The organism is Paenibacillus medicaginis, assembly GCF_042138635.1.
Classification (GTDB): Bacteria; Bacillota; Bacilli; order Paenibacillales; family Paenibacillaceae; genus Paenibacillus; species Paenibacillus medicaginis.
Genome location: NZ_JBHIRY010000012.1, coordinates 1 through 115,343 on the forward strand (window position 1 = coordinate 1; position 115,343 = coordinate 115,343).

Genomic DNA, 115,343 nt, shown 5'->3' on the forward strand with positions numbered 1-115,343 from the left:
GTCCGATTTTAGATTTGTTCTTGGACAAACCTTTGAAAATGACTGTGAATCTAACAAGCTATCAATAGAGCTCTATTTCTAGCATTCCACAACAAATAGCGAAGAGCCATTCTTTTCTGGGCTACAGAAAGATTGCTGCCATTATGAATCGGGAAGGAGATGGCATTCATAAGAACACGGTGAGGCGCTACATGCGGGAAATGGGGATCATGGCGATTTACCCCGGCCCCAATCTGAGCAAGCGTGATCTGCAGCATCGCATTTATCCGTACTTGCTGCGCAAACTGAGCATCACTCGGCCAAACCATGTATGGTCTGTCGACATTACGTATATTCGGATGAAACACGGCTGGATGTATTTGTATGCAGTCATGGATTGGTACTCCCGGTACATCATCGACTGGCAACTCGATCAGTCCCTGGAGATTGAATTCGTGCTAGAGACGATGAGACGGGCGTTGGGGCGCCATAAGCCTGAAATCATCAACAGTGATCAAGGGAGCCACTTTACCAGTCCCAAGTACATTGATTTACTAAAGGAGAACAACGTCAAAATCAGCATGGACGGGAAGGGGCGTGCAACGGATAACATTGTGATTGAGCGTTTCTGGCGCAGTTTGAAGTACAATGAGATCTATATCCATGACTATAATAGTCCGAGAGAACTACGGCAAGGTGTCGAACGTTATATTCATCTGCACAATCGTTATCTGCCGCATCAAGCTCTTCAAAACCACACACCAGAGGTTGTGTATACCCAACAGGTTGTACTCGAATCTACAAGTGAATAAACAAGACCTCCCGCGCCTTCGCTTGGGCTGTGTCCTCCACTCGTGGACACCCCTATGCGGGAGATCTATCATCATTTTTTCCAGTTTTCGATTCTGTTCAATCGATATGAAAGGAACGATAGAACGTATATTGTGTATTATTTCACACCTTAACAATCTAAAAAAACTGTCTTGACATCTTGTAGCACTATAGATTGTCTCTTGAAAACACTGTGAAAGGAGCATCATTGAGCAGATAGCTAAGAAATCGAATTATGCTTTCTTCATCTGTAAATAGAGCAACTTTCATTCCGAATTTCCCTCCATATCACGACAAGATACAAGAAATTACCTCTATTTTTTCAATAGATTAGTTGTTATTTTGTACTCATATGAAAAAGTTTGTCATTTTATATCTTTTGAATATAGGCAAATAAAAAAACCAGCGGAAAGGCTGGTTAGAACAAGTAACATTATTAAGTTGTACATCAGCCACCACCTATATGGCCCATAGTCTGAAAAAAATTAGATAACTGAATCTGACCTATGGTAGGCAATGCTGCAATGATAACTAGAACGAGGTTTAAACTTACTAAGTAATTAACCGCCTTTTTGACCATCCCTTTCCCACACCTTTCTTATAAGAGCATTATACTGAGTCTTGACTTCTGATGTAGCAACTGATCTGAAATATTCAAACAAGCCTACACAATTCATCATAAGCACCTTATTATTTATTGTATCCGCTCTTAGCAAACAATTGATTAAACTATTAAAACCATTAGAGTAGTTTTTCCTATATAACTGATATTTAGATAACTCATACCAGTATTTAGCCTCTTCTTCATTAAGAACCTGATTAGAGTAAATATCCTCCGATTCCTGCTCCCGATCCTGTTTAAGGTGATGGTCAAATCGTTCTAAGACATGATCAATATCCAGATTATGCCGTTTGGCCGCTTCCACCACATTCAGAAGCTCTGCAAACACTTCTTTCTTTCCTTCGATATACTCTACATATTCTGGCAGCACACTGATGTCTCCTGACATTAGCCGATTTACGCATGTATTCACTTTGGCCCATTGCTGAAAGGAAGCCATCCACTGCTTGGTGTCCGCATCCTGTTCCTTCACCCAACTCAGATCAGCATAAGCTTGGATATGCTTGAGACCTTTGGCATAATCACCTTTTTCATCACTTGCACTTGCCATCAAAAAATCCGAGTAGGTTATATAAAAGAAAAAAGGCCTGCTCAATTTGTAGGATACATCTTGATCTAAACGGGTGGAATGATGTCGAAGATCATATAAAATTCTCGCTATACGCCCCATGTCCTGAGCTAGTTCAAGTACCTTATCCCAGTGCCCCATCGAACGGAACAGGTTCGCCAAGTCTTTCAAGGCATCCAACTGCTCCAGCTCACCGAGCCGCTCCGCATAAGGACCGAATTCCACTGCAGCCTGCAAATTCTGCACCTGATCGTCACCAATCCGCATCTTGAACAGCCTGTATTGGCATATTGCCAATCGTTCTGAATGCTGGTGTTTCTCGCTAAACGCAACATTTTTATAGAGCAACGCCGCTGCCTCATATCGTTCCTGGGCAAAAAAATCCTCTGCCAGCTCGAACACCAGTGGAGCATAGTATGTAACATTCTCCATTAACACAACTACGACCTTTGCGATGCAGTCCAATCTGTTCAATTCCATACAACGTTGCAAAAATGGCTTGACTCTCCGCCAATTCAAAGGCGCATCCAGCATGTATTCTTGCACATAACGGCTATAGAAATAATCCTCTGGCTTGTCCATCGCTTTCGTGATGCAGTCCAACTGGTGCACAGCTATCGAGCGGTTGCCCATGACAATGCCGCTCACCGTCCCCGGATTCAGTCCGGCCACGGCGCCAAATTCACTCATGTTCAGGTTATGCTCCTGCAAATAGCTTCTGAATTCCGTCCGAATCGTAGCTGTATGCAATGGAATCCTCCTTTCCGAATTTCAATTTTTATTTATCTGTGGAAACTATATACATAAATTATAGTATATATCACCTGCATCTATGAAGTAAATTATTCCATGTATAGATTTGTATATAAAGGAATAGTAAATACATCTTGTTAAGGGTTAAATCTAATTTTTCTGTAGCCTGGAATATGATAAACTCTTCATGGACTCGCTCGGGGGTATAAAATTTACCAGGTGAAGGAGGGAAAGCTCATGATTTACATTGCCTTGCTGAGAGGAATCAATGTGGGTGGCAATAATAAGGTGGATATGAAGCTGCTGAAGCAAACGTTTGAAAAAGCGGGTATGAATCATGTTACCACTTATATCAATTCGGGAAACATCATTTTTTCCAGCGAAGGCATGAGTCATCAGGAGTTGGCGGACAAGCTGGAGCAGGCCATCGCCGCCGATTTTGGCCTTAATATCCGTGTGCTTATCCGTAATCTGCCGGAAATCAGGGAAGTTATAAGTGTTTTGCCTGAGCACTGGACCAATGATGCCCAAATGAAAGGTGATGTTCTTTTCCTGTGGGATGAGATTAATGACAGATCGGTGCTCGACCAGATTCCGGTGAAGCCGGAGATCGACACGGTGATCTTTGTTTCAGGGACCATTTTGTATTCCGTCAGTAAAGCGAATGCCTCGAGGAGTGGATTGATCAAACTGGTGGGCACCAAGCTATATCAGCATATGACGGTCCGCAACGTGAATACGGCTCGTAAGATTTACACGCTGATGCAGGCCGCAGAGCAGGAAGAAGGACTCGGCGGGATTAGGGAAAATAAATGACTAAGGAAGATGAGTTTTCATGGAACAACAGGAATTTGCTCGTTATTTGCTAGGCTTGATCGATGAAGAAGCGGAGGACGAAGAGATTGATCCGGGTGCTTTTTACGGATACTTTCAATTTTTTATGCCAAGCGGAGAAGGGGTGGAACGAGTCTTCGCTCCGCTGGATAAAGGCGCTGCCTATTTGCAGCGAATCGCTCCGATCTATGAAATGCTTGATCCGGCGGATTTTAAGGGGGAGCAGGTGCCGGGCTATTTTATTGGGAAAACAGGCAGAGCATCTGAAGAGGTACTACGAGCCCTCGGCGAACAGCTTGTGCAAGGATTGCAGCAGCTCTTTGAGGAGCAGACGGATATGGAAGGTATGGATGAGCCGCTATCCTATCTGAGAGAGATCGAAGAAATAATCATTCTGCAAAAAGGTGAAATCATGGCCTTTGAGAACCGGAAAGAGCCCATCATCTATGAGACTATGTTCGAGATTGTGGAGGAACGTACGGATTACGATGGCCCCATCTGGGTCCTCAGTGAGGCGTATTACTCGATCGCATGCGATTATTGGCTGTCCTATTATCTTCAGTGGCCCAGATACAAAAAGCTAGCAAATATGGATCCACTGGCCCCCTACTTTGAACTATATAAAATAGGATATACAGCGGTTTTTAGCGGGCGTAGTCTTTATATCGGAAGCTATTAAGCATTGATCGTAGGAAACGATGTACTTAACAGCAAGTCGAACGAATGATATAGTTTCATATTTTTATATCGAATCATCATTTTATTACATTCGATTGGATTGTAATCGCTTTACAATTAGATTTTGAAGGGGCTGGTTGGCCCGCAAAATTTTAAAGCGAGAAGGAGCAAACGATCATGAGCCAAAAATATGCCCCGTTTCATCCGGCGGTGACAGGCCTGCTGCACGGAGGGGACTATAACCCGGATCAATGGCTTGATTACCCCGAAATTATCCAGGAGGATTACCGGCTGATGAAGCTGGCGAACTGCAACGCTTTTACGCTGAACATATTCGGTTGGAGCGCGATCGAACCGGAAGAGGGCCAATATGAGTTCGGCTGGCTGGACCGGATTATGGATGATCTGGCCGCCAGAGATATGAAGGTGATCTTGGCGACCCCGAGCGGAGCCAGACCAGCCTGGATGTCCGCCAAGTACCCGGAGGTGCTGCGGGTGGAGGGCAACCGGCAGCGGAATCTGCACGGGCTGCGCCATAATCACTGTTTTACTTCTCCCGTTTACCGCGAGAAAACAAGGGAGATCAATAAAAGGCTGGCCGAGCGGTACAAGAGTCATCCTGCACTGATTTTGTGGCATATTTCCAATGAATTCGGCGGAGAGTGCCACTGCGACTTATGCCAGGAGGCCTTCCGCGAATGGCTGAAGAAGAAATATGGAACGCTCGAAAAGCTGAACCATGCCTGGTGGACTGGCTTCTGGAGCCATAGATTCTCCGCTTGGGAGCAGATCGAATCTCCGGCTCCGCACGGTGAGAATCAGGTGCATGGCCATAATCTGGATTGGCAGCGTTTTGTGACCGATCAGACGATCGACTTTTACCGGAATGAAATCGCCCCGCTGCGTGAATTAACGCCGGATATTCCGGTGACGACCAACTTTATGGGCAATTATCCCGATATGGGCCCGTTTCTTGGTCTCAACTATGCCAAGTTCGGTAAGGAAGTGGACGTCGTCTCCTGGGACAGCTATCCTGCCTGGCACAGCGATTTTCAGAATACCACCGATTTAGCGGCGGACGTCGCTTTTGTGCACGATATTTACCGCTCCATGAAAGGCGGGCAGCCGTTCCTTGTCATGGAGAATACGCCATCCCTGGTGAACTGGCATAATGTGAACAAGCTGAAGCGGCCGGGAATGCACGCTTTATCTGCTGTACAGTCCCTGGCTCACGGCGCCGATTCCATTTTGTATTTTCAGTGGCGGAAAGGCAGAGGCGCTTCCGAGAAATTCCACGGAGCGGTGGTGGATCACAGCGGCCATGAGCATACGCGCGTATTCCGGGAAGTGGCCGAGGTGGGCGATATTTTGCAGCAGCTCGGTGAAATCCGCGGGACTTCGGTAGCGCCTGAGGTCGCCTTGATTTATGACTGGGAAAATCAATGGGCGATGGATGACGCGCAGGCGCTCAAGCCGAGGGAGAAGGGCTACATCGCCACCTGCCAGGCTCATTACAAAGCGTTCTGGAAACGCGGCATTCCGGTGGATATCATCGACATGGACAGGGATTTTTCCGGATATAAGCTGCTTATCGCCCCGATGCTTTATATGGTTCGTCCGGGGGTAGCGGAAAGACTGGAGCAATTTGTCCAGCAGGGAGGAACGCTCGTTGTTACTTATTGGAGCGGCATTGTGGATGAGAATGACCTGACCTTCCTGGGCGGGTTCCCGGGGCCATTGCGCATGCTGCTTGGCATTTGGGCCGAGGAAATCGATACGCTCTATGATACGGACCGGAACAGCATCCGCTTCAATCAGAATCGGCTTGAACTGGAAGGAGCCTATGAGGCCAGCGAATACTGTGAGGTGATCCATGCCGAAACTGCCGAGGTGCTGGCCGAGTATGAGCAGGATTATTACAAGGGATCTCCTGCGCTGACGGTCAATCCATTCGGACAGGGGGCAGCTTATTATATTGCCTCACGGAATGAAACCCGTTTTCATGATGAATTCTATGGCAAGCTGGTGGGGCAGCTTGGAATCGGGCAGGCACTAGATATGGAGGTTCCGGAAGGAATCAGTGTGCAGCAGCGTTCGGACGGAGAGCATGACTATATTTTCATCATGAATTTTGCGGAAAATGCCAATCAAGTGAAGCTGCCTGAAGGCCAATTCCAGGACCTGCTGGATCAAACTGAGCGCACAGGTGAGCTCGAGCTGCCTGCTTACGGATATGTGGTTTTAAAGCGGGATGCAATCCGGTAAAATAGAATAAACCTGAACTGTCAGCCTGTTCCATATTGAACAGGCTTTTCGGTATGATAATTGGACTTGCTTCTCTATTACATAAGTACAAGACAAGCTTTAGGAGGGGGCAGAAGCGACCTTGAAGATCAGATACACATTTTCCGGACAGGAAAAGCCTCTGCCCTTATTTGTGGAGAGCATCGGGTACAATCTGCGTGAAGAGGATTTTGCAAGACCTGAAGGTTATCCGTACTTTCACTGGCTGCAGACCGTTGAGGGAGAGGGGATATTTTCCTTTTCCGGCAAGGAGTACACTCTTGGCAAAGGCGCGGGCATTCTACTGATGCCATTTACGGAGCATTCCTATTACAGCACGGGAGATGTCTGGTCAACGCTGTATGTCACCTTCGGGGGAGCTTCAGCCGACAGTATTTTGAATGCGCTTGAGATTGGAGCGTCGAAGGTATATACCGAGTCGGAGGAGTTTCCATTTTCCGAGCTCATATGGCGTATGTTGAAAAAAATCGGCCAAGGCGCGGAATTTTCCAGGCTGGATGCATCCGAGGAGCTGTACCGTTTTTTAATCATGTTGAAAAAGTACGGCAAAACGGAAAGCCAACCGTCATTATCCCATTATTATGACCGGATCAGGCCGGTTGTCGAATGGCTTGAGAGCGAGTATGCGGAAAATATCGGGCTGCAGGAGATGTCCCGGCAAGCAGGTGTGAGTGCGCAGCATCTCAGCCATTTGTTCCGTGAGACCTTTAACATGAGCCCTTATGCTTTTCTGATCCAGCTGCGCATCCGTGAGGCCAAGAAGCTGCTGGTCGCAAGGCCCGGGCTGCCGCTGAAGGAGGTTGCAAGTAAGGTGGGCTTCCAAGATGTGAGCCATTTTGTAGCGACGTTCAAAAAAATCGAGCAGATTACGCCGAGCAAGTACCGCGGCTTGTTTAATTAGCAGGCTTGATAGGAGTGTCCTCAGTCCGTATATAATGCTCTTTTCATCTGCACGATTTTGGTGCCAGCGATATGATTGCATTTTGGCACATGCCGTTTCAGGAACGGAACGACATCCCCCTGATAATCCCCAACCTTTTTGTCCGGGCTTTGCTCAGGAATATTGAGGATAAAGCGGGCCAGCACCCGCGCCTCCAAGGTCCAATTGGTGGGGTTGCGCACAGGTCTGTCGATGGAGACGATCTGCTCTGTGACAATTTCGTTCTGCAAATGCAGCAGCTCATTTTCTATATATTGTTCATAGTCCTCCTCGTGAGGCACTCTTAACAAGCATTCTGCGTAGGTGATGACTTCAATCACGGATAACCGTCCCCCTGTGTCTGATTCCCTCTTATTATACAATAATTGAGGTAGGATGTTTAAATGACCTTTGAGGATAAGTCCTTTAGTCAACTCCGCAAAAAGCGTAAAATAGTTCTATATAGATTTCAGGCCCAACATCAAAGTTAGTATTTGAAATTGCATCCTGGTCTCGGATTATTATAGTAATCTAAACATGCTAATATTAACATCAATGAGTCTAAGGAATAAAAATACAGTTAGAGAAGATGGGGAGATTATGAAAGAATATGATTTTCATGCATTATTGGATGATGTTGAATTCGAGGCTTTGGCAGTAGATGTTATCCGGGTGAGAGAAGATTTAGAACCTAACGAATTTCGTAGATACCCCAGAGGTAAGGATGGTGGTATTGATGGGTATAAGTATAGTGATGGTACAGTTATCCAAGCTAAGAAATATAAGAATGACTATAATGTTTTGTTAAGAAGTTTAAAAAAAGAAGTACTAAAATTACATAATCTTCAGCCGCCTCGATACATTTTGGTAACTTCTGTAGCTTTGACGAAAAATAATCAGGAAGAAATACTGGATTTATTTAAGGGCTACATACATTCTGAAAAAGATATAATTGGAAAAGTAGAACTAAATGATTATCTTCTTGACCCTAAGTTTTCTGCTATCGAATATAAATATCAAAATTTATGGATGCCTAGTACAGCTATTTTTGAACATTTATTACAAAATAATATTTTACGTGCAGAAAACAATTTCAATCAATTCTACTTAACTGAAATGAAAAATAATGTTTGCTACTACATAAAAACAAAAGCCTACTATAAATCACTTGAAATTATTGATTTGAATAATTGTTTATTAATATACGGTGAACCTGGAATTGGAAAAACGATGCTCGGCTATAACATTGCATTTCATTATTTGATGCAGGATAAGGACATGGATTTATTTTTTACAGATACAATTGAAGATGTATATAAATTTTATCGCCCTGAGAAAAAGCAATTATTTGTAGTAGACGACTTTTTAGGTGTCAATTATGTCAATAGCAAAATCAAAAATGGTGAATCTAAAATATACCGAATGCTCAATGGTATTATCGGAGGCAATAATCACAAAATTATATTGATTTCAAGAAAAAATATTCTTTATGAAGGTATGAAATTAATACAAGAATTAAAGGCAATACTCCAAAACATGAGTGTTGAATTATCTTCAACTATTTTAGAGGATTCCGATAAGACGAGAATATTATGGAGCATTCTAAGAAAGTCCAATCTTAAGTATAGCCAATTGCATGACGTTGTAATGTTTTCTAATAGAGTTGTTAAGAGTGAAAATTTTAATCCAAGACTTCTTAACGATACAATTCATCATATTTCTAATTGTAAAGATGAGAATGTTCAAGCAGGGCAAAAACTGTTAAGGGCATTGGCAAATCCAGATGAAGTTTATGAGCTGATGTATAATCACCTCAACGAAATATCTGAAAGCGCCATTTATCTTGGGAGCTGTATTGCGATATTTGAACATCCTGTAGAATTGAATATTTTGAGAAAATGTTATGGAGAATTACAAGAAAAACTTCCTTGGAGAAAGTGGCAAAGTTTTGATGATGCTTTGGATCAATTATCTTACTCATTTTGCTTCGTTAGAGATATAACATTTACTCAAATATTAAGTTATATGGACTTTGACGTTAAAATAACGATAGTGGGTTTTAACAATCATAGCATACTGGGGTATTGGAGGAATAAAATTGCAAAAAATCTTTCCCTCTTTGGGTTAAACATTATCAAAAATGTTGATTTGATGAATTCTATCCTATTTTTTTCTGACAAATTGCTTTTAATGAAATTGATTGATGAACACAATAATATGGAGTATATGCAAAAGGTCATTCCTGAAATTATTGATAAAATAGCTAAGGATTATGAACGATTAGATTTTATCTATCTGAATGGATTTGAGTATCAACATGAGGATTATAGATTCACGGACTTTTATCTCTCTTCAGATTATACAAACAGTTATATTATTAAATTAAGACGAATCTTGGATTTGAATGAGCAATTCAACTCTGAAAAACTAAGGGTAGTGATAGCAGAATTAAAGACGTATTTTATTAATTGTTTGTTAAAAGATGACCGTCATTCACTTTCGGATGAGGAAAAGTACAGTGTTCCTGAGATAGTCAATAAGTTAATAAAACAAGGATTCAAGATCCCTGATATGAAAGAGATCTTAGATAGCTATCGTTCTAAAATTAATTTTTTGAAATTCTACATTGTTTTTTATGAATTCAGGGATATATACGGTGAAGGCTTTGATGACTACCTTCAGAAAAACAACAATGCAATTTCGAAAAATTTAATTTGGATGATTCATGATGATTATGAACACTTTATGTCGGATGGATTGGAATTTGAGATTGAGCAGTTATTATTTGATGATATATCTAGAGTTCTTGAAATATATGGTGTCAAGGTGAAAAATGATTTGCTTAAATCCATTCGGAAATTGGAGAGAGAGTTAAATTCAGATGGATACAATGTGAAATGGAATAGAGAGCTTTCCTGCTTTGAATCTGCTACGGATAAGGAATCTAATTCTAATTCAAATAATCCTGATTTTTATGAAGAAGATGATAATGTAGAATATTTTGAAGATGATTTTGCGAATTATTTTATTGAGGTAAATTCCTTAAAGGAGTTGCTTCCTTATGTACCTTCACATAGTTCTGATTGGAATGAATTGATTAATGTTGTAGGAATAACGAATTTTGAAGATAATATTATAGATGAAGTCTATGAAGATTTATTCAATGGTGGGTCCCAATGGAGAGGGACATATGAAATGGAACCACTTTTTCTGGCAAAAATTATTGAGGAATATAAACATGGGAACAGGATAGAGGGGCGAATCTCCAGGTTCCTCGGTCAAATGTTAAGTTCAATTGAAACGGATGAATTTGAACTTCTCACCAAAATTGCAGTATCAGCGCAGGAACATAATGAACGGTATTTTAATCGGAGTAATTTAAAACAATGGATCAACTTTTCGAATGATGAGTGGGATATGTGTCAAAAGAGTGATTTTTTGGGATATAGTAATGGATGGATGTACTTCATATCACCTGAAATCCATATATATTTGTTAAGTCAAAATATTAATCAGTATCCGCATAATAAAAGTAAAATTCTGAATCTCAGTAACTGGATCTTTGATGATTTAGAATTACAATCTTCTTTTATTTATAACTTATTTGTTATTCTTATCGAGTTCTTTGAAGAAGAATGTAGTGAGTACTTTCTTAGCAAAATTCAGCCTTTCATTGAAAAGATGAAAATACTGAATGGGACTGATCAGCTGGCGTATGGCTTGTTTTCAGTCTATGAGTCACAGGAAATGAGCAATAGACAAGAAGTCGATACTGAAATTAACGATTGGGTGTTGCTCAGATTCTTAGAGATGTTAGAAGTAAGCTTTATTGAGGTGACCTCTGATTTATCTTATGAATTATTCCAAATGATCGCCACAACTAAGACCGAATCAGAGAGCACTATTAATTATGAATATTGCTTAGCGCACTCTGAAAAGTTAGCTCCATTACTCAATAGTTCAGTTGAACAAATTATCGAGGATGATTTAATAAAGATTGATGATTTTATTAAAAAGTTTTTCAGTTTGGTTTAAACTTTACATTACCCGAAGGAGTGTACAACTTATGCCTGAAAACTGTCTCCCTACTGGCGTGAAACCGAAAGATACCGGTTTTGGATATACGTTGTCCTTAATCGGCGGCAAATATAAAATGACCATTTTGTACTGGCTGTTTGAAAATAAAGTGATACGGTTTAATGAACTGCAGCGGAGCATCGGCACCATTTCCTTTAAAACGCTAAGTATAATGTTAAAAGAAATGGAGGCAGACGGCCTGATCATACGCAGGGAATTTCCGCAGGTGCCTCCAAAGGTTGAATATTCATTGTCTGAACGCGGTCTTTCTCTCATGCCAGTGTTGAACATGATGTGCGACTGGGGAGAGGAAAACATGCTGGTTACAGGCTGTCAATAAAATTTAAATAAGCTTGTGCGCTTTTGTCCAATTTGTTTGCAGGCGCTTCATTTTCTGCACCAGGCACGTTCTCGCCAGAAGCGCCTTCTGTCCCATAAAATGCAAAAAACGAACGGTAATCCGCATCACAGTATCGGAAGGTAGTCTCAAAAGGGGATAACAGCTGCTCAAGGGTATAGCGGTACGGCCCCGCTTCACTATAATTTTCTTTTTTTGCACCAGCAGATACTGCCAAAGCGGTTTTGCGATTTTTTAGTTTATCGCCTCCATTCGAACCATAAGCCCAGCCATACGTAAAAACATCGTCAAGCCATTTTTTTAGGAGGGGCGGGCAGTTGAACCAGTAAACAGGGAACTGCAAAACAAGATGGTCATGTGATTCAATGAGCTGCTGTTCTTGTTCTACATCAATATTTCCGTCAGGGTAGACCTTATACAATTCATGTACAGTATACTTTTCCGGCTGTTTGTGGAGCTCTTCTACCCAGCGCTTGTTTATGACGGATTCTTCCATGTTTGGATGGGTTACAACAACAAGAGTATTCAATGATTTGTCCTCCTTGAATTTGATGTATGTCATGAGTATATAAGGCTGATCGCAATAATGTAAGTATGCACTTTTAGTTCAGCTACTTTCCTAAAGGTTAGTGTTAACCGAAAAGATTGGCTCACAGGAAAAAGCCCGCGATTGACGCGGGCTTTCGCTCGTGCTCTTATCCGGCAATGGGTGAGTTTCTATTCCGGTTACTGAATTGGCTAATCGGCCAAATTCTCCAGAGCCTTGATTACTTCCGCTTTAGCCTGATCTGTAAAGCGGAGATGGCCGTGTTCCTGTACAATCTGCCCTTCACGCATGCGTTGGTCCAGCCAGTCAGTGATCCAGCTTGGAGCATAGCCGCCTTGGCCGAATTCGCCGCCGAATGCAATCATTTTCGGATAGACATCCAGATACTGTTGCCGGCTGGTATCCGGGTACGACTTTGTATAGAGCCAAAACTGCACATCATACATAAGATACGATCTTTCGTCTGCATGAAAGGAAAAATGGCCTTTTTCTTCAACGATGCGGGTACAGATATTACGGATTTTTTGTTCAATCTGTTCCACTTCGGTGACTTGGGCACACAGTTCAGTGAGCAGGGGAGAGAATTTCCCATGAGCTACTTTATGCAAATCAGCTTCTTTGTCTTCCACGGAGGTGTCGTATTCCTCTTCATTCACCAGGCCCTTGATAAACTCCTCGAAATTTTCGGCCAAAAAGGTGATTTCATAATCGTCTTCCTGATCCACATGGATGACCTCCGGTTCACCGTCCGGGCCGCATGCCCGGTAGTCCAGCATCACCACGTCATGGCCTGCCGAAGGACAGTCGCAGATGACAACCCCAATGTCGGGATAGCCCCATTCTTCAATCATAAAACGGCTGCCAAGGTCTCCGCAGAGCGAATAGCTTTTCTCACGTCCAATGCCCAGAATACCTGTGATAGCAATATGATCTTCGGCCCAGGAGGTCGCTTCTTCTGTCGGAAAGCAGGTATTCTTCGGAATCCCGCCGTTCTGCTGTTTCATTAAAGCAATATACGAGGCGGGCAGCTTATATCCCAACTCTTCCTCGATAGATGTGATCATTTCATGTGTTGGCGGCTCGGAGACATAGGACTCCCTGGCATACTGGCTGTCCTCCCAGAAATCCGAAAGTGACATTCCCGCAAAAGGAACAGCGTTCGCGGCCGAATTGTAAGAGGCTAATGCCGCTGTTGCCCGTTTGGCCGCCTGCCGCTGCTCCTGTCTGCGCTGTTTCTCCGCTTTTTGCAGGCTCCATTTTAACAGCAGCTTTGTATCCCGGTCGCCAGGTTCGAGGCTGTCCGCGATACCGAACGCCTGCGCCGCTTCTTCATACCTTTTCAAATAATAAAGAGCAAAGCCGACCCGGTAATGCCATTTGGGATCTTTCTCGCCTTCTTCGGCAACTCTCTCGAATTGCTTAAGCGCCTCATCGTAAAGTCCCAGGTTGTTATAAGCTCTGGCCAACCGGCTGATCGTCTCATAATCCCGGTCGTTCTCGGGAATCGCCAGCACGGTGTCCACAATCCGCTGATGTTCGTCCTCCTCGTGCCATTGCGTCATTTGCTCGATAAGTTGTTGGTCCATAGCTGCCCCCGTAATTTCAGAATGATCTAAGAGATTGGTATAGTTACCCTGATTATACCAAATGGAGGGCGTATGAAAACGATAATATAAATGTGGCGGGCAGTCAGTCAGGCTCTTCAGAGCCGGCTCCAATTCAGATCAGCAGGCCATTCGGGCCGCGTGGATGCAGCCCCAGGTGGTTCCACTCCAAAGCCAAGCTCCAGCACGGCTGTAATTTTTTCCTTCCCCGTTACGCCAAGCTTCCGGCAGGCTACGCTGTCATACATCCATTCACGGAAAATGACGTTCACGCCCATTCCGCGCTCGTAGGCGAGCAGCTGAAAGTTTTGCACAAGACAAAACACGGCGGCTGTATTTTCATTTTGTTTATACGGGTCGCTGTCGTTCTGACTGGCGATGATCAAATGCGCCCCCGCTTCATGACTAAGCAATTCCATTTTCTCCGCTTCAACACGTGGGACAAAAATAAACCGCCACGGCTCCCTGAGTCTGTGGTTGGGGGCCCATACGGCGTGGTTGAGCAGCTCCAGCACCAGCTTTTGTAGCACCGGACGATGGTCCGGTTCAAGTCTGCTCAGCTCTGCAATGGTGCGATCCAACAATTTCACCTGGTAATAATCCTCCTTAAAGTTTGGTGTGTGACGGAATTATGAGCCGCCGATGACTGTCCATCGCTGCTCGGCAGGTGTTCGCGACCGCCCTTTGGGAGTCTTGTCAAAATGTCCAAGCAGCATAATGCCCACAAACCGCTCATCCTCTTGCAGGCCGATGTTTCCGAAAAATAATTCGTTTTGAATAAACGGCTCAGTTCTCCAGGTCATTCCCAACCCCTGCTCCCATGCGAGCAGCTGGAAATTTTGCAGAATACGGCATACCGTTCCGTAGGTTGCGTCATCCTTTAGAGGCTCTGCCTCCCTTTTGGTAAGGACAATAATATAGGCGGGCACCTCGCTAAAGAGTTTTTGATAGGGCTTGAGCAGTGGTCCCAGTGCAATTTTAGCGATTTTATTGTCAATGATCTTCTCCAATAGATAGTCCGTAAGCCGTGCTCTCTCTTCGGGGGAGCCTGCATATATATAGCGCCAGCGTGCTTTTCCTTCATAGGGGCACAACTGCTCGGCCTTCTTTAAAAGCTGTATCACCAAATCCTGTGGAACAGGGCTGGTGTTGAATTTTCGAATGGTTCTCCGTTCCCGGATTAATTGCTCAAGACTCATAGGCTGATCCTCCTTCTGAGTACTATACTATTGATAACCATTCTCAGCGTCAACGCGAAACGGAAAAGTGCCATAAGAAGTCCGGTTTTTTCGTTGGATTGTTCTGAAAACAAGCAAAAAACCGCCCTTTCGCATCGGAAGGCGTATGCGAAGGGGCGGTTTGATGAGAAAGGGCTGAAACCGGTTATAAGTGTGTCAGCCCTGTCTGCGAAAGGTGGTCGGAGACATACCCACATTTTTCTTGAAAAAACGTCCAAAGTAGGAAGGGTCGCGAAAGCCCAGATGATGCGCAATTTCATCGACTGTCGAGGAGGAGTACCGCAGCAGGCGTTTGGCTTCAAGAAGCTGGCGCTCGCGCAGCACTTCACCTGCCGATTTGCCCAACGTTTTTTTGACCGATTCAATCAGGTGACTGGTGGTGACATGAAGCATGGAAGCATATTCAGACACACTGTTCCCGGTGCGAAAATGCGACTCGACGAGGGCCAAATACTGCTTGGTCAGTCTAAAGCCTGCTTCTTCTCGGTGGCCTTGCTGCCACTGGTCATGTATTCGTCCCGCTTCAATCAGCAATAACCGGATATAGCTGCGGACGGCATCTGTTTGATCCTTGCGCTCCTTCGCTAACTCCCGTTCCAGCAGGCGAAACAGCTCGTTGAATACGGAAGCATGATCAGGGTCTATTTTATAGAACGGATGATCACCCATCAGATTGAGCAGAGACGTTTGTAACCAGCCTGCATGATCCAGTTGGTGCCCGGCAAGCAGGTCTTTGGAGAAGATGAGCAGATAACCGTCGAACGCCATGCCGTTCTCTTTGGCGATCCAGCCGTGAATTTGACCTGGGGCAATAAGACTCAGGGTGTTAGGGGAAAAGCTGTAGCTTTGAAAATCAATTTGAACCTTGCCGTGTCCTTCCATAATCCAGAATAATTCATAGCAGTCATGACGGTGCAATTCGTAGGCCTCAAGCTCAACGCCAGGCATCTCCTGGTTGAACCGCAGCAGCCGGAAGGCGTCGGTCTCCAGCGAAGGAGCGGGAATGACGGGAATGTTTTTGTGTTTGCCTGCTGCTCGCATAGGTGCTCCTTCCTGTTTGCATACTTCTGTGACGGTTTTCCCGCCTGTCTGGACTTCAGTATATCATAGTGGTTTTGAGGTCAGCTATTGGACACACTGAATCATCGAAATGTCGAAGGTGACTCCTGGTTGATTCCGCGCAACGTCGGACAAAATGTATGTTGATCGGTAGCCTGCAAAATAAAAAGCCCGCGCTGAAGCGAGCTTCCTCATTATTATTCTTCCCCTGTGGCCACCGGATTCTCCTCATAACTGATCCAGTCGCTCCAACTTCCGGCGTACAGTTTCACATTGTTAAACCCCGCCTGCTTTAACCCCAGCACGTTCGGGCAAGCCGAAACGCCGGAGCCGCAGTACACAATAATCTCGGTACCTTTATCCAATTCGCTGAAGTGCTGCTCCAGTTGCTCCTTGCTCTTCAAGCTACCGTCCTCGTTCACTACGTCCTTCCAGAAGAAATTGATCGCGCCCGGAATGTGGCCGGCTTTCTTGTCGAGCGGCTCTTCCAGGCCGAGATAACGGCGGTGGTCCCTGGAGTCGATCAGGATGGGGGAGCCCGCCGGGAGCTTGTCGTCAGGTCCGGCCTGGCTGGACACCTTGCGCACATCTTCCATCTGTACCAGCATATCCGGCTTCACTTGAGCGGTAAATGACGTAGGAACAACAACCGGCCGTTCCTGTGTCACCGGATAGTTGGCCTGCTTCCAGGCGGTGAAATCCTGCTCCAGCACATAGACGTTCTCATGCCCCAGATAGGTCAGCATCCACCAGACCCGGGCTGCGTTCATCCCGTTGTTGTCATCGTAGATGACGACGCGACTATCCCGGTTGATCCCACCTTGTCCGAACGTGCGGCTCATCGCTCCCACATCAGGCAGCGGATGCCGTCCGCCGTGCTCGGTTACAGGCGCGGACAGGTCTTTGTCAAGATCCAGATAAACTGCGCGGGGAATATGCTCTTCAAAATACTTCTGCTCTCCAACTGCAGGATCGTTCAGCCAGAAGCGGCAATCCACGATGACCAGATCGGGTTCATACAGGCGGGCTAGCAGCCAGCGCAGGGATACGACTGATTCCATCTTCATTTTGTCCACCTTTCCATTCCATATATAAGCATTCTACAATAAGAAGGAGAATTTGGCTTCTGCAAAGAGTTAGGTTTGTCCGGAAGACAGGGTTGTCGGAACGGGATTTGATAATAAAGCCAAATATAACAAAGGGGAATCCCAATGAGCATTAAACGTTCCCGAGGTTCCTCTTGGTTTGGGCGGACCGGAGAGACCTTATTTCCGCAAAATCATGTCTTTTTCGCTCCAAAGCGGACTGAGGTGTCGCTATTTATGCAAATTTCCGTTTTGGAAGAACATTTTTAGCGGAATAAGGACTCTACAGTCCTTTTAATTGAGGGGAATGAGCTTTTTTAACCGAATAGCGTTCCTCAGGTCCGCATAGTACGCAGAACAGGAGCGCGGCACACACATAGAACAGCGGCGGCTGTCCCGTGAGTACAAGAGCCATACTAACCCGCCTTGCTTAGTTCAGCGTCACCAGCAGCACTAACCGGCTTCTTAAAGTCACTTCCAAATCGGATAAATATCCACACACCGCACAAAATGAGCATGCCAGCCAGCAGTTGCACGACCGTCAGTCTTTCATGCAGCAGCATCCAGGCCAGGATGGAGGAGATTACGGGCTCCCCGAGCACGGCCATGGATACGGCTGTCGCGTTGATATATTTCAGCAGCCAGTTGAACAGATAGTGGCCGAACAGAGTCGGCACGATCGCCAGCAGCAGGAACAATCCCCATTCACGCCAGGCATAACCGGTAAATGTAAAACCGTTGCCGACATTGTACAAAGCCAGCGAACTGGCGGCTATGGCGAACACCCAGAAGTTGTACACATAGGCGCTTATGGATTCCCGCAGATGCTTGCCGAACAGCATATGAACCGCGACGGCAATGGTTCCCAACAAGGACAGGAAGTCCCCCAGCAGAGCGTCTCCGGAGGCGCGGAAATCTCCGGCCCCGATGGCGATGGAGCCGACAACGGCAAGGGACATGCCGACAATCATCATCCGGTTGGCCCTTGCGCGGAAGAACCAGAACGACCCGAGCATGACAAGAATGGGCTCAAGCGTTAGAATAACGGTAGAACTGGCAACCGTGGTCAGGCGCAGGGAGTTCATCCAGAATAAAAAATGCAGTCCGAGCATGATTCCTGATCCGGCCATCAACAGCCACTGTTTGCCTGTAAGCCTGAACAATTCATGGCGATATTTCCACGCCAGCGGCAGCATCAGCAGATTTGTCAGGTACAATCGGTACATGGCGATGACGGATACCTCCGCTTCCGACCATCTTATAAAAATGGAAGAAAACGAAATAGCGATAATGCCGATGACGTAAAGGAGCTCCAGAGAGTAGAACGATTTCTGATGGGTATTCATTGTGCATCTCCATGAATTCAGATTATAAAATGGGTAAGAATAGAGTGTCAGACAAAATATCATTATACCTGACCGCTGTCAGGTGTGGAATAGCCCGTAACCAAATTCACGTATTAGCGAGCCAAAGACCTTCCCGCTTGCGTACGGGGTTGCAAGTTAGTAAGATGAGGAACTTTTCCAGTAAATTGTCGTCTATATCATGTGGAGGTGTTACTTTTGATAAAAAAACGAATGATCTTAGCAGCAGTGCTTGCTTCCGTGATGGCTCTTGTCCTGTCCGCCTGCGGCGGCAAGCAGGTCAGTCCGCCGGCCAATAATACTCCAGCCGCCAACACTCCGGCTCCGGAGCAGACCGTACCGGCTGCCCAGACACCGGAGACGCTTACCGGTACAGGGGTGTATAACGGACAGTCCGATCCTCATACCGTGGAAATCGAAATGGACGGCAAAGCAACGGCGTTCCAGCTTGGCGAAGGTGTGGACGCGGAGATCGCCCAATTGAATGAAGGGGATGCTGTTTCTTTTGAGTATACTGAAGAACCGATTGCAGGAGATACAACCAAGCAGCTCATCCTTACTAAAATTACGAAAACAGGAGATGCTGATTCACATGGTGACAATGATTCCGCACAAGGCGGACAAGGCAACGCACGTCCTGGCACCGCAACGTTCGAGGTGAATCTGGAAGGTACGACGGAGGAGCGCACGGCTGAGCTGGCACAGGGAGAGGGCTACTCGTTGTACGTATTCGATATGATGTCCCTTTTCCCGGACCAGAACAGGGTTGCCTTGGCTGTAGACGATAACTACTATGCGGAGATTGCCAAGCTGCCCTCCGATTTTAAGCTCGATACGCTGGAGAAGGAAGCCAGAGAAGAACTGAAGGCAACCGGTGAAGTGGAGAAGGCTGAAGGATCAGATATTCCAGCCGACCTTGAAGGTGCCAAATTATTCCTCTCCGCTACCGGCAACGGCGTAATTCAGAAATACATCGTACTGGAGAATGAAGGCCAGGGCTTTGCGGTTAAAATCAATGCCCCGCAGGGAGATGCGCTGGAAGGCTTTATGGGGCATATTTACAAAACGCTGAACACGCTGCAATAAAGATTTTCATGAAGCGGCGGAAAATCGTCGTATATAAGGGCTTCGCAATGGCATGAGCTGAAAGGTGTCAATTGCGGGGCCCTGTCTTTTATGCTATAAAGGATTATAGTGTATGCTTGTTTCCAAAAGGAGCATGATTGTATCCATAAGGAAAGCGTATGACCTGCGATGAAGGAGTGGTTGAACCGAGATGTCTATTGAAATGAACACTCAAGACGTAATCAATCTGATCAAGAACAGCAAGAAAAAGACCCCTGTAAAAGTATACGTTAAAGGTGAACTGGCTTCCGTGAGCTTCGGGGAGAATGTTCAATCCTTTATTTCCGGTGGCGCTGGCGTCGTATTTGGCGACTGGGCCGATATCAAGGCTGTGCTCGACAGCAATAATGCCAAAGAAGAAGATTATGTGGTAGAGAACGACCGCCGCAATTCGGCTGTTCCGATGCTGGACCTGAAGGGCATCAATGCGCGCATTGAGCCGGGCGCGATCATCCGCGACATGGTTGGCATCGGCAACAATGCCGTGATTATGATGGGAGCGGTGATCAACATCGGCGTGGAGATCGGCGACGGCACCATGATCGATATGGGTGCCGTGCTTGGCGGACGTGTCAAAGTCGGAAAAATGTGTCATGTTGGCGCAGGCTCCGTGCTTGCAGGCGTCATTGAGCCGCCTTCCGCGCAGCCGGTTGTGCTGGAGGACGATGTGCTGGTCGGCGCGAACGCTGTTGTCCTTGAAGGCGTACGTATCGGCGAGGGCTCCGTCGTGGCAGCCGGCGCTGTCGTAACGGAAGATGTTCCTCCATTCTCTGTGGTGGCAGGAACACCTGCGAAGGTGATCAAGCAGGTCGACGACAAGACAAGATCCAAAACGGAAATTTTGCAGGAGCTGCGCACCCTTTAATTTCAGGATACGCGGACGGCAAACCCCGGACAAGGCTCGGCGGACGCGCCGGGCCTTAACTTGTTTTTTTAATACATCGATTGACGTTCTTCTTACAATTATAAGCTATGATGATTTATGCAACTATGTGTCGAAAGGAGGTCTGGAACGACGATGACAGCAGGAAACTTCAGTACCTACATCCAGATCCGGCGCGATTTGCATCAGATACCGGAGCCGGGCTTTAAGGAGTTCAAGACACAGCGTTATCTGCTCGATTACATAGCCGGTCTGCCGCAGGACAGGCTGGAGGTGCGCACCTGGAGAACGGGGATTCTGGTACTGATTCGCGGGACTGCGCCCAAGCGCCGTTTCGGCTATCGTGCGGATATGGATGCTCTGCCCATTGAAGAGGAGACCGGATATGATTTTAAATCACAGCATCCGGGCTATATGCATGCCTGCGGCCATGATCTCCATATGACCATTGGCCTTGGCATTGTGACCCATTTCGCCACCGAGCCGATGGCTGACGATCTGGTCGTGCTGTTCCAGCCTGCCGAAGAGGGACCTGGCGGCGCGCTGCCGATGCTGGCAAGCGAGGAACTGGCGGACTGGATGCCTGATCAGATCGTCGGGCTGCATATCGCTCCCGAATATCCGGTAGGCACAATTGCTACACGCCCCGGCATTTTATTCGCTAATACGTCCGAGCTGTTTATTGATTTGACAGGTGTCGGAGGTCATGCGGCCTATCCGCATCGTGCGAATGATATGGTGGTGGCCGGCTCCCAGTTGGTCGGACAGCTGCAGACCATTGTGGCGCGTAACATCAACCCGCTGGATGCGGCCGTCATTACGATCGGCAAGGTGGAGAGCGGCACCAAGCAGAATATTATCGCAGAAACGGCCCGCCTTGAAGGCACGATTCGCACGCTGTCGGCGGAGACGATGACGGTGATCAAGTCCAGAATCGAGGCTTTGCTGCGCGGAATTGAAGCAGGCTTTGAGTGCAAGGCCGAGATCGATTATGGCTCAAACTACCGGCAGGTGTTCAATGAGGCCGAATTGACCGGCGAATTTATGGACTGGCTCGGCGAACGCGAGGATGTGAAGCTGATAGAATGCAGTGAAGCGATGACCGGAGAGGATTTCGGGTATTTCCTTGAACGTATTCCCGGATTTATGTTCTGGCTGGGTGTAGACACGCCATATGGCCTGCATCATGCCAAGCTTGAGCCGAAGGAAGATGCCATCGGTGTGGCCATTCGGGTTATGACCGATTACTTCACCTGGAAATCCCAGTCGTAGCGGTCTTTCCGCTGAACGCGGTCTGTCTTCTTTGAATGTACGTCGATAGACTTTTTCTTAATACTGCAGCCCCTTTTCCTGCTATAACGGCATGGGAAAGGGATTTTGCCGTGATTGAATTTGTGATGAAGTGAAGCAACAAAATAAAACGGCGCACAGCAGCGCCCCGGAGCAGCCTGCAGGCGTTCGGACAATAGGAGGTCATAATGGAAGAGCAGCCGATCATAAGGTTCGAGAACGTAACAAAGCGTTATGATAACGATCCGCCCGTTCTGTCAAATGTCAGCTTTACTATTGAGAAGGGCAAGTTTTACACTCTGCTGGGGCCATCGGGTTGCGGCAAAACGACGATTCTGCGCATGATTGCCGGTTTTGCCGAGCCGACGGAAGGCTCCATCTATATGAACGGCAAGCTGATCAACCGTGTGCCTGCGAATGAACGCCAGGTCAATACGGTGTTTCAGGACTATGCCCTGTTCCCGCATCTGAATGTGTATGAGAATATCGCATTTGGTCTGCGCATCAAAAAAATGAACAAGCGCGACATTGACACCAAGGTGAAGCAGGCGCTGAGCTTTGTCAATCTGGAGGGCTACGAGCAGCGCAGCATCAGCGAAATGTCCGGTGGTCAGCGCCAGCGTGTCGCCATTGCCCGGGCTATCGTCAACGAGCCTGAGGTGCTGCTGCTGGACGAACCGTTGTCTGCGCTCGACCTGAAGCTGCGGACGGAAATGCAGTACGTGCTGCGCGAAATGCAGCAGCGGCTTGGCATTACGTTTATCTTTGTTACGCATGACCAGGAGGAAGCTCTGGCCATGTCGGATGAAATTTTCGTCATGAACCGTGGCAAAATTGAACAGAGCGGGACGCCGAATGATATTTATGACGAGCCGATCAACCGCTTTGTGGCCGATTTTATCGGCGAATCGAATATTGTACCGGCCAAAATGGTGTCTGACTATCTGGTCGAATTCAACGGCCGCCAATTCGAGTGTGTGGATGCGGGACTTCGCCCCAATGAAGAGGTGGAAATCGTCATCCGCCCCGAGGATTTGCAGATTACCGGCGTCGATGAAGGCAAGCTGCGGGTAAAGGTGGATACACAGCTGTTCCGCGGCGTCCATTATGAAATCAGCTGTTATGACGAATCAGGCCATGAGTGGCTGGTGCATTCCACCCGCCGCGCCGATCCTGGCAGTGAAATCGGCTTGTATTTTGACCCCGAGGCGATCCATGTCATGAGATTCGGAGAGACCGAGGAAGAATTCGACCGCCGCCTGGAGGCTTATGAAGAGGTGCAGCCACATGTCCGGTAATACGCGCGCAGTATATCTGCTGCCCTATTATTTGTGGATTGTGCTGTTTGTCGTGGCGCCTGTGCTGCTCGTCCTTTACTATTCCTTTTTTGATGTGGACGGCAATTTTACGCTGGCGAATTACGCCAATTTTATGACACCGGTATATTTGCAAATGACGCTTAGCTCCTTCTGGTATGCGCTGCTTGTAACCGTGTTTTCACTGCTGGTAGCTTACCCGGCGGCTTATTATCTGACCCGGACAAAACACAAGCAGCTGTGGCTCCTGCTCATTATTTTGCCGACATGGATCAACCTGTTGTTGAAAACCTACGCTTTCATCGGTATTTTCGGCACACAGGGGCCTGTTAACAGCCTGCTTAGCGTCATTGGTATCGGAGAGCAGCAGCTGCTGTTCACCAGCTTTAGTTTTGTATTTGTATCGGTGTATATCTTTATCCCGTTTATGATTTTGCCGATTTTCAATGCGCTGGAAGGGCTCAATCCTTCACTGCTGGCTGCGGCGCGCGACCTTGGGGCTTCGAAGTGGACAGCCTTCCGGCGGGTGGTATTTCCGCTCACGCTGGGGGGAGTGCGCTCAGGCTGTATGGCTGTATTTATTCCCGCGCTGTCCCTGTTCATGATTACCCGGCTCATCGCCGGCAACAAGGTGATTACACTGGGCACGGCCATTGAACAGCATTTTCTGGTCACCCAGGATTGGGGCATGGGCTCAACGGTTGCGGTATTCCTGGTTGTCGCCATGATTATTCTCATGCTGCTGTTTGGCGGCAGAGGGGAGGTGCAGCGTGGAAAATAAGTCCAGGCTCAGCAGCGTGTATCTCTTGTTTGTGTTTCTGGTGCTGTATGCGCCGATTCTGTTTCTGATGTATTACTCTTTCAACAGTGGCGGCACGATGCACGGTTTTGAAGGTTTTACGCTGGAATGGTACATGGAGGTGTTCCAGGACACCCGCCTCATCATTATTGTGATCAATACGCTGGTGATTGCGCTGCTGTCAGCCGCGATAGCCACCATGATCGGCATTATGGGAGCGCTGGCGATTGAGCGCATGCAGCGTAGACGGGTCAAAAACGCACTACTCTCACTGAACAACGTGCTGATCGTCAATCCAGATGTCATTATCGGGGCTTCGTTCCTGATTCTGTTTACCATAGCAGGCATCAAGCTGGGCTTCGTGTCCGTGCTGTTATCGCATATCGCTTTCAGCATCCCGATCACGGTGCTGATGATTCTGCCGCGGCTGCAGGAGATGAGCCCAACGCTGGTGGACGCCGCCCTCGATTTGGGGGCCAGCCGCCGGGACGTGCTGACAAAGGTCATTTTGCCGTTCATTAAGCCTGGGATTTTTTCGGGCTTCTTCATGGCCCTGACCTACTCCCTGGACGACTTTGCGGTAACCTTCTTTGTGACAGGCAGTGGATATTCAACCCTGTCGGTTGAAATCTACTCCCGTGCCCGGCAAGGCGTGGCATTGTCGATTAATGCCCTGTCCACGCTGATCTTCCTGTTCACCGTACTGCTGGTCATCGGCTACTATTTCATTAACCGCAGGTATAACCAGACTTCCATGCAAAAGGTGGCCCGGGTGAAAGAGTCTGCGGCCGAAGCGGGGGTGCAGCAATGAAGTCGCTTGTTAGAGTGTTTGTATCGGTTTTTGCCGCCGCCTTTATCCTGATGGGCGTTGCCGCATGGCTGAATTCCAGTCAAGGGTACTCGGGCGGGAATACGCTGACCATTTACAACTGGGGCGATTATATTGACCCGGAGCTGCTGGACAGGTTCCAGGAGGAAACAGGCATCACGGTTATCTATCAGACGTTCGATTCCAATGAAGCGATGCTGACGAAGATCGGGCAGGGCGGCACCTCCTTCGATGTGGCTATGCCTTCGGAATACGCGATTTCGAAGATGAAGGAAGAAAATTTGCTGATTCCGCTCGATCATTCCAAGCTGCCGAACCTGAATAATATCGATTCCCGCTTTATGAATCTGTCCTTTGACGAAGGCAATACGTATTCAATCCCTTATTTCTGGGGAACGGTTGGAATTGTATACAATCCTGAATTGACGCAGGGAATTGACTTCAACAGCTGGGACGATCTCTGGGATCCCAGGCTGCGCAACAATATCCTGCTGGCGGACGGAACCCGTGAAGTGATGGGCATGGGACTGAACAGCCTCGGCTACTCGCTTAATGATACGAACGAGCCCCATCTGCAGGCGGCCTTGTCCAAGCTCAAGCAGCTCTCCCCGAATGTCAAGGCCGTTGTTGGCGATGAGATCAAGATGATGCTGGCCAATGAGGAAGCTGCGGTCGGGCTCGTCTGGTCAGGTGACGCTTCGGAAATTATGGGGGATAATGAGAAGCTGGATTACATCGTTCCAGAGGAAGGCTCCAATCTGTGGTTTGACAATATGGTCATCCCGAAGACAGCCACCCATGTGGAGGCGGCCCATAAATTCATCAACTTCATGCTGGATCCGGAGGTGGCGGCACAGAACACCGAATACGTCGGTTACTCCACCCCGAACAAGGCGGCCCTGGCGCTGCTGCCTGAGGATATTTCCGGCGACACCCGCTTCTATCCGGATGCCGAGCTGCTCAAGCGCCTGGAGGTGTATAACAATCTGGGCAAACGCATGCTGGCTCATTATAACGAGTTGTTTTTACAGTTTAAAATGAGTCTGGATTAGCCAGACAGTACAAAGAAGCCACCGACTCCACTGTAAAGTGGGGCGGAGGCTTCTTTTGGTAAACTGACAGGGAAAGTGCTCGCTTCGTTGAAATTATAGAATTTATAACTCAACTTTTACAGAGCCCAAATCCACTTCAACCTTTGTAGCTACTGGGTTCTGAGAAATTCGAATCCCATCTAGTGCTTGACAGTCAAGCCGCCAGTCGATCGTGGCAAGGCATGTGATACTCGCTGTCCGGGGGCTTTGCACGATTATCCCGTTGGATCAGGTAAAGAAAAACAGAAACCCGGGAACCGAAAATATACTTTAGGCGCGTAAAGAAAATAACGGATCAGATGAGGCACGAAAAATGCCTGTTGTTACGCTATTCAGGACCATCGAATGGGTCTATTATTTTTTGGATCATGCCTGATGGAGAAGCAGATCGGTTTGAGATCGATCATGAGGCGATCTTAGGAGAAAGCAGAACGTTTAGGTGATGTGAAGCATTCTGAACAAAAGGGATAATCGTGCAAAGCTGTATGGAAAGGCAACAGACACCACACCCATCTCACTCTGGCTACTGGACTCTAAGGGGGGCGAATCCTCTTCTTGCAAGAAAGCTGGAAAAAAGCGGTCTTCTTGGAATCAGCGTCACCCCCAGCAGTAGATCTCCGTTTTACCCCGTTATATCAGGGCCTGTTTGCCGATTTCTTGCTGCGAAAGTTGAGTTATAAGGCACACTCAAATAAATAACTGAGCAATTCAAGATCGTAACGATTTGGAAATACAAGTGCAGCGATTTACACGCATATTTTCTGGAAAACCGTTCCTATTGTGGGTGAGGAAATGAGGCGTCTCTTGATTTTGAACACACCTCCCCTTACCCCATTGAGGATTTCCTAGGGAGAGAATCCCAGATCTAAAGCTTTCTTGCATTTTTCGGGGAGCAGTGTAACCAACCATTTTCCAATGACCGCATCGCGGTCTATCCACGTTTCATAGGCGTCCATGGCCTTCTTATTCAACTTCTTGCCCGTCTCATACACCTGTTCCACAACCGATATCACCGGATGTTTTCCTTTCCACGTCATCGTTTGCGCGAACGCGTAGACGGTTTCCTCGTTCCTAAGCAGCTCGCCATTCCAATGTTGCTCCAGCCGTCCCCATACTCGTTCGATCGGATTGTATTTGCTGTGGTACGGCGGGTAATACGCCAAGATGACTTTCACCTCATACCGAGCAGCAAATTCCACCATTCGCTTGATGAACTGCGTTCTGCGGCTGTTGTTCTCCGGGCCATTGTCGCTATTGATGAGGATCGTGTCGATGGCTTTGTTCGCAGCGTAACCGCTGTTTATCCAGTATCGTTCGATCTCATCGACCATGAAATCGGCCGTCACTTTCGTCCGGGTAAACGACAACGCGACTTGATCCGCAGTCACATCCAGGATGCCAAACGGCGTGACGAAGGTTTTAGAAAAATCATGGTCCGCTGCCCTTAGTGCGACTCGACTGAAGCCGCCTCTGGAAAAATCGCCGATCTTCACACGGTCTTTTGTATCGATAGAGATGCGAACCACGTTGCTCTGATTTTTTGCCTCCTCGTGGATTTCCTTCAGTTTGCTGAAAATCGCGTCCGTTTGCTCAATTTTCTTGAACGGCTTGGCTTTCTTCACTTTCTTCAGCGTATAGCCGAGCCCGTTGACTTTGGTATTGATCGTTTGAAAGGTGGGTAATTCCTTATCCGTATAGCCTTTTTCCTGAATGAGCTGCTTTCGAATTTCTTTTACGATCAAACGTGTGTATAGCTTTTCTGTTTTAAAGCTGGGGTCAGTCTGGCTCTGGCCGTCTATGATGGCCTGAATGTCCTTCAGCAAGCCCGGCAGCTTCTCTTCTGCCCGAAGCCGCCCACGCTCGTGAAATCGGTCTGCCTTTGCAACGCCCGATTCGACTTCTTGTCTTCCTTTGGCAATCGTATTTCGACTGACCTGGAAGGTTCGTGCGACAAGTGTGGCTCCGCCTCTCCCCACTTCCTTCGATAGCTTGGCGAGCAGTATCCGTTTGTTTGAGCCGCTCAGAGAGGGCAACATTTCTTTCAGAAAGTCTTTGCATTTTTGAAACCATTGCGGTACCATTTGGATACATCCTTCGTTATGGTTTTGGTTTGTTTTAGGGAAACCAATCAAAACACATATCGAAGGATTTTTCCATCTTTTTTTCATTCGTTCTCGCTCGCTACAATTTTAAGGTTTTGTTCTATTATTTTATTGGGTGTGCCTAAGTGTTCAGTGGAGCTGAACGATTCTATATATCGTAAGAAAAATTTCCGTTAGACGTGTTCAGTCCTCTTGGGAATTATGACGATGAGCGTTTTATTAATGGCAATTTCCCAATAAAGGCTTCCAGTCTGTCCAAGCCCTGCTCCAATACCGCCTGCGAGCATGCATAAGAGATGCGGATATAACCTTCGCCATACACGGAAAAGGCGTCCCCCGGCACTACAGCGGTGGCGTATTCTTCAAGCAGGCGCAGCGAAAACTCCATGGACTTCAGGCCAAACTGCTGAATGGACGGGAACAGATAGAAGGCCCCTTCCGGTTTATCTAAAGGCATGCCCATCGCAGTCAAGCGGCTGTGGACATAGTCCCGGCGCTTGCGGTATTCCTCGCGCATAGGCAGCGCATCATCGACTCCGGCTGTTAACGCCTCCAGGGCTGCGTACTGGCTGACTGAGCTGGCGCAGGTCACATTGTATTGATGGACCTTGATCATATGCTGCGTGATTTCTACTGGAGCGAGCGTAAAGCCGATCCGCCAGCCAGTCATGGAATGGGACTTGGACAGGCCGTTGATGACAATGGTCCGCTCGCGCATTCCTTTCATAGAAGCAATGGAGGCGTGCGGCACATCATAAACAAGCTCGCTGTAGATTTCATCGGAAATGACAAAAATTTCACGCTCCTGCAACAGCTCAGCGATTTGCTGCAGCTCTGCCGCTGTCATGACACGGCCCGTCGGATTGGACGGATAGCCGAGAATCACCGCTTTTGTTTTGGCTGTCAAATGAGGCTCAAGCAGCTCGGCTGTCAGCTTGAAGCCGGAAGGACGGGTATCGACCAGAACGGGAATACCGCCCGAAAGGTGGATTAAAGGCTCATAGCCGGGATAAATGGGGCCTGGCAAAATAACCTCGTCGCCGGGAGAAAGGATGGTACGCAGCGTAATATCAAGCGCCTGACTGGCCCCGTTCGTGATAATAACCTCATCATTTCCCCGGTAATAAAGTCCGTATTTGCCTGTTATGTAATTGGCGGCGGCTTCGCGCAACTCCGGCAAACCCGCATTTGGCGTATAAACTGTGCGGCCTTCATCAATGGCCCGGTGGCCTGCCTCCAAGATGTGGGAGGGAGTCGGAAGATCGGGCTGGCCGATGGTCAGGGACACAACGTCCGGTATGCCTGCCGCCTTGTTGGCGATTTTCCGAATACCGCTGATCTGAATGTCTTTTACATGTGAGTTAATCAGATGTTCCATCATGTGCTCATCCTATCGCTTCTTTTTTTTGAATGCATATTGTGATTAGTGTACCACAGAATTCGTCCGGTCTGAATTTTGTGAATGATTGGGATAGAACAGATTTTTGACATTCTGTTGGTCGGGAGGACCTTGTGCTTTGAAGCTTTCGGCGCCCTTTGTATTAACTCATGATGTTTGACTGGAAATTTGTCGCGCGAGAACCGTATAATGAGTGAGGACCCGAAGAGGAAAGTTATACCGGGAAAATTGCGATACGAGTAAACGCAGCGGAGGAATGTAAGATGAGGTTGGAACATGACTTTTTAGGTACAAAAGAGGTGCCGGATGACGCTTATTATGGCGTACAGACGATGAGAGCTGCGGAAAATTTTCCGATCACGGGACAGCGTCTGCACCCTGAACTGATCAAGGCGATGGCGATGGTGAAAAAGGCGGCCGCAACCGTCAATATAGAGCTTACCCGGCTGCATCGGCCAAAGGGAGAAGCAATCGTTAAGGCAGCGGAAGAAGTAATTAACGGCCAGTGGCATGACCATTTCATCGTTGATCCGATCCAGGGTGGGGCGGGCACGTCCATTAATATGAATACAAATGAAGTGATTGCAAACCGGGCGCTCGAACTGATGGGATTGTCCAAAGGGGATTATAAAGAGCTTAGCCCCAACAATCATGTGAATATGGCCCAGTCGACGAATGATTCGTTCCCGACAGCGGTCCATGTGGCGACATTGGCGATGTTGGACAAACTGCTCGGCACGATGAATGAGCTGCGCGATGCGTTCCAGCGCAAAGCACAGGAGTTTGACGGAGTAATTAAAATGGGCCGCACGCATCTGCAGGATGCGGTTCCCATCCGGCTGGGCCAGGAATTTGATGCTTACGCACGTGTGCTGGGCCGTGACATCAAGCGGGTTGCCGCGACACGCGAGCATTTGCTGAGCATCAACATGGGTGCAACAGCGGTAGGAACCGGATTGAATGCGGACCGCCGTTACATTCAGCGTGTTGCCGAGGTGCTGTCGGAGATCAGCGGTTTTCCGCTGCATGCCGACGAGCATCTGGTGGATGCGACACAGAATACGGATGCCTATACAGAGGTGTCTGCGTCCCTTAAAATCTGCATGATGAATATGTCCAAAGTGGCGAATGATATCCGTCTTATGGCCTCCGGCCCGCGCGCTGGCTTCGGCGAGCTGCTTCTGCCTGCACGGCAGCCCGGCTCATCCATCATGCCCGGCAAGGTCAATCCGGTCATCCCTGAGGTCATTAACCAGATCGCGTTCCAGGTCATCGGCAACGATAATACGATCTGCCTTGCTTCCGAGGCCGGCCAGTTGGAGCTCAACGTCATGGAGCCAGTGCTCGTGTACAATCTGCTGCAGTCACTGGAGATTATGAACCAGGGCTTCACGGTGTTCCGGGTGCACTGCATCGAAGGCATCCAGGCCAACGTGGAACGCTGCCGGGAGTACGTGGAGAACAGCGTCGGCATCATTACGGCACTCAACCCGCATCTTGGCTATGAAGTGGTGTCCCGCATTGCACGCGAAGCCATCACGACAGGCAAATCCGTTCGGGAGCTGGTCCTGCTGTATAACGTGCTGACAGAAGAAGAGCTTGATATTATTCTTGACCCATTCCAGATGACCAAGCCGGGCATCGCCGGCGAGGAACTGCTGGAACGGGAATAAACTGAATTAGCTGCGATAAGCCCCGCCTGACCAGGCGGGGCTTTAAATTTCTTTCCGACAGCAAGAAAAGTCAATGCCCGGAAATCGCTATACAAGAATGAGCTATTGCTGGAAATTGAACACGAATGTATGTTAATCATATATTTTGAAAGCGCATCCAAATTGAAGTATTATTCATTACAATGATAAGGGGGAGCGATAATGAAAGTCCGGGCGGATAAGGCCTCTGACAGCGCCCAAGCGAGAACACCTGATACTATGGGTGGGATTTCGCGCTTTGGTTTTGCCTTGGCGGGTCTCAGAAGGGACAGGTACTTATATTTGCTGGCACTGCCGGGGATTTTGTACTTCATTATTTTCAAGTACATGCCGATGTGGGGGATCGTCATTGCCTTTCAGAATTATTCTCCTTACCAGGGCGTCTTGAAAAGCCCGTGGGTCGGATTCGAACATTTTATCCGCTTTTTCGCGAATCCAGATTTCCTGATGCTGTTTCGTAATACGATGGCAATCAATCTGCTTAATTTGATTTTTTTCTTTCCATTGCCCATTTTGCTGGCCGTTCTGCTAAACGAAGTTCGCGTATCTTCTTATAAGAAAATCGTGCAGTCGATCATTTATTTGCCGCATTTTCTGTCATGGGTCATCATCGTAGGTATTACCTTCCTGTTGTTGTCTACGGGGGACGGTGTGATTAATAAGCTGCTGGTGAGCTTCGGGTGGGAGAAAATCGATTTTTTGACGGAAAGCCATTATTTCTGGGGACTGCTGACGGTGCAGTCGATCTGGAAGGATGCCGGCTGGGGGACGATTATATTCCTGGCCGCAATCGCGGGTGTCGATCCGCAGCTATATGAAGCGGCGAAGATGGACGGGGCGAGCCGGATCAGACAGATCTGGCACGTAACGCTGCCTGCAATTCGTCCGGTCATTGTTATCCTGCTTATTTTACGGATCGGTCATATGATGGATGTCGGTTTTGAGCAGGTTTTTCTGATGATGAACGGAGCCGTATCCGAGGTGGCCGACGTGTTCGATACGTATGTCTACCGTCTGGGCATCAAACAGGGGCAGTTCAGCTTCAGTACAGCCGTTGGCTTATTTAAATCTATCGTTGGTCTGCTGCTTGTCATCGGAGCAAATCGGCTCGCCAAAAAATTCGGAGAAGAGGGCGTTTACTGACTATGTCCAAACTATTTTCAGTGATCCATGCTGGAGGTGAAATCTGTTGCGAGAGAGTTTAGGAGACCGACTGTTTGGCATTGTGAATGCCCTCGTACTTGGTTTGGTCAGTCTGATTACGTTTTTTCCGTTCTATTATGTCTTTATCGTCTCGTTTACCGATCCGTCGGAGTATATCCGGCGCGGACTTGTCCTGTTTCCTGAAAAGTGGAGCCTGGCCTCTTATGAATATTTGCTGTCCACGAACGCCTTTTTGCGGGCAACGGGCAACAGCGCTTTCCTGGCAATCGTGGGCACGGTGCTCAGTCTGATCGTCACCTCGGGGCTTTCGTATGCTCTATCACGCAAAAGGCTGCAGGGCAGACGTTTTATGCTGTTGGCGATTCTGCTTACAACCTTGTTTAATCCCGGCATCATACCGCCGTACTTGCTGGTGCGCGATTTACATTTGATCAACAGTACCTGGTCGCTGATTCTGCCTGTGCTGACAAGCGGCTGGTACGTGCTGCTGATGAAAGGATTTTTTGACAGCATCCCGGCGAGCCTGGAGGAGGCCGCGCGAATCGACGGATGCAACGATTTTAGCGTCTGGGTCCGGGTGATCCTGCCCCTTTCGCTGCCGTCCATGGCCGCATTCGGATTATTTTACGCAGTCGCATATTGGAACACTTTTTTTAACGCACTGCTCTATATTAATGATTTTTCGAAACAACCGCTGCAGGTGCTGCTTCAGAATATGCTTATTGACGCGTCTACAGCGGCAGGCGGCTCGGCTGCGGCTGAGATGATGTCGGAGCAGCGCATTCCGCCAGAGACGCTGAAGATGGCTGCGGTCGTGATCGCAACGGTGCCGATCCTGCTTGTTTATCCTTTTCTGCAGAAGCATTTTGCTAAAGGTGCGATGGTCGGTTCCGTTAAGGAATAAAAAAAGTGACGATCATTTGGAGGGGAAAATATGTTCAAACATTTCTCTTGGAAATCCATGCGGAACATCGTTTCCATCTTGCTCATCCTGGCTTTACTGGCCGGGTGCGGCGGAAACGGCGGCGAATCCGGGGCTGGCGACGGAGTGTTAGATGTGGATATCATGTCGGTGTATTATACGCCTGAGCCGCCGGGCGAAGACAATGTCATCGTAGAGGAAATCGGGAAACGGACGAATACAAAATTGAACATCACCTGGGTGTCACCCAATAACTATGGAGACAAGGTTAACGTCACATTGGCTTCAGGCGATATTCCCGACCTGATGCTGCTTGATAACGCGTTTACCGCACAGGTGCGCATGATGGTGCAGCAAGGGGCATTTTGGGATTTAACGCCATACATCAAGGATTACCCGAATTTGATGAAGTTCCCGAAGGAAGCGTGGATCAACACAAAGCAGGCGGACGGGAAAAACTACGGCATCCCGCGCGTGCGTCCGGTGGATGGCGGCAACTTCTTGTACATCCGCAAGGATTGGCTGGATAAGCTTGGCCTTGAAGTTCCGAAGACGACCGATGAATTGTATACGGTGCTGAAGGCTTTTGTGGAACAGGACCCCGACGGCAACGGCAAGACGGATACCATCGGTTATGCCGGGTATGTCGATCAATCCAGCATGGGTACTTTAAATGCGCTGCAGTACGCTTTTGTGCAAAATAACGGAGATTGGAAGCTTATTGATGGCAAGCTGGTCAATATCAACCTGCTTCCGGAAATGAAGGACGCTCTGGAATGGCTAAATAAAGCATACGAAGAAAAGCTGCTTCCTGAGGACCTGGCGACGTTGAAAAACTCGCAGGCAAAGGATATGCTGAAGGCTGGCCGCGCAGGCGGGTTCCAGGATACGGTTGAGGCCGCATGGGAGCCGACCGAGGAGCTTCGCAAAACAGATCCAAAAGCCGATTTTGAGCCGCTGGTTTCCCTGAACGGATATGTCAACCGTGATGCCGGATTTTTCGGTATGTTCGTCATTCCGAAGACCGTGCCGGAAGAGAAGATGAAAAAGCTGCTTGAACTGATGGATTACGGGGCGTCAGATGAAGGCAGTGATCTGGCAAGCTATGGCCTTAAGGATGTGCACTATACCGAAGACATCGGCATCAAGGTGCCGACTGAGCAAGCTAAAACCGATATCGTCGCCCAGCAGGCCTTAGGCCAAATTTTCCTCAAGTATGATAAATATTTGCGGGCTTACCGTTCGGGGATGCCTGACGAAGTGCTGGAGCGGAATAAAAAAATTATCGATGAACGAGCGAAAATCAGCATACCGGATCTCGCGGCTGGTCTTAATTCCGAAACAAGCACGAGGGTTGGCAACGAGCTGCAGAAAAGCATCCAGGATATGAAAACAAAATTAATATTGGGCAAATTGCCGATTAGCGAATGGGATAATTTCGTTCATGAGCTTAAGAGCAATCCGGATCTGCTTAAAATGACAGAGGAAATAAACGCGGCTTATCAGCAGCGCACAGCGAGCATAAAATAACAGACAAAAACCCTCTTTTTCATGACCCTCAAAAGAGGGTTTTTGCCGTGGGTGAATGAATTTCATATATCCATAAGGTACTGCGAGGGGGAATAGGATGAAACATTTATCTGCCCGGATACGGAAAACGGGGTTTTTGCTGCCTGCCGTGAAAGGCCAATTTTACCGGAAAAGCCTGCTGCTTATGCTGAGCATTACCTGCTTGCCAACCATTATCATGGGAGGTTTATTTTACATATTTGGAAGCGCTAACATCAAAGAGGAAGTCTCCTATTCCAATGAAGCGCTGCTGCAGAACGCTTTGAACCGGATGAAGGAGGACCTAAACCAGCTTGAGCTGACAGCCGTGCAGTGGGCGTATGATCCCCGGTTTGACGGCAGCCTGCGGAATATTGATCTCAAGCAGGAATACAGCACTACCCAGGAATTATACCGTACCTTGGTTGGTATGAAAGGATTTAATTCGCTTATCGATCAGGTTCACTTCTACCTCGACGGCCCCACTCCGCAGATTGTATCTGATCAGGATGGCATTGAGGCCGTTAACGGTTACGAGGATCAAGCCGCGTATAGCGCGATTATAGACCGCAAAAAGAAAAGCTCCTTCTGGCTGAACGGTTTTCCCCGGGTCAACCAGCACGACAACCATGAGGTTGTGCTTGCCCAAAAGGTGCCGGGTGTCGGGGAGCCATACGGTCTTTTAGTCTTTTATTTGAACAGAGACAGGCTGGTAGAGATGGTCAGGGAGCTGTCGCTTGGCAAATCGGGCCACTCGTTCATCTTCGATGAGCAGGGCAATTTTGTCGTTACGGACAAAGGGGCCGGGTTGCCGGAAGGATCGCCGTTTGAGTCTGTATTAAGCGAGCAAATTAGGCGGTATCGAACAACAAGCGAAACCGGCACCTTTTTGTATGAATGGGAGAACAGAACCTACACCGTTACGTATGGTGATTTTTCCAAGCTGGGTCTGGACTGGACTTATGTAACCGCCGCTTCGCTTTCCTCGTTAACGGCGCCTGTGCAATTGTTGTCGAAGATCATTATCGCCATCAGCCTATGCGGATTTGTCCTGGCTCTGCTTCTGTCCTGGCTGGCTTCCAAACGAATGTATTCTCCCATTTCAAGGCTGGTCAGCTTATTTCGGGATAACAGGCGCCCGAGCGAGCAGAACCCCGATGAGATTGGATTTCTCGAGAATGAGTGGCGCCATCTCTACAAAGAAAGCCATGAGCTGCGGGATAAGCTGGAGAAAGCGCGGCCCGGGCTGCGCTCCAGCTTTCTGCTGCATTTGATTCAAGGGTATTACTATTATTTGAATGAGGGAGAGCTGCGCGAGCGGATGAGCGGTTTTGGCTGGAATGTGAACGGCAAAAATTTTCTGCTTATTTTGTTTCAGGTGACAGGCCTTGGTCGGCAGCAGGGACGGTTCGAGGAGAACGACGTGCAGCTTGTTTCCTTTGCGGCCGAGAATTTAGTGCAGGAGCTAACGAGGGGGCTTGGTGAAGAAGCGGACACGATCAATTTTCAGGATATGTCTATTGGTATTCTGCTTTCCTTCAATAAAGAGGAGCCTGAAGAAACGGTTCGCAGCAGGGCTTTTCATCTCGTGAACTCGCTTGCGCAAGCATCGAGTGCTGTTTTGAAATTTCACAGCACCATTCTGGTCGGTACGCTAATGATGAGGATTACGGATATTCCCGGTTCGCTCCAGCAGCTTCGGCAGGTTGTACGCTATCGTGAAGTTAGGGAGGGCAACCAGATTTTATCTTTGGAAGAGCTGTTGCCAGGCTTAACGGGAGATACGATCCCTTATCCGTTTGCGGCCGAAAAGGAAGTTACACAGGCGATCCGCATGGGGCTTAAGGATGAAGTATACGATGCGATTCAATTGTTCATGGAGACGCTGGTGAGGGAAGGGAATAAGGAGATGTTCATTCAGGATGGAGCGGTTCAACTGCTGGGCAGCATTCAGCATGCAATCCTGGAAACAGGATACCATCCCCGCGTCTTATACGGCGATGACGATTTGTACGGGGAGCTTCGCCGGCTGCGCGAACCTGATCAAATTACGGCATGGTTGAAGAACAGGATTGTTGAGCCTTACTGCAAGACCCTGGAGAGGGAGCAAACCATACACCTCCGGCGTCTCGTAGAGCGGGCGATGGAATATATAAAATCGACGATTGATTCCGAGCTGTCGCTTGAACGGTGCGCGGAACATGTGGGAACAAGCCCTTTTACGCTCAGCAAAGCATTTAAACAAATAACCGGCATCAACTACATTGATTTCCTTATGCGCTTAAAAATCGATAAGGTAAAGGAATTGCTGACAGAAACCGATATGAAGGTGAATGAAATCGCGCTGCACATCGGCTATCGCCCTTCTTATTTGAACCGGTTGTTCAAGAAGCTGGAAGGTGTTACACCTGGGCAATACAGGGAGCAAGTAGTGAGAAGAGAATAGAGTTGGATGAAAAAGCTGGCGATTGCAGGGGATTATCGTTTCTTACTTATGGCAAAAGGACCGTGACCTTAGTTATAATTGAAATCATGACTAGCGAAGTTAGACATGAAAAATTACATTGGGGGGAGAAGATCGTTTGCAGCTAATCAAATGGCCGTGGCAAATCGGGGTTGCGATCGTGATCGGAGTTGTCACGGGATTTATGGGTGAAGACCCGGGAATGGTCAACGAAAGGGCCTCTTTAAAACCTATAGTCTGGGCGCTCTGTGGAGCGCTGCTGATCCAGCTTATCAACCTTGCTTACACCGTATATGTTGTTAAATTTATGAAGGATCTTGCCAGGATCGAAAAAGGGCTGAAGCAGGCTGAAAATCCTTATTTTAGAATGATCTATTATATGGTCAACGGTGATCTGGAAAATGCAGCACGGGAGCAGGAGAAGGTTAAAGGCAAGCAAATGCAGCTTACGACCAAGGTTCAGATCAATCTGGAGAGCAGGGATATAGCTGAGGCAGAGAACATAGTTGATCAAATCAGACATCCAAATTCCCGCCCTTATTTCAAAGCACTGATTGCCATCTATAAAAAAGACTGGGACGATTTCGAAGCTCAGAAGGTGCAGCTAAAGCAGCAGGTACTGGTCCATGCGCTGGAGGCGGAGGCCGCCTTCTGTAAGGGAGAGCTTGATCAGGCCGAGAAGCATGGGGATCTTGCCATCGAAGGAGCTGACGGTCTTCAACGATACATTCTGGTCAAGTCGCGGGAGCGGCAGCAGAACAGCCCGATGCGTGAAACCTATTTTTAAGAGCGCATCGTTTGAAAAACAGAAAGGTAACAGAACATGGACATCATACATACAAATTTGGGATCTTTGACAGCATGGATTATAGGGCTGCTCATTTTGACGGCGTCCGTTGTCGGATGGATACGCCGCCGAAGAGCGCGCGTGCTGCGGGAGCTCAATCCGCGCAAAATTACAATGAAGGATATTGACCGAATGGAGGACGGCTCTGAGTTTGAAACTTACTTGTATCGTTTGTTTACCGAACTGGGCTATGAAGAGGTGTACAAGACGACAAGCAGTCGTGATTTCGGGGCCGATCTTGTGTTCACTGACCGCAGCGGAGTGCGCAATGTGGTGCAGGCCAAACGTTATGGAATGCAAAGTCCGGTTGGACTGGGAGCAGTTCAGGAGATTTATGCCTCCATGAATTATTATCGCGCGCACAGGTCTGTGGTTATTACGTCTGGCAGGTATACCGAATCCTGTGTTACGCTGGCCAGCTCCAACAGGGTTACGCTGCTGGATCGCGGGGATTTGGAGGAGATGATGATCCTGTTCAAAGCACGGCGGGCTGAGGAGGCCATGGACATTGTAGAACGGGAACCGGAGCCGTTTACGGGCGGTTGGAAGGGAGACAAGCAACGCAAAGGTGGCAAGTAAGGTGAAAGAAAAAGGTGGGGCGTACTGTTTTGACGATAAAGATTTTCCAAAATTCGATTTTTAAGTAGGATTTCAGTTTCTCTTCATCGTGCATTAATCTACGGGCTGTATAGTTGTTATCAATAACCCCCTTATATATAGATCATTGACCCTGCTGATGCTCAGTAGGGTCTCTTTTTTCTAAACCATAAAAAATGTTGCATGAATCCTGCCAGTAGAAGCAAATTTCGGATCAAAAAGGTTGTTGCAACACGAACTCGAATCGGATATTATGGATATTGTAGATCTATAATAATTTTATTTTCCGAGAAAGGAGGAGAGGGGAGTTGCAGTTCTCTAAAAGCACAGATTATGCCTTGCACGCCTTAGTACATTTGGCACATTCGCAGCGTTGCATCAATGTCGGGATCAAAGAGTTATCTTCAACGATTGGCGTTTCCGAAAGCTATTTATCCAAAATCATGTCCAAGCTGCGGCACGATGGAATCGTGCGAGCTGTGCCAGGGCTGAACGGTGGTTATGAGCTTGCACGGCCGGCTGACCAGATTACGTTTCTGGATGTAATTCAAGTCATTGAAGGAAGACAGCAGTTGTTCGAATGCTCACATTCAAGTTCGCGGCAGCATCAGTTATTAGCGGAAGAGGGCGCTGCACGACAGGGCCAGCAACATCCGGGAAAAAGCGAATGTTGGATTGAGAAAGTGATGGTCGGCGCGGAACAGTCTCTGCACCAATACTTGCGGGAGCATACGATCAGGTCAGTGTTGGATGAGTCTTTTAAGCGTTGCACTCATGGGGAAACAAGGAATAAAGGTCTTTTTTTTACACAAATTAAGGATATTAAGTGTCTGTAAAATATAGAATTAATGAAGCTTGGAGGAGAAACTTATGATCGATTTAAAACATATGAAGCGCGGCCCGATCATGTTTGCATTGATCGTTGGCATGTTCGTCGCCGCTTTGAACGAAACATTAATGGGCAATGCCCTCCCTGAATTGATGAAATCATTTGGTGTGTCTGCGACGACGGCCCAATGGCTTGCCACCGCTTATTTGCTCGTCGTTGGTGTGCTCGTTCCGGTGACGGCGGTATTGCAGCAATGGTTCACGACCCGGCAAATGTTTCTGTCGGCGATGAGTCTGTTCTTTGTTGGTACGGTCATCTCGGCAGTATCGCCGGAATTTGGTGTGCTGCTGATCGGGCGGATTATTCAGGCGATCGGGACCGGTGTGCTGCTGCCGCTTACCATGAACATCATTATGACCATTTTTCCGCCGGAAAAGCGGGGAGGCGCCATGGGCATGTTAGGGCTTGTTGTCATGTTTGCGCCAGCGATCGGACCGACGATCTCGGGTTTAATCGTTGACGGGCTTTCCTGGCGTTGGCTGTTCTACCTTGTAATACCGTTTGCGCTGTTTGCGATTATCGTTGGATTTGCTGTTCTGAAAAACGTATCAGATGTCACGAAACCACGGGTGGACTTCTTATCCATCGGGCTGTCCACCATCGGTTTTGGCGGAATTGTGTTCGGGTTCAGCAAGGCTGGTGAACTCGGCTGGTCGGTGCCGCTGGTGATTTGGACCATCACGGCGGGAGGCATCGCCTTGGCGCTGTTCGTCTGGCGGCAATTGCTGCTGAAGGAGCCTGTTATGGATTTGCGGGCATTCAGGTATCCCACGTTCGCGCTGGTTGCGGTGCTGTTATTTGTGCTTTTGATGACGTTTTTCTCATCAGCTATTATGCTCCCCATGTTTATGCAGGGTGTGCTGCTGATGACGGCGTTCCAGTCAGGCTTGATCCTGCTTCCCGGGGGCATTGTGAACGGGCTCATGGCTCCAATCTCAGGCAAGCTGTTTGATAAATTCGGGCCTCGTGTGCTTGTCATCCCCGGACTTGTCGTTGCTGCTGCTTCGCTGTGGTTATTCACCCGCTTCGACGAAACGACGACGACAGGTTTCCTTGTCGCCGTGCATATCGCGTTAATGGTTGGCATCGCGCTTGTGATGATGCCTGCACAGACAGCAGGGCTCAACCAACTGCCACGCCACTTGCATCCGCACGGAACGGCAATCTTGAACACGTTGCAGCAGGTGTCTGGCGCCATCGGTACTGCCCTGTACATCAGTATTATGTCGAGCGGACAGAAGCAGTACTTGAGCGGAGCGAGCGATCCGCAGTCTCCGGTGGAAATAGCCAAAGGGCTGGCCGCCGGCATTAACAACGCATTCTGGATCGGTGTTATTCTCGCATTTGTTGCATTTTTACTCGGTCTCTTGCTCCGTAAAGGGAAACCGCCGGAATTGCAGGATCAGAACATGTATGCCGAATAGTCAAAAAATCGAGATCAGTTCTTGGGTATATAGATGACGATTTTCATGAAATACATGATCCCGGTCGAACTGATCCACGAGCCGGCCTTCCTTCATAACGAGGATGCGCTGGCTCATCTGGTGCACGGCAGCAAGGTCGTGAGATATAAACAAATAAGACAGCTGCAAGTGGGTCTGCAATGATGTTAACAACCTGAGCACTGCTCCTTGTGAGATGACATCCAGGCTCGCCGTAGGCTCGTCCAGCACGATGACTTCCGGCTCAATGCTGATGGCCCTGGCAATGGTTACCCGCTGGCGCTGGCCGCCGCTCAGCTCATGCGGGTAGCGGTCGGCAAGTGAGGCCGGCAGTTCAACAGCCTCAAGCAATTGCTTGATATAAGCGGCTTTGGAAGTAAACGTGAAGTGTTTCAATCTTAGCTGATGGTGGAACTGCTCGTAAGCATCCAGCAGGGAGTGCTTGATTTTCAGCTTCGGATTGAGCGCAGCCGCCGGATTTTGGGACACCATTTGCATATGTCTGCGGAAAGGTCTCAGCTTGCGTTCGTGCAGTTGCTCTATCGGCTGCCCGTTCAGCATAATAGAGCCGCTGTCGATGGTTTCAATGTGCAGCAGGCAGCGGGCTAATGTGCTCTTGCCGCAGCCGCTTTCTCCAACAAGGCCCAGACATTCACCCTTGTCGAGGTGGAAAGAAACAGCGTTCACCGCCATTTTTCCTTCCCGGTAGGATTTGGTCAGACGGTCTACAACTAAAAGGCTCATCATGGCTTCACCTCCGTAGGCACAGGCAATACAGGTGCAGCCTGAATGAGCTGTCTCGTATAGTCATGCTGCGGATTCTCCAATATAAGCTTACTGCTGCCAGATTCGACAATTGTTCCATCTTTCATAACCGCGATCTGCTGGGCATACCGTCTGACATGGCGCCAGTCATGGGTAATGAAGAGGATGGCACAGCCGGTTTGGCGTTGTTTGGCGGCAAGAAGCTGCAGAATACGGTGAGCGGACACACTGTCCAGTGCCGTTGTCACTTCATCCGCGATTAACAGCTCCGGCGAGAGCAGGAGCGCAATGGCTATCGACGCCCGCTGCAGCTGCCCGCCGCTCAGTTGGAACGGGTAGCGGGGGAGAAAACGGCCGTCCAGACCCACCGATTCGAGCGCCTCCACAGCCTGCTGCGTGCGTACTGTGGCTGAAGTTACATCATGCGCTTTCTGATACTCATCAAAATGCTGACCGATCGTGCGAAACGGAGTGAAGGAGCCCTGGTAATCCTGAAAGACGTATGCCAGTGTGCCGCCGCGCAGGGAGCGTGCACGCGACGAAGGCAGGTTCAGCACATCCAGTCCGTGTAATATCACCTGACCGTCCGCCCGCAGATTAGGAGGCAGCAGCTGCCCGATGGCCTGTGAGAGCAGGCTTTTGCCGCTGCCGCTTTGCCCGACCAGAGCATACCACTCCCCCTTACGAATAGTCAGCGACACCTCGTGAACAAGTGTTTTGTCACGGCTGTGAATGGATAATTGCTCAATGGACAAGATCATGGCTGCACCTCCTTCTTCACATCAAAACGGTCGCGCAAATGATCCCCCAGCATATTGGCCAGCAGAACCACAACAACAATCGCCAGTCCCGGGTAGAGCATCAATTCGGGTTTGGACTGAAAATAAGGCCTTGAGTCGTTCAGCATGGCCCCCCATTCGGCAAGCGGTGGCTGCACACCAAGTCCAATATAAGAGAAGGCAGAGATTAGCAGAATGATTTTGCCAAGGTCCAGACTGGCCAGCACAAGCACATTGCCTATGATATGGGGGAACAGATGCTTTTGCATGATCCGGGCGGAGGACAAGCCGTTAATACGGGCAATAAGCACGTAATCCTTTTGCGATTCGGCCAGGACCGTGCTGCGTACAAGCCGGGCGTAGCTTACCCATTTTACGATGACGATGGCAAGCACCAGATTGCCAATTCCCGCACCGAGCAGACCGCTGAGCACAATGGCAACGATCGTATCAGGGAAAGCGAGAAAGCTATCTGCAATACGCATGAAAATCCGGTCGGCCCAGCCGCGGAAGTAACCGGAGATCAGGCCGAACGGAACGCCAATCAGCAGTGCTGCCAACAGGGCCAGCAGACTGTAACCGATCGTTTGCCAGCCGCCCAGCAGCAGCCGGGTTAATACGTCACGCCCCAGATGATCGGTGCCGAGCGGATGCAGCAGACTTGTATCCTGCAGCCGCATACCCAGATCGGTCAGTGTGGGATCATGCCGCAGATATACGAAAGCATACAAGGCTGCGGCCGCAGTCAACAGCACGAACAGAAGGGTGATGGCGGCTTGCCAGGTGTACTTTTTTCTGCCCATACCAAGAAGAGACCGAGCTCTCATGACCATGCCTCCCTTTCCTTCAGCTTCATTTCCGGGTTCAGATAACGGTAGGACAGATCGACGGCCGTATTCACTACAAACACAAAGGCCGCCATAATAAGGATGTAACCCTGGATCAGCGGGTAATCCCGTTGTCTGACCGCGTCCACCACAAGCTTGCCAATCCCCGGATAAGCGAATAATACTTCAACCACCACCACACCGCCGATCAGACTGCCGAGACTGACACCGAACACGGTAATGACCGGCGGAAGGCTGTGCCGGAACGCATGCATCACGAAGATGCGCCGTTCGGACAGGCCGCGTGATCTCGCTGCGCGAATGAATTCCTGGCTTAACGAATCGAGCAGACTGGAGCGCAGCAGCCTTACATACACACCCGAGATGGCAAGTCCGAGCGTCAGGGAGGGCAGCAGCAAGGAGAGAAAGCCGTCTCTGCCCATGGTTGGCAGCCAGTTGAGCCGCACGCCAAACAGGTCGATGAAGATCAGGCCCAGCCAGAAGCTGGGAACAGCTGCGCCGATAATCGATAAAATTCTGCTGATCTGATCAATCCAGCTATTGCGGTGCAATGCTGCCAACGATCCGAGCGGAACCGACACAACCAGCATAATGAGCAGCGCGCCTGCGGTTAATTCCAGTGTGGCAGGCAGACCTGTCAGGATCATTTCCATAACCGACTGGCCGGTGACATAGGAATGCCCGAAGTCGAGCCGTACAAAATCAAGCAGCCAAAGTCCGTACTGTGCGAGCAGTGGCTTGTTAAAACCCATTTCTTCCCGCAGGGCCTCTACCTGTTCCTGACTGACGGACAGCTCATCCACATTCAGGATCGTTAATACGGGATCACCAGGCGCAAGCCGGATAAACAGAAAACTGATAAACGTGATAATTAACATAAACAGGAGCACTTCCGCAAATTTGCGGATCAGAATCCGAATCATTTTTTCACATCCAGCTTATTGGTGATCATGTAGTACTCACTTCTTGCCGTCACCCAGTTGGTAACTTTGTTTTCATCGTAAGCAACGATAGTTGAAGGATGCAGGACGAAGGAATTAATCACGTTCTTATGCACATAATTTGCCGCCTTTTCTGCAAGCACAGCCCGCTGCCCGGGTTCAACGGTGCGATTAAGTTCATTTATGATCGTCGTCAGCTCTTCATCATAAACCCCGCTAAAGTTGAGCGCCCCCGTCGGGTGATAGGTTGCATTTAAATAATAACCGGCATCTCCCCGCGGAGCCGTCAGGTTGCTGTAGGTGGCCAGATCCCAGTCGCGGTTGGCGGCCATATATTCTTCTGGCGTATCAATCTGCTGAATTTGCACATCGATCCCGATGCGCTTGGCGTCGGACTGAAATACCTGGGCAATCAAGGGCAGGTCAGCTCTGGACGAGTAAGTCAGCAGTGTCAACCGCAGGGGCTTCCCATTCTTCTGCATAATACCGTCCTGAAGTGTGTAACCGGCTTCCTTCAAATACTGCACAGCCGCCTCGGGACCTGTCTTCAGCTTGCTGTCTTCATATTGGGGAGCAAACGGCAGGGAAGGCAGGAACGGTCCAATGGCAGGTTCGCCATATCCGAGTAAAATGGTGTCTACGATTTCCTGGCGGTCAATCAGCGCATTCATGGCCTGGCGTACGTTCAAGTCCTTCATGCTCTCCCGTTCCATGTTCATGGTAAGCTGATGCACACGGAAGGTCGCTGTTGATTCAACCTTGGCGCCTGGCACGGCAGCAAGCGATTCCAGACTCTCAACCTCCGGGCGGTACACAATATCGACCTGTCCGGATTTGAGGGCAAGGGAACGGGCATTGGCATCTTCGTTAAATGCAAAAGTTACGGAGTCCAATGGGGAAGCCCCGTCCCAATATTCATCATAACGTTCCAGCTCCAGCTTGCTTCCGGGAGTGAAGCTTTGCAGCTTGAAAGGTCCTGTACCGACCGGGTGATTGACGATATCCGGTGCGGTTACATCGATGATGGAGACATTCGGATTGACCAGTTCGGATGCAAATTCAGGGAAGGGCTGAGTCGTGGTAATCTTCAGCGTATGTCCGTCCGCAGTGATCGTATCAATTTTCAGCGCGCTCCGGATGGCTGCACTCTCCTGGAGCGCCCGTTCCAGTGAGGCTTTGACTGCTTCACCAGTCATGCTTTTGCCATTCTGAAAGGTAACATCCTCGCGCAGCCTGATCGTCCAGTGCTGTCCATCCGGGCTTTCCCAGCTTTCGGCCAGCCACGGAGCCACGGTCAAATTATCCTCATCCAGCCTGACCAGCGTTTCCGTTATGCCGGCTCTGAGCGGAATGTAGCTGGAGTCCACATGCGGGTCCAGAGAATTGGTGGAGAAATTGTACAGGAAGCTGATATGCTTGGCAGCCAAGGAGCTCTCACTCGCCGGAGCAGCTTGTCCGCACGCACTTAACAGACTGATACAGACCAGGAGAATCAATATGGCTGGTACTGGCTTGCTTTGGTTCGTAGTCATCAAAATACGAATCCCTCCTAATATGTAATAATTACGATTAGAATATTATCGTAATTATTACGCTTTGGCAATACCCGATATTGAATTGAAATGACTTCCTTTTAACCGAATTTTATATTAATTTCATCGAATCCTGGTTTCCGATTTACAAAACGAGGGAGCATGCTGCTGTTTTGCATTACCATATGAAGCATTTTAGCCCAACCCCGGGTGCGTGCGGAGCGGATGCGGACCTCGCTTGTATCGTGACTATCGCCACACCGCCCGCTTCTGTCCAGCCATTATAACGTCTATCGACGTACATTTGACGTACCTTCACAGAAAAATCAACGAGCGGAGCTTGTTTTCCTCACAGGAGACGGGCTCTGTTTTTTTCAGTTCAAGGGATGGCGCTGGAAAAGTAAATTCCCACGATCGTTGTAAGAGCCATTCGGGCAAGGAAATACATTAAAACATATCCGGAGGCATAACGGGTCAATTTGTGGTACGCTAGGAGCATTACACAAATACGCTTTAGCAGCGGCAGAAGGGGGATCTCGATGACTGTATACGATCAGCACAGCAGGCATTTGCGGGATTTGCGTATTTCGGTCACAGACCGCTGCAACTTCCGCTGCCGTTACTGTATGCCTGCGGAAATTTTTGATCAGGATTATGCATATCTGCCCCAGGGGCATATGCTGACAGCGGAAGAAATCAGCAGACTGGCCCGCATCTTCGTCTCGCTCGGGGTACGCAAGCTGCGCATCACCGGGGGCGAACCCTTGCTGCGCAAGGACTTGCCAGAGATTATTACAAGGCTTGCTGCGCTGGATGTGGAAGATATCTCGCTGACGACCAACGGCAGCCTTTTGGCCAGAAATGCAAGCAAGCTGAAGCAGGCCGGGCTGCATCGCATTACGGTCAGCCTGGACGCGCTCGATGACGATACATTTCTGTTCATGAACGGGGGAAGAGGGCGGGTTCAGCCTGTGCTTGACGGAATCGATGCCGCCGCGGCGGCAGGCCTGTCGGTGAAGGTCAACATGGTGGTGCAGAAGGGAGTAAACGACAGCGCCGTTCTGCCCATGGTTGAATATTTCCGGAATAAAGGCCATATTCTGCGGATGGTTGAATACATGGACGTCGGCAACACCAACGGTTGGAACAGGGAGCATGTGGTCAGCACGAAGGAGCTGCTGCAGCGCATCGGAGAACGCTGGCCGCTTGAGCCGGTTGAACCGAACTATCTCGGTGAAGTGGCGGCCAGATACCGTTTTTTGGACGGCAGAGGTGAAGTCGGATTTATTTCATCAGTTACTCAGGCTTTTTGTGCATCCTGCACCCGGGCCCGCCTGTCTGCGGACGGAACGCTATACACCTGCCTTTTCGCATCGCAAGGGCATTCGCTGCGTCATCTGCTGCGGTCCGACAACAGTGACGAGCAGCTTGGCGGTACCATTTCATCCATCTGGGCGAACAGGCATGACCAATATTCCCTCGAACGCGGGACAGGCAAGGACAACGGATCGACCAAAGTGGAAATGTCCCATATCGGAGGATAAATATTTTGCGTTGCAAAAAATAGATGAAGGCCCAAAAAAGGTGTTAGCGGTTAAAATAAAGTTGCGAGCGACCCGGCAAAAGTTTCTCGCCAAAGAGCCGATTGCCAGAAGCAGTCGGCTTTATTGTCTTGCAGCAAAAAAGACGATTGAACAGAATTTAACGCATTTCTGTCCATCGTCTCTTCAATATAAAAAAGTACAAGGTTTAAAGAATCCCTTATGCTCCTCCAACCTGCTCGGAAGTTTCATTGAGTGCGTTCAAAGCTTGGGTTAAAGGGGAGAGTGCAAACACAAGGCTAAAAATTAATGACAATGGGATCCTTTTTTTCATTTTCTGCCCACACCTTTTTGATATAAAATTGATACTGGTGCTGGATTTCGTCTGCCGCGAATTTTTTAAAGCGCTCATATAAGCCTACGCAATTAATAATGACCGTTTTATTATTAATTTCCGAAGACTTTTCCATTGCCCTAAACAAGTACCCGAACCCGTTGGAGTAACGGCCTTTGCTCAAGTAATATTTAGCGAGTTCATACCAGAAGCGTGTGGCTTGTTCCGGAATGACCTGTTGTGTGTAAATATCGGTCGAGGTTGGCTGCTGCTCATAGGATAGGATGGCATCATTAAATTGGCCAAGGATATGATCGACGTCGATATTGTAAAGGTTGGCTGCCTCCACAATGTTCAGGAGCTCTGAAAATATTTCTTTTTTACCCTCAATATATTCTACATACTTGGGAAGTATGCTGATATCCCCCATCATTAATCTGTTTACATAGGTATTGACCTGTGCCCAGTGCTGAAAAAGGCCCTTCCAATGCACTGTTTCAGGGTCTGTTTCTTTCACCCAGCTCAAATCCGCATAGGCATAGGTAAATTGCAGTGCCTGCTTGTAATCTTTCCTTGCATCACAAACGGCGGCTCTTAACAAATTAGCGTAAGCAATATACACAAATAATGGTCTGGACATTTTTTTGCTTTCCCTGCCGTTTTTTCGAGTCTGCCGCTGTTCCAGATTATATTGAATCTGTGCCTTATGTCCCATTTGCTGTGCCAGCTCATTTACTTTATCCCACTGTCGCAAAGAGCGGTATGTATTTACCAAATCCTTGAGCGCATCGAGCTGATCTGTCTCGTCAAGACGGTCTACATATGGCTCAAACTGATGGGCAACGAGCAAATTCAGTGCCTGGTCGCCTCCCAATTTAAGGCTAAACAGACGGTACTGGCAGAAAGCAAGCCGCTCCGAATACTGGCTTCTCTCGTTTGCGGCCACACATTCAAATAAAAGGATGGCCGCATCTTTTTTTCCCTCCTGAAAAAACACCTCCGCCGTTTCAAACAGCAGGGGGGAATACAGCAAATTGTCCATTAATAACTTCAGAGCCTGCCGGATGCACCCAAGCTTGTTCAGCTCGGCACAGCGGTACATAAAGGGTCTGATTCTGCGCCAGTTCGGAGAAGCTTCATTTAAATATTCCTGTATATATTGTTCATAGAAGTAACCTTCAGGCAAGGCCAGCGTAGCGGTGATCCGGTCCAATTGATTGACGGCCATCACCCGGTTACCGTTCAAAATGGCACTCATGGTGCCAGGGTTTAAACCTGACAATTTGCCAAACTGAGTAATATTCAAGCCGTGCTGTTTTATATAATCCTCCATTTCGGAGCGAATCGTGGTTGTATCATTCAAATAAACCACCCCTGATAAAAATTGCTATTATGTTACAAATATAACCATTTATTTCTTGTTGGTCAAATGTTTTTTGGGAGTTCGCAAGCATCAATATTTCAGGAGAATTTAAAATTTGATCCACCGGAAACGGCGGATCAATCATATAGACGAAGCTACATATCGGATTGAAGTGCAAGAATAATGGCGGTTAGCCCGAAGCAAATATTGAGCAGACAGAGAAACACGAGTGTCTGGGTCTGATTTAGTCCTGTTGCAAGCAGCCGGTAGTGGGCCTGCGAGGCATCGGCTTTATAGATTGGTTTTTGCTGGATCAGTCTGCGGATGATCACGATGACATTGTCCAGTATCGGAACTCCCAGAGCAAAAATCGGGATGAACAGGGAAGCGAGGGTGGCCCCCTTGAAAGCTCCGTCCAAAGCGATAATGCCCAGCATGAAGCCAAGGAATGTAGCACCGGCATCACCCATAAATACACGGGCAGGCGGTTTGTTATAGCGGAGATACCCAATGGCGGAACCAACGAGAATGACCGACATTAGTGCTGATTCGCTTTGTCCCATGGTCAGGGCTACAATAAAGAGGGTGCCGCCTGAAATGGCGGACAGGCCGCCTGCCAGGCCGTCAATCCCGTCGGAAAAATTAATGACTGTCGTCACACCGAAAATCCACAAAATGGTCAGGATAAGCTGCAGCCATTCCGGGAGGCTGATATAATGTCCGGTGAAAGGATTGGTGAAGCCTTCAAAAGCGATGCCTGAAAAATAAACAATAAGTGCAGCGGCCACCTGAACGATCATTTTGGGCAGGGAGGCCAGCTCTTTTCCACGGGTTTTGTACCAGTCATCCAGCATGCCAATGCCGAGAATAAGTAGGCTTCCACAGAAAATGGCCGCGGATTTGCCGGTCAGCCCGGCGCCTGTAAAGCCGGCAGAAATAAAATAGGTGGCAAAAAAACCGATGAAGATAGCGATTCCGGCAGTAAGCGGTATCGGCTCACGATGGATCTTCCGCTCCAGATCAGGACGGGGTTTGTCAACAAAATCAATCTTAATGGCTAATTTACGAAGGGGAGGGATCAGCAGTATGACCAGCAGACAAGACAGCATGGCAGAAACCAGCAGTAACATATCGGTCCTCCTAGATAGTTTCGAGAATAAAGATCGCCTAAAGCTGATTATATGACGATACAGGCAATCTAGCAAATTTGACACAAAAAATCCAGCGAAAAAAGGGGGGGGGAGAAATCATGCTACGGCAAATAAGGATGCTTGCTGTGTTCCTGCTCTTCATCACGTTATGTATTCCTCAGCAATTATCTGCAGACTCGGGACCGGGAGGGGTAGACCGGGAAACAGAGAAAAGGCTTATGCTTCAATATGGCCTGGATAAGCCTCAGGAAATCTCTAAAATAGAGCAGTTTGTTCGCTTCTGGTCTCAGAGCGACTTCGGATACAGCTTCCATGCCGAAGGTATGTATGATACGGCCAATCTGGTGCTTTATCCGCTTCCATGGGTATGCAGTCAGTTGCCCGCAATAGTGTATATTATTAAAATGCCGTTTATTCAGCCCTGACTTGGCTGCTCGGTAAGCAGCCGTTTGACCAACTCGCTCATGCCTTGCCAGGAATCCTTCATTATAAATTGATCCTGGATATGCTTGTTCCAGGGGCGAGGGATGCCGATGGTCTGTTTGCCGGCTGCTTTTGCCGGAATCAGGTTATGGGGGCCGTCATCAATGAGCAGATCAAAGTTCAGCAGGTATTTTCGCTTGGCCATGAAAAAGTTCTCGAACGGAATGAACGGCATCCGCCGCTGCAGCCAGTTCCATTTCTCAGCGACCGAGGACGGTCTTGCCGCCGTTACGATAATGACGTCATGTTCTGTGGCAATCTTCCTGACTTCCTCGATGGTATACTCGTCGAAAATTTCCAGTTCTTCATACAGGCCCGGTCTTCCGAAAAAGATATCCTCATTGCATTGGGGATGCCAAATACTTGTCATATCAAAGCTGATCATTTGCTCCATTGTTAGCGGCAGATCAGGGTATAGCAAATTATGATAATGGATTGCTCTTGGAACGAGATGGCAGATTGTATCATCCATATCGATGGCTACTATTTTTTTATGCATTTGAGTACAGCTCCTGGTTTTTAATGGACTTAAATGTGGCGGTCAGCTACTTCTGCATTGTAACACAGCGTTTATCGGAAATTAACAGTTGACGGTGAAGTGTAAAAATCATTTAATTAAGTAAAAAAACAAAAAATGTGCATGATACAGCTAGATTGTATTTGAATACCCACAGGGATGAACCGCAAAGTGTAAGTGGCCTTTTATGCCAATCAATTCACTAAGATAGGAGTGGAGATCATGTTTTTATGGAACGGTAGACTTGTGCAGGAAGATGAAATTCAGGTCTCTTACCTGGACCGCGGTTACTATTTCGGTGACGGTATTTACGAAGTGTTCCGGATTTATGACGGCAAGCTGTTTGAGAAGCAGGCCCATCTGAACAGGCTGTTCCAAAGCTTGCGCGAAGTGAGAATCACATTGCCATGGAGCGAAGCGGAGCTGTCCGCTATGGCGGATTCTCTGGCCGAAACGTTCGGGAAGAAGGACGGAATTCTGTACCTGCAGATTACGCGTGGCGCAGCGAAGCGGTCGCATTTGTTTCCCGAATCCGCCGAGCCGAGTATGCTCGGTTACTGTGAAGAGGTTGCGCGTCCTGTTGAGCAACTGAAAAAAGGCATTAACACGATTATACTGGATGATGAAAGATGGCATAAATGTCATATTAAATCTCTGAATCTGCTGGCCAATACGCTGGCACGGCAGGAGGCGGCGGATGCAGGGGCGGAAGAAGCCATTCTGGTTCGTGACGGGCGGGTAACGGAATGCACGGCTTCCAATGTGATGATCGTCAAGAAGGGCGTAATTATTACACATCCGAACGGCCCTTTGATCCTGGACGGAATTACGAAGCAGGTGGTGGAACGGCTCGCCAAGCAGAGCGGCATTCCGTACCGGAATACAGGATTTTCCCTTGAAGAGCTGATGGACGCCGATGAGGTGTTCGTGACAAGCACGACCAAGGAAGTGATGCCGGTCACGATGATCAATGGTATCAAGGTCGGCTCCGGAATTCCGGGTGTCATTACCCAACTGCTGCAGCATGGATTTGAGCAAAAAATCAAGCCTGCCGCTGCAGCAGAGCTGCTCGGTTAAATGAAAAAACCTCGTTCTCTGTACCTTGGACGTCTGTCCTGTACCTGGAACGAGGTTTTTATATTTATTCGCTTTCCTGTTAATCCAGCCTGGCCACCAATATCCCCAAGTGCTCCTTCAGTGCAAGCCCCATATTGGACATCGCCCCCGCAGAGGGGGACAGTCTGCCGGCATACATCTTCATCGGCCGGCTCACCAGATAGTCGGTCGGATACGGCTGCACGGTAACGCCAGCCTTCTCAAATTGCAGAACCGCCCGGGCCATATGGAAGCCGGAGGTTACGAGTACAGGCCGGGACAAGCCTTTCTCCCGCAGAAGGGCTGCCGTATTCTGCGCATTCTGCTCCGTATTGCGCGAACGGTTCTCGATCAGAATACTACTGTCCGGGATGCCCATCCCGAGCAGCTGCCGGCGGGCGATGTCCCCTTCATTGCCGTTATCCGCAAAGACCTGGCCTCCCGAAAACAAAACGGGCAACCCTGTTTGTTCGTGCAGCCGTACCGCGGTGATGAGCCGGTTGGCCGCCGAGCCGTACATATTGCCTTCCCCATCCACGTCCGGCGTCCCGGATGCGGCGCCTCCGCCCAGGACGACAATGACGTCGCCTTGCACGACGGAGGGCTGCGGATAATCATTTTCCAGCCCGGCAATGAAGGCGTCTCCCACCAAATTGGTGGAGGATAAATAGAAGAGAAGCGTAATCGCCAGCAGAATCGACGCCGCTTTACGTTCCCGTCTCCATCGCCATAACCATACCGCAAGCACCAGCAGCAGCAGCACGAACAGCCCGGGAGGCAGAATGAAGCTGTATGCGAATTTGATAAGATAAATCAATGAAACTACCGCCTTTAATATGTATTTGTCGCATGTATTGTAACATAGCATCCGGAAATGAGGACAAAAAACAGCAGCACCGGCAATTGCGGTACAGCTGTTTTGATTTTTTTCTATGGAGTTATTACATAAGCTCCTTTTCTACAATCGTCTGCATTATGCCTCTGTAGCGTTCTCTCTGCGCCGGGGATGCCGAGTCCCGAATGATCTCGAACAGGGCGGCACATTTTCTGAAATTACTATGATCCTTCATTTTCTCAGCCGCTTCCAGAACGGTCAAAATGCTTTCTGCTGCTGCGTCTTTTTCATCCCGGCTGCTTTGGTATTTGGCCAGCTCCAGCAGGAAGGAATGGTAAAAGGCCAGATTGGCGGCCTCTCCCGTATGGCCGAATTCCCGGATTTGTCCGGAGAATTGCTCCAGAATGGCGTCAATGTTCAATTCATGCTTACGGGCGGCCTCCACAATTGTGGTCAGGCCGGGCAGCATCTCAGAAGGATTTTCCTGCAGAAAGCGGACAAAATCTCCAAGTACCTCCGTTTGTCCGGAAAGCATATTGATTTCAAACAGATTAGCTTTGGCTTTGAAGCGATAGTATTCTACTTCTTCACGTCCACGATCGTCAAGGCCCTCGAACCGGCCCAACTCGGCATATTCTGCAATGCATGCCAGGGCTTGATCGTATTGCTGCAGCTTTTTCAGAGCTTGTCCTTTCATCATATGACCATAACCGTAGTAATAAACTAAAGATTTTGTACGGCTCGACCTTAATGTGTCGGCTTGGTTAAGGGAAACAAGGGAGAGCAAGTCTTCAGACAGCTCTATGATCTTGTCCCAGTTTTCGAATGATAAAGCCATGTTCAGCATATTTACAAGGGTGTCCAGATCTTCTATCCCGGAACGGTTGCTCTTGTCCACATGTTTTTCCTCCCTTAATTTCCGGATACAAGAAGTATAAAAGATGTTGAGAATTCAATCAATATATGGAGAATACAATAAAATTAGTAATTTGGACCAAGTGAATTTTTTCCAATCGTCAAGTGGAAATAGAAAACCCTATGATTAAAGTTCCTCCGTACCGGGTGCAACCGTCATGTCCTAAAAAACAGCCTGGCAGCATACATACATAGCAGAGGAGGGGAGAGGATGGATATAAAAGTGAAGCGGTATTATCTGCTGAAGCAGCGGCAGAAGGAGACGGAGAAGGAATTGGCGGCCCTGCGCGAAGAAATAACCGCATACTGCCAGGACCGTGGAATCAGCGAGCTCGAGTCGGGCGGGTATACATTGAAATTGGTGCAGAAGAATAATAAGGAGTATGACGACGACAAGCTGTACGAGGTGCTGTCCGACCCCGAGGTCTGGCGTCTGCTGTCCAAAGCGGATCCGGCGAAAATCTCAAGCCTGCTCAAGCTAAAGGTCATTTCGGAGGAAACGATCCGTCCTGCCATGTCGTTAAAGCCCGTGCAGATGCTGCTGGTCGATAAAAAATGAATATCCCTTCCACACTTTTCTAAAAGTGCGTGTTCAAGAAGTCAGGTTTTCAGCACCGAGAAGGTTGGATGAAGGTAGGGACTGAGGAGCGGAGCGTACTAGGGGTACGTGAGCACCGGAAGGCCCGGCTGAATTCAAGATTCGATGTCGAGTCCGCTCCCTGACTTCCTTCGTGATCAAAAGATGACTTTTTGAACTACCTCTAAAAAGCGGCAGCGGCGTCTGCCGTCTTTTTGTTTTTCGGCCATGTGTAAAAAACGGCACTGCAATTCTGTTGGAAATTAGCTACAATAGATTGGGATATCCATTTTCTTGAAAAAAGAAGGCGGATTCATATATTTGACAAAACAGGCCGTTCAAGGCGGGCTTTGCTGCGAGATAGCAAGCATGGAAGGATGAAGCATACATGTTCCGTTTTAAATTCAGATATATGCTGAAAAACAAACAAACCCGGTTAATTCTGCTGCTTACGTTATGCGTATCCCTGCTGATTACACTGATTGGGCTGGGGTCGTACGCCCGCTACCGTGAAGGTCTGGATACCGAGCTGAATGCGCCTAACGTGGAACTGCTGCAAATAAATATGGATGCTACGAACCGTGCTTTCCGGGAGGCAGACGAGAAGGCCGTGGATTTGTCCTACCGCCCGGAAATGATGTCATATCTGAATGCTGCAGCTTCCGGGAAGCGGACTGAGGCTGTTGAGGTTCAACAGCTGCTGGCAAGTGTTGCAGCAGACAAAAAAGTGCAATCGGTGACGGTGGCCGACTTTGCCGATCAATCCGTGGTCTCCAGCGACTTTGGCTACAAGGCGAATTGGGAGGAAGCACCGGATGCTTCCTGGACCACGTGGGTTCAGGATATCGAGAACCGTCCACTGCTGATCAAGCGGAGATGGCTAGGCTCTGAGGCGGGGGATAGCGGCACCGAGCTGCTGAGCATTGTCAGGCCGGTGATGGCGGACGGCAAGGCGGCAGGGGCGGTTATCATCAATCTGGATTACGATCTGTTTTTCTCGCAAATGTATACGCACCTGTCCAGCCAGCAGTATGTATATAACCTGGATGGAGAGCTGATCTATCCGAAGCTGAACACAGGCATTCAGCCAGCCGACATGGACACGGTTATAAATGAGCTTGATGTCAGCCCGTTTAGCTATGTAAAGGTACAGGGCCAGGAATATATGGCCAACCAGACATTCTCGGACGTGACCGGTTGGAGGCTGGTGTCTCTGGTGCCGATGGACCATTTGCTCAAAAATGTCAAGCTGGCCAGAAACATGATGCTGTTCCTGTCCCTCGTTTCGATCATCGTAGGCTGTTCGGCGATTTACTACTATAATTATGCAGCTTTCCGGCCTTTGCGCAGAATTCACCAGCTGCTGCATCCGGCTTCCGGCGGAAGCCCCCAGGGCAATTTGTATGATCTGGAGCCTGTGATCGGCAAATGGGTGGGGGAATTCCAGCGTAAGACATTTGTGGCGGAAAGAAGCCTGCCCGAGTTGAGGAGCAAGTATATCCAGGATATTCTGAACCGCTGCATCGGGATGAAGGAGGTCCGCACGAAATGGAGCCATTATTTTCATGATTGGAGCGCAGATCCGCTGACCGTCATGGTGGTGTCCATTGACCGGTATTGGCAGTGGGCTGCTTCTTTTATGGAGGAAGACAGGATGCTGCTCAAATATGCTCTTCAAAATATTATGGAAGAGGTGCTCGCTCTGTCGTGGAGGACGGTATGTATAACGGCGAAGAAGGACAGCTTTGTGGTGCTGCTGCAGTCGAAGGACGTTGCGGCCGGTGCCGGGGAACTGCGGTTGGATGCGGAGAAGCTGATTGAAACTGTAAACAGGCATCTGAAATTGTCCGTCTCCGCAGCCATTGGCCCGGAGGTGCAGGATATTTCCGCTTTAGAGCAGTCGTATGCTGCAGCACGCAAGCTTCTGGCTTACCGGCTGTACGAAGGCTATGGGCGAGTACGCGAGCATGCGGCTTGGGATAACCATATGAACGCCGATATGGAGGAAGCCTGGTCAGCCGAGATCATTCAGGATTTGCAGACCAGGGACAGCCGTGTGAACGCAGTGCTGGTGGCGAAATGGGCTTCCCTCATCCGGGAGCATAGTGTAGAACCGGAGCAGGTCTACAGGGCGGCGGATCATATTTTGGAGGAAATTCTGGACATCACTGCCGCCCGCAGCATGGAGCCGCCTGAGGAAATCAACAACTATAACTGGAGCCAGGTGCAGACGATGGATCTGGCGGACATTGAGCAAATGCTGTGCCAGGTTACTGCCAAAGTCGCGGAACAGTTTCAGGTTCACAGCCATACAAAGGAGTACAAGCGTGTACAGGATATGATTCAGTACATGGAAGAACATATGCAGGAAAACATCGGATTGCAGGATATCGCCGCACATGTCGGGATGAGTGTGTCATCTGTCAGCAGTATGTTCAAAGAAGAAACCGGATCGACCGTGTACGACTATCTGACCCATTTGCGCATCGAAAAGGCATGTGAGCTGCTCATGGAAAGCGACCACAAAATTGCCAGCATCGCCAGTATGGTCGGCTATCAGAATGAAAACAGCTTTATTCGTGTATTCCGTAAAATCAAAGCGGTTACTCCGGGCAAATTCCGGGAAAGCAGCAAATCTGCCAACAGATATGCAGATCCGCCAAAATCGCGCTACTCCGGCATTATTGAAGATCGTTAAGCAGATTGAACGATGGATTGGCCCCTCACCCTGGATTACACTGTGGAGGTCAAGCCGGGCGACGGCCGCATACGTGAAGAAAAGAGGGATGACGTGAAAAGCAGAAGAAGGCGAAGCTGGGCAGCACTTGCAGTGGCGGCTGTGATGCTGGCGGGAGTATGGTTCTTAACCTTTCAAGGGAACGGTTGGACTTTGAATGCGGAGCAACGCAGTACGGCTGCTTTTCCCAACAAACCGGTCACACTGGTCGTCCCGTATGCTGCCGGCGGCGGAACGGACATTATGGCGAGAGCACTCGCGAAAGAGGCGGAAAGACATCTGGGCCAGCCGGTTGTCGTCGTGAACCGGACAGGTGGAGGAGGTGCCATCGGGTTAATGGAAGGTGCGGATGCCAAAGCGGACGGTTATACCGTCACCTGCATGGTAACAGAGCTGACGATTCTTCCCCATCTCGGATTGCTTCCGATCACCTACGAGCAATTCAAGCCGATTGCACAGATCAATCACGATCCATCCGCCATCACTGTACGGGCGGACGCGCCGTGGAAGACGGCGGCTGAATTCCTGGATTATGCCAAGACCCATCCCGGTGAAATCAAGATGGGCAATGCGGGAACAGGGAGCATATGGCATCTGGCTGCAGCGACGTTGGAAAAAGAAAGCGGTCTTGCGTTCACGCATATTCCGTATGAGGGAGCGGGACCGGCGGTATCGGCGCTCCTGAGCGGGTTTGTGGCTGCAGTGCCTGTAAGTCCGGCAGAGGTGAAAACCTACGTGCAGCAGGGGAAGCTGCGTACGCTGGCAATTAATGATACCGTTCCTTCGGAAGCGCTTCCAGGAGTTCCGACCCTGAAGGAGGCCACCGGGCTGGATGCCACCTTCGCAGGAACCTGGAGGGGACTTGCGGTGCCGAAAGGCACACCCGACGAGGTCACAGATATATTGACGCAGGCTTTTATGAACGCAGCCGAAGATCCGGAATTCAAGGAACAGATGGAAGAGAACGGATTGGGATTGCTGGTGAAAGACGGTGAAGGTTTCGGCCGCCAACTGAAAGAAAATCATGATAGGTTAGCACAGCTGATACGGGAGCTTGGATTGAGCCGAAAATGAGAGCGCTTTAATTTATGCAATGGCTAAAAGAAAGGTAGGGTATGGATGAAAATTAAACAAAGCATTGAGAAAATCCCTGGGGGAATGATGCTGGTTCCCCTGTTCATTGGCGCCCTTGTGCATACATTTTGGGCTGGTGCGGGTGAGTATTTTGGATCATTTACCAATGGACTGATGACAGGCACGGTGCCGATTCTGGCCGTATGGTTTTTCTGCATGGGGGCGTCCATTGATGTGCGCGCAACAGGCACGGTACTCAGAAAATCGGGTACACTCGTATTGACCAAAATCGCTGTCGCCTGGGTTGTGGCGATGATTGCCTCCAGTTTCCTGCCGGAGGGAGGCATCCAGACCGGATTTTTCGCAGGACTATCTATTTTGGCGCTGGTTTCGGCCATGGATATGACCAACGGGGGACTGTATGCTTCCATTATGCAGCAGTACGGCTCCAAGGAGGAAGCGGGCGCATTTGTGCTGATGTCGCTGGAATCCGGCCCGCTTGTTACGATGATCATATTGGGCAGCACAGGACTTGCGGTGTTTGAGCCACAAACCTTTGTTGGCGCTGTTCTGCCGTTCCTGATTGGTTTCCTGCTGGGCAATCTTGATCATGATTTTCGTGAATTTTTCGGTAAGGCAACGCATACGCTGATTCCATTCTTCGGCTTTGCACTTGGCTGCACCATCGATCTGGGCGTGATCCTCCAGACAGGCGTACTCGGAATTTTGCTGGGGATTGCGGTCATTATCATTACAGGCATCCCGCTCATGCTGGCTGACAAATTTATCGGCGGCGGCAACGGAACTGCCGGCCTTGCGGCTTCCAGCACAGCAGGCGCAGCCGTGGCGAATCCCGTCATTGTGGCTAATATGAAGCCTGAATTTCTGCCTGCGGCCCAATCTGCTACCGCGCTCGTTGCGGCCTGCGTGATCGTCACTTCCATTCTGGTGCCGATTCTGACCGCTTATTGGGCCAAATCCCAAAATAAAAACGGGAAGCCCAACATTACCGGATCCGGCGATCTGCCTCTGCAGTGAAGCACCTTGCTCTCCTTTTTTCAATAAATAGACATAAACAAAAACAAAACAACATAAACAAAAATAATTTCATTGACTCTAACTACATCCGGCAGTACGCTAAAGGTGCAAATCATAATGAACAGGAGCAATCCAAAATACACTTTGATCAAGGAGTGGAGTTCATGAGCACCTTAGGCATGCCAAAAGGCGAAACCGCCGTTCCCGATCTTGACATCCCGTTTGTCCGCGAAATGGCCGAGCTGACCCGGGATATGTGGAGATTCGGCTGGGATGAACGGAACGGCGGCAATGTCAGCTGGATTCTCGATGAAGATACGGTTGCAAAATATATGGATATTCATCAAGTGCAGCGCACCATCAAGCTTGCGTTCCCGGTGCATGAACTGGCAGGCACCTATTTCATCGTGACAGGCTCGGGCAAATACTTCAAAAATGTGATCAGGGACCCGGAGGCCAATCTGGGCGTACTGCGGGTCGCGGCGGATGGGGAACATATCGAGCTTGTGTGGGGACTTCGGGGCGGAGCCGTGCCGACAAGCGAGCTTGCCTCCCATTTTATGAGTCATATCGAACGACTGCAGGTGGACCCGCAGCACCGCGCAGTTATTCATAATCATGCGACCCATGTGGTTGCCATGAGTTTTGTGCATGAATTACATGAGAAAAAATTCACAAAAACGCTGTGGGAAATGTGCACGGAATGCATTGTCGTTTTTCCCGAGGGCCTGGGCATTATTCCCTGGATGGTACCAGGTTCCGGCAGCATTGGCCGCGCGACAGCTGACAAAATGAAGCAGCACCGGGCGGTGCTGTGGCCGCATCACGGGATATTCGGAACAGGGAGTACCCTGGATGAAGCGTTTGGATTGATTGAAACGATCGAGAAAGCTGCGCAAATCTACATGCTGATAGCTGGCAAAGACATCAGGCAGAGAATAACGGACGAAGAGCTGGCTGTTCTGGCCAAGACCTTCGAGGTAACTCCGTGTGCGGGGATTTTAAGTGTTTGATATAGTGGCTGCAGTTTTGGGACTCTTTAGCCTACGGGCTGTAGAGTCTTTTTTTAAGTTTATGAATAATTTTTTCAACCAGATCTTCCGATATATATGTTATGCGTACATAAAAGACTAGTATTGGACTCAAATCAAAGGAGACATCATATGAAACCACAAAGCAAGGTCAAAAGGCGTTTCGCTTTATCAAGTCTTTCACTTAGAGTCAAGCTGCCGCTGTACATCAGCGTTCTGTTGGTCATTGCACTGACGGCGTCAGGTGTGGTGATGTATCTGTTCGGAGCCAAGATGCTGCTGGATAAGAGCATGGACGAGGTCAAGGCCAACGCTGACCGGATCGGTGAAAATATTTATTCCATCGTGAAGCTGGAGCAGCAGTCCACGTTCATAGCTTCAAATAATACAGTGCTTAAAGAGCTGCTGATCGACCGCAGTGAGGGCGTACCAGATGAACAGTTTTTCTCTCAGAACAATGAGCTTATTACTGAAGCCAACAGCCTGCTGCTTGCGAATCTTGAGAGAAGCCTGGGCATTCAGGTGATGGCGCTTATCGACACGAAAGGTACGGTGGTCGCTGCCAGCAGTCCTGATGCGGTGAAGGGAGACCGCTCCGATCGTGAGTACTTTAAGGAGGCACTTAAAGGAGAGCCTGTCATCAGCGATGCGCTCATATCCAAAACGACCGGGAAATTGGGGGTTACGTTCGCACAGCCTATTAAAGGGGACGACGGCAGTGTCTTGGGTGTATTGATCAGTTCGATTGATACGTCGATGTTTGTGGACATGCTGCAGGGCATTCAGATCAACAACGAAGGCCGCATTTTTGTCACCAGCCGCGGCACCACGGTTATATATGATTCCAAGGATGAATCCCTTGCCGGAAAGGCGCTGGAAGCCCCGGAATATGCCAATGCGCTGAGCTTACAGCCTTCCCGGGATCTTCAGACAGGCGAGATCACCAATCGTGAAAAATACATTCGTTATTCCAAAGTTCCCGGTTCCGATTGGACGGTTTTTGTCGAAGACAGCTTCAGTGATATTATCCGGCCGCTTGTGAAGCTGCTGCAGGATATGGTTATCGTAATACTAGCTGCTGTTGCGGCTGCTGTCATTGCGGGGATTTTTCTTTCCCGTGCCATTACGCTCCCAATTGTTCGTATTAAAGAGTTATTCCAAAAGCAGGCGGAAGGAGACCTGACCATTCGGGCGGAAGGCAGCTTCAAAAGTGAATTCCGTGATCTGGCGGACAGCTTTAACGTCATGGCGGAAAATAACAGGCAGCTGATCGAGCATATGAACCGTTCGATTGAAGTGTTAAACAGCAATACAAAACGTCTGGAAGAAACCTCCAGACAAACGGCGGTATCTATAAAAGAAACATCGATTGCTACGTCGGAAATATCCACGGCCATGGAATCCCAGTCGCAAAATACAGAGCATATGGTGGGTCAATTTATGGAGCTTGGCAACAAAATGGTTTCTATCAGCCATAGCTCGGAAGCTATCAAGGAAAGAACGGCTTCCATCATGAATGTGTTCCATGCCAATCACGAAATTATTGAATCTCTGATTGAAGTTAACCATAGAAATGAACGGGAAGTAAGTAACATTTCCGCCATTACTTCCATGCTTGCCGAAAGCTCCGCCCAAATTGGCAGGATTACGGGGGCCATCAATGAAATCGCAGCCCAGACCAATCTGCTTGCCTTGAATGCCTCGATTGAAGCTGCACGGGCCGGAGAACATGGACGCGGGTTTGCGGTAGTGGCCGACGAGATCCGCAAGCTTGCGGAACAATCCTCACGTCAGGCAGGGGAGATCGAGGGTATTATCCGGCAAGCCCTTGTTCAGGTGGAGAAAAGCAATGAGAGTGTGGGCGAAATTCAGAATATTGCCGGTTTACAGGATGAATTTGTTGAAAAAACCAGGGATTCATTTCAGCATATTATAGAGGATGTGACAGATATTGCGGGCCGGATTCAAACGATGGCACAGGAAATTACAACCATGAATTACAGCAAGGACGAACTGCTGGAATCCGCCCATAGCCTGTCGGCTGCCGGACAGGAAGTATCCGCATCGGCTGAAGAAGTGACGGCAACTGCTCAGGAGCAGTCCTCCATGGTGGATCAGCTGGCGGTGATGGTGGAAAGCATAGAACAGCTGACAAGCGCATTGGCCGCATCCGCTTCCCGTTTCAAGGTGGAGTGACTTCGCTAAATAAGAGCATTCTGCAGACTCTCTGACCTTTGCAGTGTACGGAGTAGAGAATTTGCATGATGATGAATAGTTGATTCTATGAAAAAGCCTGAAACTCACTAAAAATATGAGTTTCAGGCTTTTGATTCAGGTCCATGGGATTAATTTATTCCTGACAATTGAAGAAAATGCAGACCAAAACAGTGACATAGGACCTAGTGAGGGATATAATTAGATCCAAGTGTAAAATGTCGAAATCAGGCGGATAAAGGCGGTTATTTCCTTGGATCTGGAGAAATTGAAGAAGCTGCTGGTGGATTACAGCCGTGATCCGGGGCGCATCATTTGGGGAGAGGTGTTTCATCTGTTTCACCTTGCCAAGAAGTTCACGCAGCCTCTATATGATCTGGACCCTGCGGGAGATATTATCTACGATCCTGCCAGGAGATTGTTTATCGTCAGGGCTTTGGAGGTACATATACATCTCAAGGATTATGAATTGGTCGATGCCGTGCTGTATCAGGGCAGGTTCCGGCCTAAAAAATAAGTATTTACATTCGCTGATGAGCTGACTACAATCTTCTAAAACAAATGCGAGCCCAATGGAGGACAAAATGAAGCATCTCATTTCATCGGAACAATTTACTGCCGGCCTTCTTCATGAACTGTTCGTACTGGCTGACCAAATGAAAAGCCATCCAAGGGATTTTGATGATATACTCAAGCACAAAGTGGTTGCTACCCTGTTTTATGAACCGAGCACACGGACACGCCTCTCTTTCGAATCTGCGGTACAGCGGCTCGGAGCCAAATTGATCAGCACGGAGAATGCGAGGGAAATGTCTTCGGCGATTAAAGGCGAGAACATTTTGGATTCCATACGGGTTGTGCAGGGGTACTGTGATGCGATCATCCTTCGCCACTATGAAAATGACGCTGCCCGCAAAGCCACAGAAGTGGCAAGCGTGCCGATCATCAATGCGGGCGGGGGCACTGGAGAGCATCCCACACAGGCGCTGCTTGATTTATATACGATTTATAGTTTTAAACAAAAAATCTCCGGAAGCAAAGTCGCAGTTCTCGGTGATTTGAAAAATGGACGAACCATCCATTCCTTAATAAAAAGCTTATCCCTGTATGATGATATCGAAATTTATGGCTTCAGCAGAATAGGCTTGGAAATGCCTGCAGAATATATCAGTTACTTGAACTCCAGACAAGTTTCCTACCACGCTGTCTCTTCTTTTGAAGAGATCCCAGGCACGGTGGATGTGTTGTACCATACGAGAACGCAAACGGAGCGAATAAGTGATGAAAAAGTATCTTCTGGAGAGATTATCATTGACCGGGAGGTCATGAAACGATTCTCCGATGCTACCCTGTTGATGCATCCCCTGCCGAGAAATCAGGAGATTGCGCAGGAGGTGGACTTTGATCCCCGGGCCATTTATTTCAAGCAAAGCGAAAACGGCCTGTTTATCCGAATGGCCCTTCTCACTTCACTTCTCGGTGCTACAGTTGGCAGATGAAGTCAAGAAAATGCGTGAGGAAGAGTGGAGTGGAATGAAATGGACGGTTACTGAAGTAACGCAAAGGAGAACAGACGATCATGGTTTATACTTGCAGAATTGAACTGGATGAGATTACTCCGAAGATTTGGCGGGAATTTCAATTTCATCCTGACGTAACGTTTCATCAGCTTCACAAGATCATCCAAACGGTCATGGGATGGGAAGATTATCATTTGTACCAGTTTCATGTCAATGGACAAATTATCGAACTGCCCACTCCGACTTTTGAAGATATAGAAGGGCGCGAGGAACTGAACGCACGGAGAGAAGTGGTTCAGAAGCATGTGGACGAGGAAAATTCCGTGTTTACATATGTCTACGATTTTGGTGATGATTGGCGGCATACGATTACGTTGATCAAAAGCGATTTATCGACATCCGATCCAACACCTTTGTGTCTGGATGGAGCCCGCAGTTGTCCCCAGGAAGATGTGGGAGGAGTTTGGGGACATCAGCATATGTTAGAAGTCTTGCTTACTCCCAACCATCCGGAGCAGGGTCAGTTTATTGGCTGGATTAGAGAGGGATATGATCCTGAATCTTTTTCATGTGAGGAAGTGAACCTTGAGCTTCAAAGGCAAAAGGACAAGCTTATTCCCAAATCACTTGTTAAGCTCTCAGAGAGCAAGAAACCTGTGAAGCTTACGAAATCCGTTCTGAATAAACATCTGAAACAATTAAGTAATGACCAACTGATCGATTTGGTGAAAGCTTGTTATGGCGCCAGCAAAGATATGGAGAGGTTTCTTGCAGTAAGAATACTAGGCGATGAAGCGGTAGAATCTCTGTTTTATGAGTATCAAAAAAAGGTTGAAAATGAATTTTTTCCCGAACGTGGTTATGGGAAGTTAAGACTTAAAGAGGCGAAGCAAGCGATATCGGAATTCGAAAGATTGACCGGAAGTGTAAAATACAGTCTGGAACTGAAGCTGATCTATGTCGAAAATGGAATTGACTTCACACTAACCTATGGGGATATCGATGAACGCTTCTACTATAGCATGGCATCCATGTATGCCGGTATCATTGGTATTTTGAATGAGGATGAAACAGCCGATCTGTTCGATGAATACGAGGAGCGCATTGAAGCGATTATTTTGAAAACGGATGGGATCGGCTGGGGTTTTCATGATAATTTGGCTGATCTGCACACTCAATTACGATGGATTTAGGTGGGGAATAAAAACGGCTATGTCTGATAGTCGTTTTTTGTATTTAGAACAGGAGTTGATTGAGGTGGAACAAAAGCTTCATCCGAATGTTATTCATTATTGGAATATTATGTATTTCTTACATACGATTAAATGGTTACTTATCTGCAGCATCCCTTTGATTATCCGGGCAGTTTGGTTGCCGGCCTGGGGATGGTTAACGATGATTTCCTGCCTGGCGGTACTATTTTTCTTTATCAGGGGGTTCACCTTTGTTTGTTACGGGGTCCATAAAAAATACTCCCGCAGAAGCTATCTCCTCGGTGACGATGAAATCATGATTCGATGGGGGAATGCATGGTCCGATAACTCTTCCATTATTCCAATTAGCCGGGTACAGCATGTGGATCAGGAACAAGATATGCTTGCTAAAAAACTGGGTTTATCTGAGCTAACCATCACAACGGCAGGAGATCATCATTTTATTATGGGACTGGCAGAGGAGGACGCTGTTCGGCTGCGTAGACAAATCATCGAATTGTCCAAATTAGACGAAAAGGATGCTTATTATGATTAAACGGCATCATCCCGTTACAGTTGTCTATAAAATATACAGTCAAATCCGTTATTTGATTATTCCTTTTGCCGCGTTTCTATTAAATGAGATTCGGGCAGGGACAGGGCAACAACCTTATTGGGTATATATCGCAGCAACAGTGTACGGCGTTGCAACTGGGTTTTGGTCGATCCTTTCCTGGTATAAAGAAACCTATCAATTGGATCATAAGGTACTACATATTACAAAAGGTGTCTTTACTGTAACGCAAAGAACGATACCACTTATGAAAATTAATAATATACAAATCGAGCAAAGCTGGATTTATCGGCTGCTCGGGATCGCCAATGTTGAACTGCAAACGAGTGATTCCAATGCTCATGCTGATGCTCACCTGGTTACATCTAGAAAAATGGCGGATCTACTCAAGGGGTCAATTGGACTGGTCGAAAACCGAAGTGTGGCTCCTGCACCAAGAGAACATCATGTTACCAAAAAAGAAATTTTGATGCTGTCCATGAGTTCGAATACATTCTGGCTGGGACTTCCCGTCACGCTCGCCGTCACTCAACATTTGTGGAGTTGGTTATATCCTACACCGGAAGAAGAACAGGTCAGCTTGATCGAATTGTTTGAGCAGGAAACTTGGAGTGGGGTAACCTTGGATGAAAGTATCAAAGTGGTGCTGTATCTGTTGATTTTCTTGGGGATATGCGTAGTGGTTACTTGGTTATTCTCCATAGGGATGGCACAATTTCGGTACAGAGGCTGGCATATTTCAAGAAACGGAGACGTGATATCCATTCATCATGGGTGGATGGGGCGAAAATCGGTGCAAATCCAAGCGAAACGAATCCAATCCCTTCGAATCAAAGAACTGATGTTTGGGCGTTTGTACGGATATGCATCTGTTTGTATGGATTGCGTCGGATACCGTGGGGAACGGAGAGTGAAATTGCTTATCCCTTCTATTAGAAAATCGGAATTAGCAGACGTGTTGAATTGGCTCTTACCCGAGTTTCAGCTTAGAACTCCAAAGCGGATTTTACACCAGAACACAAAATTTGTTGCAGCGATTCCAATCTTATCGTTGCTTTTACTCAGTATACTTGTTGGTTGTTATTTTACCTTATGGTTTTTGACAACCGTTCCCGTATTGTATTTAGTCTATAGATATAAAAAGTACATCTATGACCAGACCAAATGGGATATCTGCGCGAATTTGTTTGTTTTATGCAAATCCGGCATCAATCAGACAACGGTGTATCTTTTGCGTGAATCCACAGAGTCCATAAATATAAGACAATCATGGTGGCAGCGATTACTTCACCTATATCAGTTGGAAATGGACATCTATTCTCCGGCGAACGCACGGGAATATCGCATGTTGGGGATTACCAGGCAAGACTGTGATGAGATTCTAGGATGGTATAAGAATATTAAACGAGGTTGATCTGCTTTGCGGCAAAATAGCGGCAATGATATAAAAAGACTCGATGGAAAAGACGGTCATCCTTTCTACTAAGATCGAAGGCAATACGCTCGACGAGGCGACGAAAAGAAAAGTCTTATACCATAACAGCAGCGACAATGAAGAACAAGAAGTGTATAACTTAATGAAGGCTTTGGAATATCTGGATGAAGCGGACATCAGACAGCTGCCGGTTACAGAGGAGTTTATTAAGAAGCTTCATGCCATTATTAAGATATCACACGGCCGCAGACCGCGTATTAGTGAATATCGAGAGGAACAGAATCAGGTAGGCAGCCGCAATGCTTCCGGGTTTTATCTGCCACCGGAATGGAACGATGTCCCTTTATTAATGGAGGATCTGGTAGCATGGATTAATTCCCCTGAAACATATTCGATTCCGGTCCCGATCAAAGCGGGGATATTTATGTGGCAGTTTTTGACGATCCATCCCTATATGGATGGGAACGGTCGTACCGCCCGGATGATCACGACTTATCTTCTCCGCCGCGGTGGATATGGTTTGAAAGGACTATTTGTACTTGAGAACTTCTATGACCGCAATTTGTCAGAATACTATCGGAGACTGCAGTTAGGCCTTCATCACAATTATTACTTTGGGCGAAATGAGGCTGATCTGACCCCATGGCTCGAATTTTTTATCGATGGTTTGGCAGAGGTGTTTCAGGAGGCAGCTGCCATCGTTACAGAGAAATCCGTACAAATGACAAAAATCGAACCGGAACTGATTCGAAGGTTAGATCCTCAGCAAAGAATGGTTTTTGCTCAATTAACTTTTAAACAAGACACCATGACGACAAGCGAAATGAGGGAGCTTCTGCGTTTGTCGGATCGATCGATAAGGGAAAAGGTAAACCATTGGAGGGAAGCAGGATTTATTGAGCCTCGTGATCATGATGCAAAAAGAGTTCGTTCGATTAAATTGACAGAAGCTTATGAGCAGTTGGCGCAAGAAATTCGCAGTGCACCGGAAAAGTTCCCCCATTTCCTGAAATGAACAGAATAGCAGGTTTTTTTCTAATACGTACAGGCACGGATGGGCAGCTGCCTACATACAATGAACAGACCGCAAAAATGATACGAAAGGCCGGTATCAGGCAAAAATTCAGGAGGTGTCATCCGTGCCCGGACTGTTTACCGCAATTGCCCTGTTTATCAAGGAACTGACGCTGCTTGTTTCGTATGTCAAAAACAATGCGTTTCCCCAGCCGCTTAGCGAGCAGGAAGAAGCCAGGCATCTAAAGCTTATGGCCGAAGGCAGCGCACACTCCCGTAATATGCTGATTGAGCATAATCTGCGCTTAGTGGCACATATCGTCAAAAAGTTCGATAATACCGGCGAAGACCTGGAGGATCTGATCTCCATCGGCACCATTGGTCTCATCAAGGCCATCGAAAGCTTCCAAACCGGCAAAGGCACCAAATTGGCAACATTCGCAGCCCGGTGTATCGAAAATGAGATCCTCATGCATTTGCGTTCCCTCAAGAAAACCCGCAAGGATGTCTCCTTGCATGATCCGATAGGAACTGACAAAGAAGGCAATGAGATAACACTGATAGATATCCTCGGCTCCGAGGATGATGATGTGATCAACACCGTACAGCTCAAGATCGAGAAAAGTAAAATTTACCGTAACCTCGACATTCTCGATGACCGTGAGAAAGAAGTGGTGGTCGGGCGTTTCGGACTGGAGACAGGCGGCGAGGAACGGACACAGCGCGAAATCGCCAAGGAACTGGGCATCAGCCGCAGCTATGTGTCGCGGATCGAGAAGCGGGCGCTCATGAAGCTGTATCATGAGTTTTATAAGCAGAAGGGGTAAAAGAAAATATTATCTACATAACAGGCGAACCGGATAACGGTCGTCTGTTTTTTTCTTTTTTTCTATGAAGCAATGGCCCGGATCATAATTACATCGTTTCGTGTCCATAACATCAAAAACGGGTTTACCAGTAGAAGCGGGGACCTGAGGATCAGGTATGCATCTGAACTTTTGGACTAACGAATTATTCTGAAGCCGTGTTCTCGCAGCAGCCAAGCAGACGATTCATCCGAAAAGTCGCAGCGAACCTACATTTATTGTAATTAATTTATATGATATTACTTATTTGGATGAAGCTAAAGTGTTCCGATGAAAAAATCAAGCTAAATTTGTAACCTTTAGAGATGTAATTTTTACCACTTTCGGCATTTCAAAAAATGTTTAAATAGGTCATAGGGCCCGCCGTCCCGGTCGGGGAAAAGAAATTGCTCCGAATCATTAAAAAATGTAATGATATCAACTGGTTACAAAAATTTAATTTTTATTTAACCTTTTTGAAATCACGGTTTTTAATGCTTTTGGAAAACAAATCATGCCTCCTCCTCTGATTCCTTGTGCTCAAGTTTGCCTGTGTCAAACAGGACCCGGGGCTGATGATCGTTTCTGGACGGTCCGTTTACAATGGGACGAGCCCGGTGGGAAACAGGCCGGGTGAAAAAATCTGGGACATCAGGAGGAACACAAAAGCATGAATTGGAAAAGCAAGATCATTTCGTTAAGCGTAACTGCAACAATGCTGACAGCAAGTCTCACGGCAGGGGCATTCACGGCATCCGTATCGGCTGCCGCGTTTGAAAATTCAAAAGCGGAGGTCATCTGGGGCGTCAATCTGCGCACATCGCCTTCGACTTCTGCAAGCACTATTCGTCAGCTGCCAAAAGGCGAGACGGTAACGATTCTTGAAGAATCCGGATCAGAATGGTACAAGGTGCAGGATGCCGACAACCGGACAGGATATATATCATCTTCATCAAAATATACTCAAGCCATCAGCGGTAGCGTCAGTTCTGGCGGCAATACAGGCGCTTCGGACTCGAATTATACTTCCACCGCCAAAGGCAGCCAAGCTGTAGAAAAGGTAATCGCTGCAGGTATGAAATATTGGGGTACGCCTTATGAATACGGAGCAAACCGTAACAGCACAGCAACCTTTGACTGCTCCAGCTTTATACGCCGGGCCTTCCTGGACGCGCTCGGCACCAAACTGCCATCCGATTCCCGCCAGCAAGGGGATTATGTTAAAGCCAAAGGTGCGGTGAAGACCGATTGGAGACAGCTGAAGCGGGGGGATCTGATGTATTTTATGTCCTATAAAGGAACAAAAGCCTCTTCTTATGCTGGAATTAACAAGTCCAAACAACGGATTACACACACCGGCATTTATTTGGGGGACGGCAAAGTGCTGCATACGTATTCCAATGAGGGCGGGGGCGTAACCATCAATGACATTGCCGGCAAGCATTGGGAATATCGTTTCCTGTTTGGAGGAAGCGCACTGTAACAAATGATAGAGGTAAACAAGAGAGCGCCGAGATCGGCGCTCTCTTTGATCATGATTGACTCCATACGCTATCAGCGGGGCAGTCCCTTTAGCCGGAAGGTTAAGCTGGCGAAATCCCCCTTCAGATCAGAGACGACAAGTCCGATGCTCATTAACCGGTCCCCGCCGAAGGCTTCGCCGCCGAATGCGATGCGGAAGGGGGAACCGTCATCTCCCGCCTCGGTGTTGCCCGTCACCCCGGTTTCGATCTTATATTTTAACTGGGGATTAAGTCCTTTGAGTGTTAATCGCCGTATCGGCCCGTTCGGCTCGGCCAGCACGCGGAAGTAAGCGACAAATGCTTCCGACCGGTCCTCGCTGACGAACATCCAGGCTGTATCGCCCCGGCCTTCAAACGGGCTGAGAAGCCGGTACATTTCCCCTTGCTGCACAAGGGAACGAATTTCCTTGTACTGGGCAATTTGTCTGGCGGCGAGTTCTTTTTCTTCCTTCGTAAATGCAGTAAGGTCAAGCTCGTAGCCAAAGTTGCCGCTCATCGCCACGTCGCCGCGAATAACAAGCGAGGTCATTCGTCCCACCTGGTGGTTCGGGACGTTCGAGACGTGAGCTCCCATCGTGCTGGCCGGATAGATGATGCTCGTTCCGTACTGGATCGCTAACCTTTCGATGGCATCGGTATCGTCGCTGGTCCAGGTTTGCGGCATGTAATATAGCATTCCTGGATCAAACCGTCCACCGCCTCCGGAGCAGCTTTCGAACAGAATGTCCGGGAAGCGGGAGGTCAACCGGTCCATCAGATCGTACAGCCCGAGCATGTAACGGTGTGCGGTTTCCTTTTGCCGTGCGGCCGGAGCTGCTGCCGAGGCGATCTCCGTCATATTCCGGTTCATGTCCCACTTCACGTAAGTAATCGGAGCGGAAGAGAATACGGAGCTTAGCGTATCGTATAAATAATCGCATACTTCCTGGCGGGAGAGATCAAGCACCAGTTGGGACCGTGCCTCTGTCCGCCGCCGGCCTTCAGCATGCAGACACCAGTCGGGATGCTTACGGTATAGCTCGCTGTTTGGAGATACCATTTCCGGCTCTACCCAAAGACCAAATTGCATGCCTTGTTCGTTCACCCGTTTGGCCAGGTCGGCCAGACCGCCAGGCAGCTTGCGGCGGTCCTCAAACCAATCTCCAAGCGAGCTATCGTCTTTATCGCGCTTTCCGAACCAACCGTCGTCAAGCACAAAGAGCTCGATACCGAGGGGGCCTCCTTCCTTGGCAATCGCTTCGATTTTATCTGCGTCAAAATTGAAATACGTAGCTTCCCAATTGTTCACCAGGATTGGACGCACTTTATCACGATAGACGCCCCGGCATAGGCGGGTACGGTAGAGCCGGTGATAGGTGCGTGACATGCCGCCAATGCCTTCTCCGGAGTAGACCATGACAGCTTCAGGGGTTTGAAAGGACTGTCCCGGTTCAAGCTGCCAGGAGAAGTCAAAGGCATTGATGCCGATGCTTACACGGGTCTGACCATACTGCTCCACTTCCGCCTGCGCGATAAAGCTGCCGCTGTATACGAGACTGAAACCGTACACATCCCCATGGTCCTCCGTTGCATCGGGACGAAGCAGGGCCAGAAACGGATTCATCTGGTGGCCGCTGGAGCCCCGCCGGCTCTCCAGTCGAATGGCGCCAGGGCCAAGCTCACGGCGCTGGATATGCCGTTCACGCACCCAGGATCCGGACAGATAGAGGGCCTCGTAATTGGAATCGGCAAAATCGACAGAGGCGCTCATGGCCTGCTCAAGCGTTATGGCAGCGTTTCCTTTATTCTCGATCAGAGTAGAGCGGGCAATAACGCTATGATTGGCAAAAACGGTATAGAGCAGAGTAACTTGAAGGTCCGAGTATTTGTCCGCAAGGGTCAGAAAAAGGGTCGCCGCTTCATCATCTGTTTCGGTATAGACGGCAGGAAGTCCTGCGAGCTTGGGTTTGCCTGCTACAATGCGGTATCCGGTGTATTTCAGCTCTGTAATCCGGGTGCCGTCCGCCAGTGTCAGCTGGTAAGCGGGCTGCCGGAAATCGCTTGTTCCATATTGGGGGTACTCCTGTGGGAGCGTGTCCAGGGAAATCGAAAGGTCGGAAGGAACGGGATTGGGAGAGAAGGAGCAGCGCTCCCTGAGCTCCAGTATACTGGCCAGACTGCTGTCATGATGAAGCCGAGCTCCCCAATAGACATGGGCGGGATACCCTTCGACGAGTTGGATAATGTAGCTGGAATCCTTGGACTGCAGGTGAAATAAACCAAGCGTTTCGTCTACGTGAATGTTCATGAAAATTCACTCCTTTAGGGATTCATAAAATAGATTTGCTGTAGATGTCTGTTTAGCTGTTGCTGCACGAGCTCTCCCGTATGACCAGTCTGGTCCCGATGACGCTGTGGGCAGGGGCTTCACGGCCCTCAAACCGCTCGGTCAGCAGTTGGACGGCAGCTTTGCCCATCTGTTCGGGATAGGCGCGCACCGTGGTCAGCGGAGGCTGTACGAAGGCGGCCATCTCAATGTCGTCGAAGCCCACGATAGCCATGTCCTCCGGCACCTTAACTCCATGTTCATTCAGTGCGCGCAGGGCACCGATGGCGAGCGGGTCGCTGGCTGCGAAACATGCTGTCGGCCGTTCCTCTCCGGCAAGAAGCTCGTTCATCATCCGGTATCCGTCAGCCGTACTCCAGGCCCCCGTGCGGACGAATTGAGGATTATATAGTCCCCGTTTCCGCATGAATCGTTCAAAATAATGCGCCCGCCGCTCTCCTTCGCCCTCACCACCGATAAATCCGATCCGGCGGTGGCCCAGGTCAAGCAAATGTCCGAGCGCCTGCTCTACAGCCTGCCGGAAATGGAGCCGTACCGAATCATACTCTAATAGTTCCCGGTATTGGTCCACCAGAACAATGGTATTTTTGTCGGGATGCAGCTTGACGGCCTCTTCGGGATCAACGCTGCCCACCACAATCAATCCATCCGTCTTTTGCAGGGCAACGAGGGAGGAGCGGCCCCGCAGGGTCTGTCCCAACGTCAGGCCGAGCTCTTCACAGCGCAGCTCGATTCCCCGGCGGATCGAGGCATAGTACGGATCGTCCCGTTCCTCTTCAATTGAGCACCATAAGAGCAGGGAGACCGTTTTTCCAGCCCGTTCCGTGTTTTGCTTTAGCTGCCTCAGTCTGGACGGTTTATATCCGAGATGTTCGGCGGCTGCAAAAATGCGGCTTTTCGTGTCCGGGCTAACGGCCAGGGACAGATCGTTGTTAAGCACTCGTGAAACCGTTGCCGCAGACACTCCCGCTTCACGGGCAATGTCTTTAATGGTTGCCAAGAAACTCACGCCTTTTTAGTTAATATTTTTACTAAAACTGAACTAAATTCATCCTAGCATACCCTTTTGACAGTTTCAAGATAGGTATGATTATTGTCTGAGAATGTACATCGATAGACGTTTTTGGTATACTTTTCTCATCATTTGTGACTGGGGGTTTTACCGTGGCAATGCTAAATTGCTCATTCACTAGGGAGTCCTCATGCGAAGCCTGATTTAGGGCGATACTTTGCATGGGGCGTGACAGGATGGAAGATTGATTTTATCGCCCACGCTTAATCGTTTCTTATAGCAGGCTTTGCACCTTATGATCTTTTAATGAAAAATAAGGGGCTGAAGAGCTATGAGTAAACTATTTATTAAAAATCATCAATATAACGTGATTAAGAAACAAGCGGAATTCATTCAGAACGCTTTGCGAAACGTAGCGGATCGGAGTGTCTTGGAGACTGTAAGGTATAGCGCCTTAACGAATATTGTTGAAGCATTTCCTGACCTGACAGAGGAGCAGCAGCAGATGCTGGAACAAATATCGGCCTTTGAGACGGCATACGATTTCCAAGGATATCTTGGCGAATTGGAATCCTACCTGGAATCATATCCGCCGATTACGCCGAAACAGATTGAGAAGCTTTTCCCGAAAAACAAGAAACTGAAAATGCCTGATCTGCAATCCATTGACTTGCGATTTGTGACGTACCTCAGCTGGGTGGATATTGCTGCGAACAGATTATTCATCGTGTATCCGTTCGAAGGACAGTTTAGCGGGATCGAGGGGAAAATTACGCCGACCAACAAGAAAGGGTATTGCCTGTTCTGCAATCGGCATCATGAGCTTGCATTCTTCCTGGTCAAGACCAAGCCTTCTGTTCCTTCACCGGATAATTATGCTGCCATTGGCCAATACGTATGCTTGGATAATCAGGTATGCAATCAGAGTATTACCGATACAGGATCACTGGAGAAGTTCATTCTCTCTGTTCGAAAATAAAGGCTTTAATTTACAAAAACGGCTGCCTTTTAAAGGCAGTCTGTTTTATTTCCGGCTAATCGTTCTTTCCCTTACATCTTATTACAAAAAAATATTCACCCCACATATTATTGGAATGTATAATAATAATTACGGCTAAAAATGAGAATAGCTGATATTACAAAGAAATTCGGGTTGAATGCTCGAAGTGATGAGAAGAGGAGGACACATGAAAACAACAAAGGTCTCAGTATTTATATTATCGCTGCTGCTCCTCCTGGTGACCGGCTTGTCCGGTTGGGCGGGAAGTGCTGCGGCAGAGTCGAACTCCGGCAAAACGTATGTTATCGGTACCGACATTACGTTTGCACCGTTTGAGTTTCAGGATGTAAACGGCAATTTCGTCGGCATTGACATGGATCTGCTGCAGGCTATCGCCAAGGATCAAAATTTCAAGTATGAAATTAAACCATTAGGATTTAACGCAGCTGTGCAGGCGCTTGAATCCCATCAGGTGGATGGTGTCATCGCGGGCATGAGTATCACCGACGAGAGAAAGCAAAAATTCGATTTTTCAGAACCCTACTTTCAATCCGGCGTGGTCATGGGCATTAGCCAAAATAATGACACCATTCAAAGCTACGAAGATTTGAGGGGGAAGAAGGTAGCCGTTAAAACAGGTACAGAGGGTTACAGCTTCGCTGAATCGATTTCCTCCAAGTACGGGTTTACGATCGTGCCGTTCGACGATTCTTCCCAGATGTATGATGATGTGAAAACCGGCAATTCAGCCGCCTGCTTTGAAGATTATCCCGTATTAGCTTATGGTGTGACTCAAAACAATGGTCTGAAAATCGTCACTGAGAAAGAAGAGGGAGGTTCGTATGGTTTTGCGGTAAGCAAGGGCCAGAACCAGGAGCTTCTGCAAAAGTTTAACGCCGGCCTGGCCAACCTCCATACGAACGGTGAGTATGATCGCATTCTGGCAAAGTATCTTGGTGAAAATGCATCCCCGGTGAATCAAAGCCGCTGGGAGCTTATTAAGCAATCTTTGCCACCGCTTTTGAGTGGTCTTGGAAAAACGGTGCTGTACACGATAATTTCCTTGATTTTTGCCTTCATTCTGGGACTGGTTTTCGGATTTATGAAAGTAGGGCAAAACCGCTTTCTGCGCGGCGTGGCGACTGTCTTTGTTGACCTGTTCCGCGGAATTCCGCTCATTGTTCTGGCTTTCTTCATCTACTTTGGCATTCCGCAGGCGTTCGGGTTTACAATGCCGCTGTTTCTGGCAGCGATCTTGACACTCAGTTTAAATGCGGGGGCTTATATCACGGAAATTATTCGTGGCGGGATTCAATCGATCGACAGTGGTCAATTGGAAGCTGCCCGTTCGCTCGGCCTGCCTTACCGTACAGCGATGATGAAAATTGTCATCCCGCAGGCCATACGCGTGATGATCCCGGCGTTTATCAATCAGTTTGTCATTACACTCAAGGACACGTCCATTTTGTCGGCCATCGGTCTTGTCGAGCTGACACAATCGGGTAAAATCATTATCGCCAGAACGTTCGCATCCTTTGAGATCTGGCTCACCGTTGCCATCATGTACCTGATTGTCATCACGGTTTTAACGAAAATTTCTGACAGACTGGAGGCGAAAATTCGTCGTGGGTAAAATACGGGTTGAAGGTCTAAAGAAAAGCTTTGGCTCGAATCATGTGCTGAAGGGAATCGATATGCAGGTCAAAGAAGGAGAAGTGGTCTGCCTCATCGGCCCTTCCGGTTCGGGGAAAAGTACGTTTTTGCGCTGTATTAACCAGCTGGAGGAGATCACGGGGGGCCAGGTTGTCGTTGATGATCAGGACCTGAATGATCCGAAAACGAACATTAATAAAGCACGTGAAAATATCGGCATGGTGTTCCAGCATTTTAACCTGTTTCCACATTTCAATGTGCTGAAAAACATCATGTTTGCTCCTATGGAGCTCGGCAAAATGAAAGAGGAAGAGGCGCGCAGCACAGCACTTCGTCTGCTGAAGCGAGTAGGCCTCACGGACAAGGCGGATGCTTTCCCAAGCCAGCTGTCAGGCGGACAGAAGCAGCGGGTCGCGATCGCCCGTGCTCTTGCCATGAATCCCGATGTCATGCTGTTCGACGAACCAACTTCGGCGCTTGACCCCGAAATGGTCGGTGAAGTGCTTGGCGTCATGAAGGATCTGGCGCGTGAAGGCATGACGATGGTGATCGTTACCCATGAAATGGGCTTTGCCCGTGAGGTGGCGGACCGGGTCGTCTTTATGGATGGCGGCTTTATCGTTGAGCAAGGCCCGCCGGAAGAAATATTCGGGAATCCGAAAAATGAGCGCACTATCAGCTTTTTAGAAAAAGTGCTGTAAAGCGGTCTAAGCAGTGAGAAAACATCTGCGAAACTAAGATAATTGATAAAAACCGATCACTGTCTGATTTCAGTCAGTGATCGGTTTATAAGGTGAATGTAATGGAAGTATTCTCATTCATTTTTTAATTGGGTGTTAATTTGTTTAGCTTTTTCAATATTAGTTGCAGGCGAGCTTATAATCAGTTTATTATTTTGGTACTCTTGTTTAGTTAAACTATAAAAAAGTTTTTTTTCACTAACTTCTATTGTATATTGGCGTGTGTTGTAATTGAAAAAAATTTCCCCTAAATATGTCCTTTTGTTCTCTTCATAAGCAATCAAGCCCGATCCAGAAGTAAATAATACATCGGAGTATTCTATATTATTGATAGAAATAGAGCCTTTAAAATTCTTATTTTTTTTGTCGTAAAAACCTTTTAATGTTACTTTAACGCCTTCACTTATATTTAAATCAGAATCATAAAGATATGCATCCGTGTCGATTTGTATTTGTTCTTTTGTGCTGCAACCTGCCATAAACAGTAAAATTAAAATCAACAATAATGGATATTTCTTCATAATAAGTACCTCCAAAAACAATTTAAATTGTTAAGTAAGCTAAGGACAGAGTTTGTAAGACTCTGCCCTTAATTATTAGTATTTAAATTTACTTGAAGGATCAATACCAACAACTGAACCAGAAGTATAATAATAGTACAATGGAGAAAGCGCGCTTTTTGCAAGTGAGACTAACCTAGCTTCATCATAAAAATAAGTACCGGCTTGCCCAGCTATTTGTCCCAAGTCCAAATTTGACGGTGTATAGCGGACACTTCCTTTATAATATACAGTATTTAGTTGAGCTGATGTATTCTTTTTCTCAGATGTGGCCATTGGTGCCCATATATATTGAGTTCCATTCCATTGATAGATCTCCACCGCTTTTCTGATGATAACGTAATCATGAATTGTTGAAATGATGGTACTGTTATAGCTTGCATATTGTACTGAGGGGATAAATACATCTAAAATGGACATAAAAGTGCTTACATATGGATGCGTATAAGAAAACCCAAGTGTAATACTTTTACTTGTCATATCTGACAACTTTCCACTCTGATTTGCATAGGTTGTTTGTTGGCCATACACATAACTAGTTGTTATTCTACTATCACCTGGTGAAGCTAAAATGCTAACTCCTCCATTGGTTGAACCGTCTGTATTTAAATATTCCACCTCACTATAAACAACATACTCATCTAGCTCTTTATACAACTTTTCTTTCTCTGCTCCCGAATTCGCCTTTTCAAGAGCGTTTTCATATGCGTTCACGTTAAGTTCTTTTCCTTCTTCGATCGCTTTCTCTTTGATGAAATTTTTGGATACTGTTGCCGATTCCGTTAGAGGGTCAATTTTCTGGATGTCCGATTCTGCACTTTTTGCCTGTAAGGCATTAGCGGACAATTGAAAGATTAGTATAACTGTAAGGAAAACTTTGAGGTAAGGAAAAGATTTACTCATGCGATATTCCTCCTTTTTTTTACAAATAAATGTATTTTATAAACCAATGATATTCCTGATCTTGGAATTTGTCAACCATTATTAACCAGAAATTCGAAAGTACAATCCTCTGAAAACGTGAAAAGAGCTCCGAATCTCTGGTAGCAATGTGTTTGCTAAGAACAACATCACCCAAAGATTTGAATTGGTTATCCAGATAGCGATATAGGTAAGGAGACTGAACCATCAGTTATAACTGATGGTTCAGTCTCCTTTAATTTTAGGAAAAAAAGGTCCAAGCCGTTTTAATGCAGAGAAATAATATAAAGAGACTTCAAATTTGAGGTTAATTGAATGCAGCGGAGGTGAGGCTGCTACAATGCCTATTCAGAATAGAATAGTTAACGGGGGATTTGAATCAGGAACGCTGTTTCCTTGGATAACGATGAATGCAGTTGTTACAAGCCAATTCTCACATTCGGGAATGTTTTCGGCCAGATTGCAAGGTGGCCCAGTTATCTCTTATCTAGCACAATTTGTTCCAGCAAATTCAGGAGCAACCGGAGCCACGGGAACTGGATCGACAGGAGCCACCGGAGCAACGGGTGTAACAGGCCCGATCGGGCTATTCTCACAATTTCAGGTTTCAGAAAATGCGCCAAATACAACAGGAAGCTCAGCAATTCCGGTGGGGGCTGCCCCTATCACATTAAAAACTATAACCATAACCGGCGTTCCCGCTGGAGGTAGGATTTGGTTAACTGGAATAGTTGGCTGGGAATCTATAGTAGGTGATACAATTTTCCAATTACAAGTTCTTCGTGGGCAACCGTGATTTTTAGCACTAATCAATCAGTGCTCGTGAATAATAGTTTTCAAACTACGAGTGCCAACCATGTTGATTTAACCCCGGAAACTGGGATTGTTACGTATACTTTAACAGCACTAGCCCTTGACGGTTCAGCTATCGCCACTGGGGCAATAACATTTACCGGAGCCTTGTTATAGAACTTTTATAGTCCTATTGCGACCGAGCTTTATTCCTTCGAAAACAAACCGACAACTGAAATTTAACAGTTGTCGGTTTGTTTTATTATTCGCTGTCTAAGGTCAGACAAAGGCGTGATTAAATCTACTTCTGCACCGCCCGTTCCTTCCCTTTATCCGCTTCTCCGGCATTCCGGTTGGCGGCTTCGCGATCCAGCTTCATTTCCTCGACCGTCTTGACCTTCAGACGGGCCGCGCCTTCGTATGCGCGCACCGGAATCAGCTCGTCTGCAGCTAGCCGTACCTTGGCTGCAGAAATCGCCTCTGTATACTGCGGCAGCCAAGCCTCCTGGGCGACCAGCATCTCATCGACAAGCTGCCAGATTTCCTTCGGATTGCAGACGGCTCCGACCAGCGGGTCCATCATGAACGCCTGGCGCAGCAGCTTGTCGTCGCCATGAATGGCTGCTTCCACCGCCAGCCGCTGCACAGAGATGCTGGCATTGCAGACGGCTGCCGGCCCAAGCGGCAGCTCGCCGACGACCGGCATCGAGATGCCGTTGCCGTCTGCATAACCGGGGGCTTCAATAATTGCGTCATGCGGCAGATTGGTGATGATGCCACGGTTCACGGTGTTGAAATGCCCACGGTAAACACGCCCGGTCTCCAGCCCTTCAATAATGTAGGACCCATGCTCCTGCCCTCGATGCTCTGGCTTATATTTCAGCGCCGGTTCCTTCATCCAGTTCGGGAAATCGGTTTCGAACCAGTTCCGTCCCTCTGTGCATACTCGGAGATAGCCGCCCGTCTCCCCGTTAATCCAGGAGCCCAGATCGATCCATTCCTTGATCTCATCCGCACGCTTGCGGTACCATGGCACATATTCGCTTAAATGCCCGTTCGATTCTGTGCTGTAATAGTCGAAGCGGCGCAGCATATCGATCCGCACCTTCTCGGTGCGCGCATAATCGGGATGCTTCTCGAATGCTTCCAGCAGCCCTGCGGTCAAATCCTTGCCGTTATGGCGAATCTGAATGTACCAGGTCTGGTGGTTGATGCCGGCGCAGACAATATCGACTTCTTCCTTCTTGAGGCCATAGACATTGGCGATCTGTTCATGTCCGTGCTGCACACCGTGACAGAGCCCGATCGTCCGTACTCCGCCGTATTTGTTGCATGCCCAGGTAAGCATCGCCATCGGATTGGCGTAATTGAGCAGCAGCACATCCGGATGAGCCAACTCGCGGATGTCTTTGCAGATGTCCATCATGACGGCGATGCCGCGCTGGCCGTACATGATTCCGCCTGCGCACAGCGTATCTCCTACACATTGGTCAATGCCGTACTTTAAAGGAATATCCACATCGGTGGCAAAAGCCTCCAGTCCTCCGACCCGGATCGTGCACAGCACATATTTGGCATCCTTGAGCGCCTCTCTGCGATCCGTTGTCGACTGGATGCGGATATTCAGGCCGTTTTCCTCAATATCCCGCTGGCACAGCTCTGTCACCATCCGCAAATTATGCTCATTGATGTCCGTGAAGGCGATACGCACATCACGGAATTCCGGAACCGTCAGCAAATCCCGCAGCAGGCCGCGTGTAAATCCGATGCTGCCCGCACCTACAAAAGTCACTTTAAAAGACATGTTTCTTCCCTCCAATAGGTTGGATGTTCGCTCTTATTGTAGCAGCGGCAAGGAGGGAAGCGTTATCAAATTCATGACTTGTTTGCATGCAAAGTGTTAACAATCGTCACCTCGCTGCTCATGGGCGAAGCGGACCGCCTCCGCCGATTGCCGATAATCGGACGGGGTCATGCCGGTTGCGCTTTTGAACAGCTTGTGCAGATAAGGGCGGCTGTGCACTCCCACATAGTCCGCGATCTCTGCGACCGGAATATCGGTCTCGCGCAGCAGCATCTTCGCCTTCTCCATCCGGAAGCCGGTCAGATACGCCATCATCGACTGTCCGATCTTCTGCTTAAAGATCCGCTGTACATAACCGGGATGCAGGTTGACCGCTTCGGCCACCTGTTTGATCTGAATGGGCCGATCATAATTTTGATGCAGAAAATCCAGACACTGCCGTACATATTGATTCTGCATATCGCCGCTCTGACTCTCGAGTTCATGGTACAGCCTCGCAATCCGCAGCAGCAGTGCGGTAAGCTGCACCTGCACCAGCATTTCCGAGCGTTCCTTGCGGTCTAGCTCCAGCACGAGGCTCTTCAACGCATGATATACTTCATGCGGCTCTCTTAACAGCAGATAGGGCTGCGGACAGTCCAGCAAGGACGCTATCTGCACGTCCGCCGCCGCCAGCTCCGCAGCGGAGAGATAAGGTCCTGCAAGCTCTTCAAAACGGAATTCCACGTTCAGCATCCGGCACGATTGCTCCACCAGCAGCCGATGCGGGATATGCGCGTCCAAAATGATGAATTCCCCTTTTTTGAGCACCTCCCTGTGCGTCTCCCCGCCATAGACCAGCTCCACCGCGCAGTTCCCGGCAATGGTATACATAATCTCTGTCGACGGGTGGGTGTGCAGCGCCATCTCGTATTCGTTCCATTCCTTAAAATAATAGGCGGTAATGACCGGACGGCTCCCGTCCGAATCCGCCTTGAGCCTGAATAGCCCCTGCGGCTTCATAAGTTCCTCCTCGGAAACAGAACTGGTTTGGAATTTTTATATGATTATCGTACATTTTCATATAAAATAACAGTGTCTGAGGAGGCACGCTTGTATTCGGATGCCGAAGTGGGCACAAGGATGCGACAGGACAGTGTTATACGCGGCCTTTGCCAGGTCCTATCGCCGATTTGTTTCTTGATTATCCTTTCGGTCTGACTACCAATGCAGCGAGAAACGAGAAAATAATCGCAGATGAGATGCCGGCACTGGTCACCTTGAAGATGCCGCTGACCACACCGATCCAGCCGACGGTTTTCAGCTCTGTGATTGCACCGTGAACGAGTGCGTTGCCAAAGCTGGTAATGGGGACTGAAGCGCCCGCTCCGGCAAACTCAATGAGCGGATCATACACCCCGAGTCCGTCCGCAATTGCTCCCAATACGACCAGGAGAGCCATGGTGTGCGCGGGGTCCAGCTTAAACACATCAAAGCAGATTTGCCCCAGCACGCAGATTGCTCCACCCACCAAAAAAGCCCATACAAATATTATGATGATACACCTCCTGCTTCAATGGAAACGGCATGTGCAATACAGGGGATGGATTCTCCCTGCTGGTAACTAATCGGGGAGAGCAAAGCACCTGTTGCGACCACCAGAATACGCTTCAGTTCCCCTTTGCGCATCCGCTTCAGCAGATGACCATAGGTAACGACCGCTGAACAGCCGCAGCCGCTGGCCCCGGATTGTACCATTTGCTTTTCATAGTCGTAAATCATCATACCGCAGTCTGAATATTCGGTTTGTTCCATAGGTATGTTGTGTTTGCGGAACAGCTCTGAAGCGATCTCATAGCCGACCTTGGCCAAATCCCCCGTTACAATTAGATCGTAATGGCCTGGTTCCACGTCCAGATCACGGAAATGCGCTTCAATCGTATCCACAGCAGCCGGTGCCATCGCGGCTCCCATATTAAACGGGTCTGTAATTCCCATATCAATGACACGTCCGATGGTGGCAGAGGTTACAACAGGTCCTTCACCCTCGGCGGATACCAGCGCCGCCCCCGCACCGGTTACTGTATATTGGGCTGTCGGCGGTTTTTGCGAACCGTATTCAGTTGGATAACGGAACTGCTTTTCTGCGCTGGAATTGTGGCTGCATGTGCCGGCAAGCGCATACTTGGCCGATCCGGAGTTGACAAGCATGGAAGCAAGCGCCAGACTCTCCATCGAGGTGGAGCAAGCACCGAATACGCCGAGAAAGGGAATCGACAATGTGCGTGCCGCAAAGCCGCTGCTGATCAGCTGGGCCATAAGGTCGCCGCCGATATAAAACTGGACCTGTTCCTTTGTAAGTCCACCCGACTCAATGGCCAGCTTGGCTGCCTCTTCAATCAGCGTCCGTTCTGCTTTTTCCCAGCTGTCCTGCCCCAGCGTAGAGTCGCCGTGCACAATGTCAAAGTCTTCAGCAAGCGGGCCTCTGCCTTCGAACGGGCCTACAACGGCCGCCGTTGACCGGATGACCGGCCTGTTTTCAAATATCCAGCTTTGATGCCCTTTTAGCATCCTATGATCCCCCTCCGCCTTTGAACAGTAAGGTCAGAATGCCGACAACAAAGGCAGCTACCGTTCCGTACACGATGACGGGTCCGGCAATCTTGAACATTTTGCCACCGACACCGAGCACATAACCTTCGCTTTGATGTTCGATAGCTGCGGATGCCATGGAGTTCGCAAAACCGGTCACGGGTACGGCTGAACCGGCCCCTGCCCATTGGGCAATTTTGTCGTAAACGCCGAGACTGGTTAGAATGACTGAAATAATGATTAATGTGGCGACTGTTGGATCACCGGCACTCTTTTTATCAAAGCCGCCCCAATGAATGAACATTTCCTGAATGGCCTGGCCGATAATACAAATGGTACCCCCGACAAGAAACGCCCGCAAGCAGTTGAGGAGGACCGGACGCTGCGGTTCCTTTTGCTGGGCCAGCTTCTGGTACTCCTGCTGTGTGGGAGTCATATTTTTCTTTTTGTTGTTTGACAAGGTAAGTTCCTCCGTTTCTGCTATAGTCTGCAATAGATTGAGATTTAGCGGCTGAGCAGCGGTTTCACGTCTTTAATGACGATTTCCAGTTGTTTCGAGCACTGCTCGTACAGCTTCTTGCCGCTCTGGTCTTTGGTGGATAAAGAGAACATTTCCAGATCTGCTTCACATTTTTTGAGCGTAGCGAGCAGCAGGGCTTTCTCCTGGGGCTGCGGGACCTTCAACTGATCATCAAACAAATCGACATAGAGCTGACCGTAAGAATCGACCTGACCGAGGAACACGTTTTCCACGGCAACTCCCTGTTTCTCCAGCTCTGCAGCAAGCCAGCCCCTGTTGAAGCCGATCGTTGCAAGAGGCTCGTCCAACATTTCCCCATCCATGATCACCGTTTGCGGCTCTTGCTCAGGCGCTACCTTGATGCCGAGATTTTTCGGGGTAAGAGGCAAGTTTTCTTTCGTAACCAGCACATTCAATTGCCCGCTTGGTTCCATAATGGCGAACTCCACGTCGGCAGTCCTGAACACATTTTTACTGCGCAGCAGCTCCAACAGTTCGTCGGCTGTCATCCGTTCCTTTTTCAAATTATCTTCGAGTATTTTACCGTCTTTAATGACCACCCTGGCTATACCGTCCATAACGTCTCTGAACTTCTTGCTCTTCATCTGCATAAACTCGATGCCCAGAGACACAAGCACCCATACGGAAAGGGAGGTGACTCCCAAGTACCATGTGCCGTCAACTTCGAGCGGAATATAGGCGGCGAGGCTGCCGACAGTAATCCCGGTTATGTATTCGAACAAGGAGAGCTGGGACACCTGTCTTTTTCCGAGCAGCTTGGTCATAATGAAAAGAACAACTATAGCCAGCAAGGTACGCATAGCTACGACTAACCAATCCTGCATGGTACACCTTCTTTCTTTATGTAATCAGGAAGAATTTTACAGAATTAAGGATTTCCATTCTCATATAATTTAAACATAGGCCGGTCTGCAGGGAATCGGTAAGGATGTGACAGGTATGATTTTTGAAGGGGACGGTTACATTAACTTCGTTGCTTGCTAAGGAAATACTTAGCAAGCACAACCTGAAGAATGAGGGAGGTGAATCCGGTGACCGTAGCTTCTGACGTAAAAACTTGTGTAGCTTCGTTAAAAAGCGCACAGGCAAGCCTGGAACAGTTTGCTCTGTCAACGCAAAATCAGGAGGCGAAGACGCTGTTCACAAATGCTGCTCAGCAAACGCAGCAGATCGTTCAACAGGTGGAACAAAGAGTGCAGCAGTTGGAGAATGAAGAGCCTCAATATAAAGGTTTTTAAAAAAAGGATCAAGCTTACAAACTGATAGAGGTGTCCCGATGGTTTGAGGGACACCTCTTATTGTATTTACCGAATTTTATAATCCTTAGGCAAAGCGTCTTTGATCTGCTGCCATACCTCAGGGTCAACCATTAAATTGGGATCTATGGATTGGGCAGAGAACAAATCCCGGTAATGATTTGCCATCTTCGGTCTTATGACGCCATTCATATCCGGATCAGGAATCATGTATTGCTGGGGGAGTTTATCTACTAACTCTCTCCAGTCACCGAAATCGATGAACGGAACACCTGCAGGCGGGACAGGGTGCATGGCAGGCTGAATTAGCTGTACCGGCGGGACAAACGGCTCCGGCTGGTTCACAGGTCCATAGATCTGTAGCGGTGGGACAAACTCTTCCGGCTGGTACACAGGTTCATAGGTCTGAGACGGTGGGACGAACGCCTCCGGCTGGTATACAGGCTCGTAGGTCTGAATTGGCGGGACAAACACCCCCGGCTGCTGCACAGGCTCGTAGGTCTGAATCGGCGGCGGAGATGTTTCCACCTGCTCCGCAAGCGCCTCGGCCTCCTCTACAGGAACCTCTGCCTGCTCGTCTTTTTTCCACCATTGCAGGCGCTCAAATACCTGCAGGCATTTTTTTTTAAATTGTGCCCATTGGTTGAGAAGGTTCATAGGCCTGAGAGCTCCTTTCGGCAATTACACTGGAATACACGTTCATCACCATGTCTGTCATTTTATCCAAAGACCAGTGAGTCATCGCCCATTGTTTGGCCTGGGAACCCAGCCGCTCGCGAAGGGAATCGTCTCCCAACAGCCGCTCCAGCATCTTGTACAGCTCTAGGGGGTTTTTGGGAGGGACCAATAATCCTGTTACGTTATGCTCCACCATTTCGGGAAGTCCCCCAACATCACTGGCAATGATAGCCTTGCCCGCAAGTTGTGCTTCGATGAGGGACAAAGGCTGATTCTCTATAATGCTCGGAATGACGTAAACATCCGCTTGCTTGAGCAGGCCGGGAATGTCATCCTGTTTGCCCATGAACACAATATCTGTGGTTAGCTTCAAATATTTGGCCTGGAAACGAAGCTCGGTCATCTTATCTCCTTCTCCCACGATCCAGCAAACCCAATCATTGCGTCTTTTCTTTAACCAGTGCAGCGCCTCAATCAGATGCTGGACCCCCTTCAGCTCCACCAGACGCCCGGAATAAATAATTACTTTCTTATCACTTGGACGCTGCACCTCTGATCTGCGCTCCAGCTTCTTAAGAAATGCATGGGTGTCAAAGCCGTAATGCAGTACCTGGAGCTTATCCGCAGGAACATGAAATCCTTCTGTCAAAGTCCGTTTCAACCATTGATTCGCAACAATCGTACGATCTGCCGAGGTAGCTCCGAGATGCTCGAGCTGGTCGTAATATTCACGGGCCACATGAGAGGTAGGAGATTTATGAATGGTTTCAAGCTGCAGTCCGATTTCCTGGGCAACGCATCCATGGAGGGTGGCAACCAGAGCGGCCTTCTGTGGTCTAATCCGGTTGATGCTTGCCGTCGATATCACATCCTGTGTATGAATAATGTCGTATGAGTTCAATCCCAGGTAAGCGACAGACAACTCATACACATAACGGCGAAACTCGGTATATTGAATAAGGTGATTAATGTGAATCTCGGGATAAGCCGAATGATTGAGCATAGACTGAAGCAGGGGAAGCACTTTATCGCTGTAAAGCTTTCTATTCTGGTTTACGATATGCACAAAAGTGCCTTCTTCATCACCATAGCCGAGAAGATCCACCTCATGGCCTAAAACTTCGAGCCGTTCTTTTAACTGCTCCATATAGGACCATACGCCCCCCAGATGAGGAACATGCCAGTACGTCGCTAGCAAGATTTTCATGAATTCATCTCCCTTGCTGATATAAAGCCTCCATCCTCCAGCATCTGCCGAATTTCCTGTTTGGACATCAGATTTGCGGCTGAAACATATTTCTTCACTTGCTCAGACGGACAGGAGGCATAGGCATTTTTTAATTCCGGAAGTTCAAATTCTGGCAGTACGACAAAATAACGGTTGTTATAGATAGCGGCATGACGGCTTTCATATTCGGAGAGGAGGATTTCGGTCAATTTTTCACCCGGTCTCGTTCCGATATGCACGATCTTCGCATCCTTGATGCCGTATGTTTCAATCAATACTTCGGCCAAATCCGTGATCTTGCACGCATTCATCATCAGGACGAAAGTTTCCCCGCCTTTTCCTTCCTTCGCGGCCGTTAATACAAGCTCTGTGGCCGACTGAGTAGTCATAAAGAAACGGACCATTTCCCTGTCCGTAATTCCGATTTGACCGTTTTCCTTTAATTGAGTAATAAAGAGATGCAGTACACTGCCGCTGGAACCGAGAATGTTGCCTCCTCTGACATTTACAAACCGGGTCCCGGTATGGAGGGTGTTTGCGTAAATAATCAGCTTTTCAGCAATGGCTTTGGTCATGCCGTAAAAATTGGCGGGATCGGACGCTTTGTCGGTAGAGATATTAATGACTTTCTTCACACCGTTTGCGGCTGCCGCATTAATCACGTTTTGTGTGCCAATGATGTTTGTTTTCAAGGCTTCGTTCGGCTGCTCTTCACATATATTGACATGCTTAAGCGCAGCCATATGAAACACGTAATCCACATCCTGGCATGCGCTAATCAATGCTTCAGGATCACGGATATCACCGATGCAAAAGCTCAATCTCGGGTCGTTAAATTTCAGGTTCATTTTCACCTGATTCGATTCATTTCGTGAATAAATAATGATTTTTTTCGGATTATGGAGCAGCAGTTGGGTTACGAGTTCCCGCCCCCATGAGCCGGTTCCCCCGGTCACCATGATGACTGAATTATTGAACATTCCTCTTCCCCCTAACGTATAATAACACTGTCTTATTTTGCATCATCTGATTAAAGCTTTGATGCTAAAATCAAATATAGAATATGGATGTCTGTTACAAATTCTCGCTATAATGTATACCGTGGAGCAACTGTGCCCATAAGTGGTTGTTTCCGTACCATTTATCTCTATACGGGAAGCGAACTGCACACACTTTTTCCAAAGGCCACCCTTCATCAACAATTCCCCTATAACCGGTATGATTGACAACAAGCACCCGGAAATCGTTGGTTACCAGTTCAGACAACACGTTCTGAAGCTCTGCCGCATCATTCAACTCTGCTTCCGTCCGGACAAAAAGAATTCGCTTGCTGGTGGCGCACTTATGAAGAAAACGTTGAATACGGCGGTCAAATTTCGCTTTCACTTCCGGATAAGTGCTCAATTCGTTCAGAGTATTTCTGAAAATGTCAAAATCATGACTGGACACAACATGGTAGGCATCTTCGGACACAGCAATGTTGTCGTTGGCATCGCCGGCATACCCGATAACACGCAAATGAGATCCATCCATAAAATCATAAAAGCGGTACTTCAACAGACGATTTACATCGGCTAATATGGGGGATCCCATCCAGTCAAGAACTCCCGCGTACGGTCTAAGGTTGTGCTGTCTCAGTTGAATGGAGGTCAGACAAAGATCACCCAAACTGAAAATAGCATCATAATTGCCTTTGATTTCTCTCAGCATCATTTTAGATATCCCCTTTAGTCAGTGTCCGGTCGTCTGAGCAGGCATACGTGTCCAACAAACCGGCATATCGATTGGTCTGCGGCTGCCATCACAGCGTCGTCCTCACTCTTCCGTTCCACAGGCAGCTGTGCCGCATATCACCCAATCTTTCAGGTCTATGGGGTGATATCAGGCTATTTGGCCAATATGGTAACCTGACCGACCCGGCAATAGAGTTTAAGAGCCAGGAATCTGTATAACCCGGCTCCTTCGTACTGTAGCTTTCGTGTTCACTCTCCTTTTATTTTTTTGTATCCTATGAGAAATCGAGCATACTTGTACTAGTTATCTATCATGGAGCGTTAAGAAAGGGCGGTTGTTTGTAATGCTCTCAATGTCCAGACACGAAGTTTTCGAGAAATAACTGCTTCATTGATTGTGAAATATTTATGATTTAAAATTAGATGTGTAAACTGGAACCAAACATATGCTTGACCAAAGATCAAAAATGAAGGGTAAATGATAATCTTGCATAACTACAGAACATTATTTGAGAACAAAGCTTTCGGGATGGTCCAATATTCCGAACCATTAAAAAATCACACATATACCAAATTAGGCGGAGCAGCCGACGTTTTTGTCAGACCCTATACGGTTGATGAAATCCGATCTCTTGTCGAGATCACAAGTGCGAATGATATTCCGTTAACAATTCTTGGTTATGGATCCAATGTTATCGTACGAGACGGGGGGATTCGCGGGGTAACCCTATCCCTTGCTCATTTTAATGAAATCAAGTTAGCAGGCGATGAAGTCATCACGGCACAAAGCGGAGCATCCTTAATTGAAGTTTCCAACACGGCTTTGCGCTGCGAATTAACGGGGTTGGAGTTTGCCTGCGGCATTCCCGGCAGCATCGGCGGCGCCTTATATATGAATGCCGGCGCATATGGAGGACAGATTGCAGATGTTATAGCGGGCGTCACCGTTCTCACCCCAAACGGCAAGATTTTGGAGCTGGAAAAAGAGCAGCTGTTGCTTGGCTACCGGAGCAGTATCTTTATGAAAGAAAATTATATTATTTTGGAAGCCAGGTTCAGGCTTAGACGAGGGGATGTCCGGGAAATTAAAAGTAAAATGGAGGAATTGACCCTGGCCAGAACCTCCAAACAGCCTTTGGAGTACCCGTCTTGTGGAAGTGTGTTCAAGCGGCCGCCAGGCTATTTTGCCGGAAGGCTGATTCAGGACTGTCAGCTTCAGGGGGTGCGCGTCGGAGGAGCTGAGGTATCCCGCAAGCATGCGGGTTTTATCGTGAACATTGATAACGCAACCTCTACGGATTATCTCTCTTTAATTGAATTGATCCAGCGAACGGTTCAAGAAAAGTTTAATGTCAGATTGGAAACAGAAGTTATCGTTCTGGGAGAATGATGTGTTAGGACGAAAAATTATTAATTTTCATTTCCAGTTAATAACGGTTGTACTTACCTCCTATGGAATTTATAATGCGACGAAAGGAGGGAGTTATGCTTTTCTTTAAAAAATCATTGTTGTTTTTGATCATGGCGTGCTCGCTTGGCTTTTCTTTGGTCCCTGATGTAGCGGAAGCTGCTCCAGTGCTGAAACCCGGCAGTACCAACGAGGATGTCTGGGATCTTCAGTATCGCTTGAAGACGCTCAATTACTTTACGCAGAATTTGGATGGCCGCTACAGCAGCCACACGCAGAATGCTGTCCGCGAATTCCAGCGGGACTATGGCATCATACCTGATGGTATTGCAGGCGAAGAAACCTGGAGGCAGCTGAAAAGAAACAGTCTGAATATGAATGAAATGGACATTATGGCTAAAATTATATACAGTGAAGCACGCGGTGAACCGTATCAAGGACAGGTTGCTGTTGGCGCGGTGGTCATGAACCGTATCCAGTCCCCTTTGTTCCCTGACACTATAAAAGGGGTTGTATTTCAGTCTGGCGCCTTCACGGCGGTGGCTGACGGACAATACTGGCTCGTTCCGAACCGTACCGCTTATTTGGCCGCATTGGACGCGGTACGCGGCTGGGACCCAAGCGGCGGCTCCCTGTATTATTTCAATCCGAATACAGCCACAAGCGAATGGATCTGGACGCGTCCGCAAAACTTGAAAATCGGCAAACATGTATTCGCCGATTAGGATCACAACAAAGCAGGGTGCCTTCAAGCCTTTACGGCCAGAGGCCCCTGCTTTTTCTTTGGATTATTCCGTTTCGCGGGAGCTTATCCGGTAAAAAAATTTCTTATGGTTGAGGTGCAGCATGTTTGTTAAATGGATAGAGTGCTCGGTACTAAAAAGTAAACTGCATCATTTTTCATCTGCACAGGAGAAATGGAGCTCTTTATCCAATGTTCAGGGTTGTGCTGGACAGCTCGGCGGGTGGGAGCACCGCAAAGAGATGAGTATTGCTCATATTTTTGGTTTCTGGACGGATGAATTGAGCTATCAGCAGTTTATGGATGAGTATCATGATGACATTTATGAACGAACCGGACAGAGCGGCACATTCGAAAGGATAAACATTGTTTCTGGTCATATGCCCGATGATGCGCTCTCTTCAATAATAAGTAAATCGGATCGGCTACGTTATATATCGGAAAACTCCGACTCGGCTTCTTTTGTTAAGCTTCAGCTGTTGGTCCAGGACTGTGTTCAATTTGAAAGCAAAATTATGTTGAAAGCGGGTCAGATGAAGAGAATTCACCTGGATATAGCGCTGGAACCATCCTGGACGGCGAAAAACAAAGCAGTATAGGAAATGGACCGCAAATTTGTGGTTCATTTTTTGTATTCATTTTAACAAGCGCACCATTAGCATGACATCGTAATATGTATCCTGATTTACCTTGAGCGCTTTGGATTTACGGCCTTCCTCCACAAATCCAAGGCTTCTATATAACCGGATCGCAGGATAATTTTCAGTTACGACCTCCAGGGCTACTCTTTCGATTAAGGGGCTTCGCTCGGCCCAATCCAGCAGGCTGGAAAGCAGCGCTTTTCCGATCCATTGATTCCTGTATTTCTGTGCAATGTTCATAGCGAGGGTGCCCTGATGTTTATTGCGGATCTTGTGTCCATTATGAAAATCAAGAAAACCGATCACTTCCTCCTGAGCTTCGGCAATCAGGGCAAGTTTGCCCTGATCAAGCAGAATTTGCTCCAAATACTCTTTCTCCTGCTCAATCGTCATGTTGAACTCTTCCGCAGTTGTTAATAGATAGAGGGCTTCCCTGAAAATTTCTTTATTATAATTGAGCACCTTCTCAGCATCCACCGGCAGCGCGCTGTAAAAGTCCAATAAAATTTGTATCTTCACAAGTTCTTCACAGGTTTTGGTTAAAATTTAATCAAACGGAAAAAATCTAAACAAGGAGTGAAGTTGAATGTACATGAATAAGAAAAATTATATCGTCATCTTGCTTGCCGCCGCAATGCTTGGATTAAGCGCATGCGGGAACAGTGCGGCCGACAATGCCTCGGGCAGCAGCACTGCTAACACAAATCAATCTTCACAGCAGGGAGAAACGAATCAATCCGGCATGAAAATGGATCACTCCGAGATGGATCCCTCCGGCAGCGGCGAGGTTCCGGAAGGGCTCAAAGAAGCACAAAACCCGCGCTTTCCAGTGGGAAGCCAGGCTGTGGTTCACGCGGACCATATGCCAGGCATGAACGGTGCGGAAGCCACCATCGTCGGAGCATATGATACAATAGCTTATACTATCTCTTATACGCCAACCACAGGCGGGGAAAGAGTAACGGACCACAAATGGATCATCCATGAAGAGATTGAGAATGCTCAACCCGAAGCTTATAAGCAGGGTGCGGAAGTTACCATTACGACCGATCATATGGAAGGCATGAAGGGCGCAGCCGCTACCATCGAATCCGCCGAGCCAACGACAGTGTACATGGTGGATTATATTTCAACGACCGATGGACAAAAAGTAACCAATCACCAATGGGTGACGGAAAGTGAGCTTTCCGCCAAATAAATGCATGGAACGCGGCAGGATACCCTTGTAAGACTGGCGAATTTTTACGTTCAAGCAATTGCTGGAATACCGTGTTGACCATATCCGCGGCCACCTCTCACAGATTGAACGGGTGAGAAAGGCTTATCGGCAAAGCCGATAGGCCTTTTCTGCGTCTTAATTCATATTCAGTTCATAATTGTCAGTTACCCTCTCTATATAAATCGTTGTAGGGAGGAAATGAGAGTGGAACACGAAGATTGGGCAATTGAAGCACGGGGACTCGTTAAAACATTTGGCGATAAGCGCGCGGTGGATGGTGTAGATTTGAATGTGCGTGCAGGATCGATTTATGGGGTGCTTGGCCCTAACGGAGCAGGCAAGACGACAACCATCCGCATGCTGTCAACGTTATTGCGTCCGGATGGGGGAGAAGCGCGCATATTCGGGCATGATGTAGCAAAAGAACCGCAGACGGTGCGCCAATTGATTGGAGTGACTGGTCAGTACGCGTCAGTTGACGAGTCGCTTAGCGCTACCGAAAATCTGATCATCTTTTCGCGGCTGCTCGGACTGAGTCGTGCCGAGGCCCGGCAAAAGGCAGCAGAGCTGCTGGAGGAATTCGGTTTGACCGAAGCGGCCAAACGGTCCTTGAAGCATTTCTCCGGCGGCATGCGTCGCCGACTTGATTTGGCCGCAAGCCTCATTGCAAGGCCTCCGCTCATTTTTCTGGATGAGCCGACAACAGGGCTGGACCCGCGCACACGGGCACAGATGTGGGACACCATTCGCCGCCTGGTCAAGACAGGGTCTACCGTACTGCTGACAACCCAGTATCTGGATGAGGCGGATCAGCTGGCAGACCGCATCGCGGTTATCGATCATGGCCGGGTGGTAGCCGAAGGCACGGTTGATGAATTAAAATCGGCTGTGGGTGCATCCACTTTGCAGCTTAGAGTGCAAAATCAGCAGGACACGGAAAAGGCTGTACGGATTGTGGAACAGGTGCTTTCGGTTAAGTCCAACGTGTCGGCCGAGGCAGGCAAGATCATTTCTCCAATGGCTAATGTCGACCGGGTGGCGGACCTGCTTATCGAGCTGCGCACGGCAGGGATTGACCTGGCGGAGATGAGTGTGCAGAAGCCTACGCTCGATGAGGTATTTCTGTCCATTACAGGCCTTGACGTTAAGGGCAATGAGCAGCAGGCGTCCCAAGAGCTGCATGAGGCGGAGGGGCTGAGAGCATGAATAATTCATCCATGATGACAGGTTCAGAACGTGCTTTGACAAATGGGAAAAAGTCGGTAAGTCTTGGCCAGACGTTTCGCAACTCCATGACGATGGCTTACCGGGGGATTCTGAAGATTCGGCACACACCTGAGCAATTATTTGACGTCACGCTGCAGCCGATTATTTTCACCCTGATGTTTACCTATATTTTCGGCGGCGCCATCTCGGGAGATGTGCTGAATTATTTGCCGGTCATTATTCCAGGCATTCTCGTACAGACTGTGATCTCGACTTCCGTCGTAACGGGCGTTCAACTGCGCGAGGACATGGATAAGGGCGTGTTTGACCGTTTCAAGTCACTGCCGATTGCGCGCATTGCCCCTTTGGCCGGAGCGTTGCTGGCTGACAGTGTCCGCTATACCATAGCGACTGTACTTACCTTCACAATGGGGTATATTATGGGATATCGGCCAGAGGGAGGACTGGGTAGTATCGTCATTGCGGCGATTCTGGTCGTCGCATGCGCCTGGGCCATCAGCTGGATTTTTGCCTTCTTTGGCGTGATTGCACGCACGGCTTCAAGCGTATCGGGCATATCGATGATTGTTCTTTTCCCGCTCACCTTTGTATCCAACGCATTTGTGCCTGTGAACACGATGCCTGGCTGGCTGCAGTGGTTTGTGAACATCAACCCGATTTCGCATTTAGTCAATGCCGTCCGGCAATTGGCGAATACGGGAACAATTGGCGGGGACCTTGCCATTTCACTGCTTGGTGCCGCCGTCATTGTGGCAGTCTTCGCCCCGCTTACGGTGCGTGCTTATATGCGTAAAGCTTAGGATTTAGAGGGGGATTGGAATGACACGGATATTGGTCGTCGATGATGATCCGCACATTCGTGAATTGGTCGGACATTTTTTGAGCCTGGAAGGCCTCGATGTGTCGGAGGCCGTGGATGGTCTGGATGCACTGCGTATTCTTGACGAAATCAAGGTTGATCTGGTTGTGCTTGATATTATGATGCCGGGCATGGACGGCTGGGAGCTGTGCCGCGAGCTGCGCGAGCAGACAGATCTGCCGCTGTTTATGCTTACGGCCAAGAGCGAGACGTCACAGATCGTGAAAGGATTCGCGCTCGGAACGGATGACTATCTTGTCAAGCCGTTTGATCCCTTGGTGCTCGTCGCCCGCGTGAAGGCTTTATTGAAACGCTATCGTATTATGTCTTCCAAATCAGTGACGATCGCAGACCTTGTGCTGCGCAGCGATACATTCGAGTGCCGGGCTGGCGAGCAGGAGATTACGCTGCCGCGCAAGGAATTCGAGCTGCTTTTCAAGCTGGCCAGCTATCCTGGCAAGACCTTCACCCGCGAGCAGCTGATCGAGCAGATCTGGGGTTATGATTATGAAGGCGACGAAAGAACGGTTGATGTGCACATCAAACGCCTCCGGGAACGGTTCCCGGAGGCGAGCCACTCCTTCCGGATCAGCACCATCCGGGGATTGGGTTACCGGTTGGAGGTGCGTCAATGAAACGGGAACCGGGGCTTCTTGATGTCCTTGGGCGTGCTGTGTTGTTGTTATGCGCGCTATATTTTAGCTGGGGTACCGCATTCTACATTACGAAGGCGATCTATGCGCGAATTGCATGGGCTCCCCATGGACTGATCGATTTTTTTATTAATACAACACTTGGTTTTGTCTTCTTCTTTATCATTGGCGTGGTTGTAGTACGGTTATCCAAGGATAGAAATCAACACGTTTTTATGGAAATGATCGATGCGTTAAAACGCATTTCGCAAGGCGACTTCCACGTGAATCTGGATTGGGGCTTTGGCGACAGGAAGGAGAGACAGGGAAGGCCGCATCCGTATGCTCAACTGGCGAACAGCATTAATGATATGGCGGCAAATCTGAAAGCCATGGAAGAGCTGCGGGAGGAATTCATTTCTAACGTATCTCATGAAATCGGCTCGCCGCTGACCTCGATCATTGGATTTGCCAAGGCGCTCAAGGATGACCATCTGGATCGTGAGCAGCGGGACCGGTATTTGACGATCATCGAGACGGAGTGTACACGACTGTCCAAGCTAAGCGAGAATTTGATGAAGCTGGCGGTTCTGGATTCAGAGCGGTACCCGTTTCACCCATCTCCTTATCGGCTGGATAAGCAATTAATATCGCTTATTCTCGCCTGTGAGCCGCAATGGGAGGCCAAAAACATCGAGATGACCGTGGAGGCGGATGAGGTCGAGGTCAACGCGGACGAGGATCAGATGAGCCAGGTGTGGATGAATCTGCTTCACAATGCCATCAAATTTACGCCGGATAGTGAAAGGATCTCGGTTTCCCTTTCGCATAATGGCGAGGAAGCCGTAGTTCGCATCGCCGATACGGGGCCGGGCATTGATGAGCAGGATCAGCAGCGTATATTCGAACGCTTCTATAAAGCGGACAAATCACGGACACGAACGGCAGGAGGCAGTGGCTTGGGACTTTCCATTGCACATAAAATTATCGAGATGCACCGGGGGACGATCTCTGTGAACAGCAGGCCGGGAGCAGGAGCGGTCTTTACAGTACAGCTGCCGTTGCACTGAACCGAATAGCCGCTATGGATATTATGGAGCATATGAGAAAATGACCGATAGAAGATTCATAGCAAAAGATTGCTCATTTCTCTCAAGCGACTAAACGAAACCGAATGAAAAGGTTATACTAACTGTAGTAAGTGTTCTGAAATGGAAGGTGGGGGCAACGTGCCGGAAACAATAAACCTTATACAAAAACAGAAAGAGCTTGCGGAGCTTATTGACCGGTTCTCACAAGGGGAAGGGGTTCACGCAACAGACATCCCGTCCTTATACTGCATACGCGGTTCGAAGGTCACCGAGCCGATCTACATAGTTCACGAGCCTGCTTTATGCATCATTGCCCAGGGGAAAAAAGAGGTCATGCTGGCAGAGGAGAGATATCAATACGGACCTGCGGATTATCTTGTGGTTTCCGTCGATTTGCCGGTATCGGGGCAGGTTATTGAAGCTTCATCCGATGTGCCGTACTTGTGCTTCAGGCTTGATTTTAAACCTGCTCAAATTGTAGAGCTTCTGGAGGAAGCCGAGCTTCGTGCGGTTCAACCAGGGGATTCCAGGCGCGGGCTGTTTATTAGCGAAACCAGCTCTGCTTTGCTGGATGCGGTTATCAGACTGGTCCGGTTACTGGAAACACCTGAGGATATTAAAGCTTTGGCACCGTTGTACACTCGTGAAATCCTGTACAGGATTTTGAAAGGACAGCAAGGGGACATACTGAAGCAGATTGCGGTGGAGGGCAGCGGCGCTTACCGGATCAAGGAGGTTATTGAGCAAATTAAGGAGAATTACGCCCAGCCGCTGCGGATCGAGGAGCTGTCCGAGCTGGCTAATATGAGCCCTTCCTCTTTGCATAGACATTTTAAAGAAGTCACAGCGATGAGCCCTCTGCAGTACCAGAAAAGAATCAGATTGCAGGAAGCGCGGCGTTTGCTGTTATCCGAAATTGCTGATGCGGCGGAAGCCGCTTTTCAGGTAGGCTATGACAGCCCGTCCCATTTCAGCCGTGAGTATGCCAAGCTGTTCGGCCTGCCGCCGATCGCCGATATGAAGCGTCTGCGCGAGGCTGTCACACGGGGGCAGCTTCAAGGCTCTATCGAGGCATTATAGGTGGTCTATGCACAGAGCAGCGGAGAGGACGAAGCAATTCCGGAAAAGCGATAGCGCTCGCCTTTGGCCCGGAGGGTCAACAGCGATTGCAGGAATGCTTCGTTCTCGGAGCGTCTCACAACAGACGGAAGCAGCACCTCGAGGCAATGGCTCTTATTGCGCGGCCTCTCCCTGAGCTTTTTTCCACTGCTCATGCAAGTGCCGTACCCGTTTCCACAATTCATCCCTTTCTATAGGGCTGTAATTTACCAGCTTCTCATGGAATACCTCTCCCAGTACCTCAAGCCACATCGATTTCGTTAAAATTTCTGTTTTCTCGATATGGTCCCCTTCCCTCTTTTTCCAAATACATCCTCTCAGTTCATTGCTCCCTTCAGCGTGCCTGCTGCGAACGAGAAATAGATTGATCCAGGGGGAGTCCAGAGACAAGCTGTAGATTTCATGCTTCGGTATAAACTCCTCGATCGTTTGCAGACTTTCCCGTTCGTAATCCACACCGACAGATGATCCTAGAGGATCATGTACCATTCTCCACCCTTTTGGGTCAATGGCAGAAGCGGTGACCTGGTATTGAAAAGGGCCCTGTGTATAAGAACCGGTGCGAATAGGAAGCGGTCCATACGGCATATCCCCAAGTCCCACGTCTGCAATCCAAATGTCCTCCTCCTGCTGCTCATTTATGAATGTTACTGTCAGACCAAGATGGAAGCCATTGATTCTCGGCTCCTGGCCATGCGGCTGCACGCCAGCTCTATGCCAGGAAACCCGATAGCCAAGTGTTCGGAGAAGCTCGCCAAAAGCCCCGTTCAGATGAAAGCAGTAGCCGCTTCTATCATTAATCATGAGTTGTACGGAAGAATGAAGATCAATCGGCACGGGTTTGCCAGAAACGATATCGATCGTTTGCCAGGTGATATTTTCTACATGCGCTTGCTGCAATTTACACAGGTAAGAGAGAGTAGGCGGCTCTATTTCAGTGATGCCAAGTCTTTTTAAATAGGCTTGGGTTTCTTCCGGTTTTAACATCTGGTGGTCCCCCTTTTCATCATGCTCTTTGTCCGGATGTTATTCTATCTTGCACGAGATCATATTAAACCGAACTCGTACTAAAAACCATTAATTTTTGTTCCATCTGTACCGGTACAGAAATGGTATTCTTGAACATGTATAAAAGTGGTACAAAGGAAGCAACTTACTTGTTATCTAGATAATGAAGGAAAAGGAGTCGTGATTTTGTGACAGATCAAACTCACAACAATCAGATGCGGGATTCCTGTGAAAATCAAAACAGCCGCCACTCCAAAGTATTAACTTCTTCACTTGAGCAGACTGTTTTGATTTTGCAGCAAAAGATGGGGAAGAGCACAGACTTTATCATTCGGGAATTGAGCACTCCTTTGTCATCTTCCCCTAGTATCGCCGTCAGCTATATCGCTGGACTTGTCGATCAGCAATTATTGGCGAAGCTCATGGAAGCTTTGGCCCTTCAAGTAACCGAAGGTGCGCCTTCGATCCATATAGAAGCGTGGTTAGGCAGCCAACTGCCGGTAGGGAATCTGAAATCCCTGGATACAGAGGAGGATGTGGTCAGCTCTATTCTTGAAGGAGAAGTCATTATTATTGTTAACGGCTCAATCCGGGTCTTCGCTGTGGGCATATCCGGCGGGGCCAAACGGGCCATTGAAGAGCCTTCTTCACAGACGGTTATCCGGGGACCGAAAGAAGGTTTTACGGAGGATATTGCCATCAATATTGCACTGCTGCGCCGGAGAATAAAATCACCCGATTTGTGTATTGAGCCACTCCGGATCGGCAAGTATACACAAACCAAAGTTTACGTATCCTACATTCAGGGAATTGCTGATCCGGAAGTGGTAGCAGAAATCATGAAACGGTTAAATTCTATTGAGATTGACAGTGTTTTGGAAAGCGGTTATATCGAGGAATTTATCCAGGATGGGGGTATAGGCTGTTTTCCGACAATCTACAATACAGAACGGCCGGATTCCGTAGCCGGAGGATTGCTTGAGGGGGTTGTGGCTATATTTGTGGATGGAACTCCCTTTGTACTGCTGGCACCTGCGACATTCTTCAGATTCTTTACTTCAAGTGAAGACTACTACGAGCGATATGATCTATCCTCATTTTTGCGAATCATACGGCTTGCTTCATTTGCAGTCTCATTATTTCTGCCCGCTCTATATATCGCCACCACCACTTTTCAGCAGGAGATGCTGCCTACCACGCTGCTCATTTCATTGGCTGCCCAACGAGAAAACATCCCTCTCCCGGCGTTATTAGAGGCTCTAATTATGGAGTTGACATTCGAGGTCATACGTGAAGCGGGTATTCGCATGCCGCGGGCCATCGGTCCTGCCATTTCTATTGTTGGAGCGCTGGTGCTTGGTCAAGCCGCTGTTCAAGCAGGACTCGTGTCAGCAGCTATGGTTATCGTTGTATCCTTTACAGCCATTTCTAATTTTGTAATACCTTCCATTACGATGGCGGGGGTAGTAAGGCTCCTCCGGTTTGTGCTTATGATTCTGGCGGGAAGTTTTGGAATGTATGGAATTCTGGTCGGCTTTGTGCCTATCTTATTCCGCATTGTCACCGCTCAATCGTTCGGGGTTCCTTATTTTATGACCATTACCCCGATCAATAAAACGAATTTGAAAGACCTGGTTATTCGTGCACCGTGGTGGTTAATGAAAACACGCCCCAAGCTCATTGGGGATAAGAACAGGCACCGGCAACCCGTCAAATCCAAACCCTTTGCACAGCAAGCGATGGAGAATAAGCGTGACCCTTTGGAATAAGGAGTAATACCTATGCGAACAGTCAAACTTGTAACTATGCTTGTAATCATCATGCTTCTGTCCGGCTGCTGGAACCGCGTAGAACTGAATGAGCTGTGGGTTACTGTAGCTACCGGGTTAGACTACCGGGACGGCCAATGGGAGATCACTTATCAATTCATCGTCCCCTCTGCCATGGCAAGTGGTACAGGCGGTGGCATGGGAAATGCAGCTCAGGCGGCTTCACATGTGCATACGGTAAGAGCAAAAACGATACATCAGGGACTAAATATAAGCAACCTGGAGACTTCACGTCGTATTTATGTTGCGCACAACAGGGTCATCTTCATCGGAAAAAAAGCAGCAGAGAAGGGACTGGATCAACTCATAGATTATTATTACCGAAACAGCGAAGCAAGGGAAACTGTTCTGATGCTGTTCACAGAGGGGCGTGCTTCCGAAATATTAAAGAAGCTGGCTCCACCGGAAAAGCTGGCAGGGGCTGCTTATGCCGAGCTTATCAATAATGAGAACAAACGCGTCTCGATCTTCCCCTCCACCTCTGTGTATGATTTTTCGCTAAGCTTGCATTCGGATGGCAAAGGAGTCGGTATGCCCGTAGCTGCCCTAATAGGCGAAAAGAGCGAAAAAAATCAAAAGGAGCTGGAGTCGCTGGATGCAGCGAAGAAAACTTCGACAGCGTTGAAAGTTGCATTGTCCAAATTAGCGGTGTTTCAAGAAGGGCGTTTTGTCGGCTTCCTTAATCGTAAGGAAAGTCAGGGGCTTTCGTGGATTACCGACAAAATACAAAGTACGGAATTATCTTTTCCATGTGAAGATGAACATAAGAAAACACAACTATCTTCGTTGAGGATCAACCGTTCACATACTAAGTTGATCCCAAAATATACCGGATACCATTACACGATGCAGATCAAGGTCAAGGTGGACGGGAGTTTGGTCGAAAGCGGTTGTAAAAAGGACCTGTCTAAACCTGAAGAAATTGAAAAGCTGGAAGAACAAATTGAAAAAGAGATTGAAAAAATCATTGAGGAGGGCTGGAAAGGAACTCAGAGGCTCGGCGTAGATGCCGCAGGCTTTGGTGATATCATACACAGAAAATTCCCGGAGAACTGGAAAAACATGAAGCACAATTGGCCAGCTGAATTCAGAAAAATGGACATTGAGGTGCAAGTTGAAGCATTAATACGTCTTCCGGGATTGCTGCAAAAATAGTTCTTCGGAGGAGTCAAACGGAATGAAAAAAGCGACAACAGGATTGTCTCAGCTTGCGTTTACATTGGCGGCATTTGAGATTGGCAGCACTACACTATTTTTGCTCGGCGCTAAAGCAAAACAGGATGCATGGTTAGCTATGCTTATAGGAGCCGCCGGTGGTTTTCTATTGCTTTTGTTGTACTTGGGGATCGTTCGCCTGGATTCCCAAAATGATTTGTTTGAACTATGTAGAAAATATATGGGGAAATGGCTCGGCAGTGTCGTCGCCCTCGCTTTTGTTTTCTATTTTACATACGAAGCTTCCCGCAATTTGCGTGATATTGGCGATTTGGCGACTTTGACATTGCTGAATCAAACCCCTGAAGCCTGTGTAACTTTGTTAGCCGTGCTGGTCATGGCGGATAGTATTCATCTGGGTCCAAGAGCATGGTTTCTGACGGTTTCGGTCCTGTTTTATATGATCGTACTCGGTTATGTCATACTGCTCTTGATCATTTCATTCACAGGGCTTGTTCACCTGCAATTTATGCTGCCTGTTCTGGAAAATGGTTTGAAGCCGGTGTGGGAGGCCGCAGTTCCGGAAATTATTTCGTTTCCGTTTGGGGAAACCGTGTTATTTCTGGTTTTTTTTAAATGGGTTTCCCAGCCCAGGAAGCTGAATAAAAGCGTCATGTTTACGTATTGGCTGACTGCCATCTTTTTGACTGGGGTCAATCAATTATGCATCCTCGTTTTAGGTCCCGAGCTTGCCTCAAACACGGTCTATCCGTTATTTGAAGTTACTCAGCTGACCAAGGTGGAGAAGATTATTGAGAGAGCTGATCCACTGTTTGCCATGATTTTATTTCTGGGATTAGGGATCAAATCTGCAGCTTTTTATATAGGTGCTGTTATAGGGATGTCCAGAATTACTGTAATCAAGTACAAAGTATGGGTCATCGTTGTTGGTGCAGCCATATATTTGTTGACTTTTCTGTCGCCAGCATTTACGGAGTTTCTTTGGATCGGCCTTCATGTGGCTTTGGAAAAAATTTGGCCGATATTTCAAATCGTGCTGCCGCTGCTGCTTTTCTTTACTCTGTTAATCCGTAAGAACAAGCGTATTAAATCCTCCCATTGATGGGCTGGTTAACATACAAAAGGGGGCTCATGTGCCCCCCTAATATGATGATCATTGACAGAGTTGCAGGTTGAGGATGTCAGTCGGCAGGGAACACATCGATTAGATCAATTTCTCCGTACCCGTTACCTTTTGTAAACCGCACTACGTTTTCCCCTGCTTGCAGGTGAACACGTTTGGTGGAGAGCCCCCAGTTTTCCCATCCTTTATTGGTAATATAGAAGGGAGCGGGATCCGATCCGTTCACACTGATCATCAGGGTGGACCAGGCAAGATCCGTCGTTCCATTTGCCGTGCGGGCGGATAAAATATACTCTCCAGCGGAAGCAATGTCGATGCTGTATTCCACAAAGCTGTCTGCCGTATCGATATGGCCTGCCTTCATACCCCCTGAGCCGTTTGGACTCCCCGATGCGTAAGCTACGCCACCAAACTGTCCTTCTTCTCCTTCGATGCGGATGCGTTCAGGCTCCCCGGAAGGAACAGGGATTTTGCTGTTCGGAGCCAGCGGGCTGCCCAGATTCGGCGTATTGTCGGCATTCCATGTAAATGGCTGTATGCGGATTTCCCGGTTCCAGCCTGACTGATTATTTTTCGCGTTATGATACACGATCCAATCCCCGGTTCCGTCCGGAGAAGTTGTAAAGGAAGCGTGGCCGGGTCCGTAGATTCCGTTCGCTGATTTGAAGATAGGCTCGCTGCGTTTATGCCAGGACGAGCTTTGCAGCAGGTCGGCATTGATATCCGCCGTGATCAGGCCAAGGCAGTAATCATTGGTCCAGCTGCCGCTTGCGGAATAAATCAGGTTGATGATATTGCCGCGAATCACCACCTGCGGCCCTTCATTGACATGCGGATTATGATTGGTTTCCCACGTGTACTCCGGAGTTGAAATTTCTACACGGTCGGAGACGATCGTCCACGGATTGCTCATGCGCGCAATATACAGCTTTTGGCTGACATTTACATTGCCTTCCCAGCCTGACCAAATGAAATAAAGCTGGTTGCCCACCTGCAGGACTGTGCCGTCAATCGCCCATTTATTGGTGTTGTCTGTCACTTGTCCGCGGTCTTGCCAGGTTCCCTGCAGCGGGTTCTGGGAGGTGTTCTCCAGCACATACATGCGATGATTGGCGTTGTCCCCGTCATCCTTGGCGTAGTAGATATACCAGGCACCGTTCAGGTAATGAATTTCCGGAGCCCAAATATTTTGGCCCCCTGTTTCAATGCTTACGGATTCACCCGCATCCAGCCCGGATAATGTCCGTGATTTCCAGATCGTGACGTTGTTGCCGGTCGTTTTGGTAAAGTAGTAGTACCCGTCCGTATGCTTGTAGGCCCATGGGTCAGCCCCGTCCTGAATCACCACGTTGTAAAAATCCTGCTGCACGGATGCCGCACCCGCATGTCCGGCCAGCCCCCAACTTAACAGCAGCATCAGCAGCAATCCTCCAGTCCATTTTGATTTCTGTTTACGCATAACATTCACTCCTTACTTGGAATATGAAGCGTTTACAAATTAAAGCTATCCTAAATGGATTTTTATAAAAAGGTCATATTTTTTGAAGCTGTGGGACATTTTTTTGGATGTGACTGGCATGGCAGCAGCATTCGTTTACAGAAGAAAGAAGAGAGAGTACATTAAAGGTGCGCAGCGAAAAGGATTGCCAGAAAGGATGTAAGCGCATGCAATTTTATCGGGTAGTCGTTGTAAAGATCGCAGTTGTTTTCATCGCATCCATCTGTGCAGGGTTGGCCGCAGGATGCGCGAACACCCCCGTTGAGAAGACCGATGGAGAAGAGAAGTCTGCCAGTTCGGTTACCATCGAGTTCTGGACTCCGTTCAGCGGGGGGGACAGCTCTTATATGAATGAACTCGTCCAGCGCTACAACAAGGAAAATAAAGATGGGATTAAGGTCGTGATGAAAAATAACAAATCAGATGATTATTACATCAAGCTGTCCACGGCCATCGTCACCGAGGAGGGTCCCGACGTCGCAGTGGTGCATGCCTCCAAATTCGCGCAATACGTGCCGGCAGGATTTCTGACACCCATCGACGTAACGGATGCCGGGGCGCATATCCCGTGGGAGCAATATAATCCGGATATCGTGGAGCGGACGGTGATCGGGGAACGCCATTATGCCATACCTCTTGATACCCACTTTACCGTTTTATACTACAACAAAAAATGGCTTGCAGCAGCCGGACTGCTGCAAGATGGAAAAGTGATGATGGAGCCGGGAGAAGACGGGTTCATGCAATTTCTGACTGCTCTGCGGGACCGTATTCCGCCGGATGTTGCCCCGCTCGCCGTACCCGATGTGCGGATTGATTCACTTTGGTTATGGTGGTCGCTGTATTCGCAGATGGACGGCGGCGGCGGTTTATATAGTGCAGACGGGCACAAAGCCCGGGTGAACATGGCAGCTGTGGCCCAATCCTTGAACTTTGTAGCATCTCTGTATGAAAGCCAGCTAATTCCGCCGGATATTTCCGATGCTGGCAGCCGTTTTATCAGCGGCAAAGCGGCCGTATTATGGTCAGGAACATGGTCCATCGGTTCTTTCGAAAAGCTGGATGACCTGGATTTCGGCGTCATGCCCCTGCCGCAAATCTATGACAGGCCCGGTACCTGGGGAGATGCCCATACCCTGGCCTTTCCATCCCATAGCGATACAGATCCGGCCAAGGTAGAGGCTGCCGTCCGTTTTGCGGAATGGCTGGCCGATCAGGGGCAGGTGTGGGCACAGGCGGGCCACATTCCGGCTGAGCGGAACGCGCTGAATTCCGCAGCTTTTAAGGCGCTGCCTTATCGTTCGGATTATGCCGGTGCGGAAGAGGATGTACGGTTTTTCCCAAGCCATTCGAAGCAGGGGGAAATCAACGATGCGCTGGTTTCCGAACTGGAGAAGATTTGGCATGGCAAACAGACTGCCGATGACATGCTGAAACGTCTGGAACCGCTGATCGACAGCATTCTGGGGGAGTGATATGACAATAAGAGCGTGGATGCGGCAACTGATGACCAAAAGACTTGCCGCCAAGCTGATCGCCGTCAACGTCCTCCTGATTACTCTGGCTTTGACGATTACTTCCATCATGGGTTATAAGGATTTTTCCCAATCCATGCAGCGAAATGTCGGCAAATACCAAGCGGACGTTGTACGAGGCCTGACGGCCAACATTGATGTATATATGAACGAACTGAACCTGTTATCCGCGACGCCTTATCAGTCTCCCGAAATTATGGCCTATCTTGAGCAGCGTAGAGAGGGCGGGCAGGTGTTAAGCTATGAGGAGAAGCAGAGGGTCAGCGGATTCATGCGTAAAACGATGGCGAACGGCCGTGTGGATGTGGCAGGTATCACCTTGTACAACTATCGCGGCCCTTCGTACAGGGAAATGGAAGACAGCCCCGGCCGGTTTATTACGGATGTTGATGACAAGGACATGCTTCTTCATGCAGCGCAGAGTGGGAAAGCCTTTTTCAGAGGCCCGCATACCCTTCATTCTTACTCTGGAGCGACCTATGAGGTGTTTTCGGTGGTCCGGAGAATTTCCAGCCTGGAGACTGGAGAAATTCTCGGCTACTTTGTGATCGATGTGCCCCTTGCGTCCCTGACCCAGCGCATCGCGAGCCTGTCACAGCAAGGAAGCAACCTGTTATGGATCGTTGACCAGACCGGGCAGGACGTATATTACAGCGGCTCTTCCGCCTCAGCCAGAAATGAGCGGGAAGCCAGCAGCTACCGTGGAGAGGGCACCGTGACAATAGGAAAAGGTGCGGATGCCGATCTGCTGACCTATTATACGTCGCCGGTGACGGATTGGACCGTGATTCAGGCTGTTCCGCTGTCCGTACTGCTCAAAGATACGATCGTTATGAAAAACAAGACGATAGGGCTTGGCCTGTTCTGTCTCATGCTGGGAGCCGTTGTATCGGTCTGGATATCATTGCGGATCACACGCCCCTTGCGTCTGCTGAGCAGCTCTATGAAGAAGGTGGAGCGCGGAGAGTTTGACGCAGCCATTCCGGTCGTGTCCTGGGATGAGGTCGGCCATCTCAGCCGCACCTTCAATGTGATGGTGTCCAGGCTTGAGACATTAACCTACAGGCTGTATGAAACGGAAATCAGAGAGAAAAATGCCGAAATTGCCGCCCTGCAGAGCCAGATTAACCCGCATTTTCTGTACAATACGCTCGGTTCCATCAGCCTGTACGCGGAGCTGCAGCATAACCGGGAGGTCGTGCAGATGACGAATCATTTGAGCGCATTGCTGCGTTACAGCATGAATGGCGGCAACAGCGAGGTCCTGCTGCGGCAGGAGCTTGAGCATATTCAAGGATATCTGGAAATCCAGCAAATCCGCTTTGAAGACAGACTTACATACCAGCTGAATGTGGAGCCTGAGCTGCTGGATGCGAGGATTGTTCGCCTTACCTTACAGCCGATCGTGGAAAATTCCATTATTCACGGGCTGGAAAAGGGGCGTGGTGATGTGCATATTGAGGTGAACGGCCGCAAGCTCGGCATAGGCATCTGTATTGAAATCACCGACAACGGGCCAGGAATAGCTGGAGAACAGCTTGAGCAGCAGATGAGCAACATGGAGGAAGGCATCATTCCCGGGTCCCCGGGAGGGCACGGTCTCGTGAATGTCCACCGTCGTCTGGTGCTCCGTTATGGAGCCGGATACGGACTTCAGCTGGAAAGTTCACTGGGCGAGGGGATGGTGGTAAAGGTGAACCTCCCGTCAGGAGCGACGGAAAACAAGTTACCGAGAGGGGAATAACATATGCCAACCATGGTGATTGTCGACGACGAATCCATCTTCCGTAAAGGAATTACCCATCTGGTCAAGGGCTTTGACCTGGACTGGGAAGTGGTGGGGGAAGCCCGTGACGGGCTTGAGGCTTTGGAACAGGTGCAGCGGCTGCGGCCCGACCTGGTCATTACCGACATCCGCATGCCGCGGATGGATGGATTGGAGCTGCAGTCCGCGCTCGCTGAGAAAGCCCCGGATACGAAGTGTATTGTGCTCAGCGGTTATAATGATTTCAAATATGTACAGACTTCCATCCGGACAGGAGTACGGGATTATCTGCTGAAGCCGATCAACAAGGATGAGCTGTATCAGACCCTGGAACGGATGCTGGATGAGTGGCAGCAAAGCCGGCAGCTTCCCCTGCCTGCCATTCTGCACGAGCAGGGGAGAGACCATGTCACACACGCCGTTGACAAGGTAGTGGCGTACATCGAAGCCCATTACGCCGAGCCTGTTACGCTCAGCATGATGGCCGACATGGTCTATTTGAATGCCTCATACTTGAGTAGCTTGTTCAAGGCCCGGCTCGGCTGCTCGTTTGTGGAAGTGCTGACCCGCAGGCGCATCCGCGAGGCCTGCCGTAGGCTCGTACATACCAGCGAGAAGATCGTTCTTATTGCCGAAAGGACCGGATTTGCGAATCTCCGCCACTTCAATCGTGTATTCAAGACAGAGACCGGGCGCACGCCCAAGCAGTTCCGTGAAGAGATGCAGAAGCAAAGTATGGTCTAAATATATGTCTACAGGTTCAAAAGAAGCGTCATGGGCGTGTGGGCCTCCTTCCTTTAAGCTATACATGTAAACGCAACCAACAAGGAGGTCTACTGATGAGAAAGACAAAAATCATCAAACTGTCCGCGTTTCTTTTGTCTTGTATGCTGATCTTATCCGCCTGTGCCGCTGAGAGCAGCACTGCGCCCGAAGGCGCCGGTGAAGGAAACAGCGGAGAAAAAACCAAAATCACCTTCTGGACGCCATTCAGCGGCGGTGACGGTGAATTCATGACCGCGATGATCGAGAAGTTCAATGCGGAAAGCACTGATGTTAAGGTTGAACAGCTGAGCAACCGTTCGGAGGACTATTATACGAAGCTGCAGACTGCGCTCGCTTCCGACCAGGGGCCGGATCTGGCTGTCCTGCATTCCTCCAGAATGCCGCAGTACGTGCCTTCCGGTTATATGACCGAACTCGACGGCCTCGCGCCGGAAGCAGGCGTCAATTGGGACGACTTCAATCCGACCATTCTGGAATCCACCATTTATGACGGCAAGCATTATTCCATCCCGCTGGATACACATGCCATTGTCATGTACTACAACAAAAAATATCTTGAGCAAGCTGGTGTCCTGAAGGACGGCAAGCCGGTATATGATCCATCGCCCGAGGGCTTCACCCAATTCCTGACTGCCATTAAAGATGCTGTTCCGGCAGATGTCGCACCTCTGGCCCAGCCGAATGTGCGTATTGACTCCTACTGGATGTTCTGGGGCTTCTACAACCAGCTGACAGGCGGAGGTAAGTTCTATGATGCGAACGGCAAAGCGGAATTGAATAATCCGCAGGCGCTGCAAGCCTTGGAATATGTCAACAGCCTGTATACCTCCAAGCTGATTCCGCCAAACATCAACGATGCGGTGAAAATGTTCCAGGATCAAAAAGCGGCCGTATTGATTACCGGTGTCTGGAGCACAGGCTCTTTCGAGAATATTGAAGGACTTGATTTCGGGGTCGTGCCGATGCCGCAAATTTATGACCAGCCTGCGACATGGGGCGATTCGCACACGCTGGCACTGCCGAAGCACAGCAAGGAAGATCCGGCGAAGCAGAAAGCGGCGCTTGTATTTGCCAACTGGCTCGCCCAGAACGGGGAAATGTGGGCCAAAGCAGGGCATATTCCGAGTGTTACGAAGGTGCTGGATTCCGAAGCATTCAAAGCGATGGACTACCGCAGCGATTACGCGGAATCCGCCGATTTCGTCAAATACTGGCCGCGCCATGAAAAGCAGGGTCAGGTGAATGACAATGTCGTCAAGGAATTTGAAAAAATGATGATGGGTCAGAAGGACCCTGCCACCACCTTGCAAAAAGCGGACGAAGTCATCAACAAAACAACAGGTAACTGACGATGAAGCCGGATCCGGAACCGACAAGGATCCGGCCTGTTTCTTCTCCTCTTGATGCAAATTTACCGGAAAGGAGATTAAGACATCATGCGTGTAAAATCGCTTGAAAGGCAAGGCTGGGCGGCAGGGCTTCTGATGGTGCTCCCTTATACGCTGTTTTTTTTGGTATTTTCACTGTTTCCCATTTTGTTTGGCTTGCGCATCAGCTTCTATGACTGGTCCCTGCTGGGGGATAAAGCCTTTATCGGGCTGGAGAATTACACCAATTTGTTAATAGATGAGGAATTTCGCAGCAATCTCCTGAATACCATCCTGTTTACAATCATCAGTGTGCCGCTGATCAGCGGAGCGGGGCTGCTGGCGGCTGTGCTGGTTCATCAGGTGAGACGGGGGCAATCGTTTCTGCGGATATCGGTATTCATGCCGTATGTGCTGTCCGTATCCGTCATCTCCAGCATCTGGGTCATTTTTTTGCAGCCTTACAGCGGTTTGCTGAATCAGGTGCTTAAAGCGTTGCGTATCATTAGCGCTGATATTTACTGGATTTCAGATCCACAGCTTGCGTGGGTGTCCATTATTTTGGCTACCCTTTGGTGGACCGTCGGTTTTGTGTTTGTCCTCTTTCTCGCCGGGCTGCAGGATATCCCAACCTCCTATTATGAAGCGAGTCAGATCGAAGGAGCCTCCCGCTGGCGGACGTTCCGGTACATTACGTTTCCGTCCCTGTCCAAGGTCATCGTGCTGGTCATTGTGCTGCAGACGATCGCTTCCTTCAAAATTTTCGGCCAATCAAAGCTCATCACGGGCGGCGGACCGGCCGGGGCAACCAAAACGGTGGTGTTCTCCATTTACGAGAACGGTTTTCAGACGTTTGAGATGGGGTATGCCTCAGCCATTGCCTTCGTACTGATGATCGTGATTCTGGTCATTTCACTGCTGCAGACTCTGCTGTTGCGCAGATTGGACCGCTAGGAAGGAGAGAGGAATAATGACGATGGACCGGTTGTATTATGTTTTTATCCGTGTGCTTGCCCTGCTGTTGGCTGTCCTGTTTCTGGTGCCGATCGTGTGGATGCTGCTGCTGTCGTTTACGCCAGAGGGTCAGAATTTTTTCGGAGGCGGTACGCTGCATTTTACATGGGATAACTATAAAAAAGTGCTGAGTCTTGCGCCCATTTTCGGCTGGATGGGCAACAGCATCATTGTTTCTACGGTCACGACGGTGCTGGTGCTGCTGTTTTCATCTATGGCGGCTTATGCCTTTTCACGCATCCGCTTTCCGGGCAGCAAGCTGTTGTTCCTTCTGTTCCTGTCAGGCATGATGATTCCGGCGGAAGCCACACTTATTCCCCTTTATTTGCTCATGCGTGATTTCGGGCTGCTGGGTACGCGTACATCACTGGTGCTGCCAGCCGTTGCGGGACCGATGGGGATTTTTATTCTGAAGCAGTTTTTTGACGGGCTGCCCAAGGATCTGGAGGAGGCTGCACGTATGGACGGTGCCGGGTTCTTCAAAATCTGGTACAGCATCTTTCTGCCTCTATCCAGGCCAGCCCTCGCCGCCCTTGGTATCTTCACGTTTATTGGCGCCTGGAACGATTTTGTGTGGCCGCTCATTTCTATATCGGACAAAGCGTATATGACGATTACGCTCGGACTGCCGATGTTCCAGAGCTCTTACGTGCAGCAGTACGCCCTGCCGATGACAGCGAATGCCCTGGCCGCCATTCCGGTGCTGGTCGTTTTCCTTATTTTTCAAAAGCAGATTATTAAGGGCATTGCTTTTACCGGCGGCAAAGAGATGTAGCGATTAGCCCAGACGATGCAAGTGGTCATCCTAACGGACTGTAATGCCGCTATTTCGGTGAAATCAAGTGTTTCTAGAATGTTAACGGACCCCATAGCCTTTATTTAGTATTTAAACACATTTTTCAGGCTGTTTTCGGGTAAATAAGATCTCCCCAGTCCGTTAGGACATTGAAATCCACCTTTTGGAGCAAATAAGAGCGCTCTGGTCCGTTAGCGAAAACGACGACGATTCCTCGTTCCAAGGGCTAGTCGTCAAGCACCAATTTTCGGGTTGAGCCATCATCACTATAAGATTTCACATGTAAAAATTCACATGGAAAGAGGAGATGCCAATGAATACCCAGCCAAGACCGGAATATCCGCGTCCGCAATTCGCACGAAAAGAGTGGTTAAATCTGAATGGGGAGTGGGAGTTTGCGTTTGATGACCAGCGGCAGGGAGATCGTGAGCGGTGGTATGAGCCGGAAGCAGGTTCAGTTTTCGATAAAAAAATTCAGGTTCCTTTTGCTTTTCAAAGCAAGCTGAGCGGGATCGGAGATCCGGACTTTCACGACCTGGTATGGTACCGCAAGCAGTTGACGCTGCCCGTGGAATGGAAGTCCAAGCGTATCCTGCTGCATTTTGGCGCTGTGGATTATTCCGCTTCGGTATGGGTAAACGGCCGCTGGGCCGTGTCCCATGAGGGAGGGCATACTCCTTTTGAGGCAGACATCACGGATTTACTGATAGACGGAGAGAATACGATTGTAGTACGAGCCGAGGATTTCAGCCGGGATGTGACGCTGCCGCGGGGAAAACAATACTGGAAGCAGGATTCGGCAAGCATTTTCTATACACGCACCACAGGTATCTGGCAGACTGTTTGGCTTGAGCCGGTGGACGAAGCCCGCCTGCACAGAGTGAAATTTACGCCGGATATCGACCGCAACGACATCCAAATCCGTATGTTTTATTCGGCAGCCGCCGTAAAGCGCAAGGTGAGGGTGCGCATGACCATTTCCTTTGCAGGTGAGGCCGTATCCGAGGAGGAATTCACGGTTCGCCATCCGGAAGAGGTGCGCACCATCGGCCTGCATGACTTTAATGATCACGGACTGGGCCGCTGGTGGACCCCGGAGAAGCCGAATTTGTATGACACTACTTTTGAACTGCTGGATGGGCAGGAAGTTACCGATACCGTGATCTCCTATTTCGGCATGCGCAAGGTTACGGTTGAAAATGAGCAGCTTCATCTCAACAACCGGCCATATTTCCTGAGACTGGTGCTGGATCAGGGGTATTTCCCGGATGGAATTTTAACTGCGCCTTCCGATGAAGCGCTCCAACGCGATATTGAGTTGACGCAGGAGATGGGCTTCAACGGCGTGCGCAAGCATCAGAAAACTGAGGACCCGCGCTTCCTGTACTGGTGCGACCGGAAAGGGCTGCTCGTCTGGGGCGAGGCGGCTAACGCCTATAATTATTCGGAAGAGTATGTTCGCAAATTTACGAAGGAGTGGCAGGAAATCATCGAGCGCGACTACAATCATCCTTCCATTATCGTGTGGGTTCCGCTCAACGAAAGCTGGGGTATTCCCAATGCCCAGGTGGATGAACGGCAGCAGCAGCATGGATTGACGATGTATCATTTGACCAAATCACTCGATGCGACCCGGCCTGTCATTTACAACGACGGCTGGGAAATGATGAAGACAGATATTGTGGCGATCCATGATTACGAATGGAGAGAAGAATTGCTGACAGAGCGCTATGCTACGGCAGAGAGCGCGGTAAGCGGTTTGCCAGGCAGAAGACGTATCTTTGTGGGTGGAGCCGGATATGAAGGGCAGCCGATCATGATTACGGAGTTTGGCGGCATTGCCTATAAGAAAAGCGATTGGGACGGCTGGGGGTATTCCGGCGCAAAGAACGACGAGGATTATCTGCAACGGCTGCAGGCTGTAATCCGGCCCATGTACGTATCCCCGGTGATAGAGGGTTTTTGCTACACGCAGCTGACGGATGTGGAGCAGGAAATCAACGGCCTGCTGACCTATGACCGGATACCGAAGGTGCCGCTGGCTGATATTCGTAAAATTGTGTGCAATGAGGAGCAATAGAGATCCTGTCAGGGATATTAAGCGTTGGTTTGGCCATGTAAGCCATCACATTGCTTCCGTTAATTGAAAATCAGCCAGCATTGGCTGTTATGTTGAATAGCCAGGTAAAGAAAATGGTAATTGGGGTGTAAAAGATATTGAGTAAGAACGGTTACAAAAAAATGGCATTGACTTAAGTTTCATTTACGACCAATCGAATAAGATGCCATATCTGGGCAGGCTAACTGAAGATGCGAAGCATCCTGCGAGAACTAAGGAAGGGATCCATGCAGGTGATGATCATTTATGCTTGCATGAATCCACAAAAATAAGACAACTTAGAGTTTCGTTCGGAATAAAGAAGTTTGTCTGAAATCTAATAAGTCCAGTATATACTGGACTTATATTTAACTTATAATTGAATCAATAACTCGCATATAAATCACTATAGATTCCTTATTTACCCAATTAATCACAGCATCTTGAATTCTTGCATTTTCTAATTTATCTTTTAATTTGTT

Annotated in this window: 102 protein-coding genes and 1 pseudogene (1 of these 103 running past the window's edge); 64 read left to right on the plus strand and 39 right to left on the minus strand. The window is 48.7% G+C overall.

Annotated features, from left to right (window positions below; translation table 11 throughout):
* Positions 1–95: 95 nt before the first annotated feature.
* Positions 96–791: an IS3 family transposase gene (locus ACE5LO_RS13550; protein ID WP_375520681.1), complete on the plus strand. Its 696-nt coding sequence runs from the start codon at positions 96–98 to the stop codon at positions 789–791.
* Between the two features lie 579 nt (positions 792–1,370).
* Here the strand turns inward: ACE5LO_RS13550 and ACE5LO_RS13555 are convergent.
* Positions 1,371–2,750: a transcriptional regulator gene (locus tag ACE5LO_RS13555; RefSeq protein WP_375520563.1), complete on the minus strand. Its 1,380-nt coding sequence runs from the start codon at positions 2,748–2,750 to the stop codon at positions 1,371–1,373.
* 240 nt (positions 2,751–2,990) lie between these two features.
* Here ACE5LO_RS13555 and ACE5LO_RS13560 point away from each other — a divergent pair, with 240 nt between their 5' ends.
* The 4 genes from ACE5LO_RS13560 (at position 2,991) to ACE5LO_RS13575 (ending at position 7,470) form a co-directional block, all read left to right on the plus strand.
* Entirely contained in the window at positions 2,991–3,569 is a 579-nt protein-coding gene (locus tag ACE5LO_RS13560; RefSeq protein ID WP_375520564.1) for a DUF1697 domain-containing protein, read from the plus strand.
* 19 nt (positions 3,570–3,588) lie between these two features.
* Positions 3,589–4,266 carry a hypothetical protein gene (locus tag ACE5LO_RS13565; RefSeq protein WP_375520565.1) on the plus strand — a complete coding sequence of 226 codons (678 nt, stop codon included), beginning with the start codon at positions 3,589–3,591 and terminating at the stop codon, positions 4,264–4,266.
* Positions 4,267–4,442: 176 nt separating this feature from the next.
* On the plus strand, positions 4,443–6,530 hold the full coding sequence (locus ACE5LO_RS13570; protein ID WP_375520566.1) for a beta-galactosidase: 2,088 nt from the start codon (positions 4,443–4,445) through the stop codon (positions 6,528–6,530).
* A 121-nt stretch (positions 6,531–6,651) separates the two neighbouring features.
* The gene (locus ACE5LO_RS13575; RefSeq protein ID WP_375520567.1) at positions 6,652–7,470 is read left to right on the plus strand and encodes an AraC family transcriptional regulator; all 819 of its coding nucleotides are present in this window, start codon (positions 6,652–6,654) and stop codon (positions 7,468–7,470) included.
* Between the two features lie 20 nt (positions 7,471–7,490).
* On the opposite strand, the gene ACE5LO_RS13580 is transcribed toward ACE5LO_RS13575, so the two are convergent.
* Positions 7,491–7,829, minus strand: coding sequence for a hypothetical protein (locus ACE5LO_RS13580; RefSeq protein WP_375520568.1), 339 nt, complete (start codon positions 7,827–7,829; stop codon positions 7,491–7,493).
* Between the two features lie 259 nt (positions 7,830–8,088).
* Here ACE5LO_RS13580 and ACE5LO_RS13585 point away from each other — a divergent pair, with 259 nt between their 5' ends.
* Complete coding sequence (locus ACE5LO_RS13585) at positions 8,089–11,523, plus strand: nSTAND3 domain-containing NTPase (protein WP_375520569.1); 3,435 nt, start codon at positions 8,089–8,091, stop codon at positions 11,521–11,523.
* 31 nt (positions 11,524–11,554) lie between these two features.
* A complete protein-coding gene (locus tag ACE5LO_RS13590; protein ID WP_375520570.1) occupies positions 11,555–11,905 on the plus strand; it encodes a winged helix-turn-helix transcriptional regulator in 351 nt (116 codons plus the stop codon).
* Here ACE5LO_RS13590 and ACE5LO_RS13595 read toward each other — a convergent pair.
* The 7 genes from ACE5LO_RS13595 to ACE5LO_RS13625 form a co-directional block, all read right to left on the minus strand.
* Positions 11,889–12,452: an NAD(P)H-dependent oxidoreductase gene (locus tag ACE5LO_RS13595; protein WP_375520571.1), complete on the minus strand. Its 564-nt coding sequence runs from the start codon at positions 12,450–12,452 to the stop codon at positions 11,889–11,891. The two genes, ACE5LO_RS13590 and ACE5LO_RS13595, sit on opposite strands and share 17 nt — an antisense overlap.
* A 209-nt stretch (positions 12,453–12,661) precedes the next feature.
* Positions 12,662–14,056 (minus strand): SMI1/KNR4 family protein, encoded by a 1,395-nt coding sequence (locus tag ACE5LO_RS13600; protein WP_375520572.1) that lies wholly within the window; start codon positions 14,054–14,056, stop codon positions 12,662–12,664.
* Between the two features lie 116 nt (positions 14,057–14,172).
* Positions 14,173–14,664 (minus strand): nitroreductase family protein, encoded by a 492-nt coding sequence (locus ACE5LO_RS13605; RefSeq protein WP_375520573.1) that lies wholly within the window; start codon positions 14,662–14,664, stop codon positions 14,173–14,175.
* Between the two features lie 39 nt (positions 14,665–14,703).
* Entirely contained in the window at positions 14,704–15,273 is a 570-nt protein-coding gene (locus ACE5LO_RS13610) for a nitroreductase family protein (protein WP_375520574.1), read from the minus strand.
* Positions 15,274–15,468: 195 nt separating this feature from the next.
* Positions 15,469–16,353, minus strand: coding sequence for a helix-turn-helix domain-containing protein (locus ACE5LO_RS13615; RefSeq protein ID WP_375520575.1), 885 nt, complete (start codon positions 16,351–16,353; stop codon positions 15,469–15,471).
* Between the two features lie 215 nt (positions 16,354–16,568).
* Positions 16,569–17,432, minus strand: a complete 864-nt coding sequence (locus ACE5LO_RS13620; RefSeq protein ID WP_375520682.1) for a sulfurtransferase — start codon at positions 17,430–17,432, stop codon at positions 16,569–16,571.
* A gap of 440 nt (positions 17,433–17,872) precedes the next feature.
* Entirely contained in the window at positions 17,873–18,802 is a 930-nt protein-coding gene (locus ACE5LO_RS13625) for a DMT family transporter (RefSeq protein ID WP_375520576.1), read from the minus strand.
* Positions 18,803–19,009: 207 nt separating this feature from the next.
* Between ACE5LO_RS13625 and ACE5LO_RS13630 the strand changes: the two genes are divergently transcribed.
* From ACE5LO_RS13630 to ACE5LO_RS13660, 7 genes are all read left to right on the plus strand, one after another.
* A complete protein-coding gene (locus ACE5LO_RS13630; RefSeq protein WP_375520577.1) occupies positions 19,010–19,906 on the plus strand; it encodes a DUF8580 domain-containing lipoprotein in 897 nt (298 codons plus the stop codon).
* A 190-nt stretch (positions 19,907–20,096) separates the two neighbouring features.
* Positions 20,097–20,810, plus strand: coding sequence for a 2,3,4,5-tetrahydropyridine-2,6-dicarboxylate N-acetyltransferase (gene dapD, locus ACE5LO_RS13635; protein ID WP_375520578.1), 714 nt, complete (start codon positions 20,097–20,099; stop codon positions 20,808–20,810).
* A 153-nt stretch (positions 20,811–20,963) separates the two neighbouring features.
* On the plus strand, positions 20,964–22,100 hold the full coding sequence (locus ACE5LO_RS13640; RefSeq protein WP_375520579.1) for an N-acetyldiaminopimelate deacetylase: 1,137 nt from the start codon (positions 20,964–20,966) through the stop codon (positions 22,098–22,100).
* A gap of 206 nt (positions 22,101–22,306) precedes the next feature.
* Positions 22,307–23,416, plus strand: coding sequence for an ABC transporter ATP-binding protein (locus ACE5LO_RS13645; RefSeq protein ID WP_375520580.1), 1,110 nt, complete (start codon positions 22,307–22,309; stop codon positions 23,414–23,416).
* Positions 23,406–24,215, plus strand: coding sequence for an ABC transporter permease (locus tag ACE5LO_RS13650; RefSeq protein WP_375520581.1), 810 nt, complete (start codon positions 23,406–23,408; stop codon positions 24,213–24,215). Before ACE5LO_RS13645 ends, ACE5LO_RS13650 begins: the two co-directional genes overlap by 11 nt.
* The gene (locus ACE5LO_RS13655) at positions 24,205–25,044 is read left to right on the plus strand and encodes an ABC transporter permease (RefSeq protein WP_375520582.1); all 840 of its coding nucleotides are present in this window, start codon (positions 24,205–24,207) and stop codon (positions 25,042–25,044) included. Before ACE5LO_RS13650 ends, ACE5LO_RS13655 begins: the two co-directional genes overlap by 11 nt.
* A complete protein-coding gene (locus tag ACE5LO_RS13660; protein ID WP_375520583.1) occupies positions 25,041–26,114 on the plus strand; it encodes an ABC transporter substrate-binding protein in 1,074 nt (357 codons plus the stop codon). Before ACE5LO_RS13655 ends, ACE5LO_RS13660 begins: the two co-directional genes overlap by 4 nt.
* Positions 26,115–26,998: 884 nt before the next feature.
* On the opposite strand, the gene ACE5LO_RS13665 is transcribed toward ACE5LO_RS13660, so the two are convergent.
* Both ACE5LO_RS13665 and ACE5LO_RS13670 read right to left on the minus strand, forming a co-directional pair.
* Positions 26,999–28,234, minus strand: coding sequence for an ISAzo13 family transposase (locus tag ACE5LO_RS13665; protein ID WP_375520584.1), 1,236 nt, complete (start codon positions 28,232–28,234; stop codon positions 26,999–27,001).
* A 220-nt stretch (positions 28,235–28,454) separates the two neighbouring features.
* Positions 28,455–29,633: an aminotransferase A gene (locus tag ACE5LO_RS13670; protein WP_375520683.1), complete on the minus strand. Its 1,179-nt coding sequence runs from the start codon at positions 29,631–29,633 to the stop codon at positions 28,455–28,457.
* A gap of 284 nt (positions 29,634–29,917) precedes the next feature.
* On the opposite strand from ACE5LO_RS13670, the gene aspA reads away from it, so the two are divergent.
* The 9 genes from aspA to ACE5LO_RS13715 all read left to right on the plus strand — a co-directional run bounded on the left by aspA (position 29,918) and on the right by ACE5LO_RS13715 (position 41,221).
* Entirely contained in the window at positions 29,918–31,327 is a 1,410-nt protein-coding gene (aspA, locus tag ACE5LO_RS13675; protein ID WP_375520585.1) for an aspartate ammonia-lyase, read from the plus strand.
* Positions 31,328–31,585: 258 nt separating this feature from the next.
* Positions 31,586–32,509 (plus strand): ABC transporter permease, encoded by a 924-nt coding sequence (locus ACE5LO_RS13680; RefSeq protein WP_375520684.1) that lies wholly within the window; start codon positions 31,586–31,588, stop codon positions 32,507–32,509.
* A gap of 46 nt (positions 32,510–32,555) precedes the next feature.
* The gene (locus tag ACE5LO_RS13685) at positions 32,556–33,434 is read left to right on the plus strand and encodes a carbohydrate ABC transporter permease (protein WP_355321005.1); all 879 of its coding nucleotides are present in this window, start codon (positions 32,556–32,558) and stop codon (positions 33,432–33,434) included.
* Positions 33,435–33,464: 30 nt separating this feature from the next.
* The gene (locus tag ACE5LO_RS13690; RefSeq protein ID WP_375520586.1) at positions 33,465–34,982 is read left to right on the plus strand and encodes an extracellular solute-binding protein; all 1,518 of its coding nucleotides are present in this window, start codon (positions 33,465–33,467) and stop codon (positions 34,980–34,982) included.
* A 97-nt stretch (positions 34,983–35,079) separates the two neighbouring features.
* Positions 35,080–37,446 carry a helix-turn-helix domain-containing protein gene (locus ACE5LO_RS13695; protein WP_375520587.1) on the plus strand — a complete coding sequence of 789 codons (2,367 nt, stop codon included), beginning with the start codon at positions 35,080–35,082 and terminating at the stop codon, positions 37,444–37,446.
* A gap of 136 nt (positions 37,447–37,582) precedes the next feature.
* A complete protein-coding gene (locus ACE5LO_RS13700; protein ID WP_375520588.1) occupies positions 37,583–38,251 on the plus strand; it encodes a hypothetical protein in 669 nt (222 codons plus the stop codon).
* 36 nt (positions 38,252–38,287) lie between these two features.
* A complete protein-coding gene (locus ACE5LO_RS13705) occupies positions 38,288–38,890 on the plus strand; it encodes a restriction endonuclease (RefSeq protein ID WP_375520589.1) in 603 nt (200 codons plus the stop codon).
* 326 nt (positions 38,891–39,216) lie between these two features.
* Entirely contained in the window at positions 39,217–39,744 is a 528-nt protein-coding gene (locus tag ACE5LO_RS13710; RefSeq protein ID WP_375520590.1) for an RrF2 family transcriptional regulator, read from the plus strand.
* A 34-nt stretch (positions 39,745–39,778) separates the two neighbouring features.
* Positions 39,779–41,221: a DHA2 family efflux MFS transporter permease subunit gene (locus tag ACE5LO_RS13715; protein WP_375520591.1), complete on the plus strand. Its 1,443-nt coding sequence runs from the start codon at positions 39,779–39,781 to the stop codon at positions 41,219–41,221.
* Here the strand turns inward: ACE5LO_RS13715 and ACE5LO_RS13720 are convergent, their stop codons facing one another.
* The 5 genes from ACE5LO_RS13720 to nikA are packed head-to-tail and all read right to left on the minus strand — an operon-like array spanning position 41,222 to position 46,104.
* Entirely contained in the window at positions 41,222–41,983 is a 762-nt protein-coding gene (locus ACE5LO_RS13720) for an ABC transporter ATP-binding protein (RefSeq protein ID WP_375520685.1), read from the minus strand.
* Positions 41,983–42,765: an ABC transporter ATP-binding protein gene (locus ACE5LO_RS13725; RefSeq protein WP_375520592.1), complete on the minus strand. Its 783-nt coding sequence runs from the start codon at positions 42,763–42,765 to the stop codon at positions 41,983–41,985. The genes ACE5LO_RS13720 and ACE5LO_RS13725 overlap by 1 nt, the downstream gene beginning before the upstream one ends.
* Complete coding sequence (nikC, locus tag ACE5LO_RS13730; protein ID WP_375520593.1) at positions 42,762–43,610, minus strand: nickel transporter permease; 849 nt, start codon at positions 43,608–43,610, stop codon at positions 42,762–42,764. Before nikC ends, ACE5LO_RS13725 begins: the two co-directional genes overlap by 4 nt.
* A complete protein-coding gene (nikB, locus tag ACE5LO_RS13735; RefSeq protein WP_375520594.1) occupies positions 43,607–44,554 on the minus strand; it encodes a nickel ABC transporter permease in 948 nt (315 codons plus the stop codon). The genes nikC and nikB overlap by 4 nt, the downstream gene beginning before the upstream one ends.
* Complete coding sequence (gene nikA, locus ACE5LO_RS13740) at positions 44,551–46,104, minus strand: nickel ABC transporter substrate-binding protein (RefSeq protein ID WP_375520686.1); 1,554 nt, start codon at positions 46,102–46,104, stop codon at positions 44,551–44,553. The genes nikB and nikA overlap by 4 nt, the downstream gene beginning before the upstream one ends.
* Before the next feature lie 539 nt (positions 46,105–46,643).
* On the opposite strand from nikA, the gene moaA reads away from it, so the two are divergent.
* On the plus strand, positions 46,644–47,648 hold the full coding sequence (gene moaA, locus ACE5LO_RS13745; RefSeq protein WP_375520595.1) for a GTP 3',8-cyclase MoaA: 1,005 nt from the start codon (positions 46,644–46,646) through the stop codon (positions 47,646–47,648).
* A gap of 296 nt (positions 47,649–47,944) precedes the next feature.
* Here the strand turns inward: moaA and ACE5LO_RS13750 are convergent, their stop codons facing one another.
* Both ACE5LO_RS13750 and ACE5LO_RS13755 read right to left on the minus strand, forming a co-directional pair.
* Positions 47,945–49,342, minus strand: coding sequence for a transcriptional regulator (locus ACE5LO_RS13750; RefSeq protein ID WP_375520596.1), 1,398 nt, complete (start codon positions 49,340–49,342; stop codon positions 47,945–47,947).
* Between the two features lie 155 nt (positions 49,343–49,497).
* Positions 49,498–50,472, minus strand: a complete 975-nt coding sequence (locus ACE5LO_RS13755) for an MraY family glycosyltransferase (protein WP_375520597.1) — start codon at positions 50,470–50,472, stop codon at positions 49,498–49,500.
* Positions 50,473–50,591: 119 nt separating this feature from the next.
* On the opposite strand from ACE5LO_RS13755, the gene ACE5LO_RS13760 reads away from it, so the two are divergent.
* Entirely contained in the window at positions 50,592–50,918 is a 327-nt protein-coding gene (locus ACE5LO_RS13760; protein ID WP_375520598.1) for a hypothetical protein, read from the plus strand.
* On the opposite strand, the gene ACE5LO_RS13765 is transcribed toward ACE5LO_RS13760, so the two are convergent.
* Positions 50,909–51,475: a 5' nucleotidase, NT5C type gene (locus ACE5LO_RS13765; protein WP_375520599.1), complete on the minus strand. Its 567-nt coding sequence runs from the start codon at positions 51,473–51,475 to the stop codon at positions 50,909–50,911. The two genes, ACE5LO_RS13760 and ACE5LO_RS13765, sit on opposite strands and share 10 nt — an antisense overlap.
* A 240-nt stretch (positions 51,476–51,715) precedes the next feature.
* On the opposite strand from ACE5LO_RS13765, the gene dat reads away from it, so the two are divergent.
* Entirely contained in the window at positions 51,716–52,570 is an 855-nt protein-coding gene (gene dat / locus ACE5LO_RS13770; protein ID WP_375520600.1) for a D-amino-acid transaminase, read from the plus strand.
* A 79-nt stretch (positions 52,571–52,649) separates the two neighbouring features.
* On the opposite strand, the gene ACE5LO_RS13775 is transcribed toward dat, so the two are convergent.
* The gene (locus ACE5LO_RS13775; RefSeq protein ID WP_375520601.1) at positions 52,650–53,405 is read right to left on the minus strand and encodes a YdcF family protein; all 756 of its coding nucleotides are present in this window, start codon (positions 53,403–53,405) and stop codon (positions 52,650–52,652) included.
* Positions 53,406–53,529: 124 nt separating this feature from the next.
* Positions 53,530–54,321, minus strand: a complete 792-nt coding sequence (locus ACE5LO_RS13780) for a DNA-binding protein (protein WP_375520602.1) — start codon at positions 54,319–54,321, stop codon at positions 53,530–53,532.
* A 228-nt stretch (positions 54,322–54,549) separates the two neighbouring features.
* Between ACE5LO_RS13780 and ACE5LO_RS13785 the strand changes: the two genes are divergently transcribed.
* The 14 genes and pseudogenes from ACE5LO_RS13785 to ACE5LO_RS13850 all read left to right on the plus strand — a co-directional run bounded on the left by ACE5LO_RS13785 (position 54,550) and on the right by ACE5LO_RS13850 (position 71,073).
* Positions 54,550–54,897: a hypothetical protein gene (locus ACE5LO_RS13785; protein WP_375520603.1), complete on the plus strand. Its 348-nt coding sequence runs from the start codon at positions 54,550–54,552 to the stop codon at positions 54,895–54,897.
* A 406-nt stretch (positions 54,898–55,303) separates the two neighbouring features.
* Positions 55,304–57,613, plus strand: coding sequence for a helix-turn-helix domain-containing protein (locus ACE5LO_RS13790; protein ID WP_375520604.1), 2,310 nt, complete (start codon positions 55,304–55,306; stop codon positions 57,611–57,613).
* A 144-nt stretch (positions 57,614–57,757) separates the two neighbouring features.
* Complete coding sequence (locus ACE5LO_RS13795; RefSeq protein WP_375520687.1) at positions 57,758–58,726, plus strand: tripartite tricarboxylate transporter substrate binding protein; 969 nt, start codon at positions 57,758–57,760, stop codon at positions 58,724–58,726.
* Between the two features lie 45 nt (positions 58,727–58,771).
* A complete protein-coding gene (gene kdgT, locus ACE5LO_RS13800; RefSeq protein WP_375520605.1) occupies positions 58,772–59,764 on the plus strand; it encodes a 2-keto-3-deoxygluconate transporter in 993 nt (330 codons plus the stop codon).
* Positions 59,765–59,928: 164 nt separating this feature from the next.
* Entirely contained in the window at positions 59,929–60,777 is an 849-nt protein-coding gene (gene rhaD, locus ACE5LO_RS13805; RefSeq protein ID WP_375520606.1) for a rhamnulose-1-phosphate aldolase, read from the plus strand.
* Between the two features lie 150 nt (positions 60,778–60,927).
* Positions 60,928–62,991, plus strand: a complete 2,064-nt coding sequence (locus tag ACE5LO_RS13810) for a methyl-accepting chemotaxis protein (RefSeq protein WP_375520607.1) — start codon at positions 60,928–60,930, stop codon at positions 62,989–62,991.
* Positions 62,992–63,262: 271 nt separating this feature from the next.
* Positions 63,263–63,526 carry a hypothetical protein gene (locus ACE5LO_RS13815; RefSeq protein ID WP_375520608.1) on the plus strand — a complete coding sequence of 88 codons (264 nt, stop codon included), beginning with the start codon at positions 63,263–63,265 and terminating at the stop codon, positions 63,524–63,526.
* Positions 63,527–63,593: 67 nt separating this feature from the next.
* The gene (gene pyrB / locus ACE5LO_RS13820) at positions 63,594–64,508 is read left to right on the plus strand and encodes an aspartate carbamoyltransferase (RefSeq protein ID WP_375520609.1); all 915 of its coding nucleotides are present in this window, start codon (positions 63,594–63,596) and stop codon (positions 64,506–64,508) included.
* Positions 64,509–64,588: 80 nt separating this feature from the next.
* Positions 64,589–65,722 carry a plasmid pRiA4b ORF-3 family protein gene (locus tag ACE5LO_RS13825; protein WP_375520610.1) on the plus strand — a complete coding sequence of 378 codons (1,134 nt, stop codon included), beginning with the start codon at positions 64,589–64,591 and terminating at the stop codon, positions 65,720–65,722.
* A gap of 64 nt (positions 65,723–65,786) precedes the next feature.
* On the plus strand, positions 65,787–66,278 hold the full coding sequence (locus ACE5LO_RS13830) for a PH domain-containing protein (RefSeq protein WP_375520611.1): 492 nt from the start codon (positions 65,787–65,789) through the stop codon (positions 66,276–66,278).
* The gene (locus ACE5LO_RS13835; protein ID WP_375520612.1) at positions 66,271–67,710 is read left to right on the plus strand and encodes a PH domain-containing protein; all 1,440 of its coding nucleotides are present in this window, start codon (positions 66,271–66,273) and stop codon (positions 67,708–67,710) included. The genes ACE5LO_RS13830 and ACE5LO_RS13835 overlap by 8 nt, the downstream gene beginning before the upstream one ends.
* Positions 67,711–67,744: 34 nt before the next feature.
* Positions 67,745–68,746 (plus strand): annotated as a pseudogene (locus ACE5LO_RS13840) (Fic family protein); the annotation flags it as partial.
* 124 nt (positions 68,747–68,870) lie between these two features.
* On the plus strand, positions 68,871–69,572 hold the full coding sequence (gene sigK, locus ACE5LO_RS13845; protein ID WP_375520614.1) for an RNA polymerase sporulation sigma factor SigK: 702 nt from the start codon (positions 68,871–68,873) through the stop codon (positions 69,570–69,572).
* 688 nt (positions 69,573–70,260) lie between these two features.
* The gene (locus ACE5LO_RS13850) at positions 70,261–71,073 is read left to right on the plus strand and encodes a C40 family peptidase (protein ID WP_375520615.1); all 813 of its coding nucleotides are present in this window, start codon (positions 70,261–70,263) and stop codon (positions 71,071–71,073) included.
* Between the two features lie 71 nt (positions 71,074–71,144).
* Here the strand turns inward: ACE5LO_RS13850 and ACE5LO_RS13855 are convergent, their stop codons facing one another.
* Both ACE5LO_RS13855 and ACE5LO_RS13860 read right to left on the minus strand, forming a co-directional pair.
* Positions 71,145–73,400: an alpha-galactosidase gene (locus ACE5LO_RS13855; RefSeq protein ID WP_375520616.1), complete on the minus strand. Its 2,256-nt coding sequence runs from the start codon at positions 73,398–73,400 to the stop codon at positions 71,145–71,147.
* Positions 73,401–73,452: 52 nt separating this feature from the next.
* On the minus strand, positions 73,453–74,439 hold the full coding sequence (locus ACE5LO_RS13860; protein WP_375520617.1) for a LacI family DNA-binding transcriptional regulator: 987 nt from the start codon (positions 74,437–74,439) through the stop codon (positions 73,453–73,455).
* A gap of 343 nt (positions 74,440–74,782) precedes the next feature.
* Between ACE5LO_RS13860 and ACE5LO_RS13865 the strand changes: the two genes are divergently transcribed.
* From ACE5LO_RS13865 to ACE5LO_RS13875, 3 genes are all read left to right on the plus strand, one after another.
* Positions 74,783–75,430, plus strand: a complete 648-nt coding sequence (locus tag ACE5LO_RS13865) for a FusB/FusC family EF-G-binding protein (protein WP_375520618.1) — start codon at positions 74,783–74,785, stop codon at positions 75,428–75,430.
* A gap of 208 nt (positions 75,431–75,638) precedes the next feature.
* Positions 75,639–77,084, plus strand: coding sequence for an amino acid ABC transporter substrate-binding protein/permease (locus tag ACE5LO_RS13870; protein WP_375520619.1), 1,446 nt, complete (start codon positions 75,639–75,641; stop codon positions 77,082–77,084).
* Positions 77,077–77,805, plus strand: coding sequence for an amino acid ABC transporter ATP-binding protein (locus ACE5LO_RS13875; RefSeq protein WP_375520620.1), 729 nt, complete (start codon positions 77,077–77,079; stop codon positions 77,803–77,805). Before ACE5LO_RS13870 ends, ACE5LO_RS13875 begins: the two co-directional genes overlap by 8 nt.
* Before the next feature lie 113 nt (positions 77,806–77,918).
* On the opposite strand, the gene ACE5LO_RS13880 is transcribed toward ACE5LO_RS13875, so the two are convergent.
* Both ACE5LO_RS13880 and ACE5LO_RS13885 read right to left on the minus strand, forming a co-directional pair.
* Positions 77,919–78,365, minus strand: a complete 447-nt coding sequence (locus ACE5LO_RS13880) for a hypothetical protein (protein ID WP_375520621.1) — start codon at positions 78,363–78,365, stop codon at positions 77,919–77,921.
* A 75-nt stretch (positions 78,366–78,440) separates the two neighbouring features.
* Positions 78,441–79,307, minus strand: a complete 867-nt coding sequence (locus tag ACE5LO_RS13885; protein ID WP_375520622.1) for a hypothetical protein — start codon at positions 79,305–79,307, stop codon at positions 78,441–78,443.
* Between the two features lie 358 nt (positions 79,308–79,665).
* On the opposite strand from ACE5LO_RS13885, the gene ACE5LO_RS13890 reads away from it, so the two are divergent.
* Positions 79,666–80,121: an NTTRR-F1 domain gene (locus tag ACE5LO_RS13890; RefSeq protein ID WP_375520623.1), complete on the plus strand. Its 456-nt coding sequence runs from the start codon at positions 79,666–79,668 to the stop codon at positions 80,119–80,121.
* 297 nt (positions 80,122–80,418) lie between these two features.
* Here the strand turns inward: ACE5LO_RS13890 and ACE5LO_RS13895 are convergent, their stop codons facing one another.
* The 6 genes from ACE5LO_RS13895 to ACE5LO_RS13920 all read right to left on the minus strand — a co-directional run bounded on the left by ACE5LO_RS13895 (position 80,419) and on the right by ACE5LO_RS13920 (position 85,857).
* The gene (locus tag ACE5LO_RS13895; RefSeq protein WP_375520624.1) at positions 80,419–81,921 is read right to left on the minus strand and encodes an alpha-glucosidase/alpha-galactosidase; all 1,503 of its coding nucleotides are present in this window, start codon (positions 81,919–81,921) and stop codon (positions 80,419–80,421) included.
* A gap of 96 nt (positions 81,922–82,017) precedes the next feature.
* Entirely contained in the window at positions 82,018–82,923 is a 906-nt protein-coding gene (locus tag ACE5LO_RS13900) for a helix-turn-helix transcriptional regulator (protein ID WP_375520625.1), read from the minus strand.
* Between the two features lie 181 nt (positions 82,924–83,104).
* Positions 83,105–83,455, minus strand: coding sequence for a stage V sporulation protein AE (gene spoVAE, locus ACE5LO_RS13905; RefSeq protein WP_375520688.1), 351 nt, complete (start codon positions 83,453–83,455; stop codon positions 83,105–83,107).
* Positions 83,452–84,471, minus strand: a complete 1,020-nt coding sequence (gene spoVAD / locus ACE5LO_RS13910) for a stage V sporulation protein AD (RefSeq protein ID WP_375520626.1) — start codon at positions 84,469–84,471, stop codon at positions 83,452–83,454. The genes spoVAE and spoVAD overlap by 4 nt, the downstream gene beginning before the upstream one ends.
* A 1-nt stretch (position 84,472) precedes the next feature.
* On the minus strand, positions 84,473–84,952 hold the full coding sequence (gene spoVAC, locus ACE5LO_RS13915) for a stage V sporulation protein AC (RefSeq protein WP_375520627.1): 480 nt from the start codon (positions 84,950–84,952) through the stop codon (positions 84,473–84,475).
* A 44-nt stretch (positions 84,953–84,996) separates the two neighbouring features.
* Positions 84,997–85,857 (minus strand): DUF421 domain-containing protein, encoded by an 861-nt coding sequence (locus tag ACE5LO_RS13920; protein ID WP_375520628.1) that lies wholly within the window; start codon positions 85,855–85,857, stop codon positions 84,997–84,999.
* A 207-nt stretch (positions 85,858–86,064) separates the two neighbouring features.
* On the opposite strand from ACE5LO_RS13920, the gene ACE5LO_RS13925 reads away from it, so the two are divergent.
* The gene (locus ACE5LO_RS13925) at positions 86,065–86,271 is read left to right on the plus strand and encodes a DUF1657 domain-containing protein (RefSeq protein ID WP_375358008.1); all 207 of its coding nucleotides are present in this window, start codon (positions 86,065–86,067) and stop codon (positions 86,269–86,271) included.
* Positions 86,272–86,337: 66 nt separating this feature from the next.
* Here the strand turns inward: ACE5LO_RS13925 and ACE5LO_RS13930 are convergent, their stop codons facing one another.
* The 4 genes from ACE5LO_RS13930 to ACE5LO_RS13945 all read right to left on the minus strand — a co-directional run bounded on the left by ACE5LO_RS13930 (position 86,338) and on the right by ACE5LO_RS13945 (position 89,908).
* Positions 86,338–86,946: a hypothetical protein gene (locus ACE5LO_RS13930; RefSeq protein WP_375520629.1), complete on the minus strand. Its 609-nt coding sequence runs from the start codon at positions 86,944–86,946 to the stop codon at positions 86,338–86,340.
* Positions 86,915–88,174 (minus strand): glycosyltransferase family 4 protein, encoded by a 1,260-nt coding sequence (locus tag ACE5LO_RS13935; protein ID WP_375520630.1) that lies wholly within the window; start codon positions 88,172–88,174, stop codon positions 86,915–86,917. Before ACE5LO_RS13935 ends, ACE5LO_RS13930 begins: the two co-directional genes overlap by 32 nt.
* Positions 88,171–89,175 (minus strand): polysaccharide biosynthesis protein, encoded by a 1,005-nt coding sequence (locus ACE5LO_RS13940; protein ID WP_375520631.1) that lies wholly within the window; start codon positions 89,173–89,175, stop codon positions 88,171–88,173. The genes ACE5LO_RS13935 and ACE5LO_RS13940 overlap by 4 nt, the downstream gene beginning before the upstream one ends.
* Before the next feature lie 94 nt (positions 89,176–89,269).
* Positions 89,270–89,908, minus strand: a complete 639-nt coding sequence (locus ACE5LO_RS13945) for a DUF1796 family putative cysteine peptidase (protein ID WP_375520632.1) — start codon at positions 89,906–89,908, stop codon at positions 89,270–89,272.
* Positions 89,909–90,406: 498 nt separating this feature from the next.
* Here ACE5LO_RS13945 and murB point away from each other — a divergent pair, with 498 nt between their 5' ends.
* From murB to ACE5LO_RS13960, 3 genes are all read left to right on the plus strand, one after another.
* Positions 90,407–91,318: a UDP-N-acetylmuramate dehydrogenase gene (gene murB / locus ACE5LO_RS13950; RefSeq protein WP_375520633.1), complete on the plus strand. Its 912-nt coding sequence runs from the start codon at positions 90,407–90,409 to the stop codon at positions 91,316–91,318.
* A 95-nt stretch (positions 91,319–91,413) separates the two neighbouring features.
* Positions 91,414–92,061 carry a spore cortex-lytic enzyme gene (gene sleB, locus ACE5LO_RS13955; protein WP_375520634.1) on the plus strand — a complete coding sequence of 216 codons (648 nt, stop codon included), beginning with the start codon at positions 91,414–91,416 and terminating at the stop codon, positions 92,059–92,061.
* Positions 92,062–92,182: 121 nt separating this feature from the next.
* Positions 92,183–92,677 (plus strand): DUF4937 domain-containing protein, encoded by a 495-nt coding sequence (locus tag ACE5LO_RS13960; RefSeq protein ID WP_375520635.1) that lies wholly within the window; start codon positions 92,183–92,185, stop codon positions 92,675–92,677.
* 36 nt (positions 92,678–92,713) lie between these two features.
* On the opposite strand, the gene ACE5LO_RS13965 is transcribed toward ACE5LO_RS13960, so the two are convergent.
* A complete protein-coding gene (locus ACE5LO_RS13965) occupies positions 92,714–93,220 on the minus strand; it encodes a GNAT family N-acetyltransferase (RefSeq protein ID WP_375520636.1) in 507 nt (168 codons plus the stop codon).
* A gap of 85 nt (positions 93,221–93,305) precedes the next feature.
* Between ACE5LO_RS13965 and ACE5LO_RS13970 the strand changes: the two genes are divergently transcribed.
* From ACE5LO_RS13970 to ACE5LO_RS13995, 6 genes are all read left to right on the plus strand, one after another.
* Positions 93,306–93,917, plus strand: a complete 612-nt coding sequence (locus tag ACE5LO_RS13970) for a YdhK family protein (RefSeq protein WP_375520637.1) — start codon at positions 93,306–93,308, stop codon at positions 93,915–93,917.
* Positions 93,918–94,136: 219 nt separating this feature from the next.
* Positions 94,137–95,144, plus strand: a complete 1,008-nt coding sequence (locus ACE5LO_RS13975; RefSeq protein ID WP_375520638.1) for an ATP-binding cassette domain-containing protein — start codon at positions 94,137–94,139, stop codon at positions 95,142–95,144.
* On the plus strand, positions 95,141–95,965 hold the full coding sequence (locus tag ACE5LO_RS13980) for an ABC transporter permease (RefSeq protein WP_375520639.1): 825 nt from the start codon (positions 95,141–95,143) through the stop codon (positions 95,963–95,965). The genes ACE5LO_RS13975 and ACE5LO_RS13980 overlap by 4 nt, the downstream gene beginning before the upstream one ends.
* A 19-nt stretch (positions 95,966–95,984) precedes the next feature.
* Complete coding sequence (locus ACE5LO_RS13985; RefSeq protein WP_375520640.1) at positions 95,985–96,659, plus strand: response regulator transcription factor; 675 nt, start codon at positions 95,985–95,987, stop codon at positions 96,657–96,659.
* Entirely contained in the window at positions 96,656–97,726 is a 1,071-nt protein-coding gene (locus ACE5LO_RS13990) for a sensor histidine kinase (RefSeq protein ID WP_375520641.1), read from the plus strand. The genes ACE5LO_RS13985 and ACE5LO_RS13990 overlap by 4 nt, the downstream gene beginning before the upstream one ends.
* Positions 97,727–97,885: 159 nt before the next feature.
* A complete protein-coding gene (locus tag ACE5LO_RS13995) occupies positions 97,886–98,827 on the plus strand; it encodes an AraC family transcriptional regulator (RefSeq protein WP_375520642.1) in 942 nt (313 codons plus the stop codon).
* 153 nt (positions 98,828–98,980) lie between these two features.
* On the opposite strand, the gene ACE5LO_RS14000 is transcribed toward ACE5LO_RS13995, so the two are convergent.
* Positions 98,981–99,853 carry an arylamine N-acetyltransferase family protein gene (locus tag ACE5LO_RS14000; protein WP_375520643.1) on the minus strand — a complete coding sequence of 291 codons (873 nt, stop codon included), beginning with the start codon at positions 99,851–99,853 and terminating at the stop codon, positions 98,981–98,983.
* A 236-nt stretch (positions 99,854–100,089) separates the two neighbouring features.
* On the opposite strand from ACE5LO_RS14000, the gene ACE5LO_RS14005 reads away from it, so the two are divergent.
* The 3 genes from ACE5LO_RS14005 to ACE5LO_RS14015 are packed head-to-tail and all read left to right on the plus strand — an operon-like array spanning position 100,090 to position 103,981.
* Positions 100,090–101,643 (plus strand): spore germination protein, encoded by a 1,554-nt coding sequence (locus ACE5LO_RS14005; protein WP_375520689.1) that lies wholly within the window; start codon positions 100,090–100,092, stop codon positions 101,641–101,643.
* A gap of 12 nt (positions 101,644–101,655) precedes the next feature.
* Positions 101,656–102,858 carry a Ger(x)C family spore germination protein gene (locus tag ACE5LO_RS14010; RefSeq protein WP_375520644.1) on the plus strand — a complete coding sequence of 401 codons (1,203 nt, stop codon included), beginning with the start codon at positions 101,656–101,658 and terminating at the stop codon, positions 102,856–102,858.
* A 22-nt stretch (positions 102,859–102,880) separates the two neighbouring features.
* Positions 102,881–103,981 (plus strand): GerAB/ArcD/ProY family transporter, encoded by a 1,101-nt coding sequence (locus ACE5LO_RS14015; RefSeq protein WP_375520645.1) that lies wholly within the window; start codon positions 102,881–102,883, stop codon positions 103,979–103,981.
* 79 nt (positions 103,982–104,060) lie between these two features.
* Here ACE5LO_RS14015 and ACE5LO_RS14020 read toward each other — a convergent pair whose 3' ends face one another.
* Positions 104,061–105,461: a family 43 glycosylhydrolase gene (locus tag ACE5LO_RS14020; RefSeq protein ID WP_375520646.1), complete on the minus strand. Its 1,401-nt coding sequence runs from the start codon at positions 105,459–105,461 to the stop codon at positions 104,061–104,063.
* Positions 105,462–105,667: 206 nt separating this feature from the next.
* On the opposite strand from ACE5LO_RS14020, the gene ACE5LO_RS14025 reads away from it, so the two are divergent.
* The 7 genes from ACE5LO_RS14025 (at position 105,668) to ACE5LO_RS14055 (ending at position 114,843) form a co-directional block, all read left to right on the plus strand.
* Positions 105,668–106,975, plus strand: coding sequence for an extracellular solute-binding protein (locus ACE5LO_RS14025; RefSeq protein ID WP_375520647.1), 1,308 nt, complete (start codon positions 105,668–105,670; stop codon positions 106,973–106,975).
* 1 nt (position 106,976) lies between these two features.
* Entirely contained in the window at positions 106,977–108,779 is a 1,803-nt protein-coding gene (locus ACE5LO_RS14030; protein ID WP_375520648.1) for a cache domain-containing sensor histidine kinase, read from the plus strand.
* A gap of 3 nt (positions 108,780–108,782) precedes the next feature.
* Entirely contained in the window at positions 108,783–109,544 is a 762-nt protein-coding gene (locus ACE5LO_RS14035) for a response regulator transcription factor (protein ID WP_375520649.1), read from the plus strand.
* 95 nt (positions 109,545–109,639) lie between these two features.
* Positions 109,640–110,935 carry an ABC transporter substrate-binding protein gene (locus tag ACE5LO_RS14040; RefSeq protein ID WP_375520650.1) on the plus strand — a complete coding sequence of 432 codons (1,296 nt, stop codon included), beginning with the start codon at positions 109,640–109,642 and terminating at the stop codon, positions 110,933–110,935.
* An 87-nt stretch (positions 110,936–111,022) separates the two neighbouring features.
* A complete protein-coding gene (locus ACE5LO_RS14045) occupies positions 111,023–111,907 on the plus strand; it encodes a carbohydrate ABC transporter permease (protein WP_375520651.1) in 885 nt (294 codons plus the stop codon).
* Positions 111,908–111,923: 16 nt separating this feature from the next.
* Positions 111,924–112,742 carry a carbohydrate ABC transporter permease gene (locus ACE5LO_RS14050; protein ID WP_375520652.1) on the plus strand — a complete coding sequence of 273 codons (819 nt, stop codon included), beginning with the start codon at positions 111,924–111,926 and terminating at the stop codon, positions 112,740–112,742.
* 334 nt (positions 112,743–113,076) lie between these two features.
* The gene (locus tag ACE5LO_RS14055; protein ID WP_375520653.1) at positions 113,077–114,843 is read left to right on the plus strand and encodes a glycoside hydrolase family 2 protein; all 1,767 of its coding nucleotides are present in this window, start codon (positions 113,077–113,079) and stop codon (positions 114,841–114,843) included.
* A gap of 386 nt (positions 114,844–115,229) precedes the next feature.
* On the opposite strand, the gene ACE5LO_RS14060 is transcribed toward ACE5LO_RS14055, so the two are convergent.
* On the minus strand, positions 115,230–115,343 hold the final stretch of the coding sequence (locus ACE5LO_RS14060) for a hypothetical protein (RefSeq protein WP_375520654.1). Its footprint extends 399 nt past the window's final position; the window shows 114 of its 513 coding nt (coding positions 400–513); its start codon lies beyond the right edge, outside the window; its stop codon occupies positions 115,230–115,232.

Bases quoted from the DNA above. Each gene is read 5' to 3' on its own strand.
- ACE5LO_RS13565 (WP_375520565.1), top strand. From the start codon at position 3,589: ATGGAACAACAGGAATTTGCTCGTTATTTGCTAGGCTTGATCGATGAA.
- ACE5LO_RS14000 (WP_375520643.1), bottom strand. From the start codon at position 99,853: ATGTTAAAACCGGAAGAAACCCAAGCCTATTTAAAAAGACTTGGCATC.
- spoVAD (WP_375520626.1), bottom strand. From the start codon at position 84,471: ATGCTAAAAGGGCATCAAAGCTGGATATTTGAAAACAGGCCGGTCATC.
- moaA (WP_375520595.1), top strand. From the start codon at position 46,644: ATGACTGTATACGATCAGCACAGCAGGCATTTGCGGGATTTGCGTATT.
- aspA (WP_375520585.1), top strand. From the start codon at position 29,918: ATGAGGTTGGAACATGACTTTTTAGGTACAAAAGAGGTGCCGGATGAC.
- ACE5LO_RS14035 (WP_375520649.1), top strand. From the start codon at position 108,783: ATGCCAACCATGGTGATTGTCGACGACGAATCCATCTTCCGTAAAGGA.
- ACE5LO_RS13850 (WP_375520615.1), top strand. From the start codon at position 70,261: ATGAATTGGAAAAGCAAGATCATTTCGTTAAGCGTAACTGCAACAATG.
- ACE5LO_RS13895 (WP_375520624.1), bottom strand. From the start codon at position 81,921: ATGTCTTTTAAAGTGACTTTTGTAGGTGCGGGCAGCATCGGATTTACA.
- ACE5LO_RS13765 (WP_375520599.1), bottom strand. From the start codon at position 51,475: ATGCATAAAAAAATAGTAGCCATCGATATGGATGATACAATCTGCCAT.
- ACE5LO_RS13670 (WP_375520683.1), bottom strand. From the start codon at position 29,633: ATGGAACATCTGATTAACTCACATGTAAAAGACATTCAGATCAGCGGT.
- ACE5LO_RS13970 (WP_375520637.1), top strand. From the start codon at position 93,306: ATGTACATGAATAAGAAAAATTATATCGTCATCTTGCTTGCCGCCGCA.
- ACE5LO_RS13855 (WP_375520616.1), bottom strand. From the start codon at position 73,400: ATGAACATTCACGTAGACGAAACGCTTGGTTTATTTCACCTGCAGTCC.
- ACE5LO_RS13760 (WP_375520598.1), top strand. From the start codon at position 50,592: ATGCTACGGCAAATAAGGATGCTTGCTGTGTTCCTGCTCTTCATCACG.
- ACE5LO_RS13885 (WP_375520622.1), bottom strand. From the start codon at position 79,307: ATGAGTAAATCTTTTCCTTACCTCAAAGTTTTCCTTACAGTTATACTA.
- ACE5LO_RS14010 (WP_375520644.1), top strand. From the start codon at position 101,656: ATGCGAACAGTCAAACTTGTAACTATGCTTGTAATCATCATGCTTCTG.
- ACE5LO_RS13865 (WP_375520618.1), top strand. From the start codon at position 74,783: ATGAGTAAACTATTTATTAAAAATCATCAATATAACGTGATTAAGAAA.
- ACE5LO_RS13930 (WP_375520629.1), bottom strand. From the start codon at position 86,946: ATGAACCTTCTCAACCAATGGGCACAATTTAAAAAAAAATGCCTGCAG.
- ACE5LO_RS13795 (WP_375520687.1), top strand. From the start codon at position 57,758: ATGCTGGCGGGAGTATGGTTCTTAACCTTTCAAGGGAACGGTTGGACT.
- sleB (WP_375520634.1), top strand. From the start codon at position 91,414: ATGCTTTTCTTTAAAAAATCATTGTTGTTTTTGATCATGGCGTGCTCG.
- ACE5LO_RS14045 (WP_375520651.1), top strand. From the start codon at position 111,023: ATGCGTGTAAAATCGCTTGAAAGGCAAGGCTGGGCGGCAGGGCTTCTG.
- ACE5LO_RS13625 (WP_375520576.1), bottom strand. From the start codon at position 18,802: ATGAATACCCATCAGAAATCGTTCTACTCTCTGGAGCTCCTTTACGTC.
- ACE5LO_RS13600 (WP_375520572.1), bottom strand. From the start codon at position 14,056: ATGGACCAACAACTTATCGAGCAAATGACGCAATGGCACGAGGAGGAC.
- ACE5LO_RS13980 (WP_375520639.1), top strand. From the start codon at position 95,141: ATGAATAATTCATCCATGATGACAGGTTCAGAACGTGCTTTGACAAAT.
- rhaD (WP_375520606.1), top strand. From the start codon at position 59,929: ATGAGCACCTTAGGCATGCCAAAAGGCGAAACCGCCGTTCCCGATCTT.
- ACE5LO_RS13680 (WP_375520684.1), top strand. From the start codon at position 31,586: ATGGGTGGGATTTCGCGCTTTGGTTTTGCCTTGGCGGGTCTCAGAAGG.
- nikA (WP_375520686.1), bottom strand. From the start codon at position 46,104: ATGACTACGAACCAAAGCAAGCCAGTACCAGCCATATTGATTCTCCTG.
- nikC (WP_375520593.1), bottom strand. From the start codon at position 43,610: ATGAGAGCTCGGTCTCTTCTTGGTATGGGCAGAAAAAAGTACACCTGG.
- ACE5LO_RS14005 (WP_375520689.1), top strand. From the start codon at position 100,090: ATGCGGGATTCCTGTGAAAATCAAAACAGCCGCCACTCCAAAGTATTA.
- ACE5LO_RS13690 (WP_375520586.1), top strand. From the start codon at position 33,465: ATGTTCAAACATTTCTCTTGGAAATCCATGCGGAACATCGTTTCCATC.
- ACE5LO_RS13935 (WP_375520630.1), bottom strand. From the start codon at position 88,174: ATGAAAATCTTGCTAGCGACGTACTGGCATGTTCCTCATCTGGGGGGC.
- ACE5LO_RS13870 (WP_375520619.1), top strand. From the start codon at position 75,639: ATGAAAACAACAAAGGTCTCAGTATTTATATTATCGCTGCTGCTCCTC.
- ACE5LO_RS14025 (WP_375520647.1), top strand. From the start codon at position 105,668: ATGCAATTTTATCGGGTAGTCGTTGTAAAGATCGCAGTTGTTTTCATC.
- ACE5LO_RS13985 (WP_375520640.1), top strand. From the start codon at position 95,985: ATGACACGGATATTGGTCGTCGATGATGATCCGCACATTCGTGAATTG.
- ACE5LO_RS14040 (WP_375520650.1), top strand. From the start codon at position 109,640: ATGAGAAAGACAAAAATCATCAAACTGTCCGCGTTTCTTTTGTCTTGT.
- dapD (WP_375520578.1), top strand. From the start codon at position 20,097: ATGTCTATTGAAATGAACACTCAAGACGTAATCAATCTGATCAAGAAC.
- ACE5LO_RS13920 (WP_375520628.1), bottom strand. From the start codon at position 85,857: ATGCAGGATTGGTTAGTCGTAGCTATGCGTACCTTGCTGGCTATAGTT.
- ACE5LO_RS13570 (WP_375520566.1), top strand. From the start codon at position 4,443: ATGAGCCAAAAATATGCCCCGTTTCATCCGGCGGTGACAGGCCTGCTG.
- ACE5LO_RS13720 (WP_375520685.1), bottom strand. From the start codon at position 41,983: ATGAGCCTTTTAGTTGTAGACCGTCTGACCAAATCCTACCGGGAAGGA.
- ACE5LO_RS13900 (WP_375520625.1), bottom strand. From the start codon at position 82,923: ATGAAGCCGCAGGGGCTATTCAGGCTCAAGGCGGATTCGGACGGGAGC.
- ACE5LO_RS14015 (WP_375520645.1), top strand. From the start codon at position 102,881: ATGAAAAAAGCGACAACAGGATTGTCTCAGCTTGCGTTTACATTGGCG.
- ACE5LO_RS13755 (WP_375520597.1), bottom strand. From the start codon at position 50,472: ATGTTACTGCTGGTTTCTGCCATGCTGTCTTGTCTGCTGGTCATACTG.
- ACE5LO_RS13695 (WP_375520587.1), top strand. From the start codon at position 35,080: ATGAAACATTTATCTGCCCGGATACGGAAAACGGGGTTTTTGCTGCCT.
- ACE5LO_RS14055 (WP_375520653.1), top strand. From the start codon at position 113,077: ATGAATACCCAGCCAAGACCGGAATATCCGCGTCCGCAATTCGCACGA.
- ACE5LO_RS13560 (WP_375520564.1), top strand. From the start codon at position 2,991: ATGATTTACATTGCCTTGCTGAGAGGAATCAATGTGGGTGGCAATAAT.
- murB (WP_375520633.1), top strand. From the start codon at position 90,407: ATGATAATCTTGCATAACTACAGAACATTATTTGAGAACAAAGCTTTC.
- ACE5LO_RS13650 (WP_375520581.1), top strand. From the start codon at position 23,406: ATGTCCGGTAATACGCGCGCAGTATATCTGCTGCCCTATTATTTGTGG.
- ACE5LO_RS14020 (WP_375520646.1), bottom strand. From the start codon at position 105,461: ATGCGTAAACAGAAATCAAAATGGACTGGAGGATTGCTGCTGATGCTG.
- ACE5LO_RS13890 (WP_375520623.1), top strand. From the start codon at position 79,666: ATGCCTATTCAGAATAGAATAGTTAACGGGGGATTTGAATCAGGAACG.
- ACE5LO_RS13585 (WP_375520569.1), top strand. From the start codon at position 8,089: ATGAAAGAATATGATTTTCATGCATTATTGGATGATGTTGAATTCGAG.
- ACE5LO_RS13725 (WP_375520592.1), bottom strand. From the start codon at position 42,765: ATGATCTTGTCCATTGAGCAATTATCCATTCACAGCCGTGACAAAACA.
- ACE5LO_RS13610 (WP_375520574.1), bottom strand. From the start codon at position 15,273: ATGAGTCTTGAGCAATTAATCCGGGAACGGAGAACCATTCGAAAATTC.
- ACE5LO_RS13705 (WP_375520589.1), top strand. From the start codon at position 38,288: ATGGACATCATACATACAAATTTGGGATCTTTGACAGCATGGATTATA.
- ACE5LO_RS13790 (WP_375520604.1), top strand. From the start codon at position 55,304: ATGTTCCGTTTTAAATTCAGATATATGCTGAAAAACAAACAAACCCGG.
- ACE5LO_RS14050 (WP_375520652.1), top strand. From the start codon at position 111,924: ATGACGATGGACCGGTTGTATTATGTTTTTATCCGTGTGCTTGCCCTG.
- ACE5LO_RS13660 (WP_375520583.1), top strand. From the start codon at position 25,041: ATGAAGTCGCTTGTTAGAGTGTTTGTATCGGTTTTTGCCGCCGCCTTT.
- ACE5LO_RS13715 (WP_375520591.1), top strand. From the start codon at position 39,779: ATGATCGATTTAAAACATATGAAGCGCGGCCCGATCATGTTTGCATTG.
- ACE5LO_RS13810 (WP_375520607.1), top strand. From the start codon at position 60,928: ATGAAACCACAAAGCAAGGTCAAAAGGCGTTTCGCTTTATCAAGTCTT.
- ACE5LO_RS13825 (WP_375520610.1), top strand. From the start codon at position 64,589: ATGGTTTATACTTGCAGAATTGAACTGGATGAGATTACTCCGAAGATT.
- ACE5LO_RS13615 (WP_375520575.1), bottom strand. From the start codon at position 16,353: ATGCGAGCAGCAGGCAAACACAAAAACATTCCCGTCATTCCCGCTCCT.
- nikB (WP_375520594.1), bottom strand. From the start codon at position 44,554: ATGATTCGGATTCTGATCCGCAAATTTGCGGAAGTGCTCCTGTTTATG.
- ACE5LO_RS13785 (WP_375520603.1), top strand. From the start codon at position 54,550: ATGGATATAAAAGTGAAGCGGTATTATCTGCTGAAGCAGCGGCAGAAG.
- kdgT (WP_375520605.1), top strand. From the start codon at position 58,772: ATGAAAATTAAACAAAGCATTGAGAAAATCCCTGGGGGAATGATGCTG.
- ACE5LO_RS13835 (WP_375520612.1), top strand. From the start codon at position 66,271: ATGATTAAACGGCATCATCCCGTTACAGTTGTCTATAAAATATACAGT.
- ACE5LO_RS13645 (WP_375520580.1), top strand. From the start codon at position 22,307: ATGGAAGAGCAGCCGATCATAAGGTTCGAGAACGTAACAAAGCGTTAT.
- ACE5LO_RS13945 (WP_375520632.1), bottom strand. From the start codon at position 89,908: ATGATGCTGAGAGAAATCAAAGGCAATTATGATGCTATTTTCAGTTTG.
- ACE5LO_RS13960 (WP_375520635.1), top strand. From the start codon at position 92,183: ATGTTTGTTAAATGGATAGAGTGCTCGGTACTAAAAAGTAAACTGCAT.
- pyrB (WP_375520609.1), top strand. From the start codon at position 63,594: ATGAAGCATCTCATTTCATCGGAACAATTTACTGCCGGCCTTCTTCAT.
- ACE5LO_RS13665 (WP_375520584.1), bottom strand. From the start codon at position 28,234: ATGGTACCGCAATGGTTTCAAAAATGCAAAGACTTTCTGAAAGAAATG.
- ACE5LO_RS13940 (WP_375520631.1), bottom strand. From the start codon at position 89,175: ATGTTCAATAATTCAGTCATCATGGTGACCGGGGGAACCGGCTCATGG.
- ACE5LO_RS13640 (WP_375520579.1), top strand. From the start codon at position 20,964: ATGACAGCAGGAAACTTCAGTACCTACATCCAGATCCGGCGCGATTTG.
- ACE5LO_RS13880 (WP_375520621.1), bottom strand. From the start codon at position 78,365: ATGAAGAAATATCCATTATTGTTGATTTTAATTTTACTGTTTATGGCA.
- ACE5LO_RS13620 (WP_375520682.1), bottom strand. From the start codon at position 17,432: ATGGAATCAGTCGTATCCCTGCGCTGGCTGCTAGCCCGCCTGTATGAA.
- ACE5LO_RS13990 (WP_375520641.1), top strand. From the start codon at position 96,656: ATGAAACGGGAACCGGGGCTTCTTGATGTCCTTGGGCGTGCTGTGTTG.
- ACE5LO_RS14030 (WP_375520648.1), top strand. From the start codon at position 106,977: ATGACAATAAGAGCGTGGATGCGGCAACTGATGACCAAAAGACTTGCC.
- ACE5LO_RS13975 (WP_375520638.1), top strand. From the start codon at position 94,137: ATGAGAGTGGAACACGAAGATTGGGCAATTGAAGCACGGGGACTCGTT.
- ACE5LO_RS13590 (WP_375520570.1), top strand. From the start codon at position 11,555: ATGCCTGAAAACTGTCTCCCTACTGGCGTGAAACCGAAAGATACCGGT.
- dat (WP_375520600.1), top strand. From the start codon at position 51,716: ATGTTTTTATGGAACGGTAGACTTGTGCAGGAAGATGAAATTCAGGTC.